The 100,125-nt window shown below is 59.8% G+C and carries 96 protein-coding genes, 1 tRNA gene and 2 riboswitches; of the genes, 48 read left to right on the forward strand and 49 right to left on the reverse strand.

The window, feature by feature from the left end; translation table 11 throughout:
* Positions 1-581: 581 nt before the first annotated feature.
* The 5 genes from ACX80D_RS09610 to merA form a co-directional block, all read right to left on the reverse strand.
* A complete protein-coding gene (locus ACX80D_RS09610) occupies positions 582-1,178 on the reverse strand; it encodes a hypothetical protein (protein WP_459322438.1) in 597 nt (198 codons plus the stop codon).
* 104 nt (positions 1,179-1,282) lie between these two features.
* Complete coding sequence (locus tag ACX80D_RS09615) at positions 1,283-1,930, reverse strand: hypothetical protein (RefSeq protein WP_459322439.1); 648 nt, start codon at positions 1,928-1,930, stop codon at positions 1,283-1,285.
* Positions 1,931-2,510: 580 nt separating this feature from the next.
* Complete coding sequence (locus tag ACX80D_RS09620; protein ID WP_459322440.1) at positions 2,511-3,203, reverse strand: hypothetical protein; 693 nt, start codon at positions 3,201-3,203, stop codon at positions 2,511-2,513.
* Positions 3,200-3,583 (reverse strand): hypothetical protein, encoded by a 384-nt coding sequence (locus ACX80D_RS09625; RefSeq protein ID WP_459322441.1) that lies wholly within the window; start codon positions 3,581-3,583, stop codon positions 3,200-3,202. Before ACX80D_RS09625 ends, ACX80D_RS09620 begins: the two co-directional genes overlap by 4 nt.
* 1,208 nt (positions 3,584-4,791) lie before the next feature.
* Complete coding sequence (merA, locus tag ACX80D_RS09630; protein WP_459322442.1) at positions 4,792-6,237, reverse strand: mercury(II) reductase; 1,446 nt, start codon at positions 6,235-6,237, stop codon at positions 4,792-4,794.
* 260 nt (positions 6,238-6,497) lie between these two features.
* Here merA and ACX80D_RS09635 point away from each other — a divergent pair, with 260 nt between their 5' ends.
* The 5 genes from ACX80D_RS09635 (at position 6,498) to ACX80D_RS09655 (ending at position 9,539) form a co-directional block, all read left to right on the forward strand.
* Positions 6,498-6,887, forward strand: a complete 390-nt coding sequence (locus tag ACX80D_RS09635) for a heavy metal-responsive transcriptional regulator (protein WP_459322443.1) — start codon at positions 6,498-6,500, stop codon at positions 6,885-6,887.
* Between the two features lie 180 nt (positions 6,888-7,067).
* Positions 7,068-7,430, forward strand: a complete 363-nt coding sequence (locus ACX80D_RS09640) for an ArsR/SmtB family transcription factor (RefSeq protein WP_459322444.1) — start codon at positions 7,068-7,070, stop codon at positions 7,428-7,430.
* Between the two features lie 21 nt (positions 7,431-7,451).
* Positions 7,452-7,856, forward strand: a complete 405-nt coding sequence (locus ACX80D_RS09645) for a hypothetical protein (RefSeq protein ID WP_459322445.1) — start codon at positions 7,452-7,454, stop codon at positions 7,854-7,856.
* Between the two features lie 104 nt (positions 7,857-7,960).
* Positions 7,961-8,560: a DUF305 domain-containing protein gene (locus ACX80D_RS09650; RefSeq protein WP_459322446.1), complete on the forward strand. Its 600-nt coding sequence runs from the start codon at positions 7,961-7,963 to the stop codon at positions 8,558-8,560.
* Positions 8,561-8,654: 94 nt separating this feature from the next.
* Positions 8,655-9,539 (forward strand): F510_1955 family glycosylhydrolase, encoded by an 885-nt coding sequence (locus tag ACX80D_RS09655; RefSeq protein WP_459322447.1) that lies wholly within the window; start codon positions 8,655-8,657, stop codon positions 9,537-9,539.
* Positions 9,540-9,940: 401 nt separating this feature from the next.
* On the opposite strand, the gene ACX80D_RS09660 is transcribed toward ACX80D_RS09655, so the two are convergent.
* The 7 genes from ACX80D_RS09660 to arsB all read right to left on the reverse strand — a co-directional run bounded on the left by ACX80D_RS09660 (position 9,941) and on the right by arsB (position 15,821).
* Positions 9,941-10,360, reverse strand: a complete 420-nt coding sequence (locus tag ACX80D_RS09660) for an arsenate-mycothiol transferase ArsC (protein WP_459322448.1) — start codon at positions 10,358-10,360, stop codon at positions 9,941-9,943.
* A gap of 15 nt (positions 10,361-10,375) precedes the next feature.
* Entirely contained in the window at positions 10,376-10,897 is a 522-nt protein-coding gene (locus ACX80D_RS09665; protein WP_459322449.1) for a universal stress protein, read from the reverse strand.
* Between the two features lie 14 nt (positions 10,898-10,911).
* Positions 10,912-11,574 (reverse strand): arsenate reductase ArsC, encoded by a 663-nt coding sequence (locus ACX80D_RS09670; protein WP_459322450.1) that lies wholly within the window; start codon positions 11,572-11,574, stop codon positions 10,912-10,914.
* Positions 11,575-11,589: 15 nt separating this feature from the next.
* Positions 11,590-13,092: an FAD-dependent oxidoreductase gene (locus ACX80D_RS09675; protein WP_459322451.1), complete on the reverse strand. Its 1,503-nt coding sequence runs from the start codon at positions 13,090-13,092 to the stop codon at positions 11,590-11,592.
* A 183-nt stretch (positions 13,093-13,275) separates the two neighbouring features.
* Entirely contained in the window at positions 13,276-14,250 is a 975-nt protein-coding gene (trxB, locus tag ACX80D_RS09680) for a thioredoxin-disulfide reductase (RefSeq protein ID WP_459322452.1), read from the reverse strand.
* Positions 14,247-14,687, reverse strand: a complete 441-nt coding sequence (locus tag ACX80D_RS09685; protein ID WP_459322453.1) for an arsenate reductase ArsC — start codon at positions 14,685-14,687, stop codon at positions 14,247-14,249. The genes trxB and ACX80D_RS09685 overlap by 4 nt, the downstream gene beginning before the upstream one ends.
* A gap of 54 nt (positions 14,688-14,741) precedes the next feature.
* Entirely contained in the window at positions 14,742-15,821 is a 1,080-nt protein-coding gene (gene arsB, locus ACX80D_RS09690) for an ACR3 family arsenite efflux transporter (RefSeq protein ID WP_459322454.1), read from the reverse strand.
* A 98-nt stretch (positions 15,822-15,919) separates the two neighbouring features.
* Here arsB and ACX80D_RS09695 point away from each other — a divergent pair, with 98 nt between their 5' ends.
* The 20 genes from ACX80D_RS09695 (at position 15,920) to ACX80D_RS09790 (ending at position 34,280) form a co-directional block, all read left to right on the forward strand.
* On the forward strand, positions 15,920-16,270 hold the full coding sequence (locus ACX80D_RS09695) for an ArsR/SmtB family transcription factor (RefSeq protein WP_459322455.1): 351 nt from the start codon (positions 15,920-15,922) through the stop codon (positions 16,268-16,270).
* On the forward strand, positions 16,267-16,764 hold the full coding sequence (locus tag ACX80D_RS09700) for a GNAT family N-acetyltransferase (protein ID WP_459322456.1): 498 nt from the start codon (positions 16,267-16,269) through the stop codon (positions 16,762-16,764). Before ACX80D_RS09695 ends, ACX80D_RS09700 begins: the two co-directional genes overlap by 4 nt.
* 256 nt (positions 16,765-17,020) lie before the next feature.
* A complete protein-coding gene (locus tag ACX80D_RS09705; RefSeq protein WP_459322457.1) occupies positions 17,021-17,524 on the forward strand; it encodes an SRPBCC family protein in 504 nt (167 codons plus the stop codon).
* Between the two features lie 196 nt (positions 17,525-17,720).
* Positions 17,721-18,197 (forward strand): hypothetical protein, encoded by a 477-nt coding sequence (locus ACX80D_RS09710; protein WP_459322458.1) that lies wholly within the window; start codon positions 17,721-17,723, stop codon positions 18,195-18,197.
* The gene (locus ACX80D_RS09715) at positions 18,197-19,165 is read left to right on the forward strand and encodes a hypothetical protein (RefSeq protein ID WP_459322459.1); all 969 of its coding nucleotides are present in this window, start codon (positions 18,197-18,199) and stop codon (positions 19,163-19,165) included. The genes ACX80D_RS09710 and ACX80D_RS09715 overlap by 1 nt, the downstream gene beginning before the upstream one ends.
* A 24-nt stretch (positions 19,166-19,189) precedes the next feature.
* Positions 19,190-20,323, forward strand: coding sequence for a DUF4192 domain-containing protein (locus ACX80D_RS09720; protein ID WP_459322460.1), 1,134 nt, complete (start codon positions 19,190-19,192; stop codon positions 20,321-20,323).
* Between the two features lie 430 nt (positions 20,324-20,753).
* Positions 20,754-21,062 (forward strand): heavy-metal-associated domain-containing protein, encoded by a 309-nt coding sequence (locus ACX80D_RS09725; RefSeq protein WP_459322461.1) that lies wholly within the window; start codon positions 20,754-20,756, stop codon positions 21,060-21,062.
* 41 nt (positions 21,063-21,103) lie between these two features.
* Positions 21,104-23,206 (forward strand): copper-translocating P-type ATPase, encoded by a 2,103-nt coding sequence (locus ACX80D_RS09730; RefSeq protein WP_459322462.1) that lies wholly within the window; start codon positions 21,104-21,106, stop codon positions 23,204-23,206.
* Positions 23,207-23,290: 84 nt separating this feature from the next.
* Positions 23,291-23,776 carry a hypothetical protein gene (locus ACX80D_RS09735; RefSeq protein ID WP_459322463.1) on the forward strand — a complete coding sequence of 162 codons (486 nt, stop codon included), beginning with the start codon at positions 23,291-23,293 and terminating at the stop codon, positions 23,774-23,776.
* A 730-nt stretch (positions 23,777-24,506) separates the two neighbouring features.
* Positions 24,507-25,118, forward strand: a complete 612-nt coding sequence (locus ACX80D_RS09740; RefSeq protein WP_459322464.1) for a TlpA family protein disulfide reductase — start codon at positions 24,507-24,509, stop codon at positions 25,116-25,118.
* The gene (gene resB / locus ACX80D_RS09745; RefSeq protein WP_459322465.1) at positions 25,115-26,746 is read left to right on the forward strand and encodes a cytochrome c biogenesis protein ResB; all 1,632 of its coding nucleotides are present in this window, start codon (positions 25,115-25,117) and stop codon (positions 26,744-26,746) included. The genes ACX80D_RS09740 and resB overlap by 4 nt, the downstream gene beginning before the upstream one ends.
* A complete protein-coding gene (gene ccsB, locus ACX80D_RS09750) occupies positions 26,743-27,762 on the forward strand; it encodes a c-type cytochrome biogenesis protein CcsB (protein ID WP_459322466.1) in 1,020 nt (339 codons plus the stop codon). The genes resB and ccsB overlap by 4 nt, the downstream gene beginning before the upstream one ends.
* A gap of 38 nt (positions 27,763-27,800) precedes the next feature.
* Entirely contained in the window at positions 27,801-28,448 is a 648-nt protein-coding gene (locus tag ACX80D_RS09755; protein WP_459322467.1) for a hypothetical protein, read from the forward strand.
* A gap of 105 nt (positions 28,449-28,553) precedes the next feature.
* On the forward strand, positions 28,554-29,156 hold the full coding sequence (locus tag ACX80D_RS09760) for a DUF305 domain-containing protein (protein ID WP_459322468.1): 603 nt from the start codon (positions 28,554-28,556) through the stop codon (positions 29,154-29,156).
* A gap of 93 nt (positions 29,157-29,249) precedes the next feature.
* Positions 29,250-30,140: a F510_1955 family glycosylhydrolase gene (locus ACX80D_RS09765; protein ID WP_459322469.1), complete on the forward strand. Its 891-nt coding sequence runs from the start codon at positions 29,250-29,252 to the stop codon at positions 30,138-30,140.
* Positions 30,141-30,144: 4 nt separating this feature from the next.
* Positions 30,145-30,894, forward strand: a complete 750-nt coding sequence (locus ACX80D_RS09770) for a cytochrome c biogenesis CcdA family protein (protein WP_459322470.1) — start codon at positions 30,145-30,147, stop codon at positions 30,892-30,894.
* Between the two features lie 26 nt (positions 30,895-30,920).
* Complete coding sequence (locus tag ACX80D_RS09775) at positions 30,921-32,447, forward strand: multicopper oxidase family protein (RefSeq protein ID WP_459322471.1); 1,527 nt, start codon at positions 30,921-30,923, stop codon at positions 32,445-32,447.
* A gap of 12 nt (positions 32,448-32,459) precedes the next feature.
* Entirely contained in the window at positions 32,460-33,371 is a 912-nt protein-coding gene (lgt, locus tag ACX80D_RS09780) for a prolipoprotein diacylglyceryl transferase (RefSeq protein ID WP_459322472.1), read from the forward strand.
* Positions 33,368-34,003: a DUF3105 domain-containing protein gene (locus ACX80D_RS09785; RefSeq protein WP_459322473.1), complete on the forward strand. Its 636-nt coding sequence runs from the start codon at positions 33,368-33,370 to the stop codon at positions 34,001-34,003. The genes lgt and ACX80D_RS09785 overlap by 4 nt, the downstream gene beginning before the upstream one ends.
* A 31-nt stretch (positions 34,004-34,034) precedes the next feature.
* A complete protein-coding gene (locus ACX80D_RS09790; protein WP_459322474.1) occupies positions 34,035-34,280 on the forward strand; it encodes a hypothetical protein in 246 nt (81 codons plus the stop codon).
* A 485-nt stretch (positions 34,281-34,765) separates the two neighbouring features.
* Here the strand turns inward: ACX80D_RS09790 and ACX80D_RS09795 are convergent, their stop codons facing one another.
* Positions 34,766-35,587 carry a M23 family metallopeptidase gene (locus ACX80D_RS09795; RefSeq protein ID WP_459322475.1) on the reverse strand — a complete coding sequence of 274 codons (822 nt, stop codon included), beginning with the start codon at positions 35,585-35,587 and terminating at the stop codon, positions 34,766-34,768.
* Positions 35,588-35,592: 5 nt separating this feature from the next.
* A riboswitch (cyclic di-AMP (ydaO/yuaA leader) is annotated at positions 35,593-35,792 on the reverse strand.
* Between the two features lie 782 nt (positions 35,793-36,574).
* On the opposite strand from ACX80D_RS09795, the gene ACX80D_RS09800 reads away from it, so the two are divergent.
* The 5 genes from ACX80D_RS09800 (at position 36,575) to ACX80D_RS09820 (ending at position 42,280) form a co-directional block, all read left to right on the forward strand.
* Entirely contained in the window at positions 36,575-36,973 is a 399-nt protein-coding gene (locus tag ACX80D_RS09800) for a hypothetical protein (RefSeq protein ID WP_459322476.1), read from the forward strand.
* Entirely contained in the window at positions 36,970-40,521 is a 3,552-nt protein-coding gene (mobF, locus tag ACX80D_RS09805) for a MobF family relaxase (RefSeq protein WP_459322477.1), read from the forward strand. Before ACX80D_RS09800 ends, mobF begins: the two co-directional genes overlap by 4 nt.
* 1 nt (position 40,522) lies before the next feature.
* A complete protein-coding gene (locus ACX80D_RS09810; protein ID WP_459322478.1) occupies positions 40,523-41,071 on the forward strand; it encodes a hypothetical protein in 549 nt (182 codons plus the stop codon).
* A gap of 514 nt (positions 41,072-41,585) precedes the next feature.
* Positions 41,586-41,981: a hypothetical protein gene (locus ACX80D_RS09815; protein WP_459322479.1), complete on the forward strand. Its 396-nt coding sequence runs from the start codon at positions 41,586-41,588 to the stop codon at positions 41,979-41,981.
* Positions 41,978-42,280, forward strand: coding sequence for a hypothetical protein (locus ACX80D_RS09820; protein WP_459322480.1), 303 nt, complete (start codon positions 41,978-41,980; stop codon positions 42,278-42,280). Before ACX80D_RS09815 ends, ACX80D_RS09820 begins: the two co-directional genes overlap by 4 nt.
* A 90-nt stretch (positions 42,281-42,370) precedes the next feature.
* Here the strand turns inward: ACX80D_RS09820 and ACX80D_RS09825 are convergent, their stop codons facing one another.
* The 7 genes from ACX80D_RS09825 to ACX80D_RS09855 are packed head-to-tail and all read right to left on the reverse strand — an operon-like array spanning position 42,371 to position 50,705.
* Entirely contained in the window at positions 42,371-43,549 is a 1,179-nt protein-coding gene (locus ACX80D_RS09825) for an ArdC-like ssDNA-binding domain-containing protein (RefSeq protein WP_459322481.1), read from the reverse strand.
* 21 nt (positions 43,550-43,570) lie between these two features.
* The gene (locus tag ACX80D_RS09830; protein WP_459322482.1) at positions 43,571-44,128 is read right to left on the reverse strand and encodes a hypothetical protein; all 558 of its coding nucleotides are present in this window, start codon (positions 44,126-44,128) and stop codon (positions 43,571-43,573) included.
* Positions 44,129-44,130: 2 nt separating this feature from the next.
* Entirely contained in the window at positions 44,131-45,951 is a 1,821-nt protein-coding gene (locus ACX80D_RS09835) for a type IV secretory system conjugative DNA transfer family protein (RefSeq protein ID WP_459322483.1), read from the reverse strand.
* A complete protein-coding gene (locus ACX80D_RS09840) occupies positions 45,951-47,411 on the reverse strand; it encodes an ATP-binding protein (RefSeq protein ID WP_146073273.1) in 1,461 nt (486 codons plus the stop codon). The genes ACX80D_RS09835 and ACX80D_RS09840 overlap by 1 nt, the downstream gene beginning before the upstream one ends.
* The gene (locus ACX80D_RS09845; protein WP_459322484.1) at positions 47,408-48,874 is read right to left on the reverse strand and encodes an SCO6880 family protein; all 1,467 of its coding nucleotides are present in this window, start codon (positions 48,872-48,874) and stop codon (positions 47,408-47,410) included. The genes ACX80D_RS09840 and ACX80D_RS09845 overlap by 4 nt, the downstream gene beginning before the upstream one ends.
* The gene (locus tag ACX80D_RS09850; RefSeq protein ID WP_459322485.1) at positions 48,867-50,405 is read right to left on the reverse strand and encodes a TrbL/VirB6 family protein; all 1,539 of its coding nucleotides are present in this window, start codon (positions 50,403-50,405) and stop codon (positions 48,867-48,869) included. The genes ACX80D_RS09845 and ACX80D_RS09850 overlap by 8 nt, the downstream gene beginning before the upstream one ends.
* A gap of 9 nt (positions 50,406-50,414) precedes the next feature.
* Positions 50,415-50,705, reverse strand: coding sequence for a hypothetical protein (locus ACX80D_RS09855; protein ID WP_104111952.1), 291 nt, complete (start codon positions 50,703-50,705; stop codon positions 50,415-50,417).
* An 864-nt stretch (positions 50,706-51,569) separates the two neighbouring features.
* Here ACX80D_RS09855 and ACX80D_RS09860 point away from each other — a divergent pair.
* Positions 51,570-52,565, forward strand: coding sequence for an arsenic resistance protein (locus tag ACX80D_RS09860; protein ID WP_459322486.1), 996 nt, complete (start codon positions 51,570-51,572; stop codon positions 52,563-52,565).
* 230 nt (positions 52,566-52,795) lie between these two features.
* Here the strand turns inward: ACX80D_RS09860 and ACX80D_RS09865 are convergent, their stop codons facing one another.
* Positions 52,796-53,029, reverse strand: coding sequence for a GDCCVxC domain-containing (seleno)protein (locus ACX80D_RS09865; protein ID WP_459322487.1), 234 nt, complete (start codon positions 53,027-53,029; stop codon positions 52,796-52,798).
* 161 nt (positions 53,030-53,190) lie between these two features.
* Between ACX80D_RS09865 and ACX80D_RS09870 the strand changes: the two genes are divergently transcribed.
* A complete protein-coding gene (locus ACX80D_RS09870; protein WP_459322488.1) occupies positions 53,191-53,358 on the forward strand; it encodes a hypothetical protein in 168 nt (55 codons plus the stop codon).
* A gap of 145 nt (positions 53,359-53,503) precedes the next feature.
* On the opposite strand, the gene ACX80D_RS09875 is transcribed toward ACX80D_RS09870, so the two are convergent.
* The 4 genes from ACX80D_RS09875 to ACX80D_RS09890 form a co-directional block, all read right to left on the reverse strand.
* Positions 53,504-55,477, reverse strand: a complete 1,974-nt coding sequence (locus ACX80D_RS09875) for a heavy metal translocating P-type ATPase (protein WP_459322489.1) — start codon at positions 55,475-55,477, stop codon at positions 53,504-53,506.
* Positions 55,474-55,833, reverse strand: a complete 360-nt coding sequence (gene cmtR / locus ACX80D_RS09880) for a Cd(II)/Pb(II)-sensing metalloregulatory transcriptional regulator CmtR (protein WP_459322490.1) — start codon at positions 55,831-55,833, stop codon at positions 55,474-55,476. Before cmtR ends, ACX80D_RS09875 begins: the two co-directional genes overlap by 4 nt.
* A gap of 87 nt (positions 55,834-55,920) precedes the next feature.
* Positions 55,921-56,901, reverse strand: a complete 981-nt coding sequence (locus ACX80D_RS09885; protein WP_459322491.1) for a cytochrome c oxidase assembly protein — start codon at positions 56,899-56,901, stop codon at positions 55,921-55,923.
* A gap of 51 nt (positions 56,902-56,952) precedes the next feature.
* Positions 56,953-57,378: an ArsR/SmtB family transcription factor gene (locus ACX80D_RS09890; protein ID WP_459322492.1), complete on the reverse strand. Its 426-nt coding sequence runs from the start codon at positions 57,376-57,378 to the stop codon at positions 56,953-56,955.
* A 220-nt stretch (positions 57,379-57,598) separates the two neighbouring features.
* On the opposite strand from ACX80D_RS09890, the gene ACX80D_RS09895 reads away from it, so the two are divergent.
* The 4 genes from ACX80D_RS09895 to ACX80D_RS09910 all read left to right on the forward strand — a co-directional run bounded on the left by ACX80D_RS09895 (position 57,599) and on the right by ACX80D_RS09910 (position 62,491).
* The gene (locus ACX80D_RS09895; protein WP_459322493.1) at positions 57,599-59,647 is read left to right on the forward strand and encodes a cytochrome c oxidase assembly protein; all 2,049 of its coding nucleotides are present in this window, start codon (positions 57,599-57,601) and stop codon (positions 59,645-59,647) included.
* A gap of 81 nt (positions 59,648-59,728) precedes the next feature.
* Complete coding sequence (locus ACX80D_RS09900; RefSeq protein WP_459322494.1) at positions 59,729-60,640, forward strand: cation diffusion facilitator family transporter; 912 nt, start codon at positions 59,729-59,731, stop codon at positions 60,638-60,640.
* On the forward strand, positions 60,547-61,014 hold the full coding sequence (locus ACX80D_RS09905; RefSeq protein WP_459322495.1) for a DsbA family protein: 468 nt from the start codon (positions 60,547-60,549) through the stop codon (positions 61,012-61,014). The genes ACX80D_RS09900 and ACX80D_RS09905 overlap by 94 nt, the downstream gene beginning before the upstream one ends.
* A gap of 856 nt (positions 61,015-61,870) precedes the next feature.
* Positions 61,871-62,491, forward strand: coding sequence for a copper resistance CopC family protein (locus ACX80D_RS09910; RefSeq protein WP_459322496.1), 621 nt, complete (start codon positions 61,871-61,873; stop codon positions 62,489-62,491).
* Between the two features lie 87 nt (positions 62,492-62,578).
* Here ACX80D_RS09910 and ACX80D_RS09915 read toward each other — a convergent pair whose 3' ends face one another.
* Positions 62,579-63,043 carry a hypothetical protein gene (locus ACX80D_RS09915; protein ID WP_459322497.1) on the reverse strand — a complete coding sequence of 155 codons (465 nt, stop codon included), beginning with the start codon at positions 63,041-63,043 and terminating at the stop codon, positions 62,579-62,581.
* Positions 63,044-63,469: 426 nt separating this feature from the next.
* A riboswitch (cyclic di-AMP (ydaO/yuaA leader) is annotated at positions 63,470-63,638 on the forward strand.
* A gap of 5 nt (positions 63,639-63,643) precedes the next feature.
* Between ACX80D_RS09915 and ACX80D_RS09920 the strand changes: the two genes are divergently transcribed.
* Positions 63,644-64,435: a M23 family metallopeptidase gene (locus ACX80D_RS09920; protein ID WP_459322498.1), complete on the forward strand. Its 792-nt coding sequence runs from the start codon at positions 63,644-63,646 to the stop codon at positions 64,433-64,435.
* Between the two features lie 228 nt (positions 64,436-64,663).
* Here ACX80D_RS09920 and ACX80D_RS09925 read toward each other — a convergent pair whose 3' ends face one another.
* From ACX80D_RS09925 to ACX80D_RS09950, 6 genes are all read right to left on the reverse strand, one after another.
* Positions 64,664-65,374, reverse strand: a complete 711-nt coding sequence (locus ACX80D_RS09925; RefSeq protein ID WP_459322499.1) for a DsbA family protein — start codon at positions 65,372-65,374, stop codon at positions 64,664-64,666.
* Between the two features lie 104 nt (positions 65,375-65,478).
* A complete protein-coding gene (locus ACX80D_RS09930) occupies positions 65,479-66,150 on the reverse strand; it encodes a vitamin K epoxide reductase family protein (RefSeq protein WP_459322500.1) in 672 nt (223 codons plus the stop codon).
* 45 nt (positions 66,151-66,195) lie between these two features.
* A complete protein-coding gene (locus ACX80D_RS09935) occupies positions 66,196-66,945 on the reverse strand; it encodes a cytochrome c biogenesis CcdA family protein (protein ID WP_459322501.1) in 750 nt (249 codons plus the stop codon).
* A gap of 4 nt (positions 66,946-66,949) precedes the next feature.
* Positions 66,950-67,834, reverse strand: coding sequence for a F510_1955 family glycosylhydrolase (locus ACX80D_RS09940; RefSeq protein WP_459322502.1), 885 nt, complete (start codon positions 67,832-67,834; stop codon positions 66,950-66,952).
* A 103-nt stretch (positions 67,835-67,937) separates the two neighbouring features.
* Positions 67,938-68,171 carry a DUF305 domain-containing protein gene (locus ACX80D_RS09945; protein WP_459322503.1) on the reverse strand — a complete coding sequence of 78 codons (234 nt, stop codon included), beginning with the start codon at positions 68,169-68,171 and terminating at the stop codon, positions 67,938-67,940.
* A gap of 273 nt (positions 68,172-68,444) precedes the next feature.
* Positions 68,445-68,927 (reverse strand): hypothetical protein, encoded by a 483-nt coding sequence (locus ACX80D_RS09950; RefSeq protein ID WP_459322504.1) that lies wholly within the window; start codon positions 68,925-68,927, stop codon positions 68,445-68,447.
* Between the two features lie 454 nt (positions 68,928-69,381).
* On the opposite strand from ACX80D_RS09950, the gene ACX80D_RS09955 reads away from it, so the two are divergent.
* Positions 69,382-69,531 (forward strand): hypothetical protein, encoded by a 150-nt coding sequence (locus ACX80D_RS09955; RefSeq protein ID WP_459322505.1) that lies wholly within the window; start codon positions 69,382-69,384, stop codon positions 69,529-69,531.
* Between the two features lie 113 nt (positions 69,532-69,644).
* Here ACX80D_RS09955 and ACX80D_RS09960 read toward each other — a convergent pair whose 3' ends face one another.
* From ACX80D_RS09960 to ACX80D_RS10005, 10 genes are all read right to left on the reverse strand, one after another.
* Positions 69,645-70,904, reverse strand: a complete 1,260-nt coding sequence (locus ACX80D_RS09960; RefSeq protein WP_459322506.1) for a Dyp-type peroxidase — start codon at positions 70,902-70,904, stop codon at positions 69,645-69,647.
* The gene (locus tag ACX80D_RS09965; protein WP_459322507.1) at positions 70,901-71,515 is read right to left on the reverse strand and encodes a copper chaperone PCu(A)C; all 615 of its coding nucleotides are present in this window, start codon (positions 71,513-71,515) and stop codon (positions 70,901-70,903) included. The genes ACX80D_RS09960 and ACX80D_RS09965 overlap by 4 nt, the downstream gene beginning before the upstream one ends.
* Before the next feature lie 67 nt (positions 71,516-71,582).
* Complete coding sequence (locus tag ACX80D_RS09970; RefSeq protein ID WP_459322508.1) at positions 71,583-72,269, reverse strand: copper resistance CopC family protein; 687 nt, start codon at positions 72,267-72,269, stop codon at positions 71,583-71,585.
* A gap of 66 nt (positions 72,270-72,335) precedes the next feature.
* The gene (locus ACX80D_RS09975) at positions 72,336-72,908 is read right to left on the reverse strand and encodes a hypothetical protein (RefSeq protein ID WP_459322509.1); all 573 of its coding nucleotides are present in this window, start codon (positions 72,906-72,908) and stop codon (positions 72,336-72,338) included.
* Positions 72,909-73,395: 487 nt separating this feature from the next.
* Positions 73,396-73,674 carry a hypothetical protein gene (locus ACX80D_RS09980; protein WP_459322510.1) on the reverse strand — a complete coding sequence of 93 codons (279 nt, stop codon included), beginning with the start codon at positions 73,672-73,674 and terminating at the stop codon, positions 73,396-73,398.
* Positions 73,675-74,080: 406 nt separating this feature from the next.
* A complete protein-coding gene (locus tag ACX80D_RS09985) occupies positions 74,081-75,181 on the reverse strand; it encodes a C40 family peptidase (RefSeq protein WP_459322511.1) in 1,101 nt (366 codons plus the stop codon).
* A complete protein-coding gene (locus ACX80D_RS09990) occupies positions 75,181-75,909 on the reverse strand; it encodes a hypothetical protein (RefSeq protein ID WP_459322512.1) in 729 nt (242 codons plus the stop codon). Before ACX80D_RS09990 ends, ACX80D_RS09985 begins: the two co-directional genes overlap by 1 nt.
* A gap of 25 nt (positions 75,910-75,934) precedes the next feature.
* Positions 75,935-76,864, reverse strand: a complete 930-nt coding sequence (locus tag ACX80D_RS09995) for a hypothetical protein (RefSeq protein ID WP_459322513.1) — start codon at positions 76,862-76,864, stop codon at positions 75,935-75,937.
* 519 nt (positions 76,865-77,383) lie between these two features.
* Entirely contained in the window at positions 77,384-77,884 is a 501-nt protein-coding gene (locus ACX80D_RS10000; RefSeq protein ID WP_459322514.1) for a hypothetical protein, read from the reverse strand.
* A gap of 64 nt (positions 77,885-77,948) precedes the next feature.
* Positions 77,949-78,263 carry a hypothetical protein gene (locus tag ACX80D_RS10005; protein ID WP_459322515.1) on the reverse strand — a complete coding sequence of 105 codons (315 nt, stop codon included), beginning with the start codon at positions 78,261-78,263 and terminating at the stop codon, positions 77,949-77,951.
* A gap of 164 nt (positions 78,264-78,427) precedes the next feature.
* On the opposite strand from ACX80D_RS10005, the gene ACX80D_RS10010 reads away from it, so the two are divergent.
* The 3 genes from ACX80D_RS10010 to ACX80D_RS10020 all read left to right on the forward strand — a co-directional run bounded on the left by ACX80D_RS10010 (position 78,428) and on the right by ACX80D_RS10020 (position 80,266).
* Positions 78,428-78,697: a helix-turn-helix domain-containing protein gene (locus ACX80D_RS10010; protein ID WP_459322516.1), complete on the forward strand. Its 270-nt coding sequence runs from the start codon at positions 78,428-78,430 to the stop codon at positions 78,695-78,697.
* 120 nt (positions 78,698-78,817) lie between these two features.
* Positions 78,818-79,033 carry a helix-turn-helix domain-containing protein gene (locus tag ACX80D_RS10015; protein ID WP_459322517.1) on the forward strand — a complete coding sequence of 72 codons (216 nt, stop codon included), beginning with the start codon at positions 78,818-78,820 and terminating at the stop codon, positions 79,031-79,033.
* Positions 79,034-79,174: 141 nt separating this feature from the next.
* A complete protein-coding gene (locus tag ACX80D_RS10020) occupies positions 79,175-80,266 on the forward strand; it encodes a tyrosine-type recombinase/integrase (protein WP_459322518.1) in 1,092 nt (363 codons plus the stop codon).
* 105 nt (positions 80,267-80,371) lie between these two features.
* Here ACX80D_RS10020 and ACX80D_RS10025 read toward each other — a convergent pair.
* Positions 80,372-80,445: transfer RNA gene (locus ACX80D_RS10025), tRNA-Thr, on the reverse strand.
* Positions 80,446-80,606: 161 nt separating this feature from the next.
* Entirely contained in the window at positions 80,607-81,503 is an 897-nt protein-coding gene (locus tag ACX80D_RS10030; RefSeq protein WP_459322519.1) for a DsbA family protein, read from the reverse strand.
* A gap of 183 nt (positions 81,504-81,686) precedes the next feature.
* Between ACX80D_RS10030 and ACX80D_RS10035 the strand changes: the two genes are divergently transcribed.
* The 5 genes from ACX80D_RS10035 (at position 81,687) to ACX80D_RS10055 (ending at position 88,303) form a co-directional block, all read left to right on the forward strand.
* Positions 81,687-83,144: an alpha,alpha-trehalose-phosphate synthase (UDP-forming) gene (locus tag ACX80D_RS10035; RefSeq protein ID WP_459322520.1), complete on the forward strand. Its 1,458-nt coding sequence runs from the start codon at positions 81,687-81,689 to the stop codon at positions 83,142-83,144.
* Positions 83,134-83,919, forward strand: coding sequence for a trehalose-phosphatase (otsB, locus tag ACX80D_RS10040; protein ID WP_459322521.1), 786 nt, complete (start codon positions 83,134-83,136; stop codon positions 83,917-83,919). Before ACX80D_RS10035 ends, otsB begins: the two co-directional genes overlap by 11 nt.
* A 144-nt stretch (positions 83,920-84,063) precedes the next feature.
* Complete coding sequence (locus ACX80D_RS10045) at positions 84,064-85,164, forward strand: ABC transporter ATP-binding protein (RefSeq protein WP_459322522.1); 1,101 nt, start codon at positions 84,064-84,066, stop codon at positions 85,162-85,164.
* Between the two features lie 90 nt (positions 85,165-85,254).
* Entirely contained in the window at positions 85,255-86,622 is a 1,368-nt protein-coding gene (locus tag ACX80D_RS10050; RefSeq protein WP_459322523.1) for a DUF4032 domain-containing protein, read from the forward strand.
* Positions 86,623-86,998: 376 nt separating this feature from the next.
* Positions 86,999-88,303, forward strand: coding sequence for an MFS transporter (locus tag ACX80D_RS10055; RefSeq protein ID WP_459322524.1), 1,305 nt, complete (start codon positions 86,999-87,001; stop codon positions 88,301-88,303).
* Positions 88,304-88,537: 234 nt separating this feature from the next.
* On the opposite strand, the gene ACX80D_RS10060 is transcribed toward ACX80D_RS10055, so the two are convergent.
* The 5 genes from ACX80D_RS10060 to ACX80D_RS10080 all read right to left on the reverse strand — a co-directional run bounded on the left by ACX80D_RS10060 (position 88,538) and on the right by ACX80D_RS10080 (position 96,558).
* The gene (locus ACX80D_RS10060) at positions 88,538-89,947 is read right to left on the reverse strand and encodes an FAD-binding oxidoreductase (protein ID WP_459322525.1); all 1,410 of its coding nucleotides are present in this window, start codon (positions 89,945-89,947) and stop codon (positions 88,538-88,540) included.
* Between the two features lie 703 nt (positions 89,948-90,650).
* Positions 90,651-92,528, reverse strand: coding sequence for a glycoside hydrolase family 13 protein (locus ACX80D_RS10065; protein ID WP_459322526.1), 1,878 nt, complete (start codon positions 92,526-92,528; stop codon positions 90,651-90,653).
* 2 nt (positions 92,529-92,530) lie between these two features.
* Positions 92,531-93,457, reverse strand: coding sequence for a sugar ABC transporter permease (locus ACX80D_RS10070; protein WP_459322527.1), 927 nt, complete (start codon positions 93,455-93,457; stop codon positions 92,531-92,533).
* Positions 93,454-95,121, reverse strand: coding sequence for an ABC transporter permease subunit (locus ACX80D_RS10075; RefSeq protein ID WP_459322530.1), 1,668 nt, complete (start codon positions 95,119-95,121; stop codon positions 93,454-93,456). The genes ACX80D_RS10070 and ACX80D_RS10075 overlap by 4 nt, the downstream gene beginning before the upstream one ends.
* 138 nt (positions 95,122-95,259) lie before the next feature.
* Entirely contained in the window at positions 95,260-96,558 is a 1,299-nt protein-coding gene (locus ACX80D_RS10080; protein WP_459322528.1) for a sugar ABC transporter substrate-binding protein, read from the reverse strand.
* Positions 96,559-96,869: 311 nt separating this feature from the next.
* On the opposite strand from ACX80D_RS10080, the gene ACX80D_RS10085 reads away from it, so the two are divergent.
* Positions 96,870-98,654 (forward strand): glycoside hydrolase family 13 protein, encoded by a 1,785-nt coding sequence (locus tag ACX80D_RS10085; RefSeq protein WP_459322529.1) that lies wholly within the window; start codon positions 96,870-96,872, stop codon positions 98,652-98,654.
* A gap of 23 nt (positions 98,655-98,677) precedes the next feature.
* Entirely contained in the window at positions 98,678-99,709 is a 1,032-nt protein-coding gene (locus tag ACX80D_RS10090) for a LacI family DNA-binding transcriptional regulator (RefSeq protein ID WP_459322531.1), read from the forward strand.
* Positions 99,710-100,125 lie beyond the last annotated feature (416 nt).

Genomic DNA, 100,125 nt, shown 5'->3' on the forward strand with positions numbered 1-100,125 from the left:
AGATCTTAGACAATCTGATTCTCTACCAAGGCCCTCACCTATGCCGAAACGAGTTCCACACCCGGATTCATCACTGAGCAACCCTGACTACACCCTGCATTCGGAAGAGCCTCTAAAGTACGCCCGTGACCATGGCAGGTTGACTGGGTCGATAGCCTCTATCGACACCCTAATATATTCTATGTGGGATGACAGGTCGGAACGCCTCGGGCGGCTGATAGTGGCGAATATGTCAACCGCGTGTTGACAGTGGAAAACAATTTCCGTTGATAATGCCGGAAGATTCGAATGGCTCAAGTTAGTTTTAGGATCAAAAGAATCAGCCAGTGACTGGAAATGTTTCCAGTTGGCCTCGACAGGGCTATTGAAGAATTCGGTAAGTTTCATCCGTCGCTCCAGTACAAGTATCATCTGGTATCGCATTTCGTTAAGCTCTGTCACGATCTGAGCCGTGTGCTCAGATCTTTTCAACAGCCTTTGTTTTCGGGCCTCTAATGTCGGAGCGAAATAGTACTGGGCAAAAACAGTTGTGAAGAATGCAACAAATACCGCAGTTCCGCTTGTCCAGAGGATCTGATTTGTCATTGGCCCAGTTCTCCAATACTTTGAGCAACTCTGGACAACATCTTGTGCAGGCTTTTCTCTCCTGGATTGAGAGATGAGGAGGGCTCAGTGCCGCCAGCAGGCATCGGCGTCCGCCCCCGGGTTTCGTTGGAAAAGCTGTAGGTGTCCGAATACAGGTCCTTCGGATGGTCGCCTCTGTACTTGGCTGAGATTGAGCAGCTTTCATGCATTCCCATCATGGGGGAACCCACGGTAACGGTGTGATCGGAGAAGGCTACTGCTCGCCAAAGCGTGCGTATGGATACACCCGACGGAATGGTTTGTTCGGAGTTGAACATCACGCGAAACCGTTGGGTGAACAAGTCGTCATAGTCTGGCCATTCACTGCAGGACATGCTCATTTCCTTGGCGCTGAATTGTCCCGAGTTCTTGATGGTCAGATCCCATGAGCCAATGCCAGCAATGCTGGGCACAAGGTGGGCATACACATATGGCCGGGTCTGGCTGATGCTGTCTAATGTCGTCTGTCGAAGTGCCGATACGGCAATTCTGCCGGCCCAAATCGCTACGCCAACAAGTGCGAGCGTGATAGCGGCCGTGGACAGGCTGCCCATTGTCCTCCATAGGTCAAGCCATTCGAGCGGTGTCCTACTGCAGGACAGGGAGTTTAATTCGACCGAGTCCGGAGTGACCTGGCAGGTGAGCGTATCAGTGGGCATCATGATTTTTCATTCACGTCCTTGAACTCGTGATGCACCTTGCTTTGGGTCAACACCTTGCCAACCTCGATGACACGCTGGAAGAACCCGTTCGGGACGTTGTCTCCTACGTTCAAGTCCTGGCGCATGAGGTTAGCGATGGTCTCGATCCTTTTGTACCCATCCGTAGAGAACGACAGCATCTTTTCATGCAGCATTTCAGCTGCCTCAAGAGTCAGAGCCTCGTCGGCTTCAGATCTCTCCTGCTCGGTCATCCCGTCTACGAAGTACTTTTCTCCCAGCCTGGTCGGGAGATCACTAGCCCAGCTCGAAATCATCATCACGTCATTCAGTGACTCCTGAACGGTCTCCATAATCTCCACCGGTGCCACGACGATTACACGTAGGCATATCCGGTGGACTGAATCGATGAGCGCAAGCATTTTTTTCACGTCCTGTGCACTATCTACCATCTCAAAGTAGTTCGATATTTGAATGGTCCCAAATTCTTCAAGATAGGCAGTATAAACAGACAACTTCTCGTTTCTCAGCCATTGCTTGTGTTCGTTCGTTCGAGTCAATAGGGACCCAGCAAGGACACCAATGAGAGCAACCGCTGCGGTCGTGATGGGGAACCAAGGTATATCCATGCCCTTATTCTCGCCCATTGTCCGGATCACATGGTTGCACGGACGCTTGGTCTTCCACATCGGCGATGACTCGCTGGTCGGGCGTGAGCAGGGTTGTGGAGACTCCATTGACTCAGTTGTCTCGAGTCCAGGAGCTGTCGTTGATGACTCCGTTGTCGTGATGGAAACCTTGCAGCACCCCCCGGCGGCTATTGAGTTTTTCGTGGTGATGGTTACACGCTGTCCAAGATACTTATCTGTCCGAGTGCCCTTGGGCGCGACCCCGCTCCACTGTCGAGAAACACCTACCGCCAACAGGTCGTTCTCAGGTCTGTTTATGGCTCTCCCTTGTGCTTCTTGGTGAGCGCCACCAAGCGCGAATCAGGGAAGGTCAATCCACCCTTTACCCACCGGATTGACCCAATATCTCCACGAATGATTTCAGTCCAACCTGTCTGCCAATCTTTGGACAGCCCCAGCTGTAACCTTGAAGGAGAGCCTCTTATGGTAAGTCACAGCTGCTAGTACAGTTCTCTTGCCATCTAGCGGGAGTTGGCTCCGTAGAGTTTGAGGACGGCTTTCAGATCGCGATCTCCAAGATGAATTTCTTATTCGGAAACTACAGCGACGGGTCAGCCGATAGTCCCAGGTCGCGGCGCCTGAGCCAATGCGCCCAGCACTTACTTGTTCCGTATTTCGAGTGGAACTTGATGCCATCGGCATAGCCGCCGTCGTCCAGGACCTGCTCTCGAATCCACTCGGCAATCATGGTGGTCGCTAGACGGTTGTTGCCGGTGAATGTGCCCAGGGTAATTTCAGGCTCATCGATACTGGCCAAGGCGACACCGAGTTCCCGGTTGAGTGCCGCGATGGAGACAGCGTCGGTGAGATCAACCCATTGGGCGGTAGCTGGCACTTGGAGCTTGTACATGAGCCGGCCGTCGCGCCAACTGGCGGGAAGCCAGCCAGGAACCATATTGCCATTGGCAACCCAGTCTTCCTCGACCAAGTGTCGTGCTTCGGCCAGGGTTTTCCCGAAGTGTTCAGCAGCAAAAGCAATTGCAGAACGAAACTCTGCGCTAAGCCGAATAGGTGCCAACGTCTCCAAGAACGCCGTGCGCCTCGTGTCAGCAATATAGACAGTCGACCCAACAGTATCGAACCGAGACCAAACAGCACGATCCTCTGCCCCGAGAGGCAACGACGGGCGCGGGAGGGGCGACAGGGCCCCGTAGGAACTCTTCGCTATCCGCCACCCAACCAGCGGCTGCGTCAGAACCGTGAGACCGGTGGTTTTACATACGCGCTTCATCCAGCGAAGCTATCCTCGATCATTGCCTGAGCGGCAGTCATGACCTTTTTTGATTCAAGGTTGCTGATCGCTTCAATAGGTGAAATCTCATCCAACCAAGGATTGGCACCGATGAACCACAACCTTGCAACATGCTCGCCTTCGTTCGCAGACACAGCAGTCCACGCCCTGTGGGCCAGCAATAGTCTTTGCACTGCTTCTGGCCGGGGTTCGGGACCGTTTTCACGGGCCCACTTGTAGCTGACTCGAGGATCTTTGCTTCCCGTAAGAGCCGCTACCAAGGTCGCCCCGAGTGCGCCGTTGAGTTGCCTCACGACTTCACGGATCCCAAGACGCGCAGTTCCTGCGAACCCTGCATTCGTAATAGTTGCAATGCTCATGTTTTCCCTACTCGTAGTGGTGATGACTCCACCCTACCTCCCCGAAAGAGACTTAATCCAATAAAAAGCCACTAATAATCCAAAATGAAGGAGGTGGCGCTCACGCTCGGTGTTTTTACCGCAACCCCGGTATCGTGATGGGTTACCGCTCGCTTGCCGCGGCCCACACCACGGCAGAATAATGTGACCGGAGCGGCGGCGACTCCCATGTCGAACGTCCGTAGATCCCAGCGCGACAGTCCACTAATCGCCAAGTTGGGCCGTCATTCTGCCTCATCCACGACAAATCTAACCGACGAGATACAGGGTATTGAGGTCGTAATTCCCGGCGGCGCCTTGCCTGGAATATCCGCACTATCAGAGGGAAGTCGCTCCTCATCTGGCTGAGGCTCCTGCCTCTGTTGACACCAGAAGGCGCCTCATCAACAACAGCTATTGATAACCACAGCAGCACAATGACAACGAACGAGAAGATGCTGGCCAATTCAGCCACATGGACAAGCCCGGATCCCCGGCGCCATCGGGCTCAGCCCTGACCTGACGCCAGTCAAAATAGATTCACGGCAGGGGTGAATCCCGTCTAGACAGAGGGGAAAACGGGCTTCAATCTGGAGAGTTTATGGCGGGTTTGTGGAGGGTTAAGTTGAAAATGACCCCTAAAAGGAGTCATTTTCGTACCTAAAACCGCCAGATTCCGGGCTTTCTGGGCCCCTATCGGATTCGAACCGATGACCCCCGCTTTAGGAAAACAGGGCTACTAAGGCTTGTCAATACCCCCTTTTACCCTTTGTTATAGCAAGAGATCCGGAACAATAGAAGGTACTAAATAGGTGACAATTGTCGCTGATTCTGGCGTGTTTATGGCGAGTCGGTCATAATCACACTTGCCCGCTGTCAACTTCTGAAGGAGCGAGGGCTCGCAAAATATTGGGCACCTCCCTTATTCTCGCAGGGACCGTATCAAGGTATTGAGGCGCGGCCGCTGCCTCCAAGCCGCACACGACAAGAGGCTCCGGTTCGTGGAATTCTGATCTGAAAAGCAGCACTGCGCCACCCTGTATGGCTGAAGACATTAGAGAATCCTAGGTCTGCACTAAACGACGGATAATTATTGGGATTTGACCGGGCAGGTCCAACGCTTTGCCCGGTCAAATCAAGTTACGTCATGGCCGGAGGCGTTAGCCGTCGGCTCTTGTTGAAGGTTGAAGTCAGGATGCGCAGCAGGAGAGCTTGGAGATATCGGTGGTGAATGACTGTGCGGCGATCTTAATGCCTTCGGCCATGGTCAGATACGGGCTCCACAGGTTCGCCACCTGCTCCACAGTCATCCCGGCCTCCAGGATGTAGACGCCCGCAGCGGCCAATTCCCCGGCGTCCTTGGCTACGGCAGTGATGCCCAAGATGCGCCCGGTGTCGGCGTCGGCGAGGACTTTGATGAAGCCGCGTGTGTCCCGGTTCACCAGAGCGCGCGGCACGTACTCCAGGGGTAGGACCCGGCATTCGCACCGGATGCCAGCTTCGTTGGCTTCCTTGTCGGTCATGCCGACGGCGGCCAGGGCCGGGCTGGTGAAGGTGACCCGGGGCAGGTGCCGGTAGTCGACCTCGCGGCCGGCGTTGTTGAACGCGTTTTCCACGACCAGGGAACCGTGGGAGGCTGCGACGTAGACGAATTCGCGGTGTCCGGTCACGTCCCCGGCGGCCCAAATCCGTTCGTTGGAGCTGTTCAGCCGGTTGTTGACCATGATCTCTCCGTGGTCCCCGGTTGTGACGCCGATGACGGCCAGGTTTAGGCCCTCGGTGACGGGGCGCCGTCCCGTGGCGACCAGCAGTTTCGCGGCACTGAATTCCTGTTCCGCGCCGGACACCGTCGCGGTTGCGAGGATCCCGCCGGTGGCCGGGTCCGTGCGCACGGAGGACACGGTCGCCCGGCGGACGACGCGTATGCCTTCGTCGGCAAAGACCCCCATCATGGCACGCGAGGCTTCTGGTTCCTCCGCCGAGGCCAACCGGGAGCGGAGCAGCATGGTGACCTTCGACCCGAGGCGGGCGAAGAGTTGAGCCTGTTCCAGGGCTACGTACCCGCTTCCCAGGACCAGCAGGGATTCTGGCACTTCATCAAGCTCCATGGCCGTGGTCGAGGTCAGATAGTCGACGTCTGCCAGCCCCTCGATTAGGGGAGCCCACGGAGCGGATCCGGTAGCTACCAGGTAGTGTGCGGCCCGGAGCGATTCTTGGGTTCCGTCAGTGCCGGTGATTTCTAGGACCGGATCACCCTGACTACCAGCGAATACGGCGTTGCCCTGGCGCAGTTCCCAGCCGTAGTCCGCGATCAGGTCCACATACTTCTCCGAGCGCATGGTCTCCACCAAGGAACGCTTGCCGTCGATGAGCCCGGGCATGTCCACCGGTCCCGATGATGTGCTAATTCCGGGGAACCGGCCCGATGCGTCCACGGCAATATGGCGCGCCTCGGCCGCGGCCAGCAGCGCCTTTGACGGCACACATCCGGTGTTTACGCACGTCCCGCCGATGGTGGAACGTTCCACCATGAGCACTCGCTTACCCAAATTGGTGGCCCGGATCGCCGCAGCGAAGGCGCCACCACCGGAACCGATGATTGCAAGATCAAAATCTGGTGTCGCTATTTCAGTCATAATTTCTCCAAAGTCGTCCCAGAGGTGGCCCAGCAGTGCCTACAGCCGTTCCCCGTATAGGGTTCCTGCTTAGTCTGCACCTTCCACCACAGGGGAAGGTCAAGACGTCTGGCCAACCCGACCCGGATCATGACGCATCAGCGTTGTCACACAGACCGTCCCCGGTCACCTGCGCACGGAGGGGCTGCTATGCCACCAGTTTGTAACCTTCCACTATGATGGAGGGTCGTTACGAAATTCCTGGAGACGAAGGGCCCATCATGCGTATAGGAGAAATTGCCGCAGCCACCGGCTTGACGGCCAAGACGCTGCGGTTCTACGAGGACCGGGGACTGCTGCCGGCGCCTGATAGGGCTCCGAATGGATACCGTGACTACGCACAGGAGTCGGTTAATCGACTGGAATTTATCCGCCGCGGCCGCGCTGCCGGACTAACCCTGTCCCAGATCGGCGGCATTCTCGCCGTCCGAGACGTCGGCCAGACACCCTGTAACCATGTCCGGGATTTACTCGGCAAACAGCTAGATGACCTCGATGCACGGATCGCTGAGCTGACGGCGCTGCGGGCAACAGTCGCTGAAATCCATGACGTGGCAGCCACCGGGGACCCAGCAACCTGCGACCCCGACTATATTTGCAGCTACCTTTAGCGAGAGCCACGCCCACGACTGGAGCATCTCTTGACACCACTATGTCGCAGGGGCGGCAAAGCCTGCTCTCATGCCAGGGGTGCTGTTGCGCGCGGCTGTTCAGGTGACGCTCGTCCTCGCGAATTTTTCTTACGTCACACTCAGTTGCTGATAAACCGTCATTAATGCAAGTATGTGCGTATGAATGCAGATAAGAATGCTTGCTCGTTGAATGTTGACAGTCAGTACGTTGAGCTTGCCGTGGAAGTGTTTGCGATGCTGGCCGACGCCACTCGTGTGAGGATTATCCTGGCCTTGCGCGAGGACGAGATGGCTGTGGGCGCGCTGGCCGAGATGGTTGGAAAGTCGCCGGCAGCCGTTTCACAGCACTTGGCCAAGATGCGGCTGGCCCGGATGGTATCCACCCGTCAGGATGGGACCAAAGTCATGTACCGACTGGAGAACGAGCACGCCCGACAGCTGGTGGCAGATGCCATCCACCAGGCTGAACACGCACTGGGTGGAACGCCCGCGCACCACCGCATGGGACAAGCACAGGCATGACGAGCAGCCAGCACCACAGCCATGAGCCCACCGACCATGCCCACGACCACGACGGGCATGACCACCCCGCCGATCACGACCACGACGGGCATGAGTGCCGCGATGATGGCACAGGGCACGGCCAAGCACTCAAGCAACCCTGTCCACCTCGCTGCGGAATCTGACCACTCGACCAGTGCCTCCGTACTGGGACAAGTCAACGCCGTACCCGAATGCGGATGCTCCCCCGATGGCTGCGCCGCCTCCATGGCAATGCACGAAGACTGCACACCGACCCTCAGCTCCGCGGCACTCAACGTTCCACTGCCTGGAACGCTGAGCACTCATGGCGCTGGAACAGCCTTCGCTGCGATTCCCGGGCATCCGGCCGCGGATCGCCTCCAAGAGGCTCCATCTCTCGAGAAACTCTCGATCAGCAGAACGTAAACCGATGAATCTGCCCGTGGAACTTGCACGGGCCCTCATTGACGCGCCCTCGAACGGGTGCAACTGCCAAATATCGAAGAGCCTGAGTGAAGGACTGTTTTGTTATGAAAAAATCACTGATTGTTTCCGCCACCATTGTTGCCGCCATGATTGCCCTGGCCGGTTGTTCCACAGGGACTGACGGCGGGTCCATGCCCGGCATGGACCACGGCTCCACGGCCACATCAACGTCATCCTCTGCCACCGGCACCGAACACAATGCCGCCGACACGATGTTCGCCCAAATGATGATCCCCCACCACGTCCAAGCCGTGGAAATGAGCGATATCATGCTCACCAAGACCGGCCTCGACCCCAAGATCACGGCGCTGGCCGAAGAAATCAAGGGCGCCCAGGACCCGGAAATCGAGAAGATGACCACCTGGCTGACCAACTGGTCCGAATCGACCGCCTTGGCCGGCAGCCACTCGATGAACGGCATGATGACCTCAGCCGACCTGGACAAACTCAACGCCGCGGAGGGCCCAGAGGCGAACAAGCTGTTCCTGACCCAGATGATCGCCCATCATGAAGGCGCCGTGGAGATGGCCAAAGCCGAGGACACTGACGGGAAAAATGCCGATGCTGTGGCCCTGGCCAAGAGCATAGTTTCCTCCCAAGAGACCGAGATCAAGGCCATGCAGGACCTGCTCGCCACCTTGTAGGTCCGGCTCAGTATTTATTTTTGGTGGTGGGTCTGAAAATCTTCGGATCCACCACCCCTTCACCCCTTCCTCCCCCGTTTCTTTGGAGTCCCCCTTGCAACCTCGTACTTCCCTCTTTCGTGCCCGCCGATCCGCCGTCGTCTCATTGTTGGCATTGCCGCTTCTCCTGGCAGGATGCGCCAGCGCCGAGTCCACGGCTGCTGAACTAAGCCCGCAGACCGCGGCCCTGAGCCATGTTCACGGCATCAGCGTAGACCCGGCTACCAAGAGGATCCTGCTGGCAACCCACGATGGCTTGTATGACGCCACCAGTGATCCTGCCGTCAAGATCAGTGACACCACCATTGACCTGATGGGATTCACGGAAACAGCCGAACCAAACGTCTTTTATGCTTCCGGCCACCCAGGCCCCGGGTCCGAGCTGCCGAACCCTGTCGGACTTATACGATCTGATGATGCAGGAAAGTCCTGGGAGTCGACCTCCAGGGCTGGAGAGTCCGACTTTCACGCACTCACCGTCAGTGGCCACACAATAGTGGCCTTCGACGGTGAGCTGCGCACAAGCACCGACGGGAAGGCATGGACCACCTCGACGGCAACGTTTGTCCCGGCTGTCATGGCCGGCAGTCCGGCTTCAACGGTCGTGTTGGCCACGACCGAGAAAGGGGTGCAGCGCTCCACCGATAGTAGAGCGACCTGGCAAGCTGTGCCGAAAAGCCCAATCATCCAATATGTGGCCATGGAAAGATCCGCAGACAAGGCCCCCACTGACGCCGTCGGCATCGCCCCGGACGGCAGCGTCTTCGTCTCCGCCGACACCGGACTGACGTGGACCACCGCGGGGCAGATCACTGGACAGGTTGAAGCCGTCACCGCCAACGAATGCGACACGGGCGAGCTAACGATTTGGGTAGCCACGACCACCGGCGTCCAGGTCTCCACCGACGGCGGGGCAACCTTCCGCCCAGCTGATTCGTAGGTCCATAGACATTGGAGAGTTCCTCGCCGCTACAGTAACTTCCGGGCTTTGCTCATCGCAGTATCCGCAGCCCTGATTGCTGCCATCGTATTGTTCATATCCCTTGCAGCAGCACGAAACTCTGCAGACTACTGAGACGGGAATAGTCGCCCTGCGGCGGCATCTCCTTGTTTCGGCGATTGGTTCTACCCCTGCAAGGAGATCCCGGCATGTACACTTTGCATGCTGGGTGAGGCAATCCACCCCGGATGAATTGGTGTCAGAGCCCGTGCCGACGCTGGAGGCCGTCGTTGACGAGTGCCGAAAGCGACCGATCGAGCTACAGGGAAACGGCCATCTGCACTAACTGCCAAGTACGAACATGTACGTGTGAAATCCTATGCGAAGCAAAATCTAACCACTTAGTTGTTGTTTGTGCTGAGTTCTGTTGTTAAGGCTTGGACACGAGCCTGTATGTCGTCGCGGACTAGACGCATCCGCTCCATTCCAACGATGCCACGTTCGGAGGGTTCGTCGGTGTCCCAGTTCCGTATCTCGATCCCGGGAACTGGGTCCACCACGGCCTCACTTCCCAGAGTGATGATCAGGTTGACGTTGGCGAGCATGTCTGCGGTGATGGCTTTGGTGTGCTCGTTGCTGATGTTGATACCCAGCTCGGCTAGGGAATCTACGGACTGGGCGTTCAAGGCGGGTCCGGGTTTGGTGCCGGCGGTGTAGACGGTAACGGTGTCGCCGGTGAGGTGGCGCATGAGTCCGCCGGCGATCTGAGATTTCCCACCGTTTTTCACGCACACGAACAGGACGCCTGGTTTGCTGGTCATAGGATGATTCTTCTTTCAGCCGTGGGAGTGGAAGTGGTGTTGCACGTCCGGGGATGGGATCCCGAGGACGGGGACAGCTTGGGTTGTGAGGAGACGGTGCATCAGGGATCCTGAGACAAGTTCATCGACTTTGGCCATGAAACCGGGCCGCCGAGTCCCGATGACGATGGTGGAGGCACCGACCGCTGCGGCTAGGCGACTCAAGGCCAGTGCCGGGTCGCCGCCAATGATGCGCAAGGACCAGTCCACTTCGTAGCCGTCCGCCGCGGCAGTGAGGGACTGTATGAGCTCGTCTGCGGCGATGGCAGTTTCATCGTCGGGTTCGATGACCGGGTCAAGCGAGATTGGCAGGACCCTGTTTCCCGGGGTCCATTCGATCAGGTAGCTGGCCGGATCCACGAACGCCGCAATGAGTGAGACAGACCAGCTCTGCGCCAATTCCAAGGCACGGTCCCAGACCGCAGGATCTTGGCCGGGAATGACCCCAACAATGACCGGCGAACCACTAAAGCCTGCCCAGTCAGCTTGTTCGCTCATGACGACCTCTTTCTTTAGCTCTCCTTGTTGGTGGCTGTGAGCTCGGAAAGGAGCTCACGAACCAGCAAATCAATCTCGTCGCGGATTTCCCGGGCACCAGTCAAGTCCGTCTCTGCAGGATCTTCAATCTTCCAATCAAGGTACCGCTTGCCGGGGTAGACCGGGCAGGAATCCCCGCATCCCATAGTGATGACGACGTCGGCAGCCCGGACGACGTCGTCGGTGAGGGGCTTGGGAAACTCCTCGGAGAGATCGATCCCGGATTCAGCCATGGCAGCCACAACGGCTGGCTCCAACTCGGCCCCGGGCGCTGATCCGGCAGAGCGGACATGCACGGCGCCTTGGGAGTGCTTGTTCAACAGTGCCGCCGCCATTTGGGAGCGACCGGCGTTGTGAACACACACGAAGAGGACTTCGGGTACGTCGTGGGCGATGGCGCCTTTGGACTGAGCCAGGGCTTTGAGCCTATCGGCCGCGAATCTGGCCGTGGTAGCTGCCAGATAGGTGTGGATCCGTGAAGTCCTACCCAGTGCTGTGTAGGACTCGAAAACGTAGCGTTCAACCGTTTCTGCGGCGAAGATGCCGATGAATTTCTTTGTCAGGTCTTCACTGATGCGGTGCAGGACTGCCGTGTCGTCTTTGAGTCCGGTGAGTACGGTTTCGCGGTGCTCGTTCATGGCGTTTTCTTTCTCTTAGTCGGTTAAGGCGGAGCGGCCATGAGCCAGTCCAGTGGGAATTCCAATCAGGACAGGTTCCGGTGCTGCGCAGCACGAGACTGGCGCTTCCTGCTCTGCGGCAGTGTCTTCTGCTGGGGTGCCGCATCCACCCGTGGAGGTCAGGCCAAGCAACACAGGCTCAGGGGTGCCGCAGCAGGAATCTGCGGAGTCGCCTTGATCTGCGCTGGTGACTGCCGGGAGATCGCAGCTGCCACCCAGGTCCGTGGAGCAGACCCCTGTTTCGGGCAGTTCGAGGTGGACCTGGTTCGCGGCTGTTTGATCGCCGGCCAAGGCGGCGACGATAGAGCGGACCTGCTCGTAGCCGGTAGCGAGCAAGAAGGTGGGTGCCCGTCCGTAGGACTTCATGCCGGCAATGTAGAAGTCCTTGTCCGGGTGGGCTAGGACCTTGGCACCATGGGCCGGGACCGTCCCACAGGAATGGAATTCGGGATCAATCATCGGCCCCAAGTCCCGGGGTGCTTCTACGACGGGGTCTAGTTCCAAACGGATCTCACGCAGGATGTCCAGGTCAGGGCGGAAGCCGGTGGCGGGGATCAACAAGTCCACGTTCAGGGTCACGTCCCCGTTCGGAGTGCTGCCGGTGACGGCTAAGTCATCACCAACGGTGAAGGAGGTGGTGGTGAAGGAGGTGTGCAGTTCGATATGTCCGCCTTCGACCAAACCCCGCAAGCGGGTGCCAAGCTGGCCACGGGCTGGCAGACCATCGAGGTCCCCGCCACCGTAGAGACGTGAAGCATCGGAGCCGCGGACCGCCCAGCTGATGCGTGTGCCGGGCTCGTTCTTGGCGAGCTGCCCCAGGGAGATGAGGGTGTTGGCTGCTGAGTGGCCGGCACCAATGACCAGTACATGTTTACCGGCGAAGCGGACGCGATCCGTTCCGGTGACATCCGGCAACGGTTCGGTGATGAGGCCTGCCTTGATGGCTTCAGCCTCGCCGGGAGCAGCCAGACCTGCCTGGCCGAGGGGGTTGGGCTGCGCCCAGGTGCCGGAGGTGTCCACCACGGAGCGCACATGGTGATCGGTCACCGTGCCGTCAGCGGATTCAACACGGACCAGGAAGGGCTGCTCGTCACGGTCCCGGGAGTGAGTCTTGTCCATCCCGACCCGGCTCACAGCCGTCGCAGTGGAGGAGGTGTGAAGAGCAGAACGGATGGCAGGAATGGCGGCCAACGGGTTCAGGTACTGCTCCACGAGCTCGGCACCGTAGGGCAGGGACGTCAGACGGGGTTCGGTCCAACCGGTGGGTTCGAGCAGGCGCCGGGAGGCCGGGTCGATGTTGTGTTCCCACGAAGAGAACAGGCGGATGTGTCCCCACTTGCGAATGGCCGCACCCACCTCAGCACCCTTTTCGAATATGAGGGGTGTGAGTCCACGTTCGATGAGGTTCGCGGCCGTGGCCAGACCTACCGGGCCGGCGCCGATGATGGCAACTGGCAGGTCGTTTCGTTCATTCGTCATGTTCGTGGTTCTCCTTGAGGTATTCACAATTGGTTTCGTAGGGGTTCTGGCGCCCTGCCGGGGTAATCGCCCCGGCAGGGCGCTGGAGGGGGCGGTTAGCAGCAGCCGGCGCCGTTGGTACAGCAACCGGTCTCGGTGCAGCAGTTATCATCCATGGCTTTCACCTCCCTCCAAACAACGCTTCTAGGCGTGGGTTGGTTCTACCACCAAGGCGGTGGCGATGCTGTCAGCATCTTCCAACGCAGCAAGGTAGCGTTCAGCATCCAAGGCTGCGGCGCACCCGGTCCCGGCTGCGGTGATGGCTTGGCGGTAGCGGTGGTCCACAGCGTCCCCGCAGGCAAAGACCCCGGTAAGGTTCGTGACCGTGGTCGGTGCATCCACCCGGATGTAGCCTTCATCATCCAGATCGACTTGTCCGAGAACCAGCTCGGTGCGCGGCACATGCCCGATGGCTACGAAGATCCCCGTGGCAGCCAGCTCGCGGGTTCCCCCCGTGACAGTGTCCTCAACGGTCACACCAGTGACCTTGCTTTCACCGTGAATGGCGGTGATGGCCGTGTTGTAGGCGAAGCGGATCTTCGGGTTGTCCTTGGCGCGCTGGGCCATGATCTTCGAAGCCCGTAGTTCACCGCGGCGTACGATTACAGTCACGGACTTCGCGAAGCGGGTCAGGAAGGTTGCTTCTTCCATGGCGGAATCCCCACCCCCGACGACGATGATGTCCTGTTCGCGGAAGAAGAACCCGTCGCAGGTCGCACACCAGGAGACGCCATGGCCAGAGAACTTCTTCTCCTCGGCCAATCCCAGTTCCTTGTAGGCGGAGCCCGTGGCCAGAATGATTGCCGGAGCTTCAAAGCTCTCCCCGGCCGCGGTCGTGACGCTCTTGATGTGACCGGTGAGAGTGGTGGAGGTGACGTCATCGAAGATGATGCGGGCACCAAACTTTTCAGCTTGCTCCTGCAGACCGTCCATGAGCTCCGGGCCTTGAATGCCAGCTGGAAACCCGGGAAAATTTTCGACCTCGGTGGTGTTCATCAGCGCGCCACCGGCGGTGACGGCACCGGCGATGACCAGCGGGGACAATCCGGCGCGTGCGGCGTAGATCGCTGCTGTGTACCCGGCGGGGCCGGAGCCAATGATGATGAGCTGTTCAGTCATGACAGGATCCTTGTCTTGCTGGTGGGGAGGAGGTCGGCGATGAGTGCCTGGATGCGGGCCTTGATGTCGTCCCGAATCGGGCGGACGGAGTCCACGCCCTGGCCGGCAGGGTCTTCAAGTTCCCAGTCCTCGTAGCGTTTGCCGGGGAAGATCGGGCAGGTATCGCCACAGCCCATGGTGATCACGACGTCGGACTCCTTGACCGCTTCTGTGGTGAGGATCTTGGGGATCTCGGTGGACATGTCAATGCCCTCCTCGGCCATGGCCTCCACGGCGGCCGGGTTGACCGATGCGGCGGGTTGGGACCCGGCGGAGCGGACCTCAATGGCCCCGTTAGAGAGGGTGGTCAGGTAGGCAGCGGCCATCTGGGAGCGTCCGGCGTTGTGCACGCAGACAAACAAGACGGAAGGCTTCTTGGCGGTTTCAGTGGTGCTCATGAGTTGATGCTCCTGAAGGAAAATGATGGGATTTTTGGGTCAAGCAGGCAGTGGCTAAGAGGTGAAGAATCTCTTACGTGCCCACAGGGCGACATAGACCAGGGCAACGAGGACGGGTACTTCAATGAGGGGCCCGACGACGCCGGCAAGGGCTTGGCCGCTGGTGACCCCGAAGGTTCCGATCGCGACGGCAATGGCGAGCTCGAAGTTGTTGCCGGAGGCGGTGAAGGCCAAGGTGGTGGTTTTCGCGTAGCCGAGCTTCAAGGCCCGGCCAATCACCATGCTGACGCCGAAGACGACGATGAAGTACACCAGCAGTGGCAAGGCGATCCGAACTACATCCAACGGCTTGGAAGTAATGGACTCACCCTGGAGCGCGAACAGCAGCACAATCGTGAACAGCAGGCCGTACAGGGCCCACGGGCCGAGCTTGGGCAGGAATTTGCTTTCGTACCAGTCGCGGCCCTTGGCCTTCTCGCCAATCGTGCGGGTGAGGAATCCTGCCAGCAGCGGGATGCCGAGGAAAATCAGCACCGACGCGGTGATGGCCCAGAAGGAGAAGTCCGCGGACGTCGTCGGAAGTCCCAACCAGCCCGGGAGAACCTGGAGATAGAACCAGCCCAGGACACCGAAAGCAAAGACCTGGAACACGGAGTTGATCAGCACCAACACCGTGGCGGCCTCGCGGTCACCGCAGGCCAGATCATTCCAGATCATGACCATGGCGATACAGCGGGCCAGGCCAACAATGATCAAGCCTGTGCGGTACTCGGGCAGATCAGGAACAAAGATCCAAGCTAGGGCGAACATGAACGCCGGAGCCGCCACCCAGTTGATGATCAGCGAGGTGATCATCAACTTCCGGTCGGCCAGTACTTTGCCAGTCTCGTTATAGCGAACCTTCGCCAACACCGGATACATCATGACCAGTAGCCCAATGGCGATCGGCAGCGACACCGACCCAACCTTCACAGCATCCAGTGCGCTGTTCAGACCCGGAATGAATTTGCCCAACAACAGGCCAATGGCCATGGCGGCGATGATCCACACCGGCAGGAACCGGTCCAGGGTGGAGAGTTTGCCGACAACGGCAGCTTCTCCAGGAATGGAGGGGTTGGTGGTCTTGGTACTCACAAGGCTCCTAGCCAGTACAGCTTAAGATTGATGGGTGTCGATATGAAAAGTATTCACCCCTATATCGACAATTGTCAATCTATGGGCATAATGGATACATGAACACTGCATTAACGATCGAGACAGCTACCGAGCAACTCTGCTGCGAACCCAGCGCACACGCCGTGCTCAACGAAGTGGATGCTCAGGAATCGGCACGCGTCCTCAAGGCACTCTCGGATCCGAACCGTTTGCGGTTGCTCTCCATCGTCAAAGCGGGCGACGGCGGCGAATCGTGTGTCTGCGACCTCACCGAACCGTTGGACCTAGGCCAGCCCACCGTTTCCCACCACCTCAAGATCTTGGTTGAGGCTGGCTTGTTGGAGCGGGAGAAACGAGGCACCTGGGCGTACTACTCGCTGGTACCCGGAGCACTCGAAGCCGCATCCGCACGTATCCTGGGCCTGTGAGCGCCGAAATTCGGGAGATGATCCCTTCCGATTGGGCTGCCGTTGAGCGGATCTATGCCGCCGGAATCGAAGGCGGCAACGCTACTTTTACCGCCTCCACTCCGCTTATGGATGACTTCTTCGCCGGTAGAATTCCAGGGCTCAACCTCGTGGCCACCAGTGCCGATGGCGCAGTGCAGGGATGGGCTGCCGCAACACCGACCTCGACCCGTGAGGTCTACCAAGGCGTTATCGAGCATTCAGTCTATGTGAATTCCGGAGCTGCCGGCCGTGGCATCGGACTTATCCTGCTGCAAAACCTAGCCGAACGCGCGCGGGACCTTGGCTACTGGAGCATCCAGTCATCCATCTTCCCTGAGAACTCCCCCAGTTTGGCTCTCCACGACAAGGCAGGCTTTCGGCGGATCGGCCACCGCGAACGCATCGCACACATGAACTACGGCCCGCACGCGGGAACCTGGCGAGACACCATCTTGGTAGAACAAAGACTGTAAATATCAGCAGGCGTTGATGACCATATTCCTGCACCCTCGAACCCCACACCCGAAGCTGCAAAGACCACGGAAGAAGCCAGCAGACACGAATAAGGTGTATGCGGGCTGCCCCGTTGCCCCGCGGTCCACTCTGGATGTCTGGTTAGATGAACCGCACTAGCTATGTTCGGATCCTCCGACATCGGCTGCTGTCACTCCCATGGGGAGACAAAGACCCCTGGTGACCATATGGCAGGCCCCGTGCAACAATGTCCCCATGGCAACCCGACTCTACGACCTCTCTTCATCTTGGACGTTCCCAAACAGTCAGCAAGAAGTCTGGGACGTCATCGCCGATCCGAACATGGCTTGGCCGGACTGGTGGCCCGGCTGCACATTGGCAAAACCATTGGAAAGGGCACCCCACACGGGCGTATCAGCCGCGGCAACACTTCTCGCGACGACCGCCACGTTGAATTTCAAGGCGTCACTCGGTTACACGCTGTCCGTCTCCTACCACCCAACTCTTGTCGACAGTCCAAATGAAATCATTTTCGATGCCGGCGGCGATCTGGAAGGCGAAGGACGTGTCTTCCTCTCAACAACCGACTACGGCCAAACCCAAATGAACATTGAATGGCGCGTGCGGCCCACCAGCCGCTGGATGACATTCCTCAGCCCGATAGCAAGTCCGGCCTTCACCTTTGCCCACGCTGCCCTGATGCGAGGCGGCGAGCAGGGCCTCAAGGACTACTTAGCAAGGAAGACCGCCCAAAAATAGTAGGTAAAGTCAGACCCAGCTATGGTCAGCCGCAGCGGACAGACTTAGCATGAATTACACGGCGAATCACCGAAACTGCTAAAGCAAGCCGATGGGTTCCAGACATGAAAGTCCGCCAGCAACACCAAAAGAGCTACCTCACCGCGACTTGCAATCTGACCATGGAGCAAGTGCGCGGCAGGGCAAGGGCCACATCATGAGCGTCAGGAAGATCCGACGCGAAGCACGAGAAGCCAACCGTCAGCTAGATCTCGACGCACACCCCGACCTTCACAGCATCCAGACATGGCTCGAGGCCAAAAATGGGCGGCCTATCACCATCGTTGAACTGCCCGCACTAAACGGTGAGGACCTCTGCGGAATGTACGTTTCCTACGAACATCTCGACGTCGTCGTGCATGCTCCTCCACGTTCAGCCTGGCAGCGGCAACAAATAATTCTGCACGAGTTCTCCCATATGATCCTGAACCACCAGCTCACCGCCACGTCCCTGGAACTTGCACGCCTCCCAGGGTTCCCAGAAACCCCGCTGAAAGTACTCGGCCGCACCAGTTTCGACGACGCTGCCGAAGCCACGGCAGAATACTTGGCGGACCTCCTGACCGCGCGTATCCACGCCCGAATCCCTGAGCCGCCCGATGATCAGCTAGGGTTCAACAAGGTCTTTGGATAATGGAATACGTGCCGGCAGCAATGTTGTGGCTGCTCACCTTCATCAGGATTCCTACGGCTACAGATACGGAACGGGCCTCCGTCCTGCGCGCGACGTTCTTCGCCGCCCTTGCCTGCACCCTATTCATTCCCGCCGTCTACAACACGGTAGATCCCCTTCTTGGCGGACACAACCGGGTCGGGCTCCTGCTGGTTCTGACAATCATTGCCGGGTTCTGGCAATTCCACACCGCCATGATCCTCGCAGTCTTCACCGATAAAGAACGACGGCGTGACCACCTCGTGCGCGGACGGCTGGGTTCCGCCGTAGCCAGCACCTGCGTCGTCGTCGGCTTCTTCGTCAGTCGCGTGGAGCAGACCAACCAGAACTTACCCATCGCCTACGGCAACCAGCCGGGCATGCAACTATTCCTCTGGGCAGGATCGGCATTCATCATCTGGGTCTGCGCCGACATAGCACTAAACTGCCTGAGATTCCTGCCCAAAATGCTGGGCAAATCTTTCAAGTCCGGTGTCATCTGCTTCGCGGCCGGATGTATTTTGATGGCACTGGCGCTGGGTAACCGGCTGGCGTTGGGGCTCGTCGAAGAATCGCCCGCCCATACCAGCCCATTCATCGGCGGACTCAACTGGTCCTTTACGATCCTCGAAAGTTTGGCCGTGCTCTTGGTCAGTGTCGGCCTGATGTTGCCCCGCTTCCGCGAATCCACACAAACTCTGCAACGCAGCATCCGATCCCGCTGGCTCATGGTGCTATTGACTCCGATCTGGCGCCGAAGCAGTACAGAACGAAAATACCTTCTCGGAAACCGCTGGACACCACTCCTTGACCCAATCGCCGGCCACACCACTGCCCACCTACACCGCCGCGTCATCGAGATTCGCGATTGTCAGCTACGCGGCATGAAGATGCTCCCCCGCGACCGCATCCTCGTCAACCAAGCAGAGCAACTCCTCCAAGGACACTGAAATAGGTGCCTCCCGCATACGGTCATGGAGTTTTCACCCCTGCGAACCATGAAGGTGTGTAACTGGCATCTGCCGGCGGCACGTGTACGCGGAGGCATCATGGAAAAGCTCAGCATCAAAACCCCGGACGACTTCATTGCCCTCATGGGCCACAGTCTGGGATTCTGGCCCACCGAAAGCCTGGTCTGCGTCATCCTGGATGACAAGCGGATCGGCGCCACGCTCAGGGTCAACCTTCCTGTTTCTGGCGCAGACACCGCTCACTTCGTGGATCAAGTCGTGCGCTACGTCAGCACCGATAGGGAGGCGACCGGCGTCGTATTCGGCATTTTCACTCATGAGACTGCGTCCCCCAACGAATTGCGCCCACACCAGGGCGTCATGGAGGAACTGACGGGCAGGCTCAGCCAACAGGGAGTGATCGTCCGTGACGGATGGCTGATTGGAGAAACCAACTTCACCAACTACCTGCGCATGGGTACCAATGCAGCGCCCAGCCAACCACTAGACCGAATCCTATCTAGCGAGCTCAACGCAGAACTCGTCTTCCGCGGATCCAGCATCGAGCCCTCCCCCGGGTTCCGCATCCCAGTGCTTGCTCGTCCATCGCTCAGCACCGAAATCATGCGACACTGCTTCCGCATCGAAGCAATGCCCCCTCGCGATGCCATCACTCGTGCCAGGATTCTCTGGAACACATTGCTCGACGGCGGCCGCGAACCAACCGACGACGAGGCCGCCGAGCTGATCGCAAATCTGAAATTCATCAGCGTTCGAGATCGCCTACTCGCAGATATCCCTGGAATCGAAGACAGTATGCGCGACTTACTCCTCGGTCAAACTAAGCAAAGTCCGCACTGGGCCCGTGTCGACCGCGCCTCCGAGCTCCTGTTCAAGCTCTACATGCGTACCGATGGCACCGACTCCGCACCAGTACTCACCAGCTTAGGCGTCATTCAATGGTGGGAAGGCCACAGCAGTAAAGCGCACCAATGCTTCGAGCGTGCCCTGGATGCAGACCCGGACTACCGCCTCGCCCAACTCACTGACCTCCTCGTCCGCGACGGCATCCTCTCTGACTGGGCCACGGACCGCCAAACCGCATACCAGCCACCCCACACCCTCGGACCGGATATCGGCGGTTTGGAGATGGGGTGAAGCCTACGCTTCATAGCCTCTTGGCCACCGGTTCGAATCCAACAGGGGGTACAACATGCTTCTGACCTGCGGTTATATTTCGCAGGTCAGGACAATTTGGCGTCAACTCTCCTTTCGCTCCCCCAATTCGTCAAATTCTTCCGCGAATTTCACTGTCTTTTTTCAGCAGAGACTAACTCCCCTTTCTGCCGTTAACCACTAATTTTCCGCGCTCTTCCGGCATTCACGGGCCGGCACTTCTCCTTATTGGTGAAATTCCCTGCCAATGACGCCTGAATCACATTTTCCACCCGTTGACTTACATACCCCCAGGGGGTATGTTTGGGGTGTTGTCAGTGAAGTAGTTTGTCGCCGCCGTTGATTCTTCCGGCCGCCACTGCCGTTCAACCCACAACGCACAATTCACCCTCTTTCTAAGGACTCACCCGATATGTGCGGAACAAATATTCGTGAAGACCTCAAGCTGACGCCCACCCAGGAGAGTTCCTGCGCGTGCTGCTCTACTCCGGCAATCGCCACCGCGCCAGTCGATACATCAGGGACGGTCTATGAGCTGGAGGGGTTGACCTGTGGACATTGCGTCCAGACCGTGGAGAAGGCAGTCCTTAATGTTGTCGGCGTCGATTCGGCCACTATCGTCCTTGTCTCCGGAGGAATCTCTTCCCTGACGGTTGCCGGTCCGGCCACACCAGAGTTGGTGGGTGCCGCAGTCGTCGGGGCCGGCTACACCGTAGTTTGAAGCTGATTGATAATCACTATTCCGAGCGATCAGGGAGAGCCATGGAACAGCACGACAACAACCACGAACACCACACGATGACGCAGGCACCCAGCATGGACCACGCAGCTATGGGACACGGGGGCATGGATCACGATGACCATGCCGTTCATACTGCAGGTCAGCATGCCGGGCACAGCACCGCCATGTTCAAAAACAGGTTCTGGCTGACCCTGATCCTCTCGATCCCGGTCGTGTTCTTCAGCCCGATGGTTGGACACTTGCTCGGATACACCCCGCCACAGTTTGTGGGTTCTACCTGGATTGCGCCTCTGCTCGGGACCGTCATTTTCTTCTATGGCGGCCAGCCATTCCTCAAGGGTGGATGGCAGGAAATCAAGACTCGGCAGCCCGGTATGATGCTGCTGATTTCCATGGCAATCACGGTGGCCTTTATCGCCTCATGGGTGACCAGCCTGGGCATCGGCGGCTTCGACCTAGATTTCTGGTGGGAACTGGCCCTGCTGGTCGCCATCATGCTGCTGGGACACTGGATTGAAATGCGGGCCCTCGGCTCAGCACGCGGCGCACTCGACGCACTGGCCGCATTGCTGCCCGATGAAGCGGAACGGGTCATCGATGGCGGCACCGAGACTATCAGCATCAACGAACTCATAGCCGGTGACGTCGTCCTGGTCCGCTCCGGTGCCCGGATGCCGGCCGACGGCACCATCACTGACGGCTCCGCTGAGATCGACGAATCCATGATCACCGGAGAATCCAAAACAGTCCCCCGGACGATTGGCGACCCGGTCGTGGCCGGGACCGTCGCCACCGACAACTCCTTGCGAGTCAAAGTCACAGCAGTCGGCGACGACACCGCATTAGCTGGGATTCAGCGGCTCGTCGCGGAAGCACAGTCATCCACCTCCCGCGCCCAGGCCCTCGCCGACCGTGCCGCGGCCTTCCTGTTTTACTTTGCCGCAGGCGCGGGCGTCATTACCTTCATCGTTTGGTCACTGCTGGGCAGCATCCCGGATGCCGTCACCCGCACCGTAACCGTGCTGGTCATTGCCTGCCCGCACGCCCTGGGCCTGGCCATCCCCCTGGTCATCGCCATCTCCACCGAACGTGCGGCCCGGGCCGGGGTGTTGATCAAGAACCGGATGGCGCTGGAGCGGATGCGCACCATCGACGTCGTCCTCTTCGACAAGACCGGAACACTCACCAAGGGAGAACCCGCCGTCACCGGTGTTGTTGCGGACGACGGCGTCACACCAGATGAGCTGTTGGCCCTCGCGGCCGCTGTTGAATCGGATAGCGAACACCCGGTCGCCAAAGCGATCATCGCCGCCGCCCAAAAAACCGGTCATCCCGCTGTGACTGCCACGGGTTTCCAGTCCCTAACCGGACGCGGCGTCCAGGCCCTCGTCAACGGATCCAAGGCTGCAGTGGGCGGACCAGCCCTACTCGCAGAACTCGGAGCATCAGAGCCCCCAGGCATCACGGACACGACCGCGTCTTGGAAGGAACGTGGCGCATCCATTTTGCACGTGATCAGGGACGGATCCGTCATTGGTGCCGTCGCGCTGGAGGATGAAGTCCGTGAGGAGTCCCGCCAAGCCATTGCCGCCCTGCAAAACCGCGGCATCAAGGTCGCCATGATCACAGGCGACGCCCGCCAAGTCGCCACAGCCGTAGCTGCCGAGCTGCACATCGACGAGGTTTTCGCCGAGGTCCTGCCGCAGGACAAAGACCAGAAAGTGGCCGAACTGCAGGCCCGAGGTTTGAAGGTGGCCATGGTCGGCGACGGCGTCAACGACGCACCGGCACTGGCGCGGGCCGAGGTTGGCATCGCCATCGGCGCCGGCACCGACGTCGCCATGGAATCCGCAGGGGTGGTGCTCGCCGGCAACGACCCCCGGGCCGTGTTGTCCATGGTCGACCTCTCCCACGCCAGCTACCGCAAGATGTGGCAGAACCTGATCTGGGCCACCGGCTACAACATCATCTCCGTCCCCCTGGCCGCTGGGGTCCTGGCGTTCGCCGGTTTCGTGCTCTCACCCGCGGCTGGGGCTGTATTGATGTCGTTGTCCACCATCGTGGTGGCCCTCAACGCCCAACTGCTCCGCCGGCTCAAGCTCAACCCAGCCGACGTTCGCTAATCGGCTCGCAGCAATCACCCAGACTGCCCCCGTACACTACACAACGACTCGAGCACCCGAACCGATTAATAGAAAGGACCCCCTGTGCGCATACCCTATTACCTGCCATCAGCGGGGTTAATCCTTCGGTGGATCGGATTGCTCGCCGTCGTGCTTGCCATTGTCGCGGGCATCGTCGGCATGCACGGACTCAAAGGCGTCCCCACGTCCTCCATGGCGACCAGTGGCACAGGCTACGCAACCGCCACGGCTGACCGTATTACCGTTCAGCCCACCCCTGCCTCTGTCCCAACGGCTTGTGAATCCGACCACCCAGTTACCGCGGCATCACAGGCCCCGCTGGGACTCCAACTCGCGGAGGGCTGCCCACCCACTGCATGCACCCACGTCATGGCACTGCATAGCGACTGCACACCAAACGTCAGTTTCCAGGCACTGTATCTCCCCCCGCCGGGAACGCTCACCACCGACGCGGCAGGAACATCACTCGCCCCCATACCAGGGCACAAAACGGCGGATCGCATTCCCGATACCCCGTCACTAGAGAAACTCTCGATCAGCCAAACGTAAAATCGATGGCCCTGCATGACACCACGTGGCATACAGGGCCATCGACGCACCCTCTAATGGCGTGCCCAACAGCTATCAAGACTCCGTTTTAGTGAAGGTCCGTTGCCTTGAAGAATTTTCTGTCCCATTCAGCCACCACCATGGCTCCAATCGTAGCGTTGGTAGTCTGCATGCAGACAGCGCCTACATCATCGGCTGGCAGCCCGTTCTTGAGTCTTCGCTCGCCCAGCTCACCGCATTCGCCCCGTCCAGGGAACGAGCCTCCTCGCTAGCCGTCGGGTTCACCCCGGACGGTCACCCAGAGCCCATACGCGTTGGAGAGCTTCTCGCGACTACGATCACCTTCGGTGCGCCGTGGCTAGACGTGGCCTTCGGTCGGAGCTGGACCTCTCTTATGCGGCTGGCCCTGAGTGCTGCGCAAGCGATGAGCACCACCACCCCCGACGCCTTGGCGGAGTACATAGCTGCCCTCATCTGCTGTCAGTGTCCCGGGCCCCGTTCCACAGGGGCATGCAGGGCCTGAGCTGGGAATCCACCACATTGGATATCACTCGCCTCCGTATCAGCACATTCGATCTCATCGGCGGCGTCTATCTTTCCCCGTCGGAGTCCCTATGGCATTCGGGGTCTGGACGCACTGGATATACCAGCCGCAAATCTTCCTCCTCTGCATTCCTCACCCCGTTTTTTGTTCCACCACCCTTTCCTCGGTCTTCAGAAAGAATCAGCCATGAAATTTCTTCCATCCCGCCGACAGTCCGCCGCCACTGCAGTGGTTCTTGCTTCGCTCTTGTTGTATGGCTGTACGGGCACGGACCCGCTTGCCGAAGTAGTCAACGCCGGAACAATCAACTACGTAGCCGGCGACGGCTCCATCACAGAATATGCACCCGCAGCCCGTGGTGGAACCGTGAGGCTCACAGGAAAGCTGTTCGACGGCACCACCGTGACCGACACCGACTGGGCAGGAAAGGTGACCGTCCTCAACGTCTGGTATGCCGCCTGCGCGCCCTGCAGGGCTGAAGCCCCGGATCTGGCGGCCCTGCACGCCGATTTCGGGCCGCAGGACGTACAGTTCTATGGCATCAACACCCGCGATGAGGCGCCCACTTCGGACGCTTTCGGACGGACCTTCGGCATTAAATACCCAAGCATCCAAGACCGTGACGGCAAAGTCCTCCTCTCACTCACCGAGTATGTCCCGCCCCAAGCTGTCCCCACCACGTTGGTACTGGACAAGCAGGGCCGGGTTGCCGCACGGATCCTCGGCATTGCCGAAAAAAGCACTCTCAAAGCCATCATCACCGATGCCATTGACGGCCAAGCCCCGGACAAGTCATGACCGACACCGAGGAAAAACCCCCAGTACCTACCCGTGACAAAATAGCCCTACCAAAGCTCGGACCCCTCGGAATGCTGCGCTGGGCCTGGCGGCAGCTAACCAGTATGAAGACAGCACTGCAACTGCTGCTGCTGCTGGCCGTGGCCTCGGTCCCAGGGTCCTTGTTTCCGCAGCGGCCGGCCAATCCCGCCGTCGTCACCCAATACGTTCAGGACAATCCTGTCACCGGGCCGTGGCTGGACCGGCTCCAGCTCTTCGATGTTTACTCCTCCGTGTGGTTTTCAGCAATCTATTTATTGCTGTTCATCTCACTGGTCGGGTGCGTCATCCCCCGCGCGAAACTGTACTGGAAAGCCATGCTCTCGGCACCTCCGCGCACGCCGCGGCGCCTATCCCGCCTGGCCGAATACGGCACACTGATAGTCGCTGCGGAAACCAGCCTTACCGTAGCGCAGGCCATTGATGATGCTGCCCAGATATTGCGCCGCCATGGATATCGGACCCGAATACATACAAGCGACGCAGGCCAACTCTCGGTGGCAGCCGAACGCGGCTACCTCAAGGAAGCCGGTAATCTCATTTTCCATACCGCACTGATCGGTGTGCTCATCGCTGTCGCGATAGGGGGGATGTTCGGATATCGGGCACAAAAGCTTGTCATCGAAGGAGAAGGATTCACCAACGCCGAACTCGGCTACGACGCCTTCTTCCCCGGCACCAACTTCAATCCAGACAGCCTGTCCCCGTTCTCGATATCCCTGAACAGGTTTGAGGTGCGCTTCGACCGGAGGACCGCCAACTACGGCAACCCCATCGACTTCCGCGCTGACATGACCGTCCAAAACACACCCACCGACGAACCACGCCAGGAGGTCCTGAGAGTCAATGAACCGATCAGCTTCGGCGGAACCAACGTGTATCTGATCGGCAACGGCTACGCCCCAGTGGTTACCGTCCGCGACGGCGACGGCAATATTGCGCTGCAAGGCCCTGTCGCTTCCCTGCCCACCGATGCAACTTACAACTCAACCGTTGTCATTAAAGCCCCCGATGCCCGCCCGTTCCAGCTCGGATTCGTCGGCTTCTTCCTGCCCACGGCGATGGTTGATGAGGACGGGGCAGCCTTCGGTTCAGACCCGGATCCGATGAACCCACAGCTGAACCTCAACTCTTACTTTGGCGATCTGGGGCTTGATGACGGAAACCCGGTTTCTGTCTACCAACTCGACACGTCCGGGCTGACCCAACTCAACGGACGGGAGCTGCCGGATGGCGGCATCGTGCTTGGGGCTTATCAGACCTACGATCTGCCCGAAGGGAAGGGCTCCATCACCTTCGACGGGCTGAAGCGCTACGTCGCGCTCGACGTCGTCTACGATCCGGGAAAAATCGGGGCACTGGTCTTCACCACACTGGCCCTACTCGGGCTTATTTTCACGCTCATCATTCCAAGGCGCCGGGTCTGGATCCGCGTCGGCAAACACGAAGACGGACGGACTCTGGTCGAATACGGGCTCCTGGCACGTGGTGAAGACCACGGGCTATCCAAGGAAGCAGTAAAGATCGGGTCCACACTAACCAAGCACTGGAACCGTACAACCACCGAGAACAGGCAGAAAACATCATGACCCCCGTCAACGAGACATTGGGCCAATACAGCGAACTGTTCATGCTCCTGGCCGCCCTGACCTATACCGTTGCTTTTCTGGCGTTCGCCTTGGACCTCGTACGGTCTAGGAAGCTACCGGCACAAGCCCTAGAACCGGTGCGCGAGCCGGCCCCGGCCCTAGCAGGAGCCACTGGCTCCGTCCAGTGGTCCCCCCGCGCTTTGCCCGAGGGGAACAGCCACACCGGAGGAACTTCCAATGAGACCATGGGCTATCGACCGCTACGACGACCCGCGGCACGAATCGGTGTGGCACTGAGCGTTCTAGGCTTGGTCGTTCATACCGCCGGCGTCATCAGCCGGGGCATCGCGGCGGGCCGTATGCCATGGGGCAACATGTATGAATTCACCACAACCGGTGCAATGCTGGTCATGGCAGTGTTCCTTGCCGCGCTCGTGGTGCGGGACCTGCGGTTCCTCGGTACCTTTATTACCGGGCTAGTCTTGGTCATGCTCATGGCTGGAGCCATCGCTTTCCCCACCCCTGTGGCCCAACTGATCCCCGCTCTGCAAAGTTACTGGCTGATCATCCATGTGTCTGTCGCCGTACTTTCCGCAGCCATCTTCACCATCACCTTTGCGCTGTCTGTGCTGCAGCTAGCCAAGTCCCGGCAGGAAAAAAACGGCAAACTACACTCAGAGGGCATGCTGCGCCTGGTCCCCAACGCCGCAAGCCTGGAGCAGCTCGCATACAGGATGAATGCGATCGGATTCATCCTGTGGACCTTCACACTCATGGCTGGTGCCATCTGGGCCGAGGCTGCTTGGGGACGGTATTGGGGCTGGGACACTAAGGAAGTCTGGACCTTCGTGATCTGGGTGGTCTACGCCGGATACCTCCACGCCCGGGCCACCCGCGGCTGGGACGGCACCCGGGCTGCCTGGCTCTCGATCACCGGCTACCTCTGTGTTATCTTCAACTTCGTAGTAGTGAACGTCTACTTCTCTGGCTTACACTCCTACTCGGGCATCAGCTAAGATCAGCCTCCCGATGCAGACTGGCCGGGGCGGTGTTGATGTCGCTGTCCACCATCGTGGTGGCCCTCAACGCCCAACTGCTCCGCCGGCTCAAGCTCAACCCCGCCGACGTGCGAAAACACTTCTTCGCAGGATTCACCCAGAATGCCCCCGTACACTACACAACGACTCGAATACCCGAACCGATGAACAGAAAGGACCCCACCATGCACTTCCCCCCTAGCGCAACCCGTGTGGGTGCCTTCCTGCGCTGGGGCGGGCTATTCGCCGTCGTGCTCGCCATTATCGGGGGCATTCTTGGAATGCATGTGGTCAACGGCGCACCGGCGGTTGCCGCGGCGCCAGCGGGCATGAGCGGCGCGATGATGACACAGGGCATGAGTCAGCCATCAAGCACCGCTGTCCACCGCTCCGCGGAATCTGGCCACTCGCCACATACCTCCGTATCTGAAACGCTCAGCACGGTACCGGCATGTTCATGTCTGCCCGATGGCTGCGCCGCCTCTATGGCCATGCACGGAGACTGCACACCGACCCTCAGCGCCCCAGCACTCAATGTTCCCCTGCCGGGAACACTGAGCACTCATGGCGCGGGAACAGCCTTCGCCGTGGTTCCCGGCCATCCGGCCGCGGATCGCCTCCAAGAGGCTCCCTCTCTCGAGAAACTCTCGATCAGCAGAACGTAAACCGATGTATTGACCCGTGGAAGTTGCACGGGCCCTCATTGACGCGCCCTCAAAAGGGTGCGACTGCCAAAAAGATCGAAGAGCTTGAGTGAAGGACTGTTTGTTATGAAAAAATCATTGATTGTTTCCGCCACCGTTGTTGCCGCCATGATCGCACTGGCCGGTTGCTCCACAGCAACTGATGGCGGTTCCATGCCCGGCATGGACCACGGCACCACGGCGACAACGCAAGCGTCGGCCACCGGTACCGGTACCGAACACAATGCCGCTGACACGATGTTCGCTCAAATGATGCTCCCGCACCACGTCCAGGCCGTGGACATGAGCGACATCATGCTCGCCAAGACAGGACTCGACGCCCGAATCACGGCACTGGCCAACGAGATCAAGGCTGCCCAAGGCCCGGAAATTACAAAAATGACCACTTGGCTGACCGGGTGGTCCGAACCGACCACCATGGCTGGCGGCCACTCAATGGACGGTATGATGAGCCCAGCGGATCTTGACAAGCTGACCGCCGCCGAGGGCACCGAGGCCAGCAAGCTGTTCCTGACCCAGATGATTGCCCATCATGAAGGCGCCGTAGAGATGGCCAAAACCGAGGTCACCGGCGGGAAAAATGCCGACGCTGTGACTCTGGCCAAGAGCATCGTTTCCTCCCAGGAAACCGAAATCAAAACCATGCAGGACCTGCTCGCCACCCTGTAGGCCCCGTCCCCCTCCATCCTTTCGGTCGCGGATCCAAGACCCTTGGATCCACCACTGGCTATCCCTTCCTCCCCTGAGTCTTTGGAGTCCCTTTTGCAACCCCGAATCACCCTTTTTAGTGTCCGCCGATCCGCTGTGGCGTCATTGGTGGCGCTCCCGCTACTCCTGGCAGGATGCACCAGTGCCGGGTCCCCCGCTGTTGAGCCGAGCCCGAAGGCCGCAGGGCTGAGTCATATTCATGGCATCAGCGTGGACCTGGCATCACCGAGCCCGAGGATTCTGCTTGCCACCCACGATGGTCTGTACGACGCCACCAAGAATCCTGCAGTCAAGGTCGGCGAGGACACCATTGACCTGATGGGATTCACGGCCACGGCTGAACCGGATACCTTTTACGCCTCCGGCCACCCCGGTCCCGGATCGCAGCTGCCGAACCCCGTCGGACTCATCCGAACCACCGACGCCGGAAAAACCTGGGAGTCACTTTCCAGGGCTGGCGAATCGGACTTCCACGCGCTCACCATCAGCGGCGAGGCACTCGTGGCCTTCGACGGGCAGCTGCGCACCATCTCCGACGGGCAGACCTGGACCACCTCCGCGGCAACCTTCGTACCAGCTGCCCTGGCCGGCAGCACTGCCTCTACCATTGTGTTGGCCACGACCGAGAAGGGAGTGCAGCGCTCCACCGACAGCGGGAAAACTTGGCAGCCTGTGCCCAAAAGCCCAATCATCCAATTTGCGGCCTTCGCCACGTCCACGCACAAGGCCCCCACACAAGCCATCGGCATCGAGCCAAACGGGACTGTTCATATATCCCCCGATGGTGGAACAACGTGGACATCTACCGGACAGATCCAAGGCCAAGTCGAAGCCGTCACCGCTACTGAAGACGACACAGGCGAACTAACAATCTGGGCGGCCACCACCATCGGTGTCCAAGTCTCCACCGACGACGGCGTGACATTCCGCCCGGCTGCTTCCTAGTTCAATGGGCATTGGAGAGTTTTTCGCCACCACGGTCACCTCGGGTGCTTTGCTCATCGCCATACCCCTGGCTTTGATTGCCGGCATCGTCTCGTTTATGTCCCCTTGCATTTTGCCGCTCGTACCTGGCTACCTCGGTTATGTCTCGGGCCTCACCGACCCCAACCAACCCAAGAACCGACGCCGGGTTCTAGCCGGTGTCGGATTGTTCGTACTCGGCTTTGGCGCTGTATTCACCCTGTATGGGGCTGCCTTCGGGATGATGGGATCTTGGCTCCTACGCTGGCAGGACCCACTCATGCGCATCATGGGCGTCATCGTCATTGTCATGGGACTGGTGCTGCTGGGGAAATTTTCCTGGCTGCAACAAAGCCGCAAACTTACGCTGACTCGGCGTACTGGGCTGGGCGGGGCTCCGCTGCTGGGCGTTGTCTTTGGCCTTGGATGGACTCCCTGCATGGGCCCCACACTCAGTGCCGTCCTGGCCCTCAGCGTCACTTCCGGCAGCACCTGGCGAGGTGCGCTCCTGGCGTTTGTCTATTGCCTGGGCTTGGGCATCCCCTTCCTGCTGGTCGCCCTCGGATTGGGCTGGGTAACCAAGGTCTTGGGCTTCGTGCGCCGACACATTCGCATTGTCAACATCGCAGGAGCCTCCATGCTGATTCTGCTGGGCCTCATGATGGTCAGCGGTCTCTGGATGCAGTGGATTTACCAGCTTCAAAACCTCTCCGGCACCTTCCTCACCCCGGTCTAACCAGAATTCTTTCAAAGGAAACAACCATGACTCTTCCCCTGAACCGCCGATCGTTTCTCGGTCTCTCCGTTGCAGCGGCCGCTGCGGCAGCCCTGGCCGCCTGCACACCGGCCACTCGCACCCCCACCCAAGAAGCCCGCATCATGCCTGGCGACCCTGTCGTCGCAGAGTACGAGTCCAAGCGCCCAACCTCCGGGACAACGGTAAGTCAGCAACTCAAGCCCGCCGCCTTCACCACCATGCTGGCCGGCAAGCCCGTCACGACGTGGGGGTACAACGGTGCACTGGTCGCCCCGACCATTCGCGTCAAGGTCGGCGACCTACTAGACGCCACAGTCAGCAACGGACTCACCGAAACCACCAGCATCCACTGGCACGGTCTTGCCCTGCGCAACAACGACGACGGCGTCCCTGGCCTCACCCAAGAGGCGATCGGGGCCGGCAAGGACTACTCCTACAAATTCGCGCTCTCACACCCCGGCACGTACTGGTATCACTCGCATGTGGAAATGCAGCGTGAACGCGCCCTTTACGGGGCCTTGATCGTCGAAGACCCACAGGAATCCCTGAAATACGACAAGGACTGGGTCATCGTTCTGGACGACTGGTTCGATGGAGTCACCGGCACTCCGGAGGAGGTTCTGGCGGCGGTGTCCAAGGGGATGCCCAGCATGGGCGGCATGGACCATGGAAGTGGCAGCGGCCCCATGGTCATGGGCCACATGCTCATGGGTGCCACCAGCGACTTCCTGGGCGGGGACGCCGGAGACATCTCCTACCCGCTCCACCTCTTCAACGGCCAAGATCAAGAAAACCCGGAAACGATCACAGCCAAGGCCGGGGAACGGATCCGGCTGCGGATCATCAACGCCGCCGGCGACACCGCCTACCGGGTCGGGGTACCAAACCAGCAACTCACCCTGACCCACACCGACGGGTTCCCCGTCAAACACACCGACGTTGACGCCGTCGTGCTGGGCATGGGGGAACGCATCGACGCCATCCTCACCGTCAAGGAAGGACAAACCCCTCTCCTGGCCTTGGCCGAGGGAAAAGCACAGATGACCTACGGGCTCGTCACGACCGGAACGGGCACAGCCCCCGCAAAGGACACCCTGCCGACCGAGCTAACGGGAACAGTGGTCGACGGCGGCCAACTCACCGCAGATCCGTCCGTAACATTCCCGGCCAAAAAGTCAGACCGCACCCACGAAGTTCGGCTGACCGGTGGGATGGCTGACTACGACTGGGGCATCAACGACCAGCGTTTCGACATGACCAAACCTTACGAGAATGCCTTCGAGCTCAAGGTGGGGGAACGGATTGAGGTGAAGTTCATCAACGACACCGAAATGTGGCACCCGATGCACATTCACGGCCACACCTTTCAAGTGGGCATCGAAGGGGCCCGCAAGGACACAGTCATCGTCCGCCCCAAGGAGACGGTCACCGTCTACTTCGATGCCGACAACCCGGGGCAATGGCTCATGCACTGCCACAACGCCTTCCATGCCGAACGCGGCATGATGGGCGTCTTCTCCTACATCAAATAGGGCAGGACCACCATGAATGCGACTTTGCTAGCAACTTTATACATCCCCTCACCCACAGTGAGTGCCCTTCAATTAGGTCCTCTCACTATCCGCTTCTATGCACTGTGCATCCTCGCCGGAATCATTGTCGCCGTCTGGCTCACGGGCAGACGGTTGACCGCCCGTGGCGGTCAACCCGGAGTGATCCTCGACATCACGATGTGGGCTGTACCGTTCGGTATTGTCGGCGGACGCATCTACCACGTCATGACCAGCCCCGAACTGTATTTCTTTCCAGGGAAAAACCCATGGGATGCGGTGAAGATTTGGGACGGGGGAATGGGAATCTGGGGCGCCATTGCCCTGGGCCTTCTGGGAGCCTACATTGGATGCCGCCGACACCAGGTCGATTTCGCCGCCCTAATCGACGCCGCAGCGCCCGGGTTGCTAATCGCCCAAGGACTTGGCCGATGGGGAAATTGGTTCAACAACGAACTCTACGGCGACCCGACTACTGTGCCCTGGAAATTACAGATCCATCAGATGGACTTCAGCACGGGCTTAGCCCACGTGGACAGCACCGGAAGCCCAGTTGTTCTGGGATATTTTCAGCCAACGTTCCTCTATGAGTCCCTCTGGTGCTTGGCCGCCGCAGGATTATTGCTATTCCTTGACAAGAAATTCAATTTGGGTGCCGGGTCGGTCTTTGCCCTCTACGTTGTCTCGTACACCACCGGACGGTTCGTGTTCGAGCTCCTGCGCTCAGATTATGCAAACACGATTCTGGGCCTGCGTGTCAACACCTGGGTCTCCGGGTTGCTGCTGCTCGCAGGTCTAGTAGCTTTCTTGGTTCTCCGGCACAAAAAACGTTCCACCGTGGAACCAGCATCGACCAAGCCTGCATCCAATAGACCCATAGACCCAATGGAAAGGAACCCTAAATGAGCAGCCCAGCAGAGCGCCAGGCCGAACGCCAAGCAAAGATCGATGCCGTTTTTGCTGCACATCGGATAAAACAGCACCGCAAGAACCTCTTCTTATACGGTGGCCTTGGTCTGCTGGCCGTTGCCGTAGTCATCGTTGTGACACTCGTCATCACCGGATCCATTCAGGCACGCAACGAGACGGCCGCGGCGGCCAAGCAACCCATCGCCGGAGTCACGACATACCCGAATCTCACCCGAAAACACGTCCAAACCCCGGTAACCTATACGCAGCAACCCGGCGTCGGCGGGGACCACGCCGCGACCTGGACGAACTGTGGAATCTACACAGATCCCGTCAACGAGCAGCGGGCCGTGCACTCCCTCGAACACGGAGCCGTATGGATCAGCTACAAGCCGGACCTCTCGCCGTCCGCAGTGACCACACTGACTGCCCTAGTCAAGGGCAAGCCCTATGTCCTCCTCAGCCCCAACGCGGGCCAGACTGCCGCCATCACGGCAACTGCGTGGGGTACGCAACTGGACGTCCCCGATGCTGATGACACGAGGCTGCCCATCTTCATCAAGGCCTACAGCATGGGTCCCCAAACTCCGGAGCCCGGGGCCCCGTGCTCCGGCGGCTCGAACGGCTAGGCAACCCACTACGCAACTTTAGGAGACACCCATGAAAAATCCCGTCACCGGCGATGATGCTGCGAAGAACTACCGTCATCATCGATTCCTGGTCAGGGTTGGACAGGTAATCATGGCCCTTGGCTTGATGGTTGGACTCTCGCACTGGATAGCCCACGTTGTCATGACCGGCGGTCCGCCCGGTATCCAGGACCTGTTTATCGGCTACCCCACTGCGGCGGTGTTGATGATCGGTGGCGCTGTTTTGGCCGGGCGTGCCGCTCCTAAAAGTAGCTGATTTGCGCGGACTAGACTTTCTCGTCAGACAGGACCACTTGATTGTTGGTTCACGAAGCAATTGAGGGCAGCTGATTGCCCAAAGTGTCAGCTAAGGGTCAATACTTGCCCGGGTCCTACACGGTCCCGGGCAAGTATGATTCAGGACGCCAACGTTGAATTTCCCCGCTGGCAGCTGGCAGGCCCAATGAAGGGCGCCAGGCCGGCTTGGTTGCCTCCTGATTAGCCTGGGAACTGCTTACCCTGATCTGGGCGGACCTGCACAGCTTCGGCGGCTTCCCGCGAGCGGCCTTATCCATCCGTCGGCTCCTTTGCCTGCCGTAGTCGACGGGCAACGCTATCGTAGTCGCCTGATTTTCCACACCCGAAGTCCTATCGCCCGGGTAACCGGCAGCCTAGAAACTCGACGAGAACACCGCGCCAATGATGGCCGCAGGGCAACGTTCACTCAAAGCCATGCCCCGGCAGCAATCCATCATGACGTCCTTAGATGAAGGGCGCCGGATCGACGGTCTGTCCATCAACCACGACCTCAAAATGCAGATGGCATCCCGTGGAATTGCCAGTCGTTCCGACTCCAGCTATGGCAGCCCCGGCATTGACCTGCTGGCCGACACTGACCCCAATGGAGTCCAAATGGTTGTATGTGGTCTTGATCCCATCACCGTGGTCGACAACGATTCGATTTCCGCCACCGTACGGGCTCCACCCCGCCTCAGTCACGGTACCGGCGCCTGACGCAAACACTGAGGTGCCACACGCGCCAGCAAAGTCGATCCCAGTGTGCAGTTCCCCTCCCGCCCCAGTCAACGGATTAACCCGATACCCAAAAGGCGAGGTGACCGTCAGCTCAGCCAACGGAGCACGGAGTCCTGAGGACGGCTGCGCCGGCGTTGACTCTTCTACTGGCGCCGCTCCTGGAACTTCCGCGGGAAGGGGGGCCTCTTGGGCACCCGCCGGGTGCAGGGCACTCGGCGGCGTTGGTGTCTGAGCTGGCTTACTGGACACCAATGGTTTGGCGAACGACACCACGACATCCTCATCCGCCGTCACTGTCGGTTGCACTGAGGATATAGACGCACTGGCGGTCACTGCGGGCGAAAGATGACTGGTTTCAGCATGGGCGGCAGGAAGCGCTGTCAATGCAATGAATCCCGCTGCTGCCACAGCCAATGCCAATGATTTCTTGCCCGTGAAAGACTCGGGAGCCACATCGGGGGCTGACGCCCAGTGACGTCCTTTGTTCTCCGTGGTGATGAGCTTTGATTTGGTCGCGCGACGGCGTCCGTGCTGGCGGTGGGCAGGCATAAATAGGGTCCTCTCAACGCCTACGAAGTTAGCTGTCGGATTCGGGCGAGGTATGCCCGGCCGGCCCAACGCTCCGCCACACAGGCAGTGATTCGTTGAACAGGCTTCACCCCAAGGTGCACCAAGGCACCGATCGTGGTTCCTCCGCCCCCGTCACGAAAATGAACGATCGCGGACCGCCGACGGGGTTCGGCGAAGCGGGCCACGAAATACCCATTAGGGGTATATATTTTCTTCAATCCTAACGGACACGAGCCGAAAGTTATAATTTCGTTACAAATGAAGTTTGGAGCCCTAGCCAACCCGCCTTGCCGCCACTGGCTGGCCACCGGTCCGTGGTCCCATACACCCAGGATCAGCACCATTATTGGACCCGCTGAAGATAAAATGCTCTCAATTGTCGGCCCCCGCAGTCTTCTACAGGTTCGCGGTCTGACCCACGAAATGATCCGACTTCAGGCGGTCAGGCCAAAACCGCACTATGGCCAACAGCCTTCGTCAACGACCACCTCTGGTCAGGATGCACCCAGCCGAATACGGCTGGCTCCGCCCATCCACCGATCATCTCCAGACAGGAAATCCAGTGCTGCATGGATCCCGCATGCGGCATTCCCCTGCACCACCATCATCCCGCCTACTTTCCCTTCGCCCATCGCTTCAACCAGATACCACCAAGGCCAGACCCCTCAGCAAATCCACCCGGCCCCCACCCTGCCGCTGCCCCACCCAGAAAATCCTTACACGTCTGGCACCCAAGGTCTTACCCGAGGCGGGAAGTCCCACGGGCAGTAGTCATGGGTGAGGACGCCCCCGCGACCATGAGTCTGTATGTCTACTCAAAAGTGCCCCCAATGTCACGTCCTTTTTGACCCACGTCGGTCCACTCAGTTGTACTGTTCAGCCGAGTGCTCTGGGCGATACCGCGAGCGCCGTCGTCGAGATAGGCGACGTGCCACAGCGCGAATAACTTCTCAAACGCTTGTCGCCGTGGAGCGTGCCGATGGGAACGCTCGCCTGCTGCTTGCTGAGAAGCGGCATGAGCGCAGCCTGCACTCCGAGGCATCAGTTGTGGTGACCAAGTTTCAGGAAACGGTCTTGGCGCGAGACAAGGTCATTGATGAGCAGATAACTCGGCTCCAACTTTTGAGCGCCAAGTATTTTGATCAGTCCGGGCAGCTTGCTGAAGCCAAGGCAGCATGTACCGAGCTGACGTTGGAGGTCTCGCGGATCTTGAAGGACCGGCATGCTGACGTGCAGGACCTGATGCAGATCGCGGTTCGCATGCTCCAGCTCACCGACCATCTCGGTATCCCCCTTGATCGTCCGACTGCGGATATCTTTCTCCGCCGCGGCTGGAATACGAAAATTCCTGCAGGCTCACGGTGACTGTCTCCATCGCCCGCCTCACCGCTCACAGCGGGGTCAAGTACCTGCTGAAGACCACCATGTCCGACGACGTTCACCTCGCCTCGGGTCATGCCACCAATTACTACATGAAGGCTGGCACCCCTCCTGGCAGGTGGCTCGGTCAAGGACTTGCTGGCATCAGTCGCAAGCCCTTGGATCCAGTGAGCTCAGGTGATGCCAACGCGGTCTTCACACATGCCGAACATCCCAACACCCACGAGCCGTTGGGGCGCCATCATGGCCAAACGACTGTGGCCCATCGCAATGGCGAGGACGTTCAGCGCTATGCTGTTGCTGGCTTCGATCTAACCTTCAGCGTTCCTAAGTCGGTCTCGACGTTGTGGGCACTGGCCCCACAAGAGGTTCAACGGCAGATCCTCGCCGCGCACCATGAGGCCGTCAACGAAGTCCTGGCATGGTTGGAACAATCTGCCATTCACACTCGCACTGGACGAGGCGGCGTCGCCCACGTCGGAACCGTCGGCGCCGTCGCTGCGGCCTTTGACCATTGGGAGTCCCGCGCCCGCGATCCCCAACTCCACACGCACGTCGTCATCGCTAACAGAGCGCAAAGAATCACCGACCAAGCGTGGGCCACATTAGATTCGCGAACCCTCTATAGAGCCACGGTAGCCGCCAGTGTGCACTACAACGGGCTCCTCTTTGACCGGCTGCAAGACAGGCTGGGTGCAGTTTCTGGTTTTCGAGCCCCGGCTGGTCATGACCGGAATCCGCGCCATGAGTTGGTCGGTGTGGATGATGCCTTGATTCAGGAGTTTTCCAGCCGTTCGCAGGGCATCAATATGGAGACTGATCGCTTGATTGCCGAGTGGGAGAAAACCCACGGGTCTGCCCCCTCGGCCACCACCATCATTAGATTCCGTCAACAGGCAACTCTCTCCACCAGGCAAGCCAAAGAGACGAACCCTCAACCGTTGGACAGTCTCTCTGCGGGGTGGCGCGACCGCGCCGAAAAGTTGGGTTTCGATCCAGCGCAAGTCCTGCGCCACACCATCGATCGTTCCCATGAGCGGCCCGTCACCGTCGCCGACCTGACGGCGCCTTGGGTGACCGCTGCTGCGGCCGCATCACGGGAAGCGGTGGCCAGACGGAGAGCCACATGGAGCCGCTGGAACCTGCTGGCCGAGGCAGAACGCATCTGCGCCGAAATCCGGTGCGCCACCAGTGTCGACCGCCGCCACATGATCGACGCCGTGACCACCGAGGCAGAATCACAGTGCGTCGCCCTCAACACTTACCGCTACAAGATCCCGCTCAACGCCGGGAATGACATCGCCTTCGCCGGCCACAGCGTGTTCGAATTCCCCGGGGCCCGCCTCTACACAGACGCGAGCATTCTCGCCAACGAACAACTCATCATGAACACCAGCAAGAACGACGCCGGACCCTCCATCGCGCCCAACCTCACCGACACTCTCCTCACCACAAATAGCGCTCACCCTGGTAGCCCGGGGCTAGCTGAGGACCAGGCAGCAGCAGCGCATGAGGTGCTGTGCAGCGGGAGGTTCCTGGACGCCGTCGTAGGTCCTGCGGGGTCAGGGAAAACCACCACCATGGCTGCGATCCGCCAGGGCTGGGAAAAGGTTCACGGGGCGGGCAGCGTCATTGGGCTCGCCCCGGCGGCTGCGAGCGCCGATGTCCTTGGGCGCAAGCTGGGGCTGGCAGCGGAGAATGTAGCCAAGTGGCTGTATGAGTCGGTTGGTCAAGGTGCGGCCATACGGACTGAACAGTTCCATGATCTCGAGGACGCTGTTGCACAGCAGTCCTGGCAGCAGACCAGGAGTGCCCAACGCATGGCTGGCCTGGCTATGCGTCAGCAACAATGGTGTTTCCGGCCAAACCAGTTGATCATCATTGATGAGGCGTCGATGGTTTCCACTGTGCAGTTGGCTGCGCTGGTGCATCAGGCTCAGGATGCCGGTGCCAAGATCGTGCTAGTTGGCGACCCAGCCCAGCTGGACTCGATCGACGCCGGCGGGATCCTGGGCTGGCTGGACAGGCAAGGCCAGGCTGTCCAGCTGACTAGCATCCGGCGCTTCAACCACCTATGGGAAGGACCAGCGTCGTTGCTTTTGCGTGCAGGTGATGTTGAGTCGATCCAGAGCTACGCCACCCACGGACGGTTTCGTCATGGCGAATACACGGACATGATCGATCAGGCTTACCAGAGGTGGGCGGCAGATTCCGGCACCGGCTTGGAGTCAATCCTGATCGCTCCTGACAATGAATCCGTAACGGCGCTGAATGAACGGGCACACGCCGAACTCGTAGACCGGAAGGTGGTTGATGCCACGCGTGTGGTCCGCCTCAGCGACGGACTGAGCGCAGGCTGTGGCGACACCGTCATTGCGCGTAAGAACGATCGCCGCCTCAAGGACGACGCTGGCGATTTCATCCGCAACGGAACCCTCATCAAAATCACCTCGAAGCCGAATCGCGACGGCTCCATCCATGGTCGCCGTCTGGATACGGGCCAGAGCATTCGTTTGAGCTGTGAGTACCTGGCGGAGTCAGTGGAGCTGGGCTATGCGACCACTGCACACCGTTCCCAAGGCATTACCGTCGACACCAGCCACACGGTTCTCACACAAGGCTGCCTGACACGCGAGCTCTTCTACGTGGGCATGACACGAGGGCGGGATTGCAACACTGCATACGTCTGCGAAACCGACGCTGTCCAAGACCACGTTGCCCTCGACGCCGCCGAGCCCACGTGGCAAGGGATCATCGCCGAAGTACTAGCCGCACAGGGCGCTGAACGAACGGCCCATGAAGTAGGAGAAGAAGAACGGGAAAGTACCAACTCACTGCACCAGCTCGCCGCCGAATACGACTACCTCGCGCAAATCGTTGCAACGGAACAACTACGCGCCGCCGTCGAACGCACCCAACCAGGGCTTGCGGCCAGCCTCGAAGCATCCCCTTCCTGGGGCGCAGGAGTGGCTGCTTGGCGGCGCGCCGTGGCGGCTGAGCCACTCGCCGCGGCCGCAACGCTGGATCATGCCATACGACGTCCTGGCGACGCCAAGGACCTGATGGCAGTCATCCACGCGCGACTCCGCCAGATCGGGAATGCTAGGACTCCCGATGGCGAGGAATGGCTAACTGAAGACCTCCATACCAACCGTGCTGACGTGGCGGAGATGGTCAGGAAAGTGCGGAGCCTCGGTATTCGCCGGGTTCAAGAATTGAAAGCCAAGGCAGCTGCCGGGACCGAACCGTGGACCCGGAAGCTGGCAGCTACCCTTCCCGACAGCACCTCGGTAGCCGAACGCAATACCTTGCTAGAGCGCGTTGCCATCTATAGGGATCACTGGCTCATCGCTACCGATCCCGATCCATTGGGCCCTCCCCCGGCCGACTACGAATGGGAACGCGCCCGGGCTAGGGAGTGCCGCACCGCCGAGCTGGCGCGTCTACAAAGCGTGCCTGTGGACATCGATGCGACAAATGCTACTCAAATTGCTGCCCATACCACCCTTACCAATGTCGGATGGGAATTTTAGAATGAAAGCGGAGGTGGTTCCGGTGGAGGACAATCCGATGGTTAAGCCGGTGCTCAACAGCGCGCCGCTCGTGGTGCTGACTACGTTGACCGTTGTGTCGCTGCTGTATGTCGTCGCCATCATGGCTCTCGCATGGCCACCAGCCCCGAGTGTTTGGATCGCGCTTGCTGTAGTAGCCGTCATTGCTGGACTCGTCAGTTGGCGTTGGTCCCTGCGGATTCAGAAAAGGAGGCTGTGGCAGCAATTTGCCAACAGGCAATGGGAATACCTGACCCGTCTCAAGGGTGAGCAAGAAACCACCACTGAAGTCACTGTTCTCGACTTCCAGGAGCTTCAGCCGACCGGAGTATGGGCCACGATCCGCTGGGAAAAGTTCGGCTACATCCAACTCGCCTGGATCGAACCGTGCAGCTTCTCTATCTGGCCGCAAGCTGTTCTCCTTATCCGCCCTGACCCGACTCAGATTCAGGTGGGGGCACCATGGCCACAAACCTACTACGTCCGTTCGCATGCATGTCTGGCCATTGCACCCGCATTGCTCAGTCCTTAGTCGAGGCGATTAGGAAAGCTGCACGCGTCTTGGGTAAACATGGCCCTCTGTCGCCGAACTCCGACCGCGACCAGCGTTCATGCTTAGCTACCCAAACTCCTTGGGGCAAGAGATAACAGGCTTCCCCGATTACTCATTCCGCGCAACGCGCCACTATTCGTGGGAAAGGGCTGTCATTGTCACCGGGCAAAGTAGCTGTTCGAAATTCGTGGTCGAGGAGGAAACAATACGATTGCGGAAGGATTCCTCAGTACCGACGTCTCTAGCTGTTGCATAAACCGGAGGTGTTGCACCGCACCGACCCAGCGACGCCGCCCTGGGTCAGAGGCATGGGCTGTCGGCCCTAGGATTGATTTCAGCAGTTGCTGGGTCAGATGACCTGTGCCGGCCGAGGAGAGTATCAATGTGCTTCCATTGGTTCCGATTTTGCTCCCACCGGATGCGCTCCGAGATCTTTCCTGACTCTCACCGCGAGACTCAACGGTCTGCTAGGTCTGGCAGTAGGATGCGCACTATGGGAAACATCCTGCCAGTCAACGCGGTTGTAATCAGGTTTGCACCAAATTCTCCAAACGGAATCCTGAAGCGAGCCATGACGGCAAGCAGACAATCCGGGTATTTTCGAGTATCCGTATTTGCGAGCCCGCCACTGCCTGGCGAATCGGAGGGTTCGACCATAGCCAGGTTGCTGGATGCCTCAGAACTTGGTGGAATTTCAACGACCAACAATGAAAAGTACTACCTCTGCGCTTCTGCTGGCGCCATTGAGCGACTGGGATTCATTTTCGTCAAAGACGACTATGCTGGCGAGATCCGGGAGCATTTCTCCGTTGACTTCGGCCGAGAACCATCTCTTGAAGACGCCCAACAACTAAGCGATACTTTTACTATACGGAAGAGGGCTTCATGACGGTCGTGGTAACCATTGACCCAAACGTTCGCGTCAATGGCAACAAAACATACGCGGCGTTCGAAGACGTGCGTGGTGGAGACGCGCACATTAACGATCATGTGCGCGTACAGGTTGATGAAACGGACCTTGTGGGCAATGGAGTCGTCAGTTCGCTCGATTGGGAATCAAGGCTGGTGTACCTTGAAGTCGACTGGTCATCCATCCGTCCGGATCCTACAGATGGTATCCTGCGACCAGAAGATCTCCCCGCGCTGCACCCTGACAGACGAAACTTTCCCGACGAGGACGTAATTTAACACGATTGAACCCGTCCTGAGGCTTCGACGACGACCCCAACTTATTCAAGCAATGTCAGGTGCTGATCGACATTGGCTAGATGCTTGTTGCTAACTTGCGATGATCGGGCCGCGCTTGTTGAATCGCGTTTGCTCCAAACTCCATCCATCCTCAACTTCGAGTGCGTTCCTCGCCATATCTCGAGACGGAGAACGACCTGGTGTCGCCAACCTCCCTCCATACCCTGGAGGATTCGTCGTCTCCAATACCGTCTTAGCCACCGACGTCACCCTGCCGAGTACGGACTTGGCGATGTCCACCCGTGACATCGGCTTCCTGTCGCGTGTACAGCGCAGGATCGAGTCAGCTTCGGCCTCCAGGACGGCGTCAGCCCAACCTGCCAAGTAGGCAACGGACTGAGCTCCTCGGTCAATCCCGTGGGCTCGAAGAACGACATAGGCGACGGACTCGGCTTCTATCTCGGCTAGACCTCGGTGTTCGGCGCTGCTACCGTACAGTGCGCCGATGGCGTCTCCGGGGACGTGCAGTGAGGCGTGGGCGAGTTCGTGGGCCAGCGTTGCGATGCGGTCCTCGGCTTCCAGCCAGGACCCGACGCTAATCAGTCGACGGGCGTGGTCGGTGTAGCCGTCTGCGAGTCCGGCCTGCTCCTCCGAAACGACAATGTTGTAACGGGCGTTTCTGGCCACTGCTATGAGAGATTCCCACAGGCCGGTGTAGACATCGACATCGAGTGGCGTTTCCTGCTGGCCGGGGATCGGGACAAGCAGCGGCTCCCCTTCAGTTTGGGAGACGTCAAAGACTGCTTGTCCACGCCATCCAACGATGCGGGACCGATTTATCCCATCACCAGGCTCGGCCAGCGCTCGCTCCTCCACGACAGAGCCGTGCTCAGTTTCTTTTGCATTGGTGATTCGTGCTGTTCTCGGAGCAATGACGTACAGGGCCCGTTCCCCTTTGAGAACGTAGCGGCCGTGGCGTTCCCACTCCTTGTAACCGGCGACGAGAGCGGGTTGTACGGGACCGCGCTGGGCCATTTGCATCATGAGCAGGGCGACGTTGCCGCCGGAGTACCGCCACATGGTCGCGGAAGCGTCAAGGAGTAGGTGCCACTGATTCGGATGGTCAACGGCGTCCGCGAGCAGCGCGTAGAGCCCTTCGGTAAGTTCTGCAACGCGTTGCTCGGGACCCGGATGAGATGCCGGCGGCGCCATTCCATTTCCAGTGGTGATGACCAGATGCGGTTTTACTGGTGCTGTTGGTGAGTCCATGATGACACTCCTTGCACTAGGTCAGGAGTCCGAGGTTCCGGGTTCAGGGTCTCGGGTCGTGGTCGGATCTCCCGACGACGGCGTGGTCGGTCCCGTGTTTGACTGGCCCAGCTTGCTTGCCTGCATGCCTGGTCCATCGTTGGGCAGTTTGCGGACTGGAGGTTCCCTGTGATGTTGCAGGCTCACACATCCTGCGGTGCGGGTTTGCTCCCGCAGCCGGCTGATACTGTGCTCGAGGCGTTCTTGGAAGCTCAAGGGGCCGAATCCGCCGTCGTCCTCGGTGTAGGAAGCCTGCTCTGCTCGCTGAAGCGCATACAACTCGGCGACGATGTCTGAATGTCGCCACCAGCAGTCGGGAATCACGGAGGTGGTCAGGTGGTAGCTTTCCACGAGCCAGCGCACCCACCGCCCAAGGTGTTCCCAAACGGCATCGGCTGTGCGGGGGTCCATGTCCCGCCACCGGTAGGTGATGGGAACTCTTTCGGAGCGCAGTCCGCGCGTTGAGCCGAAAAGCAGCGCGGCGAAGTTATCTTCCGCACCGTTTTCAACGTCGTATTCGAAGGATTCGTCCTCGTCCATGGTCATGCCTCCTGTTGTTCTGCGGCCGTGACCGCTTGCTGGTCGCTTTGTCGTTTGAGGTGCCCGGTCAGCAATTCGAGTTCGGTTTGTTCCTTGGAGCGACCGAGTTCTGCCGCGTCCTTGCGTTTGTGCCATTCGCGCAAGTCCAGCAGTATGGGCCTGCTTCGGCGGCCCAGCATGATGGCCGTCCCTGCTGGCAGCCTCCGGATCTCGTGCAGCGGGATAACGGGCGACTCTCGGATTTGCTCGCCGTCTTGACGCCCCTGCGCCGACCAGGAGCGCGTATTGAAAGTCGTTGTACGTTCCCCGATCAGACCGGCCAGTGCCCGGAGGTCGCGTTCGTCAGAGCCGCCTCCGAAGATGACCTTGATGATCGCCGCATCCCAGATGGTCGCTGCTTCATCCATGGACCATCCGGACCGAGCTTGGGACAGGGACTGCAAAACTACAAGAGTTGAGATGCCGATGCCGCCTCCATCAGAGAGCGCCACCGGCAGGCCTGGCCAGGGCGAGAGATTGGCGATCTCATCCAGGATCAGTGACAGCGGTGGGTCCAGCCGACCACCGGCCACCACGAAGGCCATTTCCCGGGCGGCATAGTCAATGTCGTCAATCAGCGCCGACAGGTAGGGCCCTGCTGCGGCCGCTCCACTCTTGGTTCCTATCAAGTACAGGGTGCCCCGTTGTTCAATGAAGGCCTTCGGGTCGAATTGTTCGCTGCTCCCTTTCGGGTCCAGAGCCGCGAGTACTTTCGGCGAGGACAACGGGGCGGCTGCGGCCGTCACACCGATCCATGAGTTGGAGGTGTTGCGTGGGTCATCGTCGATGATGCCCATTAGATCTGCCTGCCAACCGAGCGCAGCCTCCGGCCTGTCAAGTACTGCCAGCGCCTCCCTCGCAAGGACTGGGTTTGAGGCCCAGCGGCGAAAAGCCGACACACCGTCCCCGGACAGCGCCGCTGCGTGCAGCAAACATTGCAGCACTATCTGCGAGCGCTTTTGCCAGGCGACGTTCTCACCTTTGAGTGCACTGTCTGCTGAGATGACAAGTGCTCGTCGGCTGGCGACGTCGGGGTCTTGACAGCCACGGACCGGCGACCAGCGCAGTGTTGAGGGCAGCCCGGACATCCCCTGCGGGTCGAAGACTGTGACGGGGCGTCCGTTGGTGGCGCGGGCTCTCATGGTGACAACGAGGTTGTCGGCCCGGGTCGAGGTGGTGACGACGGCGCCGGGGGCGTCGAGGATGGCGTTGATGACGATGTAAAGGCCTTTGCCGGAACGCGGGGCACCTTGAATGACGAGGGATTCTTCGGTGGATACGTGAACGGTGACGCCGCGGGATTTGCCGATGGTCCAGGAGACTTCCTCCACTTTGGGGTCTTTCACTCCGGGATGCGTGTACCGCCCACGCTTCAAGGCTGCCTTGGCACCAAACTCACGGGCGATCTCCGCCCGCCGTGCGACGCCGTCGCGGCTAAGAATGTCTTGACGGAGCCATGCACCTGATTGGCGCCAGGTGCGCAGTCCCAGAACACCCGCCAGCGTAGCCAACACGACGACTACAATGACGGGGGCAATGAGCAGCCACAGCTGTCCGGCGCCGATGCTGCAAGACCCCGTAGCCGGCAGTATCCAACCCATGTGTCCGGTCAGGAGTCCGGGAAGCGCTGCCGGGCTAAAATCCCAAGGTGCCGAGGTGCCGCAGCTCGCGGAATACGCCAGATGCGCGGCTACTTGGATCAACAGACCAAGGACCACGTATATGGAGGTCGCGATCAACCCAATGGAAACCAACGGATTACCGTCATCCAATCGCCGCGGCATCAGAGCATCCTCTCATCGGTGCCAAACACGGCCAGCTCGTCCGTGGTGACTTCGTTGGCGACAATGAACGACCGATTCCCGACCTTCCACAGCCCCACACCCTTAGGCAGGTTCTCCACGTGCTCGCACTCGGCTTCGGTCAGCCCCAATGCTTCTTTGGTCAGCCGCATGGCGTCGTGCTTTTGCCGATATATGACCCTGGTGTCGGCCTCGGTGAGCAGGCCAAGTGCTTTTTGCCGCAGGCCGCTGGTGCTGTCGCCAATCTCGTTCAGATCGGCCACTTTGTGCATGATGAGCAGGTTCGAGATCCCGTAGCCGCGGGCCAGGCGCCATTGTTCGCTCATCTTGGCGAGCATGTAGGGGTCCGCGAGCATCCGCCAACCCTCGTCATAGACCACGATCCGTTTGGCTCCGTCAGGATTCGTCACGGCGGCCTCCAACCACGTCGCACCGCACGCAGCCGCCAAGGACAGCGCCTGTTCAGAGGCCCCAATCAAGGCGGAAGTGTCCATGACCATAATTGGGGCATCGGCGTCGAAGGCTACGGTTGAAGGTGCATCAAACATGCCTTCTAGGTCCCCTGACACTGTTCTCCGCAGCGAATGTCCGACGCCGGTCCCACCGTTGGGTCCGACCAGTGCGGCTGTCGCTGGGGTTGGGTTGAGCAGGTATTCCAGCACCATGGGTAGTGTCGGGGTGCTGTTGGCTGCAACGGCATCCGTCAACGCCATATCCAGGGCCGTATGTTCCACCGGACTCAACGGGATACCTGGTCGCATGAGTGAAACCAGAGCCACGAGCAGATGGCGACGGCGTTGCCGTACCACTGCCAGCCACTGCGAATCAGTCAATGCAGAGGATCGCGGCCCCGCGTCGAGAGGATTGACTCTCGTGGGCCGGCCGGGCCCTACAGAAATGACTTTGCCACCCGGGATGGCATTGGCAACCGGCACCCACTCACCCTTGGGATCAGATGCCACCGCAGCTTTCCGGCCCAGGGTGATGGAACGCGTCACCAGGGACTTGCCACACATGGACTTCCCCGTGCCGACGGTGCCAATAACGACAATGGAGGGACCACTGATGAAGCCCTTGTCGTACATGACCCACGGGTCATAGCAAAACGCTCCCGAACCAAACAGGTCCGTCCCGATGTACGTCCCTTCAGAGCCGAGACCGGATTCCGTCAGGAACGGATAGGCCGCTGCCATGGTCATCGTCGAAGCCCGATGCGGGGCGGGATGCACGCGGTGCGGCCCCCACAGGGAAACCCCGCCCCGCTTTCCCCAATCCGGCATAACACCGCGGCCAGCATTCTCGGCTGCTCGCTGTTCCCGTAGCTCACGCAAGGACAGCTTTGGTTCCATTGTCACGGAACGCTCGTTCCGACGTCGTACTTGCCGAGCTGCACGGTTCTCACCTGCAGGAGCAATACTGACCGCTGCCACATGCTTACTCATTTCAATCCCCTTCCCAAGGGCAACGCCCCCGCAATAAACGCCGCCCACTGCTGCCCAGCCATCAACCTCAACTCCACAAAGGAACCAGCGGCGGCAGATTCAAGTTCCTGCCGGCAGCGCGACAGCGCATCCAGCGTGTCCGCTGTGACAGTTACATAGGCGGCCGGGCGAACATCCCCATGACCAGCCACGATTTCATCCTCGCGTTGGGCCACTTCCTCCTCCTCAGCCCGCTGTTCCCGGGTCAACGGACGATCCAGACGAGCGTTGATGCGACGGCGAGTGTCATGGGCCTCCTGAGCCGAACGGATATCCCGCAGTGCCTGATCCGTGGGAACCGCCCGGATGACTTGTGTGATGGCGTGCCGGAACTCACCAACGTAGATCAGCGGCTGCAGGAACCCTGGATAGACCTGCTGCCGGGGCCATTCCGCGACCCAAAACGTTTGATGGAAGCCGGAATCAGTGCGCAGATAGGTCCAATGCTCCTCAGCGGCCATGGGCCCCGGCGACACACGCTCGATTCCCTTCCCAGTACCTGTCGCAGCAGCCCACCTCGCCACGGCAGCAGGGTCGAAGGAACCACGGACAACTGCTGTCACGGCCGCATCCGAGAGCCACTCCGTCACAATCACACCGTGGGTCTTCAGCCCAGTGGTGAAGGCCTCGACCTCCGAACGCAGCACGTGTTCCAGACCGCCCAGCGCTCCCCCGGCATCCTTGATCCGCCGTCTGGCCCTGGCCGTGTCCAGCACAATGGTCAAGATGATCTCATGACTCATGGAAGCGCCCGCTGCATCAATCAAATCCAGATACGATCTGTCGCCCCACTGCGCATCGGCAATGCGTTCAGGCGGAACCGCACGCTGATAGTAGGCCCGCAAAGCACTCGAGGGGTAAGGGACCGTGTAGTCCTGAATCGCGATCCGGGCCACGGCTGGTCTACTGGCCATGGCGGCCTGCACCCGTGACCAGGATTGAACAGCATAGGCCTTGTCGTCGCTGTCCATCAGCGCAAACGACGTGGTGGTGCACCGCAGAGACACCATGGCTTCATGCCCCTGTCTGTCAACGATAAACCCTTCGCCCGCCGCTGTGGCACAAAGTTCCAGACTGCCCAAGCCGCCTGGCAAGGCCACGGTTCCCACGCGACTTGGCTGCTCAGTACTGGCTAGGAAACGGGTCTCCTTGATGACCGCACGCAAGAAGAAAACCGACGCGGTGTAAGCCCACACCGGATAAGGAATGCGCCCATAGTGCAGCACACCAAACAACATCATTCCCAGCCAGATCGGCGCTGTGAGAATGAGGACGAGCGGGCCACCCAGCGCAGAGGCAATCGCCGCTATCAACATTCCTGCCGCGAGCAGTGACAACTGGTACCACTGCAAACCCATAAACAAGCCATGCCGTTCATGCCGAGGGAAGCGGACAGGTTGCAATACCCGAGTTTCTTCAGTCATGGCCTTCATCTCCATTTCGATAAGTGTTGCTTGGTGGCCGCTTACTTTGATCGACCGGGCGAGGACTGCTTACCGGCGTCGAACTTGGTGGTTGTGGCTTCGGCCCGGGAGTTGGTGCCGGGCGAGGGTGGTTCACTGGCGGCGCCGCCGTGTTTGGCATCGGGACAGGCGTCGGGTCAGACTGTGGCTTGCTGCCAAGCTTCCCTATATCACTCTGACTTTTCCCCGGGTAGCGGGAAGTCGTCGGCGCCCTGCCCGTGGCTGCGGGCATAGCGTGCGATGGGCCTGTTGCCTCTGGTGACTCAGGCCACTTGCCAGTGTCACCACCTCCACCTTTTGCAGCCGGCCCCGGTGGCATGGGCCACGCCTTAGCTGACGGACGATGCTGACCGGGTGTGGCTCCGGACGATGTCGGTGAGGGCTTCGAGCTCGCAGTCCACGGTTGGCCGCCAAGCGTCGCAGCCTTTTGATGCAATGGAATCGAAGGAGTACTGGACGCAACGGGCCTCGGTCCTTTGCTCCCTACTCCAGGCAAATGCATTTTGCCGCCAAATTGCCGGCCGAGTTGGCGGCCGGTGAAGTTCCCGGCTCGGCTGAAGACGTGTCCACCGCCGGCCATTTGGGCGGCACCTGCAATTTCTCCGCCAGCAAAACTGACAAGCTTCAGCGCCATCAAGGGCGCGCCACACGCCAGAACCATGCCAACAGCACCAGAAGCAAGACCGCTAAACGAGGTCGAGTCGGCGAAGAGCTTGACCGCTACGGCCAGCACAGTGGCCGCGAGTGGTTTGGCAATCAACAACGCGACCACGGTTTCGCACCAAATTCTGGTCCACGACTTTGTCCGCTCCCAAGGCAGAAGCATGATGGCCACCGGCGCGACCGCCGCCAAGACAATCAAGGCAAACGACCGGAAGATCATTGAGCACATGAGGATAAATGCGAGAATCCAGACGACAAGTACAGCGATGGCAGTGACAACCACGGCGCCACCAAGCCCACCCGTGGTTCCAGAACTGAGCGACACTATGTCCCATTCGCGCCCCGAACTTGCCGGTGCCCGCTGGAACCCAAACAATCGCATAAACACCAGGTATGGGTCCTTACCGAGAGTCTCCAAAAGTGCGGTTGAGGCCGAGTCAGTGAAACTGGAGAGTTTGCTCATCAAGCTCGTTGCCAAGAACACCAGCGGGACCGCCAGCGCTCCACCAAGCAGTGCCCGGCCGATGCGGCGTGGTTGTTGGCTGACCAAACCGGCAATCAGCTGCACGATCATGACCACCACCAATGGGGTCATCATCACCACAATCCACCAGTTGGTTAGTCCACTGACAATGCCCCATTCCGATGCATCTATGTCTGAGACACCGAAGGCTCCGGAGATGAACGACCACATCCATGAGGCCATACTTTCCAAAATCCCGGCAACATAGGACGTGACGGACGAAGCGAAATCATCGTTGGCTTGGGAAACAATGCCGCAGCCGGGCGGCCACCAGCCACCAGCACTGCACTCAACCATGGGCAACATGGCAAGGTCCTAGAATCCTAGGTTGAAGGCGTTCTGCGACCACAGAATGTAGCCGTTAATGCCACCCAGAATGGCCGCGACGGGACCTGTCCAGAGCAAGATCATGCCGCCGCCGGACGCCAGACGCGAGGACTGGCTGAGCTTGCCAGCCAAAAGCATGGCGGCACCAATGATCGCCACGATGGCGATCACGATAAACGCACCGACGAGGATTCCGCCGCCGATTTCTTTGAGGGACTCGAGGAATGGGAAGTTGGTGTTCGGGGTGATCCCGGGATCCACCGCTGCCAGATACAACATTGTGAACTCCATTCGATGGTTGTCCACGGGCGTGGACGCTATGTTCACTTGCATCATGGTTACGAGGAGGGAAATCCCCATGACCGCGGATGTCCATTGATTTGCCGACAGTGATGGAAAGCTTCGTCCACCGCGGCGTCGCACAGTAATGGGGGCCGAAACACGCCAACTAGCTTTCAGTTTGGATCTCTGAGGACATTCGAAACTCAACACCAGTTGGCATCAGCCAGCGTTGTTGTTCGACCTCATTCTTTCGGCTAAGGCATCGTCTGTCGCATGGCGAACCACTAACCACGGGTCGCTCACCGAGTAAGGAAGCGCCGCTGCACCCTCGGCAGTCAGAAGGGCGCTCCAATCCTTGGATCTGCAGAGGGTGCATTAGAAGAAGAATCTTATGTCCTGGGCATCGAGACAGTGTGCCGTTTCACGCCCGCGGTCAGGCCTCCGGACGGTTGTTACGAGACGGTCGACTTTCCGGTGAATGTCGAAATCTCTTAACCAGCAGGTCAGGGCAGGGTGCGCCCCGTATACCGACAGGCTAACGGGACACTTTGAGATGTCATTCCGGCCAGGCCCCTAACAGGACGTGTGAATAGCAGTGGTATATGGCCGGTTTTAGATCTTTATGTGGCATGGCGGAGGGCCTGAAGTCCGGTGGGTATGGATTGGGACGATGTCCGTTGGGCGACGGGTAACCGAAAACGGGAGCTCCCGGTGATGCCCCGGTCTCCCGTTGTGACATCTGCGGTATGGTCGCTGCCATTTTCTTACTATCGATCATTTTCGGTGCCCTTTCATGATCGCTTCCAATATCCGGGCGGGAGCGTGATACCGATACATCGGTGGCGGACCGCCTCGCCTAGCATGGACAGGGTGAATACCCGGAACCTCATTGCACGGATGGAACGCCATCAGATCGGCCTGTACCTTGTGGCGATCCTGATCGGTGGTGCTGTCGGATTCCTGGCACCCGGTTCGGCCGGAGCCTTGGAACATTCCATCAACCCCGTCCTGGGGCTGCTGCTCTTCGCGACGTTCCTGGGCATTCCCTTTGCCTCTATCGGGAAGGCCGCCAAGGACTGGCGGTTCATGGGCACCGTGTTGGTGCTGAATTTCGTGGTTGTTCCCCTGGTGGTCTTTGGCCTGACGCGTTTCATTGCCGGGGACCAGGCGCTGCTCCTCGGGGTCCTACTGGTGCTTTTGACCCCGTGCATCGACTACGTCATTGTGTTCACCGGGCTGGCCGGTGGGGCCAGCGACCGGCTGCTGGCCGCCGCACCTGTCTTGATGCTGCTGCAGATGCTGTTGTTGCCCCTCTACCTGCTGTTTTTCGTCGGCCCAGACGTGGTGTCGGTGATCGACCCGGCACCTTTCGTCGAGGCCCTGGTTGTCCTGATCCTCATTCCCTTGGCTGCGGCGGCGCTCACCCAGGCGTTGGCACGCAGGGCAGCGGCGGGCAGGATCATCATGGCAGTCATGCAGGCATTGATGGTTCCACTCATGATGGCGACCCTGGCGGTGGTCGTCGGTTCGCAGATCACCGGAGTCGGGCAGGAACTGGGCTCGCTATTAGTGGTGGTGCCGCTCTATGCCGCGTTCCTGCTGGTGATGGTGCCGCTGGGAATGCTGGCGGCCAAACCGGCACGCCTCGATGTCGCCGCCACGCGTGCCGTCGTATTTAGCGGTGCGACCCGCAATTCACTGGTCGTGCTCCCCCTGGCACTGGCACTGCCCGAACCCCTGGCACTGGCCGCACTGGTCGTGGTCACCCAGACCCTCATCGAACTCATCGGCATGATCCTCTACGTCAGGTTTCTGCCCCGAATCATTCCCACCGAATTCGGCCACCAACCCTCCTGAGTTCGCACATCCGGGCCACTGCCGCCAAACAAGTCACATTCGCGCGGACGGTCCGGCTTCCAAGGTTCCTCTGTAGGCACCTTCGAACGAACGGAGGAGTTTGAGTTTCAAAGGATTTTCGTCCCCTCATCCTTACAGACGCTCAAGCTGATGCAACCGGATTCACTACCCCGATTTCACGAAAGTGGTCTGGCACTGGATTTGATTGACAGTTCTCACGGGTAACGGTTTCATGCTTTGTTTGCCGCCGTCCCCCGCTCCTGCTGTTTGGGTGGGCAGAGAACCGTCCCATATGAGCAGAAGACGCAGCACTCCCCCACCGCTGGGCGTAGACGTTCCTCGCAGCCGGGGCATACCCAGAAAAACTGGCATGCGTCGGTCGGCATCTGAACGGCGGTGGCTACGCCGCACGACGGGCACGACACAACGGAGTTTAATTCGATGGACATCGTTCGGCACTCCATAGGTTTGTAGAAAATGCGGCTGACGTCCCCGGATGCTTGGGTGACCGGTCAGCCGGTGAAAGCGGGCAGGCATCGCAGAAAGACCGACCCTGCGACCATGACGTAGGCGACGGCCACGAGGGTGCCCGCCCACTCGGCGGCGAACCTGGCCAGGACCTGTGGTGCGGGAAGTACCAGTGGACGAAGGTGACGTTTTCCGAGTAGTCGGCGCGCAGTTCCTGAGAGAGCACCTGGCTGTTCTCCCGCACGACCTGTTGTTGGGTGGCGGCGGCGCCGGGGGCGGCGGTGGCCTCGGAGTCCGCCGCCGTGGAGTTTCCCTGGGAGATTAGGTAGCCAATGATGGCCGCGACAACAACGACGGCCAGCAGGGCCCAGACAACGATCTTGGGTTTTTCAAGGCGCGGCCGGCTGATGGTTCGGTGGTGCTCATGTGGTGTTCTGTTCCGTGGGCTGCGACCCGGCGGGCCGGGCAGGCTAGGAGGCGGGGGCTGGGTGGTCGCTGAGCGTGGAGGCTTGCGGATTCGTTGTGCGGATCTCTGGCCGGGGCGTCTGGTGTGTCTTGGTGCGGGCGGCGCGAAGGCCGTTGAGGATCACGATGACCTCCGCGACCTCGTGGATCAGGACGACGGCTGCCAGGCCGAGCGTGCCGGTGAGGGCCAGGGGCGGGAGGATAGCGATAATCAGCAGCGAGAGCACGATGTTTTGGTTCATGATTTTCCTGCCCCGCCGGGCGTGGGCGATGGCTTGCGGGATCAGGCGCAGGTCGTGGCCGGTGAAAGCGATGTCGGCGGACTCGATCGCCGCATCGGACCCGGTGGCCCCCATAGCAATCCCAATATCTGCGGCAGCCAGGGCCGGGGCGTCGTTGATGCCGTCCCCGATCATGGCCGTGGGCCGGGCCGCATTGAGTTCGTTGATGGCTTTCGCCTTGTCTTCGGGACGAAGCTGGGCGCGGACGTCTTGGATGCCGGCCTGGGACGCGAGGGCGTTGGCGGTGCGTTCGTTGTCTCCGGTCAGCATGGTGACACCGAGGCCCCTGGCGGCGAGGGTGTTCACAACTTCGGGGACCTCGGGACGCAGTTCGTCACGCACCCCGATGACTCCGACAGCAACGCCGTTCCGGTGGACGATGACTGCAGTCATGCCCAGAGTTTCCAGACGGTTCACCGCCTCGGTGAGTTCCCCAGCGTCAAACCGGCGCGGGCTGCCGACCCCGACGGTGGCCCCGTCGATGGTGCCGTGGATGCCGTGCCCGGCTTCTTCGGTGATGCCGGTGGCGGGCGCCATCCCGGGGGCTGCTTGGGTGATGGCGGCAGCCAGCGGGTGGGTGCTGTGTTGTTCCAGAGCGGCCGCCCACGCCAGTACCTGGTGCTTGCTGGTTCCGCCGACGGTGATCACCTCGGTGACGGTGGGTTGGTTGCGGGTCAGCGTGCCGGTCTTGTCGACGGCGAGGTGGCGGATTGAGCCGAAGCGTTCGAAGGCGGCACCGCTTTTGATGATGACGCCGAACTTGCTGGCAGATCCGATCGCGGAGACAACGGTGATGGGCACGGCGATGGCGAGGGCACACGGGGAGGCGGCGACCAGGACGACCAGGGCGCGGATGATCCATGTTTCCGGGTCTCCCAGCAATGAGCCGAGCAGTCCGACGAGTGCGGCGAGGATCAGCACGCCGGGGACCAGGGGTCGGGCGATGCGGTCGGCCAGTCGGGCGCGTTCGCCCTTTTCGGCCTGTGCCTGTTCGACCAGCGTCACGATCGTGGTCAGGGAGTTGTCGGTGCCCGCCGCGGTGGCCTGGACCTCCAGGACCCCGGAGTTGTTGATCGCGCCGGCGGATACCGCATCGCCCGTCTCGACGTCGACGGGGATGGATTCACCGGTGATCGCCGAGGTGTCCAGAGTGCTGCGTCCATTGCGGACGAAGCCGTCGGTAGCGATCCGTTCCCCGGGCTTGATGAGCAATATCTGGCCGACGGACAGCTCAGCGGCCTGGATCGAGGTGGCTTGGCCGTTGCTAAGCACGGTGGCGGTCTCGGGAACAAGCTTCAGCAGGGCCCGAAGGCCGTTGCGCGCACGGTCCATGGCCTTGTCTTCCAGGGCCTCGGCGATCGAGTAGAGGAACGCCAGGGCGGCGGCTTCTTCTACATATCCGAGGATGACGGCCCCCGTGGCACTCATGGTCATCAGCAGACCGATGCCAAGCTTTCCCTTGGCCAGTCCGCGGATTGCTCCGGGCACGAATGTCGCGGCTCCAAGCAGCAGACCGGCCCAGAACAGCATGAGCGCCGGCACCTCAGCCCCGCCCCACTGGCTCATCAGCCCGGCAATAAACGCGACACCGGAAGCGACCGGAATCACGACCCCGCGATCGCGCCACCACGGCGCGCTCTCCTCCGATTCGGTGTGCTGCTCTACAGGCTCATCATGCGCGCAACAGGAGGCACTCATGCCGTTGCCTCGTTATCGCAGCATCCGGGTACAGGGCAGCCGTGGTCCAAGCATTCGGCGTTCTCATCGACCGCCAGCGTCACCTCGATCAACGAGGTCAGAGCGCGGGCCAAATGGGGGTCGGTGATTTCATAGCGGGTCTGGCGGCCCTCGACTTCCCCCACCACGATGCCGCAATCCCGCAGGCAGGCCAGGTGGTTGGAAACATTCGAGCGGGTCAGTCCCAACTCGTGGGCAAGCTCGGCCGGGTAGCCGGGCCGTTCCAGCAGGGTCATGAGAATACGTGAACGGGTAGGGTCGGCCATTGCGCGGCCGATACGGTTCATCACGTCGAGTCGGGAAGTAATGGTCAGCATAGAGTGACTATACAGCTATGACTGACCATTAATCTACCGGCGCATGGTCCCTTGATGAGGTCCAGAGCGATCCATGTGTGGGGCCGGCTAGGAAAAAGTGGATCTCTTTGGTTCTGGCTGAGCTGACAACTGGATGAGGTAGTCGTTGTATGCATCCAAGTCCGGGGTGCCCTCCGTTGCTAGTTTCTTTTCGGCCTTGACCCAGCCCCGGGCTTCGTCGCGCTGCCATCTCACGAGAATATACAAGAGCATCAGCACTGAGGGCAATTCCCCGTAGGCCCATGCCAAGCCGCCGGCCACGGCTTGGTCTGCCATAGCGTCGACCTCCCACGAAGCTGGTGAGGTCGAGAAGAAGCTGACCATGGGTTTGGTGGACATCATGACAACGACGCCAAAGAAGGCGTGCAGCGGCATTTCGGCGAAAACGTCGATCATCCGACCGAAATGGGTCTGTCTCTTGGGCAGGGGGTCAGCAGAAAGTAGCGGGATGGTAAACAGAATTCCGGCGAAGAGGAACGCTAATTCCAGACCAACGTGCCCATACCAAGTGGGCAAAAGCCGGTCAGCTATTCCGGAGAAATAGACGCCATAGAAACTAAAGAGGAAAAGGGGGACCATGAAAGCAGGATGGATGGCCAGACGCCCCCAGCGGGACCGCAAGCCCCAGATTGCCACGCGCAGGACCGGCAGACCCGGTCCTCTATGAGGGGTCGCCCGCAGCAGCAATGTCCCTGGCGAGCCCAGGACCAAGAGAGGCGGAACGGCCATCATGAGGGTGAGCTGTTGGAACATGAAAATCGAAAACATGCCGAGGCCATAGCCTTCGATACCGGCACCCATGACGACCATCACGACCAAACAACCGCTCAGGAATGAGATGGTGCGAACCGGCGACCAGGCCCTCCCTTGCTTCCAGAGACTTATTGCCCCAGCAAGATAGAAGACTGCTGCCAGCAGCGCCAACACCGGAATCAGCGGTATGGGCTGCAAGTTTGGCGCAAGATATTGGACCATGGATGGTGCCAAGGTGGGCAACCAAACAGGACCTTCAATATAAAAGTCAGACATCGCCGTGCCGCCCCTCAAGCGCCCGAAGCCTAGCCTGGAGAGCCTGCGAGGCTAGCTGTGATCCACGACTGCCAACCGCTGCTGAGCGGTATGTCCGACATGCTTCAAACCGAGCTCCAACAGGATGCTGACATGGGAATCGGCCAAGGAGTAGTACGCCATTCGTCCGGAGCGACGGACCTCCACCACCCGGGAGGCCCTTAATAGGCGAAGCGCGTGGGAGACGCCTGATTCGCTGAGTCCAGTTGTTGCCGCTACATCGCACACGCACATTTCTCCGGAGAGGAGCGTGGTGAGTATCCGTACCCGCCCTGGATCGGAGAGGAGACCGAAGATGGCTGCAAGCTCCACCACATCGACGTCCCTGGGCATTTGGGACTTGACCAGTGCGACCTTGCCACCGTCCACCAGTCTGACGGAACATCCGCTGCTCACGCCCGTCATCGAGTCCCCTGCTTGGTCTGGCATTCCGGTCATTCACCAAGAGTACCCTCTCCTGCTAATGGTTCGCATTTACTTTAAGCAATTTCCCGAAACCTACTATCCCGACTGAAGGAAGCATATATTCGTGCCAATGCCGCCCTTCAATAATATTGTCTGAACAACTCTACATATATTCTTATGACGTGCTGGTGATCGCTGGTACTGCCTGCTCGATCCTGTTGGTCCCCGGGTAGGTCTAGATTGAGGAACATGAATGGCGTTGAAAGTGTCTGCACCGCTCATTAGGGGCGCAGCTCCGAGATTGTGGTGGCTGGCTGCTGTGGTCACCCTTGCCGTGTGCGCCGTTGTGGTCGCGACCGCTGTCGGGCGGCAGGGTCTTCCGGCCCTGATGCGTGACCCAGGAGCCTTTGTCCGGTGGGGATATGGGGTCGCAACGACGGTGCAAAATATTGCTGTCGCCTCGACCATCGGCGCCTTGATATTCGCAGCCTTCGTCGTTCCCCCCGCCAAACAAGGAACGAGGAAGAGGAATCCGGTGGCGGCTCTGACAGCCACCGGAGAAGAGCATCCCGCATTCACTCGGGTCATGATCCTTGCCACGGCCTCTAGCCTGCTGTGGACGTTCTCTGCCTTGGCAGTACTGATCTTCAGTTTTGCCAACATTGCAGGAGTCCCGCTCTCTGCCAGCAGCGATTTTGTCTCCAAGCTCGCTTCTTATGTCACGGACATCCCCACCGGAACCGCCTGGTTGTGGGTGGTGATCATTGCAGCGCTGGTGTCCACGCTGACATTCGGGGTCCGTTCAGGGGCTGCTCTGGCAGGTACGGCAGGTCTTGCCCTGATGGGCTTGGTGCCAATGATCCTGATAGGTCATGCTGCCGGCGGCAGCGACCATGAGCAAGCCGTCAACTCGCTGGGCTTGCACTTACTGGGAGTGACTTTGTGGTTTGGCGGACTGCTTGCCTTGATGGTTGCCGGATCTGCCTTGGGAAAAGACACCGCCCGCGTCGTGATGCGATACTCCACCGTGGCAGGCTTCGCTTTTGTGATAGTTGTCGCCTCCGGAATTATCAATGCTCTCATCCGGATCGATGTCCCTGCTGGGCTTGCATCTGCCTACGGGGTTATCCTGCTGCTCAAAACCGCGGCCACGGTCTTCTTGGGTTTTGTTGGATTCCTGCACCGGAAGTGGATTATTCCCGCTCTGGCTTCATCGAAGAACCAAGGCCGGACCCAGCCTCTGTTCTGGCGCCTCGTGCTTGTGGAATTGCTGATCATGGGAGTCGTCAGCGGCCTCGCTGCAGGATTGAGCCGCACACCTCCACCTGGCGGGGAGGACATCAGCCCGGCGTTGAGCCCGGCCGAAGTTCTCACCGGATATTTGCTGCCGCCGGATCTGACCGTCGAGACCTGGATCACGGTATGGAGGCCCGATTGGCTGTGGATTGCCGTGACCATCGCTGCAGCCTACCTGTATCTGCGTGCCATCCGCGTCCATCGGCTCCGCGGTGGCAGCTGGTCATGGGCTCGAAGCCTGTCATGGCTGGCGGGTCTGGGACTGATGGTGTTCTTCACTTCCGGCGGACCCGCCGTCTATGGTCGTGTCCTGTTCAGCGCCCACGTGCTCGACCACCTGGCGCTAACGATGATTGTCCCGGTGCTTCTCGTCCTTGGGTCCCCGCTGACTCTGGCCCTGAGGGCTTTAGAACCCCGGACGGACGGCTCGATGGGGTCTCATGAATGGATCGCGACAGTCACCCAATCCCGGGCGTGGACACGTGCGACGCATCCCGCGGTCGCTTCAGCGGTCATGGTCGGGTCACTGGTGTTCTTTTACTATTCCGATGCTTTCGGTTTTGCCCTCCGGCAACATGCGGGCCATGAGCTGATGAACGCCTATTTCGTAGCTGTCGGATGTTTATTCGTCCAGTCCATGCTCGGCACTCGCCCAAACCCCTGGCCGATGGCATCTTACCGGGCGCGCGTCGTCCTGCTTGTAGCAGTGATGGCGACCCAAGGAGTGATGGGGGCCGTTCTTGGCTACTCCAGAACCCTTAGGGAGCCGGAATGGTTTCAGAGCCTGGGAAGAACCTGGGGCCTGGCCCCCCTGGCAGATCAACAAGCAGCAGGAGTCATCCAGTGGGTAGTAAGTGCAGGAGCAGTCCTCACGATCATCCTTCTCATATCCATCCAAAAGTCACGTTCGGGTCCCGGAAAAGAACGCAAACACAATTCAGATCATGCGCCGAGAGAACCATATGCTGGGCCGCACCTGAGGAAGAAGTCACATGCTCCCCAGTGAACAAGTTTGGACGCGCCAAGCACTTAACCACTATGGCTTCCACAACTCAACGACTTCCCCTATCGACTTGGAGATGAACTCATGAGCGGTCACGATCACGGAGTGGCAGGCACCAGCCAGCGAGGCAGACTCATACTTGTCTTTGCCATCACCTTCACCGTCATGATTGCAGAAATCTTCGGATCCATTCTGACCGGAAGCCTGGCCCTGCTGGCCGATGCCGGGCACATGTTTACAGACTCAACAGGACTCTTGATAGCGTTGATCGCGGCGTCCTTGGCGCTAAAACCAACAACCTCAACCCGCACTTGGGGCTATAAACGCGCCGAGATCATTGCCGCTGCCGGACAGGCCTCGCTGCTTTTGGCCGTCGGGGGATTCGTCATCATCGAAGGCATCCGCAGACTCTTCGAACCGCCAGAGGTGGGGGAGTCAATGATGATTTGGTTCGGCGTCATCGGCCTCATCGGTAACGTTGTCAGCCTTGTCATTCTTTCTTCGGGACGCAACCACAACTTCAACATGAAAGCCGCTTTCCTGGAGGTCCTCAACGACGCGTTGGGATCCGTGGCGGTCATTGTGGCCGCCATTGTCATTGCAACCACCGGGTGGCTTCAGGCAGACGCCGTCGTGTCGTTGCTGATCGGGGCCTTGATCATCCCGCGGACAGTGAAACTGCTCCGGGACACCATCAATGTCCTGATGGAAAGCGTCCCCAAAGGTCTTGACCTTATGAGCGTGCGTGAGCACATGCTTGCCCTTCCCCACGTCCTTGATGTCCATGACCTGCATGCAACCTTGGTGGCCTCCGGTACGCCGGTGCTCTCCGCACACGTCATTGTTGAGGACTCCTGCATGACCAACGGTCATGCCGAAACCCTTCTGACTGATCTGCAGCAATGCGTTGCCGAACATTTCGAGATCAGCATCGAACACTCAACGTTTCAAATAGAATCCTCAACCCACCGAGACCAAGAAAATATCCATCACTGACGACAACGAGGCCCTCGACCTCAACTACTCCCGCAGACACATCCAAGACAGTCGGATTGGTTGAGGCCGCCGCGCAACAGGGCAAGTATGAGCAGATGTACAACAAGATGTTCCAGACACAGGCACAGTGGGGAGAGCAGCAAGAAACCAGGGCACCCCTGTTCAGGACGTTCGCGCAGGAACTGGAGTTGGACATGGTCGCCTACGATGTCGCGGTCGCGGATGAGAAGGCGAAAGACAGAATCCGTAAAGACATCGCCGATGGTAAAGCCCTCGGCGTGACAGGCACACCGACCTTCTTCCTCAACGGCGAAATACTCGAACTCACCAGTGAAGCAGATTTCCGCCAACAACTCACCGAAGCAGCACAATAGGCCCCGCTCGCCCCGATAGCTCACACGACCACCCCACTGCGGTATTTCTCGATGGTTGGAAACCGCACCGCCCGGAAAGGAATAGTTCCCCATGTCTCCAGCTGGCGCACCGTTTCGTTTTCCCCGGGCAGCGATTATTGCTATAGCAGTCCTGGGATTGCCTGCAGCAGCGCACCTGATGGCAGGAGGCGAGCTGCCCTCACCAGCAATTCTGGCTGCTTTGTCCTGTGTCGTCTTCCTCTCCGCGGTTCTCCTGGCAGGTAGGAAAATGACTGTCCCGGTGCTCGTGGTGTACCTGGCCGCGGGCCAGACTTTCCTGCATTATGCGTTCTCCGCACTTTCTCGGGACCGCGATGTCTCGTTCGAAAATGGGGCACATCACGCCATCGTGAGGACGGCAATCGCAACGGTCCCGCATGAGCACCTCACGGCCGCGGATTCGCCACTTATGATGACCTTGCACACCGCTGGGACCATCGTCGCTGCACTGGTCTTGGCGTGGGGCGAGGCGGCGCTTTGGGCGCTTGCACGCTGGCTTTGTCCGCTGATTGTGGTCCCAGAAGTTTTTTCAGTTGCTCCAGCTTTCCGCGCCCTGCCTCAACAATACGGCGCATTCGCACGGCGATGGAGGTATCTCGGCAAACCTTCTATGCGTGGTCCCCCTCTCTGGAGAGCGCGTCTGCCCGCGTAGCCTGCCCGGCCCTCCGTAGCGGCAACCATGATTCCTGGACGTTTCCTTGTACGTGGGTGCTACGACGTCCGGCCACGAGGAGCACGCGGGGAACGCGGGGAACGCCTTGGCACTAGCCTGACAAATCATCCAGTGAACCACACAACAGAATTGCAGAAATACACGATGAAAACACGCCCCATTCGACGCTACCGCCTCCGTCTGGCCTTGGCAGCGGCCATGCTCATTCCGGCTTTCGCAGCCGCCCCCGCACTTGCCCATGACGCTCTCGAGTCCACCGTGCCAGCCAGCGATGCCACAGTCGCCGTCGCTCCCAGCTCAGTCTCCCTGACACTGTCCAATCCCCCGGCCGATTCCGACAGTTTGAAACTCAGTATCATCACCGTCACCGACGGAGAAGGAAAGACCGTCAGCGACGGCAATGTCACCATCCAGGGCCCCACACTCTCCACCGCCATTACTCCGGGAAGCAATGGACAATACAAGGTGCTGTGGCGTGCAGTTTCCTCAGATGGGCATCCCATTGAGGGGAACTACGCTTTCACTGTAGAAGACCCGAAACAGATTACGGCGGTCACGAAAGCGCCAACCGAAGCACCAACCGAAGCTGCGGCCGAGGGGAGCCCTACGGCCACTACCGGAGCTGGAACTGCCGCCGAAGAACCGGCAGCATCCAACGCTGGGACTTTGGTGTTGGCCATCGGCATACCGGCCGCCATCCTGGCTGCCGCACTTGTAACGTTGATCATCGTTCGTCGAAACTTGCGTAAAACCGAGGCGTCCTAGAGCAGGCCCATTGGCGTTCTCAAACACGTCCTTCGGACGTTAACGGTGAACGGCCGATTCCCGGGCAAACTCTCAGGGATCGGCCGTTTATTCGCGCACGTCCGCCGTGCGACGGCTATTGAGATATCGAGAAACACAACCTCCAAGGACGCTAACGGCCATAACAACGAAGGCACCCACACCGACACCGAAGAGAATGGTCGGCAAAGAGGTACGGGAGCCCGATGATTCGGCTGAGATGATGGCGAGCCAATAGAGGACAGTGACCAACAACCAGGCTGCTCCACTGAAGGCTGTGAACCGCGACCACGCCGCGAACCAGCGATGGCCGCCCTGATAAGAGAAGGCCACTGCCACTGCCGCGATCCCCGCTGCAAGCAACAGCTGGGCTCCAAAGAAATAGGCTGTGGCGATGAAGCCCACAGGAATGCAGAATCCTCCGATGAGTAAAAGCCGGCGGACGCCCAGAGGCATTTTGGCTCCGCCGACGTCCTCCCCACTAAGGGTGGCCGGAGCTGGCATTGCGTTGGGGTCTGGGGCTGAATCGTTCATGAATCCTTACGGGAGAGTGGCGCTGGAGAGAGCTGTAGAGCGTAATCGTCTTCAGGGCGACGTTGGGTAGATCCACGTTGGCCGGCGCTGATGCCAGGGCAGAGAAAACACTTGTTGAATCAAGTGATCTACGCACGGTCAACGCATTGCTCTGTGCTCATTTGCCCCTCACAGGCTCCGCCCAGATTACTAAGCGAAAATATAAGACATATGAGCATATGTTCATACTACCGCCGTCGGATCGCTCAATCCGAGGTTTATACGCACGATGCGGAAACGATGGTGCAGCCCTGACCATCTCCAGGGACAGCCAGCTTCCATCCGTACCGTGTTTCTGTAACCGACGCAGCGGCAGTAACTCACCAAACAAGGCTTATCTGAATTGATATGCCCGTGTGCCGTTTCGCCAAACCCCGCCGGCGGTCCACGTTCAATTAGCTCCTAGGCGGGGGTGGAGGACCCACCAGCGGTGCGCTTGCGTACCTTGGGGTGAAGCACACTGAACCGACCACCGTGAAAGCGTCCGGTCCTTAGGTGTGCCGGGCTGATCTCTCGCCCGAATCCGACAGCTAACTTCATCGGCGCGAGAGGATTACCACCATGCAGTCCCATAGCCAACACGGCCGCCGCCGTGCCCAAACGCCCGCCCCGCCTCCCCGAAATCTGGGACACCACTGGTCCAGGCCTCCCATCTCCGTGTCGAAGCCTGGCCGTCTCGGGCGACGGTTTAGCGCCGTCGCCGCCTCCGGATTCATCGTGGCTGTCACTCTGACGGCCGCTCACGCTGGCGTTGCCCACACCCCCGACACTTTAAAATCAGCCACAGCCGTAGCGGCGAAAGAGATCCCGCAGGTGACTGCCAATAAGGACGCGGCCATCAGTTTCGATACGCCAGCCATCACCAGCAAACCGGCACCGCCGGAGTCTCCCGCCCAAACCCAGGCCAGCCCGCTGCAAGCTGCACGGCCGGCCCCAGTGGCGACGACGCCGGAGACTTCGTCAGCGACTTTGCGCCCGCCGCTGGCGGCCATGAGCGTTAACTCCCCCTTCGGATATCGGTCCAATCCACTCTCGGGCGCCAGCGGAGAGCTGCATACCGGCTTGGACTTGGCAGCCACATGCAATACCCCGGTCTTCGCGGCCGGTTCCGGAACAGTCACAGAAGCTGGATGGAGCCCCTACGGGGGAGGAAACCGCATTGTCATCGACCACGGCAACGGGATCCAAACCACCTACAACCACCTCGCTGGCATCGGACTTAGCGTCGGACAGCAAATCACTCAGGGAAACGAGGTGGCCGGGGCTGGTACAACGGGGAACTCCACCGGTTGCCATCTCCATTTTGAAGTCATGCTCAACGGTCAAACCGTCAACCCGGATCCTTTCTTGTAAAACGGCCCCGGGGTGGCATCACCCCGCTCCGGACTGTGACCGGTCCGGAGCGGTACGACCAGTTTTCGCGTGGCCAGCCCATGGACGGACCGCCCCTGGCATGGCCCCAAAAGTGTAGCCGTCCTGGAACGAGGGCAGGGTGAGCCTTATGCGGCTCAGATCATGGAAGATATACCCAGCCTGCCAGCGCCGTCGAGGTAGGTAAGCGCTGTCGTGGCGAGCGGGCGCCTATTGTGCTGCTTCGGTGAGTTGTTGGCGGAAATCTGCTTCACTGGTGAGTTCGAGTATTTCGCCGTTGAGGAAGAAGGTCGGTGTGCCTGTCACGCCGAGGGCTTTACCATCGGCGATGTCTTTACGGATTCTGTCTTTCGTCTTCTCATCCGAGACCGCGACATCGTAGGCGGCCATGTCCAACTCCAGTTCCTGCGCGAACGTCCTGAACAGGGGTGCCCTGGTTTCTTGCTGCTCTCCCCACTGTTTCTGTGTCTGGAACATCTTGTTGTACATCTGCTCATACTTGCCCTGTTGCGCGGCGGCCTCAACCGCCAAAGCGGCGGTGCCGGAGTTTCGGTGCCCGGGTAGCGGGAAGTAGCGGTTGATGAAGGTTACCCGGTCCCCGAATTCCTTCTTCATTTCCTCTACTACGGGATACATGGCACCGCAGGCTTCACATTCGAAATCGAGGAATTCCACGAGCTGAGCCTTCTCTGTGGCAGGTGTCGTGAGTTTGTGGCTGTCCTCGCGGACGAGCTGCACGTCGGCGGAAGGCTGCGGGGTCGCGTCCGGGGCAGAGCTGGGGGCAGGCTGGATTGTTGTGAGGACTGCGTACCAGATGAGTGCGGCTGCGACGATCGTCCCCAAGATGATCCATAGAACTATTCGGGCTTTCTTGGCTCCGTCGATGGCAGAGGGGGGCGTTTTATTGGACTTCTGTGACATTGTGGTTGACTGCTTTCTTGATTGTGGTGGTTGGCGGATTCACTGCCGTAGGTAAAGGGTTCGAGCCCTCTATCTCCGTATTGTCCGACTTTTCGATTGAAGCTTTATAGCGTTGGGGTGTTCAGAAATACGTGAGAGAAAGCGAAGAATATACTGGCGGCCACGCCCAAGTAGATTACGGCGACGAGGAGCCACCCAGCGGGACCGACGAATCGTGCCACCTGGGCGGGGACCTTGATGGCTCCCTGCATGATGTTGCGGATAGTGAGCCAAATGAACAGGGGAATCATGACTGCCCAGACGACCATGCACAAGGGACACAGGACGTGGATGGAGTACAGGGCTTGGGACCATAGCCATGTGGCGAAGGCAAAGCCGAGGGTTACTCCGATCTGCAGTCCTATCCAGTACCAGCGTGCGAATACTGCTCCGGAGATCAGTGCCATTCCGGTGGTGATGATGATGGCGAAGGCAACGATTCCTATGAACATGTTGGGGAAGCCAAAGATGGAACTTTGCCACGTCTGCATGACCTTTCCGCACGAAATCCACGGGTTGATGTCACAGACTGTTTCGTAGCCCGGGTCATTGAGAACTTCGAGTTTTTCCAGAACCAAGGCCCAAGAGGCAAGCCAGCCGATGGCTCCGGTGATGAGAAGTAACCAGCCGAACGGTTTGTTGCGAACCAGTCCTGAAAGATCGGACTGTTGTGGCGGACCCGCTGCGGGTTCGTCGCCGAAGTTCATCTTCCCGGTAGGAGCGGGGTTGGTAGTCATGGGAGCAGGAGTCTTTCAGGTCGATTTATCTGATGGGGATGGTGTTCATACTGGTGTCAGGAAAGTGCCGGCGAGGTTTTGCAGTTGGTAGATCCATTGCATCCAGAGGCCGGTGACCATGAGGGCACCGAGAAGGATCAGCATGCTGGCGCCAGCGATGTTGACGATGCGAATGTGTCGGCGGACGAAGCCCAAGATGGTGGATACCCACCCCAGCCCAAGGGCGACGAGCAGGAAAGGTATGCCCAAACCAAGGCAATAGACAAAGGCCAACAGGGCGCCTCGCCAGGTGCTGCCAGAAGTAACGCTCAATGCTAAGACGGCGCTGAGGGTGGGTCCCATGCAAGGTGTCCAGCCAAGGCCAAAGACAATACCCAGCAGTGGCGCTCCGCCCAATCCGGTGCGACGGGTTATGGCAAGTTTGCGGTCTTGCTGAAGCCAGGAGAATTTCCCCAACATAACCAAACCCATAACAATCACGACAAGACCCAGCACGCGCATCAGCGGGTCTTGCCAGCGGAGGAGCCACGAGCCCATCATTCCGAACGCGGCGCCGTAGAGCGTGAATACGGCTCCGAATCCAAGGATGAACAGTCCAACCCCTGCCAGTACACGTCGTCGGTTTTTTGGTTGGTTGGGGTCAGTTAGGCCGGAAACGTAGCCGAGATAGCCGGGCACGAGCGGCAGAATGCAAGGCGACATGAACGAAACGATGCCAGCGATCAAGGCTAGTGGTATCGCGATAAGCAGGGCGCCCGAGGTTACCGTGGTGGCGAAGAACTCTCCGATGTTCATCGGGTTACGAACTGACCGGGCGGAAGGTTTTCCCGCTGTCGGTCGAGACTTGGACACCGGTGGGAGTAGAGACCCAAATGGTGGGTTTCCCGGTGCTGCCCTCCACTGCGGTGATGGCCTCGATCTGGCCAGTGACTGTTCCTGTGGCGGCCCACGTTAGTCCAGTATCGGTGGAGAGGAAGACGCTGCCGTCCGTGGCGACACCGACCGCATTGGTGGGGGCCTTTTCTCTGGGAGTGGCAATAGCAACAAACTGAATATTCGGGCTTTTCGGTACAGATTGCCACGTAGTTCCACTATCGGTGGAGCGCTGTAGGCCGTCTTGGGTGGTGGCCAATACCACCGTGGAAGCCGGGCTGCCTGCCAGCACGGTGGGAGTGAACGTCGTTGCTGAGGTGGTCCAGGTGATTCCGTCGGTGCTGGTGCGCAGCTGACCATCGAAACCCACCAGTGCCTCACCGCTGATGGTCAGTGTGTGGAAGTCGGACTGGCCAGCCCTGGAGACCGCCTGCCACGTTTTTCCGGAATCCGTGGATTGTATGAGCCCTACCGGATTGGGCAGGGATGAACCAGGGCCGGGGTGACCGGAGGCGTAGAAGGTACCCGGTTCTGCTGCGGCAGTGAAGCCCATCAGATCGATGGTGGTCTCGCTAACCTTGACAGGGGCATTCGCCGTGGTGTCATAGAGCCCGTCGTGGGTGGCCAGCAGGATCTTGGTGGTGGTCGGGTCCACGCTCATGCCATGGATATGGCCGAAACCCTCAGCTGTGTTGGGGGCGGAACTGGTCGGCGGGGTTGCAGTTGAGCATCCCACCAAGAGCAGGGGCAGCGACAGAAGCATAGCGGCAAAGGGGTTGCGGGCGCGAGCAAGGATGGGGCGGTGTTTCAAGGGGTACTCCAAAAAATGAGGACGAAAGACGAACTGAAGAAAGGAGGTCGCCGGCGGTCCACAGGCGGTGAGGACCGCCGGCGTGAGTGGGCTTGCCTGGGTACTACAAGGAGGTGAGCAAGTCCTTCATGTGATTGATTTCGGTTTCGTGGGAAGCAACAATGCTCTTCTTGGCCAGGGCGACAGGGTCAGCGTTCTTGCCGTCAGTGGTTTCTGTTTCAGCCATCTCGACAGCGCCTTCGTGGTGGGCAATCATCTGAGTCAGGAACAGTTTGCTGGCCGCTGCACCCTGTGTGGCGTTGAGTTTATCCAAGTCCATGGAGTGGGTTCCGGACATCTTGGAGGAATGTCCCCCCGCCGTCCAGCCAAGGCGGTCATCTTCACATTGTCCGGGTCCTGGGCTGCTCTGATTTCCTGCGCAAGTGCAATGATCTGTGGATCAATCCCGGTCTTGACGAGCATGACGGCAACGACAGTGACTGCCATGGTTAATGATTTTTTTCAAAATGAACGGTCCCCTTTTCCTAAGCTTTTCAACATGTCGCAGGTGCCCTCGTTGTCGAGGGCGCATCAATGAGGACCAGTGAGTTCCACCGGTCGATTCTTAGGTTTACGTTCTGTTAATAGAAAGCTGAGTCAAGGATGGCGGATCAGGACTGCGATCCGCCGACTTGTATCCTGGTGCAGCACGGTAGATCGCCCCAAGGGCAAGATGTGCAAGGGTACCTGGTAGGGGAATGCTTCCCACGGTTGATCCAATCAGGGGCACACACCCCTGATGCATGTCCATGGAAGCTGGACAGTCCGCCGAGGAGCAGCCGCAGAGCATCCCGTACTCGGTGGCATTCGGTGCGGAGACACCATCGGTAGTGCCATAGGTAAATCCGTCATAGGGTGTGGCGGACGTGGACTGGACCATCACGCCGGGGGTCGCACCCGCGCTGACTATGTTGGGCGGGATCATGGGCCCGACTGACATGCTGCCGATCATGTGCATGCCCAATATCCCTCCAACGAGGGCGAGAACAATGACGACCAGTCTGCTCCAGCGCAGGGAGGGCCGCATTGCGAGCAGTTCATGATGAAGGCGCATCGCGGGTCCTTTCTGCCAGTGGGAGCGGTTATGTTCCTGTGCAGTCTACTGGTGCAGACTGGGTGAATGCTGCAAAAGTAGTCAGGGCACTCTTGGTCTAGCATCCTGACTGCACCGTCCATGATTCCCGTGATGGGCCATTACCTTGGGACGTGGCCGCGAAGAGTGCCTGGCATGGCTCCAAGTCTGCGAGGATGTTCGCTCGGTATTTATTTGTTACAGGCTTGGCGGGAGTTCGTTGTAAACGGTTTCGCGGCGTCGGCATGCTTCAGCGCAGACCCGGCAGTGTTCGTGCATGTTCGCGTGCCGGTAACGTTCATCAGCGCATGCCTTGCACGCGGCGGTACACGCCGGCAGAACCGCTTTTGTGATGTTGACGTGGCAGGAATGGATATTTCGTTTTCCGCCCTGCCGCTGTTTCGCCGGATAACCAGACATTGGCCCAGCCGCGGTTATGGAGACATGTCTGGTCCTGCTGACCCGTGGCGGTGCCTTGGTCAGCGTGGGCTTGCCCCACCCAGAGCAGTCTCTCGCCGTGCAGGTCCTGCAATTTTCCAGCACTGGCAAGCGGATGCTCGGTTCGTACGTGGGCGACGCCGCATAGTAGAGAGTTCCGGCCCTTTCTGCCCGCGCCGGGGAGAGTCTCATCAGCAAACGGCCATTAGACGCAAACGCTCCAGCTCTGAGTACTGGAGCGTTTGAAGCAGGAAGTGTGGGTCAGGTAAACAGTTGCTCGCCGATAAACCCTCCCTCGCCGCAACCGGGCGGAATCGCGAACACGGCAGAGCCGATGGGCACGGTCCACGTGTTGAGAAGATCCAGCTCGTCCAAGCGTTTCTGGATGGGCGTGAACTGCTGTTCAACGTCAGCTTGGTACGAGGCAAAAATGAGCCCTGACCCGGAGATGTCCCCGGGACCCGGTGCGCCGTCGTAGTTGTAACCACGCCGAAAAATCCGCTGCACAGGGTTCTCGGGCCGTGCCCGGCGCATGTGCGCAAAATCCTCGATGACCGGGAACCCGGTGGAATTCAGCGCCTCGAAATCCGGTTCGTCGAATTCATCCGTACCGGTCACCGGAGCCCCGTTGTCCATGCGTCGGCCCACGGAGGCGTCCCGCCCCGAACGGTCCAGCTCATCCCAGGTGTCCAGGTTCATCTCGATGCGCCTGATCACCAGCGACGTCCCGTTCTCGATCCATGGCGAAATCTCCTCCCGGCCCCACACCACATCCTCGTGCCAGCCGGTGTCCAGTGGCGGGTTCGCCGTGCCGTCCACCTGACCAAAGAGGTTCCGCATGGTGGTGCCGGGTCGCTCCGTGCCATGGGCGCGGCGGAAGCCCTGCTGGACCCACTTCACCGTGGCAAAGCTGCGGGAGTCCTTCAGCAGCATTCGTTGGGCGTGGGCCACGGTCATCGGATCGTCGGAACATATTTGCAGCAGAAGGTCGCCGTCGTTGAATTCCGGGCGCAGCCTGTCAATGGAAAACGCCGGGAGCGGTTTGAGCCAGGCAGGCTTCTGTTGGGTGCTGGCTATCTCCACCAGCCGTGGGCCGAAGCCGAACGTTACGGTCAGCCGGGCCGGGCTGGCCGCGAGTTCGGCTTCGGTGTCCGCCAAGGCACCCCGGCCTTGGGTGAGGCGGGCGGCGTCGTCCGTCAGCAGCCGCAACAGCGCTTGGATCCGGGCGAGGGGTAGTTCCGGGTGAAGCTCCAGTGCCACAAAGGCCGCGTGCGACTGCGCATTCGTGCTGATCCCGGCCTGCCGCGCCCCGTAGAAGGGCACCGTTGCGGACCCGTGCAATGCCGTGTCAGACGGCGGCACCCCGTCTTTTTCTGCGCCGCCCGGAAGCAGCGTTGCCGCACCAGCCAGGGCGCCAATCCCGACGGCCGCGCCGCCGAACAACAGGTGTCGTCGTGGCACGGCACCCTTGGTCGTGGTCTCGGATTTCGGGGCCATCCCGGTCGTGGTGGGTTTCGTCATTTGGCATCGGCTGGGGTGGGGCCATCCATACCTTCATGGTCCATGTTCTCTTGGTCCGTGCCTTCTTGGTCCATGTCCCCATAGCCCTCATTGGCGCCGGAGAAGTCCTTGACCTGGGCGGTGAAGTTCAGGTCGTCACCGGAGGAAAGCTCGAGCTTGATGGTCACATTATCTCCGGCTTGCAGAGGCGTGGCCAGGCCCATCATCATGATGTGCTCGGCCCCGGGTGCCAGGATAACTTCGCCGTGGGCAGGAACGGTGAGACCGCCCTCCTTGGGCCGCATTTTCATGGCCCCGTCAGTGCTCTTGACGGTTTCGTGGAGTTCGGCCGTTTTTGAGGCGGCGGAACTGGCACCCAGAATGGTGATGTCTTGGCCGGTGAGGTTCTTGATGGTGCCGAACGCGGACGACATACCCGAATCCATGGCCTTCGCCCAAGTCTCGCTGACCACCAAGGTGGTGACGGAGGCCACGGGGCTGTCCGAAGCTGAGGCAGCGGCACGCTCTTCGTCATAGGCCCCACAGGCTGTGAGGGCCAGCGACGCGGCCGCTGCCAGTGTTAGCGCGGTGAAGCGCAGGGATTTACCGTTGGATGCGATGGATTTTTTCATGGTGTTGCTCCTGTACGAAATGCCGGCGGGGCCGCGGTGTGCAGCCTCCAGTCGGGAAGATTGGCGATTAGTTGGCTTGTTTGGTGGAGTGCCGTGCGCGCCGGATGACGATGAAGGCAACGTATGCGCCCAGTCCAACTGCCGCCCCGATTCCCACGGGGATGAGTTTCTCGGCAGGCGGCCGTGGACTGCCATCTTGTGGGGAGGGCGCGGCGACGGCCGGGGTGGCCGTTGCGGGTTCGCTGGACTGTGAGCGCAACTTCGGTTCCGCTGTGGGGGACTCATTCGTCTGTTGAGCAGGCGTTGCCCCGGCCCCTGCCGCTACTGGGTCTCCGACTAGGAACGTTTGCGTGCCGCTGATAGGGTGGCCGTCGCTTGAGACCACCCGCCAACGGATCAGATATTCGCCGTCGGGCATGCCCGTTGCCAGTAGCTGGGTCATTTTCTCGCCGCTGAGGGCCGGGGTGCCGCTGGCCCAGTCCTTGTCCGTGGCATCCATGACCCGAACCTCGTTTCCGAGGCTCATCAGCGAGTTACTGAAGATGAACTCCAGGTCTGTCGGGGACGCAGCGAGATGCTCCCCTGGCTTGGGGTTGGTGGAAACTATTTGGTCGTGAGCGGCGGCTCCCGGCGCTGTGGCCAGGGAAAAGCCCAGGCACAACAGCAGGGCTGCAAATATCGCGGCACATACTGCAGGGATATTGCGTTGCCGTCCGTCCTGCTGCAGAGAGGTGTTCAAATTATTTTTAGACATAGTTGCTTCCCGCCCTGCCATGAACCCATGGTCAGACAGGGCATCCGAAATGAAAACGCTGGGCGTTTAGGATAGGAGGGAAAGTGCCGGAGGGCCGCGATGTCGCATGGCAAGCAGCAGGACGCCAAAGCTAGGCAGAACCAGAACAGGCCAACTGGCAGGCTGAATTCGTGAGGTGGGGGACAGTGCCAGAGGTCGGAATGCCGGCAGCAACCGCACGAGTCGCATTCGCAGGGCTCGCAATAGGCGGACGGCGGTGACCTCGCCGTGGCGCAGCACTGCCACGGTGGCGACAGCGGCAATCGCGTGGCACAGCCACATGACGGAGATGTCATGCTGCATGGCAGCTCCGCCGCCAGCCACATTCAGCACAGGCATGGCGGTCATTTCATGGACCGCGTGCGCGCCCTGGGGCATCATCGCGGTGGTGCCTGCCATGGCCGCGTCGGCGCTGAAGAGCCAGTGGAACACGGCCTGGCTCAGTGTCACCCCGGCAACCAGCCGCCACAGCGAAAGAACGCGGCCGGCCAACAGGGTACAGACCAGTCCGGAGAGTGCCAGTGACAGCAGGAGGACGGCCGTTTGGGGCGGGCCACCGCCAGCCATCAGGTGTGAGAGCACGGAGAGAAAGGTTGCCACGGACGCGCCAGCCCAACCGCGCGCAAGGCGAACCCCGCCTGACGCCATCTCTGCCTCCCCGTCGAAACCGATGGCCGGGCATGTCCGGCCACGGCCTAGTCTTCCACAGTTCTACATAGTGTCGAAATGTTTGGACCGGAAATGGTGAAGCTCTTGGCAACTCCAGAGGGGACTCAAAACCATTTCCGCACTTGCCTCCGCCGCCGATGTTCCCCGAACCGTGGTCAGCCCCGACACAGCAGCCCAGTCCCTATGCCGAGGGAGTTGCCACCGGCCGCTGGCACCTCGGTGACCTGGGTCGCGTTGCCCTGACCCCGCCCCCAACGGGGCAACGTAGCCCCATTGTTACCCGTCGCGTAATTTGCCTATGTGGGCGCCGTTTTGTTTGGCGACGGCGGGAGTGTGGAAACGCCCCGCCGGGTTGTCCTGGCCGAGCGTTCGTGGTCATGGTGACCAGCATGGGTACCGGGTGCTTTGGGGCCATTCGTTAGCCTCGCTGGTCATCGATTGCGCGGCTGCTTGGTCGACCACGCTCTTTTGACCGGAGTACGCGGCGAGCAGTGCGGAGATGGCGAGGTTGTTCACGCCGGGGGTAGCCTTGTGAGGCGAGGCGGATCGCGCTGGTCGCGTCGTCGGAGAAGGGCGGGCCGGATCGGCCGGCGTAGGCAAGATCGCACTTGATGTAGTCGTTGTTGCCTGCCGGGCTCATGCCGTTGAACGGGACCTCCGGAACACGTGCCGCACCCACGAGGGGGAGCCATTTCACCCACCGGTTCCCCGCTAGCTCGCCAACCGAACGCGGCCCGGTCAGCCACAAAACCAACCTGGCCGCGACCCACAGCCATCTTCTAGGGTAGTTAGATGATTCAATCCGTGTATTCAGACGCCATCTAGCCAACAAAAATATCTGTGAATCTTCGACGAGCCGCTTCAAGATACTGTCCCACAGGGCGCTCCCCTTACGGGCATATGAAGACTGTGCATACGAAAATGAATTTCGGGGCGCGATACGTCTCAAAAGTCATCCCGCCATAAAGCATGTCATCTAATCATGACACAACAGCATTATGGGGTCCGATTCCCGAGGCTGAACGCCCTTTTATGGTCTGGGAAGCCGTTGTAGTCCCTAGTGGTGACGGCTGCTTCGTCATTTCCATAGTTGCAAGCCATTTCTAGGGCACCATCCTAAAATATGCCGATCGGCTGTTCCACGCCACAGGGTGTAGCAACGTGCCAACGGCCGGGTTCAGCGCGCTGTACATCATGCCGTTCCCGGCGTAGATGCCGACGTGACCCCAGTGGTTTGGTCCATCGGGGTTCTGTACGACGAGGTCACCCGGCTGTGGACTTACAGTGACCGCGCCGGCTGTCCACTGTTCCGTACGCGGCAGCTGGATCCCCGCCTTCCCATAGATCCACTGCACATAGCCGGAACAGTCCCACGCTTTGAAGGCAGTCCCACCCCAGACATATGCACCGCCGACTCCCTCCTGGGCATACGCGATGATCGCACGTCGAAGTTGACTCAAGTCGGCTGGCATTGTTGGTTGCGGCGGCCCCGAACTATTTGCAGTGCAGTCCGCCGGAACGGTTGACGATCCCAAGGCTTTCAGGATTGCTTCTGCCTCGGCCTGCCACTGGGCGTACCTTTCTGGGAAAGCAGATCCCTGAACCGCTTGAGCTGCCACACCCTTGTCCATTTGATCCCAACCCTGAACATCAAGAAGCCCTCGAGGCGATCCATGGTTGGGCCCCTGTGGCCCGCCATAGAAGACTTCAGCGTTGTAGGCGGGTTGCATGAGCTCCGCGACACTCCCCCATCCTGTTGACGGGCGCTGTTGGGCACTCCCGACCGAATCGTGGTCACTGTCCACGCCGTCATGCGGATATTGCAATGATTCAGGGACGGATGAATTGGCCAGCATTTGCATATTGGACTCTTGTAACGCCATCATCAACGCAATCACGATCCCGTTGCCTGGGACTGATCGGGCACGGCCCACTGCTATGTAGGCTTGGGCCACGGTCACCTGCGACTGGCTCAATGTGGTGGGCGGACTGTCAGGCACAGTGATCGTCACCGCCTGGCCCGAGCCGCCAGCAGCGACCGTTATACACGCCGCCGTCGAGCTTTGAGCGCCGAAAGCTACCAGGGCAATGGATCCACAAAGCGCCATAACGCAGCACAGCACCATCGCAGAGAACGCCGCCCCGGCTAATTTGAGGGCCGCACGTTTCTTGACTATGCCGAGGAGGAGCGCCGGGGCTGGCATCAGTAGACAATTCGCTCAGGCGCAGCGTAGAAAGCCACCATGTCACAGCGGTCCGCTGGGGCAGATACGGCAGGCGGACAATTGACGACGATGCTGATCGGTGCGGTGTATTTGTTAACTCCAGACGTCGCATGCTCCACGACGTTCAAGGTCACGGTGCACACGTGCAATCCCACCCAGGGTGGAGGCTGCTGGACATATTGTGCCAGCTGCTCGTCACACGATGAGTTCACAGGCTGTGCAGTTCGATATCCCTTCGCTCCAGTCAACGACGCATAGGCTGCCGCATTGGTCCCTGTGGCTTCGAACTGCTGCGAGAAGATGGTCAGGGGGTTTGAACCATCTGGCAGCACATGCCACCAACTGCGAAGCCTCCCGTACGTCTCCGAATACGTGGCCGCTCGTGTATCCCATGTGTAGATGGTGCGGGCAGCTATGTTGGCCAGCAGACGATAGTCCAAAGTTGAAGGCTCGCCATCTGGGACAGCCGATTGATCCGGGGGCGAGCTTGTCATGGTCGACGGTTCCACCGCGGTCGCTGTGGCCATAGGGCTTGCGACCGCAGCCGGAACCGATGACACCGGGGCACTTGCAACGGGGGCGACCTCCGGGGGGCGGATTGAGAGCACCGCCGCAATCCCAGCGATAACCACAGCAGTCACCAACAGCAGGATCCATGGCCGGTGTCGGCCTGTCCCGTTCCTATGTGCCAGCGATTTCAATTTCATGGTCACACCTCATTTGTTAGAGGAGTTAAGCCTTGGACACGGTGTGGACCGTCGGGCTGATAGTCGCTTCAATGACAGCACCTTCGATCCCTGTCCCTGCCCGCAAAATTTCCGCGGCTGCCTGAACAAGGTTCCGTGTCAGACCAATCTGCACCTTGACGTAGCGCACGCTGACACCAGCCTCTTGCGCGACCTCAGCGACCGCCACAGCACGTGCCTTGCCCAGTACCGATGGCAGGACGATACGCTCCGCGATGAGTTGGAGCATCGGATTTGAAAGAGATCCGACGGTAGCCTTACGTAGTGAGGCCAGGTCAACAACCAATTGTGGATCGACATCTAGGGCCCGACTCGCCGTCAGAGCCATCTGGCGAACTACGAAAACGGCCTGCCATCGCATGCCGGCGGACGCATCATTGTTGGTTGCCGTGAATTGCGCCTTCCCGTCAGCAAGACTGGCAACGGCCAGATCCCAAGTGCGATCGGGTACGTGTGCCTTGACGAACTGCAAAACGTCCGTGGCCCAGACATGATTGGTGACTTGGTCATCGAGGCGTGCCAACTGGACATCAATCTGGCTCTGAAAACCGGACTCGCATTGGTCGAACAACGGCAGAGTCGACCTGGATATGCTCCGGCGGATATGGTCGGCGCACAGGTTGCAAGCGATCCCCTGGACCCAGGCATCAAACTTCACCCCGGGAAAGGCCTGATAGCTGCCGTTTACTGTCCCCTCCCACGCTGCAACCCGAATGTCCTGCAAGACGTCGTTCACGTCGTCAAAGAACCCATATCGTGCCAGATGAATCTTCACATAGGGACGAACACCCTCGACGGCCCTCATCAGCTGGTCGATAGGGATGTCGGGTTCCGGCCGCCGACCCAGGGACTGATCGACCGCCCCGTCGATAGGTACTTCATTTGCGTCGTTGGTCCAAGGACCCATGATGATCACCGCTTCATGCGTTGACTGAATATCAAGCTCTACGCCGTCAGACGTTGTGCAGAAGATCTTGGGGACACCGTTGGTGGCGGCAGGATCGTCCCGGCATTAGCCGGGTCCCGTGGGTCGGAACGGAATCAACGATTGCGGGCGACTCACTTCAAAAGGTCATAAGACTATTGTCAAGGTATCAAAGAGATATTGTCAACGGGGTCTCTCTTACCCTGTGGACAACTATGAGGCAGAATGAAGCCATGCCCCGAATTACGCAGCCAATAGCCTCAGATTGGCCACACGAAGTCGAGCTGGCGGTCGCCACCTTTGGTAATCGAGCGCGCACCGAGATCATCCGCTACCTATTGGAAAACGGGCCGAACGCACGCGGCGAAATCGTGGCCAACGTTGGCGCCAGCGAGGCAAGCGTCGCCAAACACTTGATACTTCTTGAAGAAGCCGGCGCTGTCAGTGCAGACGTTGAACCAGGGCGCAGGCACGGTCGTGCACCGAGGTATTCAGTTAACCCTGACCGCGTCAAAGCCCTTCTGGATGCCCAACTTCGGTATTTGACGGAACCGACTCGCTAGCACCATCAGCCGTTACGGTCATACCGTGCTTCAGAAAATCGGTAATGGCTTCGAGCGTTTCCGGTGCAACGTCGGCAAGTGTGCGCGCGGCAAAGGCTTGCACCCGCGACACCCTCAAGGCCTTAACAAATTCAAGCCTTGCCTCAATGCTTCTGGGAAGCACGTCGGAGCCTAAATCCAGCAGATACGACGAATCAACGTCAAACAACTCACAGATGGCTGTCAAAACCTTCTTGTCGGTGACCAGCGCCCTCGTTCCGTCCTTCATGTAGAACCAACGGGCACGGGACATGCTCACGCCTCGTTCAGCCAATCGATCTTGGACCTCACGAAAAGTCACGTCATAGCCACGTTTTTCTGCAGCAGCATCCAAAAGAAGGTTCAGGCGCCTAGAGAGGGCCATTTGGGGCGATGGTTGGTCTTGAGGATTGCCACTTCCAGCGCTCATGCCAGGCTCCTCACGATAATGGCGTCGACTCGCCGACGATCCCGAGCCGAATCGTCGTGTCCTCTCAAGTATTATCTGTGCCTTCAAGCCCCGCAAGACAACGCTGAATTGCATTGTCTAATTCGGGCAGGAGCACCGTCTCGGAGCTGGGCGCCAGCCACGGCACCCCATTTGGAGTGCCCGAGCTGGCAGCAAAGGCACGAAGACCATCGTGATTGAGCAACTGGTTCCGATCAAGATGGAAGCAAACTTCCGTAAGAACATCACGGAGCGCAGTAAGAAAATCGATTTGTTCCTGTGGATCCCTTGCCCAATAGCGGTTTCCGCGCATGGATTCCGCAGCGCTTACGAAAGCTTCAACTTGAGGATGATTGGTCATGTCATCCGTCTCCCTCTGAATTGACCGGAATCGCCGTGTCACGGCGGCGTCTTATACGGAGTCATGGGGATTTTGGGCATTTACACCATGACCGAGTGAGAGTAAATTATGCAGAGTAGACGGGTATACACCGTCCTGCAGGTAGCCTTCTGGGAGTGTTTTCCATGGAACCGTCGATTTTGATGAACCTGACCCGAAGCCGCATCCTACATATGCTGGTCACACATGGCCCTGCCCCGGCTCCTGACATATCCAACGCACTGTCCCTGACCGAGGACGTGGTCAATCGGGAACTTGAGCGGCTAACGAGAGCTGGGTTTGTCCGGGCAAGTGAGGCAATTCCTGATAATTTCAACTCAATCTATACCTCCGACGCACCCCAAATTTTCCAAGAGATGGCACAGGTGCGCTATTTCCTGGGATTAGGAATCTGAACAGAACGGACGCCACCCTCCCCTCGGTCATGGAGAAAATCGCTTTCCTGACTATGAGTAGCTATCTAGTCATACTTGCCGATGCTTGACCGTTGGCAACACCGAAGGGAAGGCACCGCGATGACCATCTACACCCACCACAGCAGCCGCACCGACTCAGAAGCCACCGAGTGGTTGTCCCCCACTGAGATCTGCCACGAACTGCAGATTCCACTGCAGACTTTCTACCAATGGCGCGCAAAGGGCATCGGGCCACACGCCTACCGGATTGGTCGGCATTTACGCGTGAGCCGGACAGACTTCGACGCTTGGCTCGCCCTCCGATCCGATCCGTGACGCTCGAGTCGGCGTTGTCGTGACATGAGCAGAAAACCACTTCCCCTCGGAGCTTGGGGATCAATCATCACCGATCGCACCGCGGCGAAGTCATGGAGCGCACGCACCCACTACCGTGACTGGGATGGGAAGCTTCGGAAGGTGGAAGCTCGCGGCGCTTCTGCAGCAGAGGCGCGCCGCAGCTTGCAGAAGAAACTTGTCGATCGCCAGACTCCGAGAAATGGACTGGTGACTTCCACAAACAAGATCAATCAGCTCATTGAGGTGTTCCTCGTTGAGTTGGAAGGATCCGACAAGGCGTCGCGCACGAAGGACAAATACGCCTACTGCATCACGAAGTACATCGCCCCGGCGATCGGCTCAATCCGGATTGGCGAGGCATCCTCGGGCGTGATCGATCACTTCATTCGAAAAGTCGTCGAAGATGTGGGGCCTTCAACGGCCAGGAGTTGCGGCGCCGTGCTGTCTTGGATGTTCAAAGTGGCCTTGCGCCACGACGCCGTCACCGTCAATCCTGTGATCGGGATATCGATCCCTCGCAACAAGAAAGCGAAGCCCCAAGGCCTCAACGCGGAGCAATATCAAGATCTGCGCAGCAAGCTCATCGGTTGGGAACAGGCGCCAGCCCTCGGCAGGCCGCGCACACACGAACTCCATGAGATAGCGGACTTCCTGGTCCATACCGGACTGCGCCCTGGAGAGTTCTTTGCTCTCCACTGGGACGACGTCAAACTGGATGCCGCTCTGCCGACTGTGTTTATCAATGCAACCGTTATCCGGACAAGCACGGGCGGTGTACGGATCCAAGATCATCCCAAGTCCCGACACGGCGTTCGCCGTGTCACAGCCCCTGAATTTCTTGTGAAGCAGCTTCAGATCCGGCAGGAGCGCCAAAAGGAAAGCGGCTCGCCGAATCCGATGAATTTGATCTTTCCATCGTCCACCGGAACCATCTGCGATCCGAACAACATCGGCAAAATCTGGCGCAAGGCTGCCGATGCCATCGGGTATGAGTGGGTCACATTTAGGACTCTCAGGAAATCAAGCGCAACCCTGATTGCCAGAACGATGGGTCCCGAAGCAGCCGCATATCAGCTCGGCCATTCCAAGGTCTCGATGACCCAGGAGCACTACATTGAGGAGTACCAAGAAGCCTTGGACACTAGGGCGGTCATGGACGCGTTCAGCCCGAAGGAAGAGCCGTCACCGACCGATCCAAACGATGAAAAGTAACGAAAATCGAGACCCATTATGGCGTGTTTATGGCGTGTTAAGTTGAAAATGGCCCCTTTCGGGGCCATTTCAACAACCAAAATCCCCGTCATTCCGGGCTTTTTGGGCCCCCTATCAGATTCGAACTGATGACCCCCGCTTTACAAGAGCGGTGCTCTGGCCAGCTGAGCTAAGGAGGCAAACGCAATCAAGCGCTTCACAAGGTTACCGCAGGAGCACAGAAAACAAAAAACCGGCTCCCCTGCGAGCGCCACCCCTAAACTGGCCACCGCAGGAGAGCCGGTCAGCACGCTAATCCAACTAACAAAGCAAGCTAAACCAGCAACCTAACCCAAAGTCCCTACTTCTTCGCGTCCAGAATGCCCTGGACGAATGCCGGGAACTGGCCTTCCTTCCACTGCTGGCCTTCTAGGAACACGGTGGGTGTTGCATTAACTCCGCTCGTGGAAGCCAGCGCACTGGAGTACGCAACCATGGGGCGGTACGTCTTGCTATCAACACAGCTGCTGATATCCGCCGCTCCCACCTCGGTGGCCAGTGAAACCAGCTTGGCGTTGTTCAGGCCCTTGCTGTTCTCTTCAGGAGCGTTCGTGAACAAGGAGTCAAAGTACGCCTTGTACTTATCCGGCGAAACATCAGCTACACACGCGGCCGCTGCGGCTGAGCGTGAGGAGTAGTTGGTGCCCATGGCGAAACGGTCCAGGTAGTTCAATGCACGGTAGTCAACAGTGATCTCGCCGGCTTCACGCAGCTCATCAATCTGAGCACCGTTGGCCTCCTCAAAACCCTTACATGCCGGGCACATGAAGTCCACGTAAATCACCATCTGCGCGGGCTCACCTGATGCAGAAGCCTTGATGCCCAGCGCTGCCGGGTCCGCAATCTCGGCCGGAGGAGCAGTCGGCGCGGGCGGCAGCTGCTCCATGTCCACGTCCGCCGCCGGAGTCTCCGGCGGCACTACCTCGCCACCCTTGCCCAGCGTCACGCCACCAAAAGCGTTCATGCTCGCAGGCACCGGACCCGTGGAGGCAATGGGCTCATTGGCCTTCTGCGTGTTAATAACAATCAGAGCAATGATGACGATAATGGCCACGGCCGCCGCCAAAACACCACCACGAATCAACCAACCATTCCGCTTTTCCTTCTTCAGCTGGGCATCACGAATGATCTTCGCCTGCTCGCGCGCCTGGGAGGTGCGTTCAGCTTTGTTTAACCGCGGTTCGTTTTTAGAGCTCATAATTCCTCAAGTTCTTGGGCATGAAAAAAGCCGTGGTACGGCCGGTTATCGCTAATCCTATGAGACGAACCTTGGAGAAGTCCGAATGATGACGCGCTATCTCCAAAGAGACCCCCTATGTCACCAGCGAGGACCCACCAGATAGGCTAGCTCTAACCCGAGTTCTACCCCAGGGAGCTGCACGTGCCTCAAAATTCCGCTGCCAAGGCCACCAAGGCCAACGGCAATTCAGACTTCATTGTGGTCTCCAACCGCCTGCCGGTTGACCGTGTCCCTCAGGAAGAGTCCGACGACGGCTGGCGGCGTTCTCCTGGTGGGCTCGTCACCGCGTTGGCCCCCGTCATGGCTACGCGCGACGGCGCATGGATCGGTTGGCACGGCGCCGCCGATGAGACCCTTGAGCCGTTCCACCACGGCAACATGGACCTCTTCCCCGTCCCCCTCTCCGAGGATGAGGTAGAGCTCTACTACGAGGGCTTCTCCAACTCCACCCTCTGGCCGCTCTACCACGACGTCATTGCCACCCCCGAGTTCCACCGCACCTGGTGGGACACCTACCAAGTGGTCAACAAACGCTTCGCCGAAGCGGCTGCGAACGCAGCCGCACCCAACGCCACCGTCTGGGTGCAGGACTACCAGCTTCAGCTGGTCCCCCAGTATTTGCGCGCCCTGCGCCCGGATCTGCGGATTGGTTTCTTCAACCACATCCCCTTCCCCTCACCGGAAATCTTCGCCCAGATGCCGTGGCGCAAAGCCATCTTGGAAGGCCTGCTCGGCGCCGATTTGATTGGCTTCCAGCGCCCCAACGACACCGCTAATTTCCTGCGCTCAGCCCGCCGCTTCCTCGGCGCCGGCGTCAAAGCACGGCAGGTCCACGTCAAGGACTCAACAGGCACCATCACCCACATTGCTCGGGCCGAGCCGTTCCCCATCTCCATTGACGTTAGCCAGATTACGGCTCTCGCCGAAAACCCGGACGTCATTGCCCGTTCACAGCAAATCCGCGAAGAACTCGGCAACCCCAAAACCCTCCTGCTGGGCGTGGACCGGCTCGATTACACCAAGGGCATCACCCACCGCCTCAAGGCTTACGGCGAATTGCTCGACGACGGCGTTGTCCAGGTTGAGGATGCAGCCCTGATTCAGGTGGCCAGCCCCAGCCGCGAGCGCGTGGAAACCTACAAACAACTCCGCGAAGATGTTGAAGGCATGGTGGGCCGCATCAACGGCCAGCACGACACCATTCAGAACACGGCCGTGCGCTATTTGCACCACAGCTACCCTGTGGAGGAAATGGTGGCGCTTTACCTTGCCGCCGACGTCATGCTTGTCACCGCCCTGCGCGACGGTATGAACCTAGTCGCTAAGGAATATGTCGCGGCCCGTGGCGATAACACCGGTGCCCTGGTCCTGAGTGAGTTCACCGGCGCCGCCGATCAGCTCAAGCAAGCCTTGCTCATCAACCCGCATGACATTGACGGACTCAAGGCAGCCATGGCGCAGGCCATCTCCTTGCCCAAGGCCGAAGCCGCCCGCCGTATGCGCGCCATGCGCCGGCAAATTCTCGCTCATGACGTCCAGCGTTGGAGCGAGGACTTCTTGAGCACCTTGGCCGCAAAGGCAGTCCGCGATGACAGCTGAGTTACCGGCTGATCTCCGCTCCGCACTAACCGCCCTGGCCAGCACGCCCCATCTGCTGTTGGCCTTGGACTTCGACGGCACCATGGCACCCATTGTCAGCCGCGCAGAAGACGCCCGCCCGCTCCCCAGCTCGGCCGCAGCGCTGGTGGCCTTCGCCCAACTCCCGCGTACGACGACGGCCCTCATCTCTGGGCGCGCCCTGGCCAGTTTGCGTGCGGTGGCCACTCCCCCGGCACCGACACTATTGGTGGGCAGCCACGGCGCGGAAAGCTGGTGGGGCCCGGATTCCCCTCCCTTGGAACTCACTGCCATGCAGCTGACTGCGTTGGAGACGGCACGCACCGCGGTGGTTCATGCCACCTCGCGTTTTCCGGGGACCACAGCGGAACAAAAGCCGGCCGGCGTCGTGCTTCACTACAGGTTGGCCACAGAGGCAGACGGAAGGGCCGCCGTCGCCCTTGTCAGGGAGGAGCTTGAGTCCACAGCCGATCTGCACCTCACCACGGGTAAGAAAGTGCTGGAAATTTCAGCGGTCAACGCCAACAAGGGCGGCAGCGTGAGCGCCCTGCGCAACTTCACCGGCGCCACCGCAACCTTCTTCGCCGGGGACGATATCACGGACGAATTCGCGTTCGCCGCGCTGCTCCCGGGCGATCTCGGCATCAAGGTAGGGCCTGGCACCACGGCCGCACCCTTCCGCATCGCCAGCCCCGATCAGCTCCCGGCCGTACTGGAACTACTTCTTGCAGCCCGCACCAAGCACCTCAATCCGTAATGTGACCTTCCCCATGCCGGAAATGTGTCATACTTCATAGGTCAGACTAATTCGCCGCCTTGCGTGGCGTTCGGCCTGCTGAAATATCAACCATTCACTTGAGGATCGTTCGGCACGTACCTGCCGATGAAGGGACTTATCACTGTGGCTACAGTAACTTTTGATAACGCAACACGCATTTACCCGGGCACCACCAAGCCCGCCGTTGACAAGCTCAACATTGATATCGCCGATGGCGAATTCCTCGTACTCGTTGGACCTTCCGGTTGCGGAAAGTCCACCTCCTTGCGCATGCTCGCTGGCCTGGAAGATGTCAACGCCGGCCGCATCCTGATCGGCGACCGCGACGTCACAGACGTTCCGCCGAAGGACCGCGACATCGCCATGGTTTTCCAGAACTACGCGCTGTACCCGCACATGTCCGTCGCTGACAACATGGGCTTCGCCCTGAAGATCGCCGGCATCTCCAAGGAAGAGCGCGCCAAGCGTGTTCTGGAAGCTGCAAAGCTTCTTGACCTCGAGGCGTACCTGGACCGCAAGCCCAAGGCACTCTCCGGTGGTCAGCGTCAGCGTGTCGCCATGGGTCGCGCCATTGTGCGTAACCCGCAGGTGTTCCTCATGGATGAGCCCCTCTCCAACTTGGATGCCAAGCTGCGTGTGCAGACGCGTACGCAGATTGCTTCCTTGACCCGCCGTTTGGGCGTCACCACTGTTTACGTGACGCACGATCAGGTTGAGGCCATGACCATGGGTGACCGCGTTGCAGTCCTCAAGGACGGCCTCCTCATGCAGGTTGACACCCCACGCAACCTCTATGATGCCCCGCAGAACGTGTTCGTAGCTGGTTTCATTGGCTCCCCTGCCATGAACTTGCTGGAACTGCCCGTTGTTGATGGCGGCGTGAAGTTCGGTGGATCAATTTACCCCGTACCCAGCGCTGTCCTCGGCGAAGCCGCAGGCAACACGGTCACCGTGGGCGTCCGTCCCGAAGACCTCGAGATTGTCGGCAACGGCGAAGGCTTGGCTGTAGAGGCCGACGTCGTTGAAGAGTTGGGTGCCGACGCTTACGTGTACGGTCACGCCATCATCGACGGTGCAGAGCGCGACATGGTTGTCCGTGTCGACGGTCGCCGCCCACCGATGAAGGGCGACACCATCCACGTCCGCCCCCAGGTTGGCCACGTGCACCTCTTCGATGCCACCTCCGGCGCCCGCTTGGGCGACAAGGCCATCTCGCGCGACTAGTAGTTTTCGACTAGTAGTTTTGCGGCGCGGTTGCTTGTTGGATTTTCCAGCAGGCAACCGCGCTTCACCTTTTAAGAGAGAATTTAGATCATGACTGAACAACCAGGCGCCAAGTGGAACAATGAGCCCACAGACTTTGAGCAGCGCGGCAAGCTGCCCCGCAAAAGTGCGCCGCCAGCACCGGTGCTGGGCTCGCTGAACATCACCGCCGCCAGCGCCGATCCCGGCCTGTTGGACCTGCCCTGGCACATCCGTTTGGAAGAGTGGCCGGCCGAAAACTTGGCAGCCCTCCCCCGCGGTATCTCCCGGCACGTTGTCCGCTTCGCCCACCTGGACGGCTCGGTCATTGCCATCAAGGAAACCTCAGAGCACGTGGCCCGGCACGAATATCACATGCTGCGCAAGCTGGCCCGGCTGGATGTGCCCTGCGTGGAGCCGGTAGCCGTCATCAGCGGCCGCACCACCCCCAGCGGTGCTCCGCTGGATCCGGTGCTGGTCACTCGGCACCTGAAGTTCTCCTTGCCCTACCGCGCTTTGTTCTCTCAGAAGCTGCGCCGCGATACCCTGACCCGTCTCATTGATGCCCAAGCACTACTGCTGGTGCGCTTGCACCTGGTGGGTTTCTATTGGGGCGATGTCTCCCTCTCCAACACCCTCTTCCGCCGCGACGCCGGCGCTTTTGCCGCCTACCTGGTGGATGCCGAAACCGGCGAGCTTTACCCGGACCTGTCCACGGGCCAGCGCGAATACGATCTGGAAATTGCCCGCGTCAACATTGCCGGCGAACTCATGGACCTCCTCGAAGGCGGGCTCATTGAGGAAAAGGTGGACCCCGTGGCCACCAGCGAGCTCATCATGGACAGCTACCGCCGCCTCTGGGCCGAGCTGACAGAGAAGGAATCGTTTGAGCTGGAAGACCGCTGGCGCGTGGGCGCCCGCATCCGACGCCTGAACGAGTTGGGCTTTGATGTGGAAGAATACGCCATCAAGACCACCGCGGATGGCTCCACTATCCAGCTTCAACCCAAAGTGGTCGACGCCGGACACCACCAGCGCCGCATGCTCCGCCTCACCGGTATTGACGCCCAGGAAAACCAGGCCCGGCGGCTGCTCAATGACATGGACTCCTTCCGCAACGATGTCTCCCCCGCCAAGGACGAGGAGATCAGCGCGCACGAATGGGTCAGCTCCATCTTTGAACCCATAGTCCGCTCCATCCCGCGCGAGCTGGCTGGAAAATTGGAACCGGCTCAGGTGGTTCACGAGGTGCTCGAGCACCGTTGGCTGCGCTCTCAGGATGAGGACCGCAATATCCCGTTGGCCGAGGCCGTGCAGTCGTACGTGGATGGCCACCTGCGCTTCCGCCGCGACGAAGACGCCATCATGCTCAGCACCGACACGGCCACCATCAAAATGCTAGAAGGCGGAGTCCTCCCCGACGCGGCCTTCGAAGACTAACCCCACCTTCCGGACGCTAGCGCAGCAATGGTCACTTTTTTCACGACGCTAGCGCAGCAATGGTCACTTCCTAGGCGACGCTAGGGCAGCAATTCTGCCCTAGCGTCGCCTTATGGCTGCCCTAGCGTTAGCGCCAATCGCCCCCTAGCCTCCCTGCTCCACCTTGCGGTTCTCCCTCACGTACGGCAGATGGCGTGTTTCCGGCAGCCATCGCTCACTTCTGGCGATCTGCTGCGCAAACAGAGCCAACCAAAGCCCTAGACACACGCCCCTACCCACGGGCAAAGTTGCGACGATCACACCTTAGTATGTAATGTGTCACTGTATTGAATCGATTCAGTAAGTTCAGATCACAGAATCACGGAGACACGAAGACGTGCGTTTAGGAAGTAAAGTTACAAAAGGTTGGAAGGCCACCGTTGCTGTGGCCATGTCCAACTACATCGAAGCAGGCTCCATTATTGCCATCGCAACGAGTCTGACGCTCTGGCAGGATTATCTCGGCATTGACAATTACCTGACTGGACTGCTGGCAGCCCTGAGTGCCAACGCATTCGGTGCAGCCATTGGCGCGGCCATAGGCGGTCCGCTGTGCGACAGGCTTGGACGCAAATTCATTTACACCTACGATCTCATGCTGTACATGGTGGGTGTCCTGCTGGCAGCGTTTGCCGGTAATTTCTGGATGCTTCTGGTAGCTTTCGTTCTCACCGGCATCGCCGTCGGCGCCGGCGTTCCTGCGTCATGGACCTACATCGCTGAAGAAGCCCCGGCCGATAAGCGCGCAGCCCATGTTGGGACTGCACAGCTCGCCTGGTCCATCGGTCCGGTAGTTGGTTTCGCACTTGCCGTACTTGTGGGGCCCATGGGCCTGATGGGGAGCAGGCTCATCTTCATCCACCTGTTCGTCGTCGCTCTTGTCACCTGGTATCTGCGGCAGGGTCTGTCCGAGTCGAAATTGTGGACGCAGGAAGCCAAGGAGTCAAAGGGCACCAGCCGCACTCCTCGTCGCAAGATCAACTACGCCGATCTGTTTACCAACCGGACCAACCTCAAAGCCATGTTGTTCCTCTTCTGCGTGTACGCGTTCTGGAACACCGTTGCCGGCGCCATGGGCATCTTCATGCCTCGCATCTATGAATCCATCGGGGGACTCGACGCCATTCAAGCCAACTTGCTGCAGGTTGTCCTGTGGAGTTGCACCGCCCTGGCAACGTACTTCGGCTTCATGCGCCTCGCTGACAAATACAGCCGTCGTCTGCTTTATGGAATTGGCGCGGGCCTGGGTATTGCTGCTTGGCTCCTGCTGGTATTCGCTCCCCCGATCCCCGTAGTACTGGGAGCCTTCGTGGTCATGTGGGGCGTTTCTGCAGGTATCGGAGCCCAAGCTTTCTACGGTCTGTGGGCCAGCGAACTCTTCGCTACCCGGTACCGCGCCGGCGCCCAGGGCATCCTGTTCTTTGCGGCCCGCACGGCCACAGGTATTCTGAGCTTCTTCTTCCCGACCATGCTCATCACCGTCGGATTCGTCCCGCTGGGGCTGCTCATGATCGGCTTGCTGCTCGTCGCCGCTGTAGTGGGCGTCATGTTTGCTCCTGCAACGCAGGGCAAGTCGCTCGAGGAAATCGAGATTGAACGCTACGGACAGATTGTCGAGACCCGCGAAAGCGTCAACGCCTGATCAATTAGCGGAGAATCTAGTTGCACTGGAAAAGCTGGTGCACGCGTCGCCAGACTGAACAACGAATAATGGGTGGCCCTGAGAATAGTCAGGGCCACCCAAAGTGCTTTCCGGTAGACCTTCTGGTGGACCGTGGGCGAGGCCTGAATGCAGCCCCGGCCGCACTAGCGTCCGAGAATATCCCGCCATTGCTGCACTAGCGTCCGGGAGAACGTAGCCATTGCTGCCCTAGCGTCAAGGGGTGGACTGCTGACGGTGAGGCGGGATGGCTTTGCCTGGATTCAGGATTCCGGCCGGATCGAACAACGTCTTAACCCGGCGCTGCAATTCCAGCACCTCTTCGGCCTGCTCGAGGGGCAGCCAGCGCAGCTTGTACTGCCCAACCCCGTGTTCGCCCGTGATGGTCCCACCCAGCTCCAGCGCCTTGTCAATGGACTCATCCAGCGCCGCATTCAAGGCAGCAATGCCATCCGGTTCAAAGCCCGGCACCGAGAACGTGGGATGCAGATTCCCGTCACCAGCGTGAGCAATGACGTGAAGATTCACCTGATGCCGGCGCGCCATCTCCTCCAGCGCCGTAATGTAATGCACCAGCTGCGAGCGCGGCACCGCAACGTCCTCCCCCACGCGATTCTCAGCGTCCACATCCAACCCACGATTATTGCGGCGCAGCTCCACCAAACGCTGCGCCTCCGCCGGATCCTCCCTATTAACTGTGCCACCCACCTTTTTAAGTTCGACGGCGGCCACGGCCTCTTCCGCTTCTGCCGCCAACCCGTCGAACTGGATCAACAGCAACGCCGTACCCCGCGACGAGAGATTACTGCCGTTACGGAAGTCCAACTCCTTAAGTGATGGCCCATCCAGCAGTTCCAAGATGCACGGCTGAACCCTGGCCGCGCCGAGAGCCAACACCCCAGCGGCTGCCTGCTGCACCGACGGGAAGAACACAGCCACCGTGCGCACAATCGCGGGCAGGTATTTCAGCCTGAGCGTTGCCCCAACAACAATACCCAACGTCCCCTCGGAACCAACGAACAGGCTGGTCAGGTCATAACCGGCAACGCCTTTGAACGTCCGGTGCCCCGTATGGATGAGAGACGCGTCGGCCAGCACCACATCCAGTGCCAGCACGGCATCGCGCGTGACTCCGTATTTGGCGCAGCGCAGGCCGCCGGCATTCGTGGCAATGTTGCCGCCAATGGTAGAGATCTTGAAGCTGGCCGGATCTGGCGCAAACATCAGCCCGTGAGTAGCCACGACGTCGTTGAGATCTCCATTGATGACACCGGGTTCTACACGAGCAATTTCGTCTTCTGGGTTGATCTCGAGGATTTGGTTCATGCGTGTTAAATTAAGGATCGCGCACCCGGCTGTAGCATGCGCTCCGCCCGATACCCCAGTTCCGGCACCGCGCGTCACCAGGGGAACCCCGAAAGTAGCAGCCGCCCGCACCACGGCTTGGACCTGTTCAACGTTCTCCACCCACAACACCGCCAGCGGCAGTTGATAGTCGGTGACAGGGCCCTGATCGATGGCAAAGTTCTGCAGATCAGCAGCGGCCACACTGATCTGATCCGTGCGCAAATCCTGCCTCAAGAGCGCCACGAACTCCGCGTTCAGCCCAATATTCTGTTCAGCCATGTCCCACTAAGCCCTTCCCTCAGATGCTGTTTGTAGTCTATGAGATAGGGCGCAAGCCATCGTGGGCGGGCAGGACTCCATCATGGGAGTTCCTCCACAACAGGTGCCGAACGCTATGCCATCGACGTTGCGGCAGCTGCCACTGTTGCGGGGCTGATTCACGCCCTACAGTCGAACTATGGACAGCACAGATGGCACAAAGAGCACCCCCGGCGGGTCACGTGAACCGCCGTCCGATTCAACGGCCACGCTGGGTTTTGAACGTCTGTGTCAACTTTTTGATGTGACCCATTTTTCGTTTCCGCCCACCAAGGAATTTCAGGAACTGCTACGCGTTACGTCTACGCTTCCCACCCAACCCGACCTCCTTGCAGAGTTCGCCAGAGCGGAATTGAAAAACCTTTCAGTCAAGGAGCACCTGCATCTCCTTAGGGTCCTAGATCGGTTCCTGAGACACATACACATCCTGCGCTTGGAGATCTCAGAAGAACTGCTCCGGCGTCTCTTGACGAACAACCTAGACGAGAAATACGTGCGCGCCGCAATGCATTTACTCACGGACACACTGCAACTGAGCGTTGCGGAGATCTGCTTCGTGAATAGGATGGCTCGCCCAAATCCTCCAGCCCCAGCCCCAGTCCCGGCCCCAACTCCAACCCCAAGGGCTTCACATCCCAAGGTCCCAAGCCTGAGGCCTCCGGCGCTATGACTGGGGAACCATGACTCCGGCCAGCCGCCATACAAAAGCACCCGGCCCATCAAGCTGCAGCTTCTCCTCCGTCACGCCGAACTCCGCCGTGGCAAACGCAGGCGCCAACGCCAATGCCTGCGCATCAGCAGTAGAAAGACCCAACTCCGCCACTGGGAACAGCGCCGGAGCGCGCGTGGCCAGCACCAGCAACGACTCCTCCGCAGACTCGCGCACAAAGGCCAGCACATCGCCGTCGGCCATCAACCACCGCATCCCACCGTCAGCCACCGCCGGGCTGGTATGCCGCAACTCGGTCAGCGCGGCGTACGCGGCACGCAGATCCGTGACCACCCGCTCAGGGGAATCCCACGGGATGGGCGTGCGCGAGGCCTCACCATTCCACCCCTCCAAACCAAACTCATCGCCAGCAAAAACCACCGCAATGCCGGGCACCAGCATGGACAACGCGGCGGCAACCAGGGGCCCGCCCGGCATCATGACGCTCGCCGCCCGCGCCGTGTCATGGGTATTCAGCGCGTTCATGGTCGCCTTACGCACAGGCCACGAGAACGCACTGGAAAGGTCTTTATGGGTTTCAAGTACGACGTCGGCCGCCACCTTGGGCGGGCCCGCCAGCGGGGTGCCGAAAAAGTCAACGCGCGCGGCCGGGTTGCCCAGCCATTGCCAGAGGGGGCGGGTGAAATTGGAGTAGGTCATGGCGCCTTGCCAGCCAAAACCATCCACGTCGGCGCCAGCGTCGCTGGTTTCCTCACCGAGCAGCAGCGCGTTGGGGTTGATCTCCAGAATGCGGTCCTGGATGAGGGCAGCCACTTCTTTGTTAATGTTCTGCGCACCCCAGCGCCCGGTCATATTACCGACGTCAATGCGCCAGCCATCCAGGTTGAACGGAGCCTTGAGCCAATGAGCCACCACGGAATCCTCGCCCGTAACAAACACTTCGCGCAACGCCGGCGAGGCCCAGTTCAGCTTGGGCAAAGACGGCACGCCCCACCAGGATTCATACTCGGTGCGGTCCTCGTTGAAGTAGTAAAAGCCCGCTTCCACGCTGTTCGGATCAGCTTGGGCGCGCATGAACCATTCGTGAGCGTCGCCGGTGTGATTGGAGGTCAGATCCCCCATGACCTTCATGCCACGGGCATGGGCTGCTTCGACCAGACGAATCAGGGCCTCATCCCCGCCCAGCAACGGATCCACGGACATGAACGTCGAGGCGTCATAGCGGTGGTTGGAACGCCCGGGGAAGAACGGAGTCAGGTAAACAATGTCCGCGCCCAACGCTTGCAGCTCATCGAGCTTTTCGGTGACGCCATCTAGGTCGCCACCATAGAACTGCCGGGCCACATACGGACCGTCGCCCTGAACGGGAGTGTCCCAATCGCAAGCAACACCCCACTCAGGAGTGGGCCGCCCGGCAGCTGCCGCGGAGCGGGCAAAACGGTCCGGGAACACTTGGTACATGACCGCATCGTGCGACCACGCCGGAGCAGCCTTGGCCGTGGTCACCCGGAAATCGTTGTAATCGGACGTGTCCCGGTTGTGCAGTCCTGCATTGTTCAGGAACGAATAGCTGGGACCATCTTCCTGCGTACCAGCCGTCTCAATGACAAAGCGGTACAGCGCCACAGGGTTCACATGCGCCATGGTGGCTTCCCACCAGACCCACCCATCGTCAGCGGAAACCGCATCCCCCACCACAGTGGCTTCGTCATAGCGCGGCTCGGCGTCTTGAACGCTACGCACCCACACACGGGTGGCGATGCCCCAGTCTTGCGGAACACGCAACCGCAGCCTCACGCGTTCGCCAAGTTCCGGCGTCGAACCTTGCACATAGAGAGCCGAACCATCGTGGTGCGGTTGATTGCCTGCCATATTTACCCCTTTACTCCACCTTGAACCAAGCCACTCACAATGTACCGTTGCAAGAACAGGAACAGCGCCATGACAGGCACTGCGGCCAAAACCGCTCCTGCCGAGAAGATGCCCCAGTTTTTGGACCGGGTGTCAGCTACGAAGGAATAGAGGCCCACGGCGAGCGTCTGCGAATCCGGATCCGTCAGCACCACGGAGGCAATCACAAATTCGCTGGAGATGCTGATGAAGGAGAGCAGCGCCACCACGGCCAGGATGGGGGTGACCAAGCGCAAAATGATGCCGAAGAAGATCTGCACGTGGGAGGCGCCGTCGATCTTGGCCGCCTCATCGAGCTCCTGCGGGATCGTGTTGAAGAAGCCGTACATGAGGTACGTGTTTACGCCCAGCGCGCCGCCGAGGTAGACCATGATCAGGCCCAGCTGACTGCCCAGACCCAGCGAGGGGATGACGTCGGAGATGCCACTGAGCAACAAGAAAATTGCGACGACGGCCAGCAGCTGCGGGAACATCTGCAGAAGGAGCAGCGAAAGGAGGCCCATGCGGCGGCCTTTGAAGCGCATGCGGGAGAACGCGTAAGCCGCCATGGCGCCCAGGAACACGGTGGCCGCGGAGGTGACAACGCCAATGACCAGGGTGTTGATGAACCAGCGGCCGAACGGGCGGGCCGGATCGTTGAAGAGGTTGACGAAGTTGCCAATATCGACCTTCGTGAACAGGCCCTTGGTGCCCGCCAGTGTGCCGTTGGAGTTCAAGGCTGCCGAGAGTACGTAGAGCAACGGGAAGATGGCGAACAGGGTGACCACTACGCCCACCAGATGGCGCCAACCCTTGTCCTTGAACCAGACGCCGAAGGGGCGCCGCTTCACGGCAAGGAGATCGGGGGCGGTCTCTGGTGTGGGCCGAACGGGAACGGTGGTGGTGGTCATCGGTTCACTTCCTCAAGTGCTTTGGTCTGCTTGAAGCTCACGGCGGAAACGGTGGCGACAATGATGAAGATGACAATGGCCAAGGCGCTGGCCAGGCCGTAATCGCGCCCCGTTCCCTGCCCGAACGCCACCTTGTACACGAGGGTGATCAGGATGTCCGTGGAGCCGATGTCACGGGTGGTGTCCTCGAAGCGAGGCCCGCCGCCGGTCAGCATATAGATGACGTTGAAGTTGTTGAAGTTGAACGCGAAGGAGGCAATCAGCAACGGTGCAATGGAGACTAGCAGGAGCGGCAACTTGATGGAGCGGAACACGCGCCAAGCTCCGGCACCGTCCATGCGGGCCGCCTCATCCAGCTCTGCGGGCAGCGATTGCAGGGCGCCGGTGCAGACCAGGAACATATACGGGAAACCGAGCCAGAGGTTCACCACCAGGACGCTGATCTTCGCCAGAATTGGGTCCGTGAGCCAGCCGATCTCTGCCCCGCCTAGCAACGTTTGGTTCAGCCAGCCGAATTGCGGATTGAGAATACCGGACCACACCAGGCCTGAAAGGAACGCGGGGAACGCGTATGGCAGGATCATCAGCACCCGGTAGATCTTCTTCCCGCGCAGATCTTCCCGGTTGAAGGTGATGGCCAAGAACAGCCCCAGGCCGAACGTCAGGATCACGGAGGCGATGGCGAAGGTGAACGTCCAGGCGATCACGTTCAGCAGCGGGGCGCGCAGATTGGGATCGGTGAAGGCCCGGACAAAGTTGTCGAAGCCCACGTTGATCTTCCAACCGGTAGCCAGCCGTTCGCCGTCTGCGGAGGCAAAGGCGCCCTCGCCGTTATCGGTGAAGGTGGTGCCGGTTTCTACGTCGGTGAACGTGTCGGTGGCTTTGTCGAAGACCATGCTGGGCTTGAACGCGTACGCTGTGCTGCCATCGGCTGTGCGCAGGCTGCCTTGGGCGGCGTCCTCGGAGACGGGGACGGAGATGCTCAGAATGTCGTTCTGGTTGGCCACGATTTGGGCGAAGTTCAGGGTGTCATAACCGGGAACGGATACGGCCTTGCCGGTGCCATCGAGCGTTGCATCGGTGACCGTGGACAGGGGCCGGGTGGAGGAACCCATGGTAACGGTGCCGTCGGGGTTGGTGAAGAGCAGGAACAGCTCATCGTTCTGTTTTAGTACAGATGTTTTAAAAGAGAGGGAATCCGCAACACGCTTTTGTGCCGTGATCTGGATGGCCGAGATGGCATCTTCTTTGGTGCTGTTGTGTCCGTCGCCGTAGTTGGTGAACGCGATATAGCCCGAATACAGCACCACGAACACTTGGAAAACCACCAGGAAGAACACGCCCGGGGCCAAGTATTTAGCGGGCAGGCCGCCCTTGCGCAGATAAATCCAGTTGATCAGCAACGTCACTGCGGCCGCGATGACCAAGATGGTCCAAGAGGCACTGAGGAACAGAGTGATCATCACGAATACCGCAAAGGCATCCACCAAACCCAACAACACCACCTTGACCATGGTGGATTTCAGCGATTCCATGCCGTGGCTCCTCTTGGGCGGACCCGGCTTGCCTGAGCCGTGCTTCGTTGCAGGGCCATCGGGAGAATTGGTGCCGCTTTTCACCCGTGGTGCGGGTCCGGCGTCGTTGGTGGATTCTGGAACTCGCATCACGTGGTTATCCTCTTGCAGTGCTTCACAGGCGACGATACGGTGCGTGGCGCCCAGCCGTGTGGCCGGGCCCCACGCACCTCTACTTACTGGTCTTACAGGTATTACTGGCGGTGCAGGTCTTACTCGAACGTGCGCTTACGCGCCGATCTTGGACTTGATGGTGGCAGCCATCTTGGGCCAGTCAGTGGCCGGATCACCCTTGCCCTTGATCATGTCGAGCTCGGTGGCGCCCCAGTCGTTCCAGACGGCATCCATTTCGGGGATTGCGGGCATGGGAACGCCGTTGACGCCAATCTTGCCGAAGCCCGCAACGATGGGATCCGAGGAAGCCTTTTCGAAGGACGCGGTCAACGCCGGAGGACGCCCACCAGCCGTGAACATGGAGTCCTGGGCGGCCTCTGTGGTCAGGTAGTTGGTGACGAACTCGGTGGTGGCCAGGGCGTTGGCGCTCTTGGCGCTGATGAAGAAGCCGTTGACGCCGACGAACGGCTGCGCGGGCTTGTCTCCTGCGGTGGGCAGCGGGTCAACGGCGACCTTGATGCCGGCCTTCTGCAGATCCGGGACATTCCACGGGCCGGTGAGGAAGTACGGGCTCTTGCCGTTCTTGAACTCTTCCTTGGCAATGTCGCCGGTGATGTTGGAGTTGAGTACCTTGGAACCGGTATCTCCCCACTCCACGAGCTTCTTGGCAAATTCGACGCCGGCCGGCTCACCGAGGATGAGCTGCTTGGGATCGTAACCACCATCGGCGTCCAGGCCGAAGACGGCCGAACCCATGGAGGTCTGTAGCGGGTAGAGGTGGTAGGGATCGCCCTGCTTGGGATCCAGACCCACCAGGAACGCGTACTGGGCCTTGCCGGAATCGACAACACCCTTACCTGCGGCGATGACCTCGTCGAAGGTGGTGACGGCGGCCGGCAGCAAGTCCGTGTTGCGCAGCAAAGCAATGTTTTCTACTGAGTACGGGACACCGTACGTGGAGCCGTTGAAGGTCATGGCCTTGATGGAGGTTTTGGAGAACGCGGAGGTCTTATCGCCGAGCTCAACGGGTGCGATCACACCGTTCTGGACGAACTTGCCTACCCAGTCATGCGGGCCAACAATCAAATCCGGGCCCTTGCCGGTGGGAACCTGGGTGATGAAGTCATCGCGTACTGCGGCGAAGTCCTTGATGACGAGCTTTACTTCAATGCCGGTATCGGCCTTGAACTTTGCGGCAATGTCCTTCAGCGCCGGTGAGCGTTCAGCGTCAACCCACATGGTGATGGTGGTGGCTCCGCCAGCCGCCAAATCCGAGGTGGTGGACGATGCGGAGGTGGTGGGCTTGGTATCGCCGCCGCAGGCACTGAGCGCGAGTGCGCCCACTGCCGACAACGCGCCAACGGCAAAGACGCGACGACTGACGGGGTTGGCACTTGTATTTGGCAACTTCATTGGTGTCCCTTTCTTGAGCCCAGCACTCCTGTGGAGGCGTTTGCGGGCAAAAATCACGTTAGTGGCCTACCTCACAGAAGGTAAGCATTCTCAAAGATACATGAAAACGGTTCCAAAAAGATAGTCCCAGGGCAACCCATTTTCCATTTTTCTCGATCCCACACCCTTCTTGGCACTACTTGACCCACAGACCAACACGCTATAGTTCCCGCAACTTAGGCATATTTGGCTGCTCATTGGCCACCACACAGACAGTCGTAACAGTTTTGAGAACGTTTACAATTTTGCGATAACTCTCTAAGGTTGTACCCATGTCTGCCACCTCGTTAGCTTCCAGTGTTCCCCTGACCGCCGCTGTGCCCGTTGACCTTGTGTCCGTTAGTCCTGTGCCCGTTGGCGCGCTGACACCGATCCATGCGGCAACACCGCAGGGTGCATCCGGGGAAGCACCGCACTGGAGCTCCGACTCCGTGATCTACCAGATCTACCCGCGGTCCTTCCGCGACAGCAACGGCGACGGCGTAGGCGACTTGGCAGGCATCACCCTGGAATTGGGCCAGCTGGCACAGTTGGGCGTGGACGCCGTCTGGCTCTCACCGTTCTTCAGCTCACCGCAGCGCGACGCCGGCTACGACGTTTCGGACTACCGCCAAGTGGATCCGCTCTTTGGCACACTGGCAGACTTCGACCACATGGTGGAAACAGCCACCGCACTAAACCTGCGCGTCATCATCGATCTGGTCCCCAACCACTGCTCTGATCAGCACCAACTCTTCCAGGCCGCCCTTGCCGCAGCCCCCGGCAGCCCGGAACGGGATGTGTTCATCTTCCGCGAGGGTAAGGGACCCGACGGGGCCCTGCCACCGAACAACTGGCAGTCACACTTTGGCGGCCCGGCCTGGACCCGCGTCGATGGGTCCACCGGCGAGCCAGGCCAGTGGTTCTTGCACCTCTTCGATTCCACCCAGCCCGACTTCAACTGGGACAACACCACCGTCCAGGCGGAATTCGAAGAAACCCTGCGTTTCTGGCTCGACCGCGGCGTGTACGGCTTCCGCGTGGACGTAGCCCACGCCCTCGTCAAAGCCGACGGCTTACCTGACTGGGGCGGCACAGCCTGGGGCGGCAGCATCGAAGACTTCCCCGGCCACCTCGCACCCATGTTCGGCCAGCCAGCCCTGCACGATATCTACCGCCGCTGGCGCGAGGTCCTCGCCGAGTACGGTCCGGAGCGCATCCTGTGCGCCGAGGCCAACGTGGACCCGCTGGAGCGCATGGCCGATTGGGTGCGCCCCGACCAGATGCACCAGGCCTTCAACTTCCCCTACCTCGGCACCGGATTCTCCGCGCCCGCCCTGCGCACCGTGGTTGAGGACTCCCTGCGCGCCTTCGACGCCGTTGGCGCACCCAGCACGTGGGTCCTCTCCAACCATGACGTGGTGCGTCACGCTACCCGCTTCGGGTACGACGGCGGTAGCCCTCGCGATGGCGATGGCATAGGCGCCGGTGATGAACAGCCCAACCTCGCACTTGGCCGCCAACGTGCGGCTGCCGCTTCCCTCTTCATGTTGGCGCTTCCAGGCGCGTGCTACCTCTACCAAGGCGAAGAGCTGGGCCTCCCAGACCACACGACACTGCCGGATGAGGCTCGCCAAGATCCCACGTTCATCCGCACCGGCGGTGAGCGCATCGGCCGCGACGGCTGCCGAGTACCGCTCCCCTGGCGGACAGAGAGCCCGTCTGCCGGATTCAGCGACGGCGCCGCCCCAGCCGCCCCGTGGCTCCCCCAACCCTTGGATTGGTCAGACTACGCGCGCGATGCCCAGGCCAACGATCCGGCGTCGCACTTGGCGTTGTACCGCAAGGCCCTTGCTCTGCGCCGCGAACTGAATCTGGGCACAGGTTCGCTGGCGTGGGCCGAGGAATACTGCACGGAACATTCGCTGGCGTTTCTGAACGGAAGCACGCTGGTGCTCATCAACACCGGCAGCGAATCCCTGTCATTGCCCGCTGGGATCGTCATTGCGCGGTCTCTGCCTGCCCTCGGCGACAGCGCTGAACTAGAATCGTCCGAGGCTATCTGGCTGAAATTGTGACGCAAGAACTGAAGGGCAAAAAAGTGGCGGGCATCAAAGAGGTTGCGGAACTCTCCGGACTGTCCATCGCAACGGTTTCGCGCGCCTTGGGCGGCAAAGGGAGCGTCTCCGCCAAGAGTCGCAAACTTGCCCAGGATGCGGCCGCGGAACTTGGCTTCGTATTGTCTTATGCTGCCTCCAGCCTGGCCTCAGGCCGAAACCACAACATTGGAATCGTGGTTCCCGGCGTCAACCGCTGGTTCTATTCCAGCGTGATCGACGGCGCCTCCGAGGTGCTCATCGAGGCCGGCTACGACCTCACCCTCTACACCACCAGCCAAAATGAGAGCCACCGCGCCACCATTCTCACTGACTTCCTGCTGCGAAAGAGGCTCGACGCCGTCATTGCCGTTTCGCTGGAACTCACCGAGTCTGAGGTCAGTCAGCTGCTGGCGATCCACCGTCCCGTCTTGGGGATTGGCGGGCCGCTGCCCGGCGCCGACAGTCTTCGCGTCGATGACTTCGAGTTGGCGAAGCGGGCTACCGAGCACCTGATCGGGCTGGGCCACACACGGATCGCACACATTGGCGGCGATCACGAGTACGATTCTGACTTCAAACTGCCCGGGACTCGGCGCAGCGGATACCAAACTGCTATGGAACAGGCTCAGCTGCCCACCTCTGAGGCGTGGCAGCGCAGCTCCGACTTCACCGTCCAGGGCGCTTACACCACCGCCCGCGCCCTGTTAGGCGGTGGCCTAATGCGGCCCACTGCAGTCTTCGCAGCTTCCGATGAAATGGCCATCGGCACCATCCTTGCTGCGAGAGACTTTGGGTTGCGAGTACCCGAAGAACTTTCGGTGATCGGCATTGATGGGCACGAGCTGGGTCAAGTCTTTGGACTGACCACCTTCGATCAGAAACCGCGGGAACAGGGAGCTCTAGCAGCACACCGTATTTTGGCGCGTTTGGATCAGTCCTCTCAGGATGCCGCTGTTACCTATGAGCCGGTGGCAGAGGAATTCCCCACCCAACTGGTAGTGCGCAGCAGTACGGCTGTGCCGCCAGCGGAATAGCTCCCCGCTGCCGAGGTGCTCTCGGTTCTATGGCTGATGAACGTTCCTGTCGAGGCGTGCGTGGATACGTGTGTCGGGGCGTGGGTCCGGGCGCGCGTCCGGAGTGTGCTCTGTGAGCAGGGTACCTGTGCGTTCATCCGTGAGGAAAAGTTGTTTAGGACGCTCAGAACGACCTTTCCTCACGGCTGAATGCATTTGGATCGGAAGGAAGCCTCTGACCCGCCCTTGCTGTACGCATATGCTGGCGACTAACCGGCGCTGGTGTGCCCGCGCTGGCCTGGACAAGACTGACGGAAATAGAGCCGGTTAAACAGGTGTGGCCACCGCGTGGGTGGCCGTTACTTGTTTGTTAATGTGGGGAGGCCCCGCACTGTGTGCGGGGCCTCTACCCTTACTGGTTGTCCGGCGGTGTCCTA

It is taken from the genome of Arthrobacter sp. Sr24, from assembly GCF_054511175.1.

What these genes read in the sequence shown, in the direction of transcription:
- ACX80D_RS09790 (WP_459322474.1), top strand. Translation starts at nt 34,035, where the DNA reads ATGAAAAATCCCGTCACCGGCGATGATGCTGCGAAGAACTACCGTCAT.
- ACX80D_RS09830 (WP_459322482.1), bottom strand. Translation starts at nt 44,128, where the DNA reads ATGGACGAGGACGAATCCTTCGAATACGACGTTGAAAACGGTGCGGAA.
- ACX80D_RS10000 (WP_459322514.1), bottom strand. Translation starts at nt 77,884, where the DNA reads ATGAGCGCTGGAAGTGGCAATCCTCAAGACCAACCATCGCCCCAAATG.
- ACX80D_RS09820 (WP_459322480.1), top strand. Translation starts at nt 41,978, where the DNA reads ATGACGGTCGTGGTAACCATTGACCCAAACGTTCGCGTCAATGGCAAC.
- ACX80D_RS09650 (WP_459322446.1), top strand. Translation starts at nt 7,961, where the DNA reads ATGAAAAAATCACTGATTGTTTCCGCCACCATTGTTGCCGCCATGATT.
- otsB (WP_459322521.1), top strand. Translation starts at nt 83,134, where the DNA reads ATGACAGCTGAGTTACCGGCTGATCTCCGCTCCGCACTAACCGCCCTG.
- ACX80D_RS09835 (WP_459322483.1), bottom strand. Translation starts at nt 45,951, where the DNA reads ATGCCGCGGCGATTGGATGACGGTAATCCGTTGGTTTCCATTGGGTTG.
- ACX80D_RS09875 (WP_459322489.1), bottom strand. Translation starts at nt 55,477, where the DNA reads ATGAGTGCCTCCTGTTGCGCGCATGATGAGCCTGTAGAGCAGCACACC.
- ACX80D_RS09725 (WP_459322461.1), top strand. Translation starts at nt 20,754, where the DNA reads ATGTGCGGAACAAATATTCGTGAAGACCTCAAGCTGACGCCCACCCAG.
- ACX80D_RS10060 (WP_459322525.1), bottom strand. Translation starts at nt 89,947, where the DNA reads ATGGCTGAACAGAATATTGGGCTGAACGCGGAGTTCGTGGCGCTCTTG.
- ACX80D_RS10075 (WP_459322530.1), bottom strand. Translation starts at nt 95,121, where the DNA reads ATGCGAGTTCCAGAATCCACCAACGACGCCGGACCCGCACCACGGGTG.
- ACX80D_RS09960 (WP_459322506.1), bottom strand. Translation starts at nt 70,904, where the DNA reads ATGACGAAACCCACCACGACCGGGATGGCCCCGAAATCCGAGACCACG.
- ACX80D_RS09970 (WP_459322508.1), bottom strand. Translation starts at nt 72,269, where the DNA reads ATGTCTAAAAATAATTTGAACACCTCTCTGCAGCAGGACGGACGGCAA.
- ACX80D_RS09815 (WP_459322479.1), top strand. Translation starts at nt 41,586, where the DNA reads ATGGGAAACATCCTGCCAGTCAACGCGGTTGTAATCAGGTTTGCACCA.
- ACX80D_RS09615 (WP_459322439.1), bottom strand. Translation starts at nt 1,930, where the DNA reads ATGGGCGAGAATAAGGGCATGGATATACCTTGGTTCCCCATCACGACC.
- ACX80D_RS09730 (WP_459322462.1), top strand. Translation starts at nt 21,104, where the DNA reads ATGGAACAGCACGACAACAACCACGAACACCACACGATGACGCAGGCA.
- ACX80D_RS09625 (WP_459322441.1), bottom strand. Translation starts at nt 3,583, where the DNA reads ATGAGCATTGCAACTATTACGAATGCAGGGTTCGCAGGAACTGCGCGT.
- ACX80D_RS09860 (WP_459322486.1), top strand. Translation starts at nt 51,570, where the DNA reads ATGGACAGGGTGAATACCCGGAACCTCATTGCACGGATGGAACGCCAT.
- ACX80D_RS09840 (WP_146073273.1), bottom strand. Translation starts at nt 47,411, where the DNA reads ATGAGTAAGCATGTGGCAGCGGTCAGTATTGCTCCTGCAGGTGAGAAC.
- ACX80D_RS09785 (WP_459322473.1), top strand. Translation starts at nt 33,368, where the DNA reads ATGAGCAGCCCAGCAGAGCGCCAGGCCGAACGCCAAGCAAAGATCGAT.
- ACX80D_RS09965 (WP_459322507.1), bottom strand. Translation starts at nt 71,515, where the DNA reads ATGAAAAAATCCATCGCATCCAACGGTAAATCCCTGCGCTTCACCGCG.
- ACX80D_RS09925 (WP_459322499.1), bottom strand. Translation starts at nt 65,374, where the DNA reads ATGTCACAGAAGTCCAATAAAACGCCCCCCTCTGCCATCGACGGAGCC.
- ACX80D_RS09610 (WP_459322438.1), bottom strand. Translation starts at nt 1,178, where the DNA reads ATGGGCAGCCTGTCCACGGCCGCTATCACGCTCGCACTTGTTGGCGTA.
- ACX80D_RS09845 (WP_459322484.1), bottom strand. Translation starts at nt 48,874, where the DNA reads ATGACTGAAGAAACTCGGGTATTGCAACCTGTCCGCTTCCCTCGGCAT.
- ACX80D_RS09670 (WP_459322450.1), bottom strand. Translation starts at nt 11,574, where the DNA reads ATGAACGAGCACCGCGAAACCGTACTCACCGGACTCAAAGACGACACG.
- ACX80D_RS09775 (WP_459322471.1), top strand. Translation starts at nt 30,921, where the DNA reads ATGACTCTTCCCCTGAACCGCCGATCGTTTCTCGGTCTCTCCGTTGCA.
- resB (WP_459322465.1), top strand. Translation starts at nt 25,115, where the DNA reads ATGACCGACACCGAGGAAAAACCCCCAGTACCTACCCGTGACAAAATA.
- ACX80D_RS10015 (WP_459322517.1), top strand. Translation starts at nt 78,818, where the DNA reads ATGACCATCTACACCCACCACAGCAGCCGCACCGACTCAGAAGCCACC.
- ACX80D_RS09890 (WP_459322492.1), bottom strand. Translation starts at nt 57,378, where the DNA reads ATGACCGGAATGCCAGACCAAGCAGGGGACTCGATGACGGGCGTGAGC.
- ACX80D_RS09685 (WP_459322453.1), bottom strand. Translation starts at nt 14,687, where the DNA reads ATGAGCACCACTGAAACCGCCAAGAAGCCTTCCGTCTTGTTTGTCTGC.
- ACX80D_RS09660 (WP_459322448.1), bottom strand. Translation starts at nt 10,360, where the DNA reads ATGACCAGCAAACCAGGCGTCCTGTTCGTGTGCGTGAAAAACGGTGGG.
- ACX80D_RS10085 (WP_459322529.1), top strand. Translation starts at nt 96,870, where the DNA reads ATGTCTGCCACCTCGTTAGCTTCCAGTGTTCCCCTGACCGCCGCTGTG.
- ACX80D_RS09695 (WP_459322455.1), top strand. Translation starts at nt 15,920, where the DNA reads ATGAACACTGCATTAACGATCGAGACAGCTACCGAGCAACTCTGCTGC.
- ACX80D_RS09635 (WP_459322443.1), top strand. Translation starts at nt 6,498, where the DNA reads ATGCGTATAGGAGAAATTGCCGCAGCCACCGGCTTGACGGCCAAGACG.
- ACX80D_RS09755 (WP_459322467.1), top strand. Translation starts at nt 27,801, where the DNA reads ATGTCGCTGTCCACCATCGTGGTGGCCCTCAACGCCCAACTGCTCCGC.
- ACX80D_RS09855 (WP_104111952.1), bottom strand. Translation starts at nt 50,705, where the DNA reads ATGTTGTATCTGGCAGCGGTGGATCCCGGGATCACCCCGAACACCAAC.
- ACX80D_RS09640 (WP_459322444.1), top strand. Translation starts at nt 7,068, where the DNA reads ATGAATGCAGATAAGAATGCTTGCTCGTTGAATGTTGACAGTCAGTAC.
- ACX80D_RS09795 (WP_459322475.1), bottom strand. Translation starts at nt 35,587, where the DNA reads ATGCCTGCCCACCGCCAGCACGGACGCCGTCGCGCGACCAAATCAAAG.
- ACX80D_RS10080 (WP_459322528.1), bottom strand. Translation starts at nt 96,558, where the DNA reads ATGAAGTTGCCAAATACAAGTGCCAACCCCGTCAGTCGTCGCGTCTTT.
- ACX80D_RS09910 (WP_459322496.1), top strand. Translation starts at nt 61,871, where the DNA reads ATGAAAACACGCCCCATTCGACGCTACCGCCTCCGTCTGGCCTTGGCA.
- ACX80D_RS09920 (WP_459322498.1), top strand. Translation starts at nt 63,644, where the DNA reads ATGCAGTCCCATAGCCAACACGGCCGCCGCCGTGCCCAAACGCCCGCC.
- ACX80D_RS09715 (WP_459322459.1), top strand. Translation starts at nt 18,197, where the DNA reads ATGGAATACGTGCCGGCAGCAATGTTGTGGCTGCTCACCTTCATCAGG.
- trxB (WP_459322452.1), bottom strand. Translation starts at nt 14,250, where the DNA reads ATGACTGAACAGCTCATCATCATTGGCTCCGGCCCCGCCGGGTACACA.
- ACX80D_RS09720 (WP_459322460.1), top strand. Translation starts at nt 19,190, where the DNA reads ATGGAGTTTTCACCCCTGCGAACCATGAAGGTGTGTAACTGGCATCTG.
- ACX80D_RS09705 (WP_459322457.1), top strand. Translation starts at nt 17,021, where the DNA reads ATGGCAACCCGACTCTACGACCTCTCTTCATCTTGGACGTTCCCAAAC.
- ACX80D_RS09895 (WP_459322493.1), top strand. Translation starts at nt 57,599, where the DNA reads ATGGCGTTGAAAGTGTCTGCACCGCTCATTAGGGGCGCAGCTCCGAGA.
- ACX80D_RS09770 (WP_459322470.1), top strand. Translation starts at nt 30,145, where the DNA reads ATGGGCATTGGAGAGTTTTTCGCCACCACGGTCACCTCGGGTGCTTTG.
- ACX80D_RS09900 (WP_459322494.1), top strand. Translation starts at nt 59,729, where the DNA reads ATGAGCGGTCACGATCACGGAGTGGCAGGCACCAGCCAGCGAGGCAGA.
- ACX80D_RS09885 (WP_459322491.1), bottom strand. Translation starts at nt 56,901, where the DNA reads ATGTCTGACTTTTATATTGAAGGTCCTGTTTGGTTGCCCACCTTGGCA.
- ACX80D_RS09905 (WP_459322495.1), top strand. Translation starts at nt 60,547, where the DNA reads ATGCGTTGCCGAACATTTCGAGATCAGCATCGAACACTCAACGTTTCA.
- ACX80D_RS09665 (WP_459322449.1), bottom strand. Translation starts at nt 10,897, where the DNA reads ATGAGCGAACAAGCTGACTGGGCAGGCTTTAGTGGTTCGCCGGTCATT.
- ACX80D_RS10010 (WP_459322516.1), top strand. Translation starts at nt 78,428, where the DNA reads ATGGAACCGTCGATTTTGATGAACCTGACCCGAAGCCGCATCCTACAT.
- ACX80D_RS09990 (WP_459322512.1), bottom strand. Translation starts at nt 75,909, where the DNA reads ATGAAATTGAAATCGCTGGCACATAGGAACGGGACAGGCCGACACCGG.
- ACX80D_RS09985 (WP_459322511.1), bottom strand. Translation starts at nt 75,181, where the DNA reads ATGCCAGCCCCGGCGCTCCTCCTCGGCATAGTCAAGAAACGTGCGGCC.
- ACX80D_RS09935 (WP_459322501.1), bottom strand. Translation starts at nt 66,945, where the DNA reads ATGAACATCGGAGAGTTCTTCGCCACCACGGTAACCTCGGGCGCCCTG.
- ACX80D_RS09675 (WP_459322451.1), bottom strand. Translation starts at nt 13,092, where the DNA reads ATGACGAATGAACGAAACGACCTGCCAGTTGCCATCATCGGCGCCGGC.
- lgt (WP_459322472.1), top strand. Translation starts at nt 32,460, where the DNA reads ATGAATGCGACTTTGCTAGCAACTTTATACATCCCCTCACCCACAGTG.
- ACX80D_RS09915 (WP_459322497.1), bottom strand. Translation starts at nt 63,043, where the DNA reads ATGAACGATTCAGCCCCAGACCCCAACGCAATGCCAGCTCCGGCCACC.
- ACX80D_RS09825 (WP_459322481.1), bottom strand. Translation starts at nt 43,549, where the DNA reads ATGGACTCACCAACAGCACCAGTAAAACCGCATCTGGTCATCACCACT.
- ACX80D_RS09645 (WP_459322445.1), top strand. Translation starts at nt 7,452, where the DNA reads ATGAGCCCACCGACCATGCCCACGACCACGACGGGCATGACCACCCCG.
- ACX80D_RS09955 (WP_459322505.1), top strand. Translation starts at nt 69,382, where the DNA reads ATGGAGACATGTCTGGTCCTGCTGACCCGTGGCGGTGCCTTGGTCAGC.
- ACX80D_RS09810 (WP_459322478.1), top strand. Translation starts at nt 40,523, where the DNA reads ATGAAAGCGGAGGTGGTTCCGGTGGAGGACAATCCGATGGTTAAGCCG.
- merA (WP_459322442.1), bottom strand. Translation starts at nt 6,237, where the DNA reads ATGACTGAAATAGCGACACCAGATTTTGATCTTGCAATCATCGGTTCC.
- ACX80D_RS09945 (WP_459322503.1), bottom strand. Translation starts at nt 68,171, where the DNA reads ATGTCCGGAACCCACTCCATGGACTTGGATAAACTCAACGCCACACAG.
- ACX80D_RS10070 (WP_459322527.1), bottom strand. Translation starts at nt 93,457, where the DNA reads ATGACCACCACCACCGTTCCCGTTCGGCCCACACCAGAGACCGCCCCC.
- ACX80D_RS10005 (WP_459322515.1), bottom strand. Translation starts at nt 78,263, where the DNA reads ATGACCAATCATCCTCAAGTTGAAGCTTTCGTAAGCGCTGCGGAATCC.
- ACX80D_RS10030 (WP_459322519.1), bottom strand. Translation starts at nt 81,503, where the DNA reads ATGAGCTCTAAAAACGAACCGCGGTTAAACAAAGCTGAACGCACCTCC.
- ACX80D_RS09950 (WP_459322504.1), bottom strand. Translation starts at nt 68,927, where the DNA reads ATGCGCCTTCATCATGAACTGCTCGCAATGCGGCCCTCCCTGCGCTGG.
- ccsB (WP_459322466.1), top strand. Translation starts at nt 26,743, where the DNA reads ATGACCCCCGTCAACGAGACATTGGGCCAATACAGCGAACTGTTCATG.
- ACX80D_RS09620 (WP_459322440.1), bottom strand. Translation starts at nt 3,203, where the DNA reads ATGAAGCGCGTATGTAAAACCACCGGTCTCACGGTTCTGACGCAGCCG.
- ACX80D_RS09850 (WP_459322485.1), bottom strand. Translation starts at nt 50,405, where the DNA reads ATGTTGCCCATGGTTGAGTGCAGTGCTGGTGGCTGGTGGCCGCCCGGC.
- ACX80D_RS09930 (WP_459322500.1), bottom strand. Translation starts at nt 66,150, where the DNA reads ATGACTACCAACCCCGCTCCTACCGGGAAGATGAACTTCGGCGACGAA.
- cmtR (WP_459322490.1), bottom strand. Translation starts at nt 55,833, where the DNA reads ATGCTGACCATTACTTCCCGACTCGACGTGATGAACCGTATCGGCCGC.
- ACX80D_RS09760 (WP_459322468.1), top strand. Translation starts at nt 28,554, where the DNA reads ATGAAAAAATCATTGATTGTTTCCGCCACCGTTGTTGCCGCCATGATC.
- ACX80D_RS09710 (WP_459322458.1), top strand. Translation starts at nt 17,721, where the DNA reads ATGAGCGTCAGGAAGATCCGACGCGAAGCACGAGAAGCCAACCGTCAG.
- ACX80D_RS09740 (WP_459322464.1), top strand. Translation starts at nt 24,507, where the DNA reads ATGAAATTTCTTCCATCCCGCCGACAGTCCGCCGCCACTGCAGTGGTT.
- ACX80D_RS10065 (WP_459322526.1), bottom strand. Translation starts at nt 92,528, where the DNA reads ATGGCAGGCAATCAACCGCACCACGATGGTTCGGCTCTCTATGTGCAA.
- ACX80D_RS10050 (WP_459322523.1), top strand. Translation starts at nt 85,255, where the DNA reads ATGACTGAACAACCAGGCGCCAAGTGGAACAATGAGCCCACAGACTTT.
- ACX80D_RS09865 (WP_459322487.1), bottom strand. Translation starts at nt 53,029, where the DNA reads ATGGAGTGCCGAACGATGTCCATCGAATTAAACTCCGTTGTGTCGTGC.